Source organism: Xanthomonas sp. NCPPB 2250, from assembly GCF_056725265.1.
Window position 1 is genome coordinate 3205592 of record NZ_CM161520.1, and the last position, 111258, is coordinate 3316849.

At 69.5% G+C, this 111258-nt stretch carries 100 protein-coding genes, 4 tRNA genes and 2 pseudogenes (2 of these 106 only partly in view); 53 read left to right on the forward strand and 53 right to left on the reverse strand.

The features are described 5' to 3' along the window. The 13 genes from pfkB to AC1PMG_RS12725 form a co-directional block, all read left to right on the forward strand. A protein-coding gene (pfkB, locus tag AC1PMG_RS12665; protein WP_481109114.1) for a 1-phosphofructokinase crosses the window boundary here: on the forward strand, positions 1–924 show its 3' portion. 30 nt of this gene lie to the left of the window's left edge; the window shows 924 of its 954 coding nt (coding positions 31–954); its start codon lies off the left edge, out of view; it ends in the stop codon at positions 922–924. 55 nt (positions 925–979) lie between these two features. Further along, entirely contained in the window at positions 980–2704 is a 1725-nt protein-coding gene (locus tag AC1PMG_RS12670; protein WP_481109115.1) for a PTS fructose transporter subunit IIC, read from the forward strand. Between the two features lie 92 nt (positions 2705–2796). Beyond that, positions 2797–4065 carry a carbohydrate porin gene (locus AC1PMG_RS12675; RefSeq protein ID WP_481109116.1) on the forward strand — a complete coding sequence of 423 codons (1269 nt, stop codon included), beginning with the start codon at positions 2797–2799 and terminating at the stop codon, positions 4063–4065. Positions 4066–4647: 582 nt separating this feature from the next. Continuing rightward, complete coding sequence (locus tag AC1PMG_RS12680; RefSeq protein WP_342073505.1) at positions 4648–5355, forward strand: response regulator; 708 nt, start codon at positions 4648–4650, stop codon at positions 5353–5355. Then, positions 5352–6776: a sensor histidine kinase gene (locus AC1PMG_RS12685; RefSeq protein WP_342073506.1), complete on the forward strand. Its 1425-nt coding sequence runs from the start codon at positions 5352–5354 to the stop codon at positions 6774–6776. Before AC1PMG_RS12680 ends, AC1PMG_RS12685 begins: the two co-directional genes overlap by 4 nt. Further along, entirely contained in the window at positions 6773–8203 is a 1431-nt protein-coding gene (locus AC1PMG_RS12690) for an efflux transporter outer membrane subunit (protein WP_481109117.1), read from the forward strand. The genes AC1PMG_RS12685 and AC1PMG_RS12690 overlap by 4 nt, the downstream gene beginning before the upstream one ends. Continuing rightward, positions 8203–9336 (forward strand): ABC transporter permease, encoded by a 1134-nt coding sequence (locus AC1PMG_RS12695; RefSeq protein WP_295928022.1) that lies wholly within the window; start codon positions 8203–8205, stop codon positions 9334–9336. Before AC1PMG_RS12690 ends, AC1PMG_RS12695 begins: the two co-directional genes overlap by 1 nt. Then, positions 9333–10097 carry an ABC transporter ATP-binding protein gene (locus AC1PMG_RS12700; RefSeq protein WP_017912707.1) on the forward strand — a complete coding sequence of 255 codons (765 nt, stop codon included), beginning with the start codon at positions 9333–9335 and terminating at the stop codon, positions 10095–10097. Before AC1PMG_RS12695 ends, AC1PMG_RS12700 begins: the two co-directional genes overlap by 4 nt. Further along, positions 10094–10993, forward strand: coding sequence for an HlyD family secretion protein (locus tag AC1PMG_RS12705; protein WP_481109118.1), 900 nt, complete (start codon positions 10094–10096; stop codon positions 10991–10993). Before AC1PMG_RS12700 ends, AC1PMG_RS12705 begins: the two co-directional genes overlap by 4 nt. Before the next feature lie 92 nt (positions 10994–11085). Further along, positions 11086–11913, forward strand: a complete 828-nt coding sequence (locus tag AC1PMG_RS12710) for an alpha/beta hydrolase (protein WP_342073511.1) — start codon at positions 11086–11088, stop codon at positions 11911–11913. Beyond that, on the forward strand, positions 11913–12275 hold the full coding sequence (locus AC1PMG_RS12715; protein WP_342073512.1) for an EamA family transporter: 363 nt from the start codon (positions 11913–11915) through the stop codon (positions 12273–12275). Before AC1PMG_RS12710 ends, AC1PMG_RS12715 begins: the two co-directional genes overlap by 1 nt. Continuing rightward, positions 12272–12670 (forward strand): DMT family transporter, encoded by a 399-nt coding sequence (locus AC1PMG_RS12720; protein WP_017914161.1) that lies wholly within the window; start codon positions 12272–12274, stop codon positions 12668–12670. The genes AC1PMG_RS12715 and AC1PMG_RS12720 overlap by 4 nt, the downstream gene beginning before the upstream one ends. Then, complete coding sequence (locus tag AC1PMG_RS12725; protein WP_481109119.1) at positions 12660–13913, forward strand: DegT/DnrJ/EryC1/StrS family aminotransferase; 1254 nt, start codon at positions 12660–12662, stop codon at positions 13911–13913. Before AC1PMG_RS12720 ends, AC1PMG_RS12725 begins: the two co-directional genes overlap by 11 nt. A gap of 151 nt (positions 13914–14064) precedes the next feature. On the opposite strand, the gene AC1PMG_RS12730 is transcribed toward AC1PMG_RS12725, so the two are convergent. Continuing rightward, on the reverse strand, positions 14065–14943 hold the full coding sequence (locus AC1PMG_RS12730) for an arginase family protein (RefSeq protein WP_481109120.1): 879 nt from the start codon (positions 14941–14943) through the stop codon (positions 14065–14067). 1 nt (position 14944) lies between these two features. Next, positions 14945–16012 carry a GNAT family N-acetyltransferase gene (locus AC1PMG_RS12735; RefSeq protein ID WP_481109121.1) on the reverse strand — a complete coding sequence of 356 codons (1068 nt, stop codon included), beginning with the start codon at positions 16010–16012 and terminating at the stop codon, positions 14945–14947. Positions 16013–16124: 112 nt separating this feature from the next. Here AC1PMG_RS12735 and AC1PMG_RS12740 point away from each other — a divergent pair, with 112 nt between their 5' ends. Beyond that, the gene (locus AC1PMG_RS12740; protein ID WP_010342598.1) at positions 16125–16400 is read left to right on the forward strand and encodes an acyl carrier protein; all 276 of its coding nucleotides are present in this window, start codon (positions 16125–16127) and stop codon (positions 16398–16400) included. Between the two features lie 6 nt (positions 16401–16406). After that, positions 16407–17642, forward strand: coding sequence for a beta-ketoacyl-[acyl-carrier-protein] synthase family protein (locus tag AC1PMG_RS12745; RefSeq protein WP_481109122.1), 1236 nt, complete (start codon positions 16407–16409; stop codon positions 17640–17642). A 65-nt stretch (positions 17643–17707) separates the two neighbouring features. On the opposite strand, the gene AC1PMG_RS12750 is transcribed toward AC1PMG_RS12745, so the two are convergent. Both AC1PMG_RS12750 and AC1PMG_RS12755 read right to left on the reverse strand, forming a co-directional pair. Further along, positions 17708–19063: an aspartate aminotransferase family protein gene (locus tag AC1PMG_RS12750; protein ID WP_198526533.1), complete on the reverse strand. Its 1356-nt coding sequence runs from the start codon at positions 19061–19063 to the stop codon at positions 17708–17710. 122 nt (positions 19064–19185) lie between these two features. Continuing rightward, positions 19186–19878, reverse strand: coding sequence for an MtnX-like HAD-IB family phosphatase (locus tag AC1PMG_RS12755; RefSeq protein WP_026143941.1), 693 nt, complete (start codon positions 19876–19878; stop codon positions 19186–19188). Between the two features lie 190 nt (positions 19879–20068). Here AC1PMG_RS12755 and AC1PMG_RS12760 point away from each other — a divergent pair. After that, positions 20069–20155: transfer RNA gene (locus AC1PMG_RS12760), tRNA-Leu, on the forward strand. Between the two features lie 308 nt (positions 20156–20463). Next, a complete protein-coding gene (locus AC1PMG_RS12765; RefSeq protein ID WP_481109123.1) occupies positions 20464–20694 on the forward strand; it encodes a hypothetical protein in 231 nt (76 codons plus the stop codon). Between the two features lie 173 nt (positions 20695–20867). On the opposite strand, the gene hemN is transcribed toward AC1PMG_RS12765, so the two are convergent. Beyond that, entirely contained in the window at positions 20868–22274 is a 1407-nt protein-coding gene (gene hemN, locus AC1PMG_RS12770; RefSeq protein ID WP_481109124.1) for an oxygen-independent coproporphyrinogen III oxidase, read from the reverse strand. A gap of 44 nt (positions 22275–22318) precedes the next feature. After that, complete coding sequence (locus AC1PMG_RS12775; RefSeq protein ID WP_481109125.1) at positions 22319–22849, reverse strand: group III truncated hemoglobin; 531 nt, start codon at positions 22847–22849, stop codon at positions 22319–22321. Between the two features lie 143 nt (positions 22850–22992). Between AC1PMG_RS12775 and AC1PMG_RS12780 the strand changes: the two genes are divergently transcribed. The 3 genes from AC1PMG_RS12780 to AC1PMG_RS12790 all read left to right on the forward strand — a co-directional run bounded on the left by AC1PMG_RS12780 (position 22993) and on the right by AC1PMG_RS12790 (position 25629). After that, positions 22993–23298, forward strand: a complete 306-nt coding sequence (locus tag AC1PMG_RS12780; protein WP_051067605.1) for a hypothetical protein — start codon at positions 22993–22995, stop codon at positions 23296–23298. 11 nt (positions 23299–23309) lie between these two features. After that, complete coding sequence (locus tag AC1PMG_RS12785) at positions 23310–24431, forward strand: 4Fe-4S dicluster domain-containing protein (protein WP_481109126.1); 1122 nt, start codon at positions 23310–23312, stop codon at positions 24429–24431. A 214-nt stretch (positions 24432–24645) separates the two neighbouring features. Further along, a complete protein-coding gene (locus tag AC1PMG_RS12790) occupies positions 24646–25629 on the forward strand; it encodes a DUF2268 domain-containing putative Zn-dependent protease (protein WP_481109127.1) in 984 nt (327 codons plus the stop codon). 51 nt (positions 25630–25680) lie between these two features. Here the strand turns inward: AC1PMG_RS12790 and AC1PMG_RS12795 are convergent, their stop codons facing one another. The 3 genes from AC1PMG_RS12795 to AC1PMG_RS12805 all read right to left on the reverse strand — a co-directional run bounded on the left by AC1PMG_RS12795 (position 25681) and on the right by AC1PMG_RS12805 (position 27291). Then, positions 25681–25995 (reverse strand): putative quinol monooxygenase, encoded by a 315-nt coding sequence (locus AC1PMG_RS12795; protein WP_481109128.1) that lies wholly within the window; start codon positions 25993–25995, stop codon positions 25681–25683. A 142-nt stretch (positions 25996–26137) separates the two neighbouring features. After that, complete coding sequence (locus tag AC1PMG_RS12800) at positions 26138–26932, reverse strand: alpha/beta fold hydrolase (protein WP_481109129.1); 795 nt, start codon at positions 26930–26932, stop codon at positions 26138–26140. Continuing rightward, positions 26929–27291: a nuclear transport factor 2 family protein gene (locus tag AC1PMG_RS12805; protein WP_481109130.1), complete on the reverse strand. Its 363-nt coding sequence runs from the start codon at positions 27289–27291 to the stop codon at positions 26929–26931. Before AC1PMG_RS12805 ends, AC1PMG_RS12800 begins: the two co-directional genes overlap by 4 nt. A gap of 105 nt (positions 27292–27396) precedes the next feature. Here AC1PMG_RS12805 and AC1PMG_RS12810 point away from each other — a divergent pair, with 105 nt between their 5' ends. Continuing rightward, positions 27397–28191, forward strand: coding sequence for a helix-turn-helix domain-containing protein (locus AC1PMG_RS12810; protein ID WP_481109131.1), 795 nt, complete (start codon positions 27397–27399; stop codon positions 28189–28191). A gap of 174 nt (positions 28192–28365) precedes the next feature. Here the strand turns inward: AC1PMG_RS12810 and AC1PMG_RS12815 are convergent. Together AC1PMG_RS12815 and AC1PMG_RS12820 are read right to left on the reverse strand one after the other, a co-directional pair. Beyond that, positions 28366–28441 (reverse strand) — tRNA-Gly (locus AC1PMG_RS12815). 430 nt (positions 28442–28871) lie between these two features. Further along, the gene (locus tag AC1PMG_RS12820; protein WP_481109132.1) at positions 28872–29288 is read right to left on the reverse strand and encodes a DUF4087 domain-containing protein; all 417 of its coding nucleotides are present in this window, start codon (positions 29286–29288) and stop codon (positions 28872–28874) included. Between AC1PMG_RS12820 and AC1PMG_RS12825 the strand changes: the two genes are divergently transcribed. From AC1PMG_RS12825 to AC1PMG_RS12840, 4 genes are all read left to right on the forward strand, one after another. Next, positions 29287–29511, forward strand: a complete 225-nt coding sequence (locus tag AC1PMG_RS12825) for a hypothetical protein (RefSeq protein WP_481109133.1) — start codon at positions 29287–29289, stop codon at positions 29509–29511. The genes AC1PMG_RS12820 and AC1PMG_RS12825 overlap by 2 nt on opposite strands. A 157-nt stretch (positions 29512–29668) precedes the next feature. After that, the gene (locus tag AC1PMG_RS12830) at positions 29669–31342 is read left to right on the forward strand and encodes a tetratricopeptide repeat protein (protein ID WP_481109134.1); all 1674 of its coding nucleotides are present in this window, start codon (positions 29669–29671) and stop codon (positions 31340–31342) included. Between the two features lie 96 nt (positions 31343–31438). After that, positions 31439–32635, forward strand: a complete 1197-nt coding sequence (locus AC1PMG_RS12835) for a DUF3142 domain-containing protein (protein ID WP_481109135.1) — start codon at positions 31439–31441, stop codon at positions 32633–32635. After that, complete coding sequence (locus AC1PMG_RS12840; protein ID WP_481109136.1) at positions 32622–34835, forward strand: hypothetical protein; 2214 nt, start codon at positions 32622–32624, stop codon at positions 34833–34835. The genes AC1PMG_RS12835 and AC1PMG_RS12840 overlap by 14 nt, the downstream gene beginning before the upstream one ends. Before the next feature lie 356 nt (positions 34836–35191). Here the strand turns inward: AC1PMG_RS12840 and AC1PMG_RS12845 are convergent, their stop codons facing one another. Together AC1PMG_RS12845 and AC1PMG_RS12850 are read right to left on the reverse strand one after the other, a co-directional pair. Next, entirely contained in the window at positions 35192–35500 is a 309-nt protein-coding gene (locus AC1PMG_RS12845; protein WP_043095823.1) for a hypothetical protein, read from the reverse strand. Between the two features lie 9 nt (positions 35501–35509). After that, a complete protein-coding gene (locus AC1PMG_RS12850; RefSeq protein ID WP_481109137.1) occupies positions 35510–35962 on the reverse strand; it encodes an STY0301 family protein in 453 nt (150 codons plus the stop codon). A gap of 248 nt (positions 35963–36210) precedes the next feature. Between AC1PMG_RS12850 and AC1PMG_RS12855 the strand changes: the two genes are divergently transcribed. From AC1PMG_RS12855 to AC1PMG_RS12870, 4 genes are all read left to right on the forward strand, one after another. Then, positions 36211–36606, forward strand: a complete 396-nt coding sequence (locus AC1PMG_RS12855; protein ID WP_481109138.1) for a DUF2628 domain-containing protein — start codon at positions 36211–36213, stop codon at positions 36604–36606. A gap of 158 nt (positions 36607–36764) precedes the next feature. After that, positions 36765–38930 (forward strand): TonB-dependent siderophore receptor, encoded by a 2166-nt coding sequence (locus AC1PMG_RS12860; RefSeq protein WP_481109139.1) that lies wholly within the window; start codon positions 36765–36767, stop codon positions 38928–38930. Between the two features lie 31 nt (positions 38931–38961). Continuing rightward, positions 38962–39249 (forward strand): hypothetical protein, encoded by a 288-nt coding sequence (locus tag AC1PMG_RS12865; RefSeq protein ID WP_481109140.1) that lies wholly within the window; start codon positions 38962–38964, stop codon positions 39247–39249. Positions 39250–39353: 104 nt separating this feature from the next. After that, positions 39354–40037, forward strand: a complete 684-nt coding sequence (locus AC1PMG_RS12870) for a trypsin-like peptidase domain-containing protein (RefSeq protein WP_481109141.1) — start codon at positions 39354–39356, stop codon at positions 40035–40037. Positions 40038–40430: 393 nt separating this feature from the next. On the opposite strand, the gene AC1PMG_RS12875 is transcribed toward AC1PMG_RS12870, so the two are convergent. Next, a tRNA-Cys gene (locus AC1PMG_RS12875) sits at positions 40431–40504 on the reverse strand. A gap of 386 nt (positions 40505–40890) precedes the next feature. On the opposite strand from AC1PMG_RS12875, the gene AC1PMG_RS12880 reads away from it, so the two are divergent. After that, entirely contained in the window at positions 40891–42075 is a 1185-nt protein-coding gene (locus AC1PMG_RS12880; RefSeq protein ID WP_481109142.1) for a hypothetical protein, read from the forward strand. Positions 42076–42558: 483 nt separating this feature from the next. On the opposite strand, the gene AC1PMG_RS12885 is transcribed toward AC1PMG_RS12880, so the two are convergent. The 11 genes from AC1PMG_RS12885 to AC1PMG_RS12935 form a co-directional block, all read right to left on the reverse strand. Then, positions 42559–42634 (reverse strand) — tRNA-Gly (locus AC1PMG_RS12885). Between the two features lie 36 nt (positions 42635–42670). Then, positions 42671–43306 carry a CDP-diacylglycerol--glycerol-3-phosphate 3-phosphatidyltransferase gene (gene pgsA, locus AC1PMG_RS12890; RefSeq protein ID WP_017912639.1) on the reverse strand — a complete coding sequence of 212 codons (636 nt, stop codon included), beginning with the start codon at positions 43304–43306 and terminating at the stop codon, positions 42671–42673. A gap of 9 nt (positions 43307–43315) precedes the next feature. Further along, positions 43316–45175 (reverse strand): excinuclease ABC subunit UvrC, encoded by a 1860-nt coding sequence (gene uvrC / locus AC1PMG_RS12895; RefSeq protein WP_481109143.1) that lies wholly within the window; start codon positions 45173–45175, stop codon positions 43316–43318. After that, positions 45172–46593: a hypothetical protein gene (locus tag AC1PMG_RS12900; protein WP_481109144.1), complete on the reverse strand. Its 1422-nt coding sequence runs from the start codon at positions 46591–46593 to the stop codon at positions 45172–45174. Before AC1PMG_RS12900 ends, uvrC begins: the two co-directional genes overlap by 4 nt. Further along, positions 46590–47078 carry a low molecular weight protein-tyrosine-phosphatase gene (locus AC1PMG_RS12905; RefSeq protein ID WP_481109145.1) on the reverse strand — a complete coding sequence of 163 codons (489 nt, stop codon included), beginning with the start codon at positions 47076–47078 and terminating at the stop codon, positions 46590–46592. Before AC1PMG_RS12905 ends, AC1PMG_RS12900 begins: the two co-directional genes overlap by 4 nt. Continuing rightward, positions 47075–47854 (reverse strand): 3-deoxy-manno-octulosonate cytidylyltransferase, encoded by a 780-nt coding sequence (kdsB, locus tag AC1PMG_RS12910; RefSeq protein ID WP_481109146.1) that lies wholly within the window; start codon positions 47852–47854, stop codon positions 47075–47077. The genes AC1PMG_RS12905 and kdsB overlap by 4 nt, the downstream gene beginning before the upstream one ends. Positions 47855–48361: 507 nt before the next feature. Next, positions 48362–49396 carry a tetraacyldisaccharide 4'-kinase gene (gene lpxK, locus AC1PMG_RS12915; RefSeq protein ID WP_481109147.1) on the reverse strand — a complete coding sequence of 345 codons (1035 nt, stop codon included), beginning with the start codon at positions 49394–49396 and terminating at the stop codon, positions 48362–48364. Further along, positions 49393–51165 carry a lipid A export permease/ATP-binding protein MsbA gene (msbA, locus tag AC1PMG_RS12920; RefSeq protein WP_481109148.1) on the reverse strand — a complete coding sequence of 591 codons (1773 nt, stop codon included), beginning with the start codon at positions 51163–51165 and terminating at the stop codon, positions 49393–49395. Before msbA ends, lpxK begins: the two co-directional genes overlap by 4 nt. After that, the gene (locus AC1PMG_RS12925; RefSeq protein ID WP_010342642.1) at positions 51162–51599 is read right to left on the reverse strand and encodes an ExbD/TolR family protein; all 438 of its coding nucleotides are present in this window, start codon (positions 51597–51599) and stop codon (positions 51162–51164) included. The genes msbA and AC1PMG_RS12925 overlap by 4 nt, the downstream gene beginning before the upstream one ends. Positions 51600–51603: 4 nt before the next feature. Continuing rightward, on the reverse strand, positions 51604–52263 hold the full coding sequence (locus tag AC1PMG_RS12930) for a MotA/TolQ/ExbB proton channel family protein (RefSeq protein WP_481109149.1): 660 nt from the start codon (positions 52261–52263) through the stop codon (positions 51604–51606). Next, entirely contained in the window at positions 52157–54709 is a 2553-nt protein-coding gene (locus tag AC1PMG_RS12935; protein WP_481109150.1) for a DNA internalization-related competence protein ComEC/Rec2, read from the reverse strand. The genes AC1PMG_RS12930 and AC1PMG_RS12935 overlap by 107 nt, the downstream gene beginning before the upstream one ends. A 258-nt stretch (positions 54710–54967) precedes the next feature. Here AC1PMG_RS12935 and AC1PMG_RS12940 point away from each other — a divergent pair, with 258 nt between their 5' ends. Beyond that, positions 54968–56032 (forward strand): SDR family oxidoreductase, encoded by a 1065-nt coding sequence (locus AC1PMG_RS12940; RefSeq protein ID WP_481109151.1) that lies wholly within the window; start codon positions 54968–54970, stop codon positions 56030–56032. Positions 56033–56785: 753 nt separating this feature from the next. Here the strand turns inward: AC1PMG_RS12940 and lolD are convergent. The 9 genes from lolD to AC1PMG_RS12985 form a co-directional block, all read right to left on the reverse strand. Continuing rightward, entirely contained in the window at positions 56786–57493 is a 708-nt protein-coding gene (gene lolD, locus AC1PMG_RS12945; protein WP_017909302.1) for a lipoprotein-releasing ABC transporter ATP-binding protein LolD, read from the reverse strand. Between the two features lie 37 nt (positions 57494–57530). Continuing rightward, positions 57531–58775 (reverse strand): lipoprotein-releasing ABC transporter permease subunit, encoded by a 1245-nt coding sequence (locus tag AC1PMG_RS12950; protein WP_152182027.1) that lies wholly within the window; start codon positions 58773–58775, stop codon positions 57531–57533. A 23-nt stretch (positions 58776–58798) separates the two neighbouring features. After that, complete coding sequence (locus AC1PMG_RS12955; protein ID WP_481109152.1) at positions 58799–59251, reverse strand: hypothetical protein; 453 nt, start codon at positions 59249–59251, stop codon at positions 58799–58801. Next, complete coding sequence (locus tag AC1PMG_RS12960) at positions 59202–59450, reverse strand: FAD assembly factor SdhE (RefSeq protein ID WP_017912578.1); 249 nt, start codon at positions 59448–59450, stop codon at positions 59202–59204. Before AC1PMG_RS12960 ends, AC1PMG_RS12955 begins: the two co-directional genes overlap by 50 nt. A gap of 127 nt (positions 59451–59577) precedes the next feature. Then, the gene (locus AC1PMG_RS12965; RefSeq protein ID WP_017908442.1) at positions 59578–60360 is read right to left on the reverse strand and encodes a succinate dehydrogenase iron-sulfur subunit; all 783 of its coding nucleotides are present in this window, start codon (positions 60358–60360) and stop codon (positions 59578–59580) included. Between the two features lie 103 nt (positions 60361–60463). Beyond that, positions 60464–62254, reverse strand: a complete 1791-nt coding sequence (gene sdhA, locus AC1PMG_RS12970) for a succinate dehydrogenase flavoprotein subunit (protein WP_010342654.1) — start codon at positions 62252–62254, stop codon at positions 60464–60466. A 33-nt stretch (positions 62255–62287) separates the two neighbouring features. Next, positions 62288–62674: a succinate dehydrogenase, hydrophobic membrane anchor protein gene (sdhD, locus tag AC1PMG_RS12975; protein WP_010342655.1), complete on the reverse strand. Its 387-nt coding sequence runs from the start codon at positions 62672–62674 to the stop codon at positions 62288–62290. After that, positions 62671–63063: a succinate dehydrogenase, cytochrome b556 subunit gene (sdhC, locus tag AC1PMG_RS12980; RefSeq protein ID WP_017912577.1), complete on the reverse strand. Its 393-nt coding sequence runs from the start codon at positions 63061–63063 to the stop codon at positions 62671–62673. Before sdhC ends, sdhD begins: the two co-directional genes overlap by 4 nt. A gap of 60 nt (positions 63064–63123) precedes the next feature. Beyond that, complete coding sequence (locus AC1PMG_RS12985) at positions 63124–63432, reverse strand: DUF1674 domain-containing protein (protein ID WP_318526716.1); 309 nt, start codon at positions 63430–63432, stop codon at positions 63124–63126. Between AC1PMG_RS12985 and ygfZ the strand changes: the two genes are divergently transcribed. Continuing rightward, positions 63334–64206, forward strand: coding sequence for a CAF17-like 4Fe-4S cluster assembly/insertion protein YgfZ (gene ygfZ, locus AC1PMG_RS12990; RefSeq protein ID WP_481109153.1), 873 nt, complete (start codon positions 63334–63336; stop codon positions 64204–64206). The genes AC1PMG_RS12985 and ygfZ overlap by 99 nt on opposite strands. Positions 64207–64235: 29 nt before the next feature. Here ygfZ and AC1PMG_RS12995 read toward each other — a convergent pair whose 3' ends face one another. Then, positions 64236–65348, reverse strand: coding sequence for an ABC transporter ATP-binding protein (locus AC1PMG_RS12995; protein WP_481109154.1), 1113 nt, complete (start codon positions 65346–65348; stop codon positions 64236–64238). Between the two features lie 414 nt (positions 65349–65762). On the opposite strand from AC1PMG_RS12995, the gene zwf reads away from it, so the two are divergent. From zwf to AC1PMG_RS13020, 5 genes are all read left to right on the forward strand, one after another. Then, positions 65763–67226 (forward strand): glucose-6-phosphate dehydrogenase, encoded by a 1464-nt coding sequence (gene zwf / locus AC1PMG_RS13000; RefSeq protein WP_481109155.1) that lies wholly within the window; start codon positions 65763–65765, stop codon positions 67224–67226. After that, complete coding sequence (gene glk, locus AC1PMG_RS13005) at positions 67223–68230, forward strand: glucokinase (RefSeq protein WP_017917730.1); 1008 nt, start codon at positions 67223–67225, stop codon at positions 68228–68230. The genes zwf and glk overlap by 4 nt, the downstream gene beginning before the upstream one ends. Continuing rightward, entirely contained in the window at positions 68227–68946 is a 720-nt protein-coding gene (gene pgl, locus AC1PMG_RS13010) for a 6-phosphogluconolactonase (protein ID WP_481109156.1), read from the forward strand. The genes glk and pgl overlap by 4 nt, the downstream gene beginning before the upstream one ends. Positions 68947–69084: 138 nt before the next feature. Then, positions 69085–71001, forward strand: coding sequence for a phosphogluconate dehydratase (gene edd, locus AC1PMG_RS13015; protein WP_148828437.1), 1917 nt, complete (start codon positions 69085–69087; stop codon positions 70999–71001). Between the two features lie 76 nt (positions 71002–71077). Further along, on the forward strand, positions 71078–71731 hold the full coding sequence (locus AC1PMG_RS13020) for a bifunctional 4-hydroxy-2-oxoglutarate aldolase/2-dehydro-3-deoxy-phosphogluconate aldolase (protein WP_153752562.1): 654 nt from the start codon (positions 71078–71080) through the stop codon (positions 71729–71731). A 398-nt stretch (positions 71732–72129) separates the two neighbouring features. Here the strand turns inward: AC1PMG_RS13020 and AC1PMG_RS13025 are convergent. Continuing rightward, positions 72130–72270 (reverse strand): annotated as a pseudogene (locus AC1PMG_RS13025) (integrase core domain-containing protein); the annotation flags it as partial. Positions 72271–72513: 243 nt separating this feature from the next. After that, positions 72514–73032, reverse strand: a complete 519-nt coding sequence (locus AC1PMG_RS13030) for a hypothetical protein (protein ID WP_481109157.1) — start codon at positions 73030–73032, stop codon at positions 72514–72516. A gap of 82 nt (positions 73033–73114) precedes the next feature. Between AC1PMG_RS13030 and AC1PMG_RS13035 the strand changes: the two are divergent. Continuing rightward, a pseudogene (locus tag AC1PMG_RS13035) lies at positions 73115–73457 on the forward strand (integrase core domain-containing protein); the annotation flags it as partial. Between the two features lie 174 nt (positions 73458–73631). Here AC1PMG_RS13035 and AC1PMG_RS13040 read toward each other — a convergent pair. The 9 genes from AC1PMG_RS13040 to AC1PMG_RS13080 form a co-directional block, all read right to left on the reverse strand. Then, positions 73632–76748: a discoidin domain-containing protein gene (locus AC1PMG_RS13040; protein ID WP_481111669.1), complete on the reverse strand. Its 3117-nt coding sequence runs from the start codon at positions 76746–76748 to the stop codon at positions 73632–73634. A gap of 472 nt (positions 76749–77220) precedes the next feature. Further along, positions 77221–78057, reverse strand: a complete 837-nt coding sequence (locus tag AC1PMG_RS13045; RefSeq protein WP_010342667.1) for a carbohydrate ABC transporter permease — start codon at positions 78055–78057, stop codon at positions 77221–77223. Further along, positions 78054–78935: a carbohydrate ABC transporter permease gene (locus AC1PMG_RS13050; protein WP_010342668.1), complete on the reverse strand. Its 882-nt coding sequence runs from the start codon at positions 78933–78935 to the stop codon at positions 78054–78056. The genes AC1PMG_RS13045 and AC1PMG_RS13050 overlap by 4 nt, the downstream gene beginning before the upstream one ends. Next, positions 78932–80227, reverse strand: coding sequence for a sugar ABC transporter substrate-binding protein (locus AC1PMG_RS13055; protein ID WP_017912832.1), 1296 nt, complete (start codon positions 80225–80227; stop codon positions 78932–78934). Before AC1PMG_RS13055 ends, AC1PMG_RS13050 begins: the two co-directional genes overlap by 4 nt. A gap of 11 nt (positions 80228–80238) precedes the next feature. Further along, positions 80239–81825, reverse strand: a complete 1587-nt coding sequence (locus AC1PMG_RS13060; RefSeq protein ID WP_407136839.1) for a glucoamylase family protein — start codon at positions 81823–81825, stop codon at positions 80239–80241. A 130-nt stretch (positions 81826–81955) separates the two neighbouring features. Beyond that, positions 81956–84928 carry a TonB-dependent receptor gene (locus AC1PMG_RS13065; RefSeq protein WP_481109158.1) on the reverse strand — a complete coding sequence of 991 codons (2973 nt, stop codon included), beginning with the start codon at positions 84926–84928 and terminating at the stop codon, positions 81956–81958. A 105-nt stretch (positions 84929–85033) separates the two neighbouring features. Next, positions 85034–86047 carry a LacI family DNA-binding transcriptional regulator gene (locus AC1PMG_RS13070; RefSeq protein WP_152237423.1) on the reverse strand — a complete coding sequence of 338 codons (1014 nt, stop codon included), beginning with the start codon at positions 86045–86047 and terminating at the stop codon, positions 85034–85036. A 234-nt stretch (positions 86048–86281) separates the two neighbouring features. After that, on the reverse strand, positions 86282–86566 hold the full coding sequence (locus AC1PMG_RS13075; protein WP_481109159.1) for a BolA family protein: 285 nt from the start codon (positions 86564–86566) through the stop codon (positions 86282–86284). Continuing rightward, positions 86563–86862: a YciI family protein gene (locus AC1PMG_RS13080; RefSeq protein WP_017909689.1), complete on the reverse strand. Its 300-nt coding sequence runs from the start codon at positions 86860–86862 to the stop codon at positions 86563–86565. Before AC1PMG_RS13080 ends, AC1PMG_RS13075 begins: the two co-directional genes overlap by 4 nt. Before the next feature lie 373 nt (positions 86863–87235). Between AC1PMG_RS13080 and AC1PMG_RS13085 the strand changes: the two genes are divergently transcribed. Genes AC1PMG_RS13085 through AC1PMG_RS13095 form a run of 3 tightly spaced genes read left to right on the forward strand, consistent with a single transcriptional unit; the run spans position 87236 to position 90702 of the window. Continuing rightward, positions 87236–88177 carry a segregation and condensation protein A gene (locus tag AC1PMG_RS13085; RefSeq protein ID WP_150410986.1) on the forward strand — a complete coding sequence of 314 codons (942 nt, stop codon included), beginning with the start codon at positions 87236–87238 and terminating at the stop codon, positions 88175–88177. 22 nt (positions 88178–88199) lie between these two features. Then, a complete protein-coding gene (gene scpB / locus AC1PMG_RS13090; protein WP_481109160.1) occupies positions 88200–89165 on the forward strand; it encodes an SMC-Scp complex subunit ScpB in 966 nt (321 codons plus the stop codon). After that, entirely contained in the window at positions 89158–90702 is a 1545-nt protein-coding gene (locus tag AC1PMG_RS13095) for a pseudouridine synthase (RefSeq protein WP_481109161.1), read from the forward strand. The genes scpB and AC1PMG_RS13095 overlap by 8 nt, the downstream gene beginning before the upstream one ends. A 175-nt stretch (positions 90703–90877) precedes the next feature. Here the strand turns inward: AC1PMG_RS13095 and AC1PMG_RS13100 are convergent, their stop codons facing one another. Beyond that, positions 90878–91324 carry a pesticin immunity protein gene (locus tag AC1PMG_RS13100; RefSeq protein ID WP_481109162.1) on the reverse strand — a complete coding sequence of 149 codons (447 nt, stop codon included), beginning with the start codon at positions 91322–91324 and terminating at the stop codon, positions 90878–90880. A 263-nt stretch (positions 91325–91587) separates the two neighbouring features. On the opposite strand from AC1PMG_RS13100, the gene AC1PMG_RS13105 reads away from it, so the two are divergent. Next, positions 91588–92283, forward strand: coding sequence for a hypothetical protein (locus AC1PMG_RS13105; protein ID WP_043095602.1), 696 nt, complete (start codon positions 91588–91590; stop codon positions 92281–92283). A 200-nt stretch (positions 92284–92483) separates the two neighbouring features. Here the strand turns inward: AC1PMG_RS13105 and AC1PMG_RS13110 are convergent, their stop codons facing one another. The 3 genes from AC1PMG_RS13110 to AC1PMG_RS13120 form a co-directional block, all read right to left on the reverse strand. Next, on the reverse strand, positions 92484–92921 hold the full coding sequence (locus AC1PMG_RS13110) for a hypothetical protein (RefSeq protein WP_017914143.1): 438 nt from the start codon (positions 92919–92921) through the stop codon (positions 92484–92486). A 419-nt stretch (positions 92922–93340) separates the two neighbouring features. Next, positions 93341–94156 carry an amidohydrolase gene (locus AC1PMG_RS13115; RefSeq protein WP_481109163.1) on the reverse strand — a complete coding sequence of 272 codons (816 nt, stop codon included), beginning with the start codon at positions 94154–94156 and terminating at the stop codon, positions 93341–93343. 106 nt (positions 94157–94262) lie between these two features. After that, entirely contained in the window at positions 94263–95411 is a 1149-nt protein-coding gene (locus AC1PMG_RS13120; RefSeq protein ID WP_481109164.1) for a pyridoxal phosphate-dependent aminotransferase, read from the reverse strand. A 206-nt stretch (positions 95412–95617) separates the two neighbouring features. Between AC1PMG_RS13120 and ccmA the strand changes: the two genes are divergently transcribed. The 10 genes from ccmA to metX all read left to right on the forward strand — a co-directional run bounded on the left by ccmA (position 95618) and on the right by metX (position 104115). Beyond that, a complete protein-coding gene (gene ccmA, locus AC1PMG_RS13125; protein ID WP_010343781.1) occupies positions 95618–96265 on the forward strand; it encodes a heme ABC exporter ATP-binding protein CcmA in 648 nt (215 codons plus the stop codon). Beyond that, positions 96262–96957, forward strand: coding sequence for a heme exporter protein CcmB (gene ccmB, locus AC1PMG_RS13130; protein WP_017907306.1), 696 nt, complete (start codon positions 96262–96264; stop codon positions 96955–96957). The genes ccmA and ccmB overlap by 4 nt, the downstream gene beginning before the upstream one ends. Positions 96958–97085: 128 nt before the next feature. Continuing rightward, positions 97086–97835 carry a heme ABC transporter permease CcmC gene (gene ccmC / locus AC1PMG_RS13135; protein ID WP_481109165.1) on the forward strand — a complete coding sequence of 250 codons (750 nt, stop codon included), beginning with the start codon at positions 97086–97088 and terminating at the stop codon, positions 97833–97835. Continuing rightward, positions 97832–98008, forward strand: coding sequence for a heme exporter protein CcmD (locus AC1PMG_RS13140; RefSeq protein WP_481109166.1), 177 nt, complete (start codon positions 97832–97834; stop codon positions 98006–98008). The genes ccmC and AC1PMG_RS13140 overlap by 4 nt, the downstream gene beginning before the upstream one ends. Continuing rightward, positions 98005–98454, forward strand: coding sequence for a cytochrome c maturation protein CcmE (ccmE, locus tag AC1PMG_RS13145; protein WP_481109167.1), 450 nt, complete (start codon positions 98005–98007; stop codon positions 98452–98454). Before AC1PMG_RS13140 ends, ccmE begins: the two co-directional genes overlap by 4 nt. Positions 98455–98679: 225 nt before the next feature. Continuing rightward, entirely contained in the window at positions 98680–100614 is a 1935-nt protein-coding gene (locus tag AC1PMG_RS13150; protein WP_481109168.1) for a heme lyase CcmF/NrfE family subunit, read from the forward strand. Further along, complete coding sequence (locus AC1PMG_RS13155) at positions 100614–101219, forward strand: DsbE family thiol:disulfide interchange protein (protein WP_481109169.1); 606 nt, start codon at positions 100614–100616, stop codon at positions 101217–101219. The genes AC1PMG_RS13150 and AC1PMG_RS13155 overlap by 1 nt, the downstream gene beginning before the upstream one ends. Next, a complete protein-coding gene (locus tag AC1PMG_RS13160) occupies positions 101216–101671 on the forward strand; it encodes a cytochrome c-type biogenesis protein (protein ID WP_481109170.1) in 456 nt (151 codons plus the stop codon). Before AC1PMG_RS13155 ends, AC1PMG_RS13160 begins: the two co-directional genes overlap by 4 nt. Positions 101672–101675: 4 nt before the next feature. Further along, complete coding sequence (locus AC1PMG_RS13165) at positions 101676–102710, forward strand: tetratricopeptide repeat protein (RefSeq protein WP_481109171.1); 1035 nt, start codon at positions 101676–101678, stop codon at positions 102708–102710. A gap of 292 nt (positions 102711–103002) precedes the next feature. After that, positions 103003–104115: a homoserine O-acetyltransferase MetX gene (metX, locus tag AC1PMG_RS13170; protein WP_481109172.1), complete on the forward strand. Its 1113-nt coding sequence runs from the start codon at positions 103003–103005 to the stop codon at positions 104113–104115. Between the two features lie 289 nt (positions 104116–104404). Here the strand turns inward: metX and AC1PMG_RS13175 are convergent, their stop codons facing one another. From AC1PMG_RS13175 to cydD, 3 genes are all read right to left on the reverse strand, one after another. Then, positions 104405–106324, reverse strand: coding sequence for a S8 family peptidase (locus AC1PMG_RS13175; RefSeq protein WP_481109173.1), 1920 nt, complete (start codon positions 106322–106324; stop codon positions 104405–104407). A 268-nt stretch (positions 106325–106592) separates the two neighbouring features. Next, on the reverse strand, positions 106593–108290 hold the full coding sequence (cydC, locus tag AC1PMG_RS13180; protein WP_481109174.1) for a thiol reductant ABC exporter subunit CydC: 1698 nt from the start codon (positions 108288–108290) through the stop codon (positions 106593–106595). Continuing rightward, positions 108287–110032 (reverse strand): thiol reductant ABC exporter subunit CydD, encoded by a 1746-nt coding sequence (cydD, locus tag AC1PMG_RS13185; protein ID WP_481111670.1) that lies wholly within the window; start codon positions 110030–110032, stop codon positions 108287–108289. The genes cydC and cydD overlap by 4 nt, the downstream gene beginning before the upstream one ends. A 272-nt stretch (positions 110033–110304) precedes the next feature. Here cydD and AC1PMG_RS13190 point away from each other — a divergent pair, with 272 nt between their 5' ends. Next, positions 110305–111258 carry the 5' portion of a cytochrome ubiquinol oxidase subunit I gene (locus AC1PMG_RS13190; protein ID WP_481109175.1) on the forward strand. 636 nt of this gene lie beyond the right edge of the window, so 954 of the gene's 1590 nt are visible here — the first part of the coding sequence; the start codon lies at positions 110305–110307; the stop codon falls past the right edge of the window.

Consider the following 111258-nt stretch of genomic DNA (forward strand, 5'->3'; position numbering starts at 1 on the left):
AACCCGGCGATCGACCTGACCGTGGCGATCGACCGGCTGCAACCGGGCCAGGTGCACCGTGCGCGCAGCGCCCACGCCATCGCCGGCGGCAAGGGCATCAATGTCGCCGCCTGCCTGGCCGATGCCGGCCTGCGCTGCGCCGCGCTCGGCGTGCTCGGCGCCGGCAATGCGCCGGTGTTCGAGGCGCTGTTCGCCGAACGCGGCATCGACGACCGCTGCCTGCGCGTGCCCGGCGACACCCGCAGCAATCTCAAGCTGGTCGCCGACGACAGCGGCGCGACCACCGATATCAACCTGCCCGGCCTGGCCCTGGACCAGGCGCAGCTCGACACCGTCGGCGCGCGCCTGGCCGAGCTGCTGCGTCCCGGCCTGCCGGTGGTGCTCAGCGGCAGCCTGCCGGCCGGCCTGGCCGAGGACACCTGGCGGCAGCTGCAGGCGCAGGCCGCCGCCGCCGGCGCGCGGGTGCTGCTGGACACCAGCGGTGCGCCGCTGCACGCCGCCCTGGATGCGCCGCGCGCGCAACTGCCGTTCGCGATCAAGCCCAACCGCCACGAGCTGGAGGAATGGGCCGGCGCGCCGCTGGCGAGCACGGCCGAGCTGCTCGGCGCCGCGCGCGCGCTGCTGGCGCGCGGCATCGGCCTGGTCGTGGTGTCGCTGGGCAGCGAAGGCGCGCTGTTCGTGCGCGGCGAGCAGGCGCTGCTGGCGCAGCCACCGCAGCTGACCGGCGGCAGCAGTGTCGGCGCCGGCGACGCGATGGTCGCCGGCCTGGTCGCGGCCTTGCGCGCCGACGCCGACCTCGCCACCTGCGCGCGCCAGGCCACCGCCTTCGCCGTGGCCACGCTGGGCAGCGGCGTCGCCCGCCGCCTGCCGCGCGAGCGCCTGCCGGCGCTGGCCGCCGCGGTCCGCGTGGAGACCCTGGCATGACTTCCGCCGCGTCGCTGCCGTGCGCCGCGCCCTCTTGCGCTCATCGGGAGCCCGCATGAATCCGATCCTCGTGGTGATCGCCGCCGGCGATCGCAGTACCGAAGCCGTCCTCGCCGCCGAAGCGCTGCGCCATGCCGCCACGCTGCGGGGCGCGGCGCTGCAGGCCGAGGTGCGCACGCCGCAGGGCGTGATCGCGCCGCTGGACCTGGCCGCCGCCCCTGCCGCCGCGCCGCTGCTGCTGGTCGGCGACGGCGACGCCGATGCCGCCCGCTTCGCCGGGCGCAGCGTGCAGCGCAGCAGCCTGGACGCGGTGCTGGCCGATGCCGGCGCGGTGCTGGCGCCGCTGCTGACCGCGGCCACCGACACCGCCGGCGCGGCCGCTGCCGGCGGCACCGAGGGCGCCGGCAAACGCATCGTCGCCATCACCTCCTGCCCCACCGGCATCGCCCACACCTTCATGGCCGCCGAGGGCCTGCAGCAGGCGGCCAAGGCGCTGGGCCATCAGATCCGGGTCGAAACCCAGGGCTCGGTGGGCGCGCAGGACGCGCTCAGCGCCGAGGAGATCGCCGCCGCCGACCTGGTGCTGATCGCCGCCGACCGCGAGGTCGACCTGGGCCGCTTCGGCGGCAAGCGCCTGTTCAAGAGCGGCACCAAGCCGGCGATCAACGACGGCCCGGCACTGATCCGCAAGGCCCTGGCCGAGGCCAGCGTGCTCGCGACCAGCACCGGCGGCAACGCCCCGGCCAAGGCCCAGGGCGGCCGCTCCGCCGGCCCGTACAAGCACCTGATGACCGGCGTGTCGTTCATGCTGCCCTTCGTCACCGCCGGCGGCCTGCTGATCGCGCTCGCGTTCGCGCTCGGCGGCATCTACGCCTTCGACGACGCGCACAAGGGCACCCTGGCCTGGTCGCTGTTCCAGATCGGCGCCAAGGCCGGCTTCACCCTGATGGTGCCCGCCCTGGCCGGCTACATCGCCTACTCCATCGCCGACCGCCCCGGCATCGCCCCGGGCATGATCGGCGGCATGGTCGCGGCCAACCTCGGCGCCGGCTTCATCGGCGGCATCCTGGCCGGCTTCATCGCCGGCTACGGCGTGGCCGCGCTGAACCGGGCGATTAAACTGCCACGCACGCTCGAGGGCCTGAAGCCGGTGCTGATCCTGCCGGTGCTGGGCACCCTGCTGGTCGGCCTGGCCATGCTCTACGTGGTCGGTCAGCCGGTGGCCGAACTGCTGGCCTGGCTCACCGAATGGCTGCGCGGCATGCAGGGCAGCAGCGCGGTGCTGCTGGGCCTGCTGCTGGGCGCGATGATGGCCTTCGACATGGGCGGGCCGGTCAACAAGGCCGCCTATGCCTTCTCCACCGGCCTGATCGCCAGCCAGGTGTACACGCCGATGGCCGCGGCGATGGTCGCCGGCATGACCCCGCCGCTGGGCATCGCCCTGGCCACCTGGGTGTTCCGCAGCCGCTTCACCCAGGACGAGCGCGGCAGCAGCGCCGCCACCGGCGTGCTCGGCCTGGCCTTCGTCACCGAAGGCGCGATCCCCTACGCCGCGCGCGACCCGCTGCGCACCATCCCCGCGCTGATGCTCGGCTCGGCGCTGGCCGGCGCCATCTCGATGGCCGCCGGCGCCGAGCTGAAGGTGCCGCACGGCGGCGTGTTCGTGCTGCCGATCCCCAACGCGGTCAGCCACCTGGGCATGTACCTGGTGGCGCTGCTCGCCGGCACCGTGGTCACCGCGGTGGCGCTGCGGGTGCTGAAGAAGCCGGTCGTCGCCTAGCCCTGTCCATGCGCCGGCGCGTCGCCATGCGATGCCCCTCCCCCCGTCGCCGCTGGCGGCGCGCCGGCCTTTCCCTGCTGAGGAGTTCCGCCATGTCCCGTCCCCTCGTCTCGTCCCTGCCGCTGGCCACCCTGGCGCTGGCGCTCGCCGCACCGCTGGCCCACGCCCAGGACGCCAGCGACGCATTCAAGCTCAAGCTCGCCTACACCGGCGAAGGCGCCGTGTCGCTGGACGGCGGCAAGCACGAGGGCAGCGCCTACGCCGGGCAGCTGATGTTCGGCACCGACGTGGACCTGCAACGGCTGATGGGCTGGAACGGCGCAACGCTGAAGGTCTACGGCATCAACCGCCACGGCACCAACCTGGCCAACGGCAACATCGGCAACAGCACCTCGGTGCAGGAAATCTACGGCGGCCAGGGCACCCGCCTGGCCAATTTCACCATCGACCAGAAGCTGTTCAACGACCGCCTGGAACTGGAGGCCGGCCGCAGCGTGGCCAACATCCATTTCCTGGGCTCGGAACTGTGCGGCTACTTCCAGGGCAACTCGGCCTGCGGCAACCCGACCTTCGTGTTCCGCACCAGCAACTTCACCTACTGGCCGGTGTCCAGCTGGGCCGCGCATGCCAAGGCCTGGGTGACCCCGAACGTCTACGTCCACGTCGGCGCCTACGAGGTCAACCCGATCCAGGCCGAACGCGGCCAGCACGGCCTCAACTGGAGCACCAACGACCGCACCGGGGTGATCGTGCCCTACGCGATCGGCTACAGCACCCAGACCAGTGGCGCGCGCCTGCCGGCGATGTACGAGTTGGGCGGCTGGCAGGACAACTCCGACTACCGCGACCCGCTCAACGACCGCAACGGCAACCCGGCGCGGCTGAGCGGGCTGGACTATGCCACCCGCAACGGCCGCTCCGGCGCGTTCTTCCGCTTCGAACAGCAGGTCACCCGCCCCGACCCGGACAGCAACCGTGGCCTGGTCCTGTTCGGCTCGGTGCTCAAGGGCACCTCCGGGCAGTTGATCGAAGACCACTTCCTGGAGCTGGGCCTGGTCCAGCGCGGCACCTTCGCCAGCCGCCCGCAGGACAACATCGCCTTCGTCGTCACCCAGCAGCACTACAGCGACGACGCCCTGGAAGACCTGCGCCTGGCCCGCGCCGCGGCCGGCGGCAGCGGCACCCCGCACCGCTCCCAGACCATGATGGAGCTGAGCTACGGCATCCAGGTCACCCCGCAACTGCGCATCGCCCCGAACCTGCACTACATCGTGCATCCGGACCAGTTCAACGAACCGGCGCGGACCCGCGACCTGCCCAATGCCCTGGTGGCCGGGTTGCGGCTGGATTGGGCGCTCTGAGGGGCCGGGATTCGGGAGTCGGGATTGGGGATTCGCAAAGGCGGCCGATTGCAGACTGAAGGGTTGCGTGCAGGCGTGGCGCTGACGGCATGGTGCAGACCGACCCTGCCTGTGCATGATGCCGACATGATTCCCGCTCGATAGCGGCACGTTGAACGCACGAGGCCCCGGCATGCCGGGGCCTCGTGCGTTTTCTTCCCTTCGATTCCGATCGCAGTGGCGCTGCACCGATCCGTCGGCGCCTGCGGGAGCGAAACGTGGCCGGCGAATCGAGATCCGTTCGATTCCGTGCGAGCCGTCTCCCTGGCGCGGGAGCGGTGACGTTGCCGACCCGTTCATGATGCCGCGGACCCGCAGGCGTGAGGATCGGCGGATGCCGCGGCCGGCTATAGGATTTTTCCTACCCGGCGGGGTCGGGACCGGCGAGCGCGCAGCGATGTCATGGATGACAATGGTCATCACCGCATCGCAGAATCTGGATACAGACTCCATCGAAGCTACATCCACGTATGTGAACGTAGCGACTTCGCCGCCGCCGATTACGACGGTTTTCCCACATCCCCGTTGCAAGCATTTCGCATCATGCGCATCCTGGTCGCCGAAGACGATACGTCCATTGCCGTTGCATTACGCGACTCGCTCGCCGAGTGCGGCCACGTAGTGGACCATGTCAGCGACGGTGCCGCCGCCGAGCGCGCGCTCGGTAGCGAAAGCTATCAACTGCTGGTACTGGACCTGGGCCTGCCGCGCCGCGACGGGTTACAGGTACTGCAGCGCCTGCGCGCGCGCCGCGACGAGATCCCGGTGCTGGTGGTGACGGCGCGCGATGCCGTGGAAGACCGCATCCACGCGCTCGACCAGGGCGCCGACGACTACCTGATCAAGCCCTTCGAACTGTCCGAGTTCCTCGCCCGCACCCGCGCGCTCCTGCGTCGCAGCAGCAGCGGCGGCGTGCCGGAACTGGTGCTGGGGCAACTGCGCATCAACCTGGCCGGGCGCCGGGTGTGGCTGCAGGACCAGCCGCTGGACCTGACCGCGCGCGAGTTCGCGCTGCTGGAGACCCTCCTGCTGCGCAGCGGGCGCGTGGTCAGCCGCAGCCAGCTGACCGAAGCGCTGTGCGACTGGCAGCACGAAATCACCGACAACGGCCTGGACATCTCCATGCATCGCCTGCGGCGCAAGCTGCACGGCGCCGGCGTCGGCATCCGCACCATCCGCGGCCTGGGCTATCTGCTGGAGGAGTCGCGCGCCGCCTCGCCGGCCGCCGACCACGCACAGCTGCCGCAGTGAGCGCGACCGCGGCCGCGCAGTCGCCGGCATACCGCCACCCCAGCCTGCGCCAGCGACTGCTGGCGTTCCTGCTGATTCCGACCGCGCTGCTGATGCTGGCGATCTCGGCGCTGTTCTACCTGCTGATGCTCAAGTACACCAATCACGTCCACGACATGGACCTGAAGGAGGACACGCAGGGCCTGGCGAATGCGGTCAACGACCCCGGCGAGCGCATGCCGCTGACCCTGCAGGCGCGGCAACTGCTGGAGTACAGCAGCGACGGCCGGGTGTTCTTCAAACTGGACAGCCGCCGCCACGGGGTGATCAGCGGCAGCACCCAGCCGATTCCGGCGCATCCGGATCCGGCAGAAGTCGGCCGGGTGATGCTGTACGACGACCGCATGGACAATGGCGTGCCGGTGCGTGTGGCCAGCCTGTTGCTGCCCTCGGCGCTGGAGCCGGGCGACTGGCTCACCGTGTCGGTGGCCGAGACCCTGGACGACCGTCACCGCCGCGCCCGCGAGATCCTGGTGCTGATGCTGCCGACCGAACTGCTGCTCACCTGCTCGCTGCTGGTGCTGGTCTGGCACGGCGTGCGGGTCGGCCTGCGCATGCTGGAGCCGGCGGTGCGGCGGCTCGACGACAGCCAGCGCGACCTCAGCCCGGTGTCCGGTCCCGACATCCCGGTGGAGATCGTGCCGCTGACCCAGGCCATCGACGGCCTGCTCGGCCGCCTCAAGCACATGATGGCGCTGCAGGAGCGCTTCCTCGCCGATGCCGCGCACCAACTGCGCACGCCGCTGGCCGGGCTGAGCATGCACGTGCAGCGCGCCCAGGCCAGCCAGCGCCCGGAAGACACCGCGCAGGCGCTGCAGCACATCCGCCAGCTGACCGACCGCGCCACCCGCACCTCCACCCAGTTGCTGGCGCTGACCCGCACCCAGGCGCCGCGCGAGAGCATCCGCCCGCTGCTGCCGCTGGACCTGGCGCAATGGCTGCCGCAGGCGCTGGCCGAGCGCATCCCCGACGCCCTGCACGCCGGCGTGGACCTGGGCTACGACGGCGGCGACGACGACGCGGCTGCGGCCTGGGTCGCCGCCGACGCCTATGCGCTGCGCGAGCTGCTCGACAACCTGCTGGACAACGCGTTCCGCCATGCCGCCGGCCGTGTGGTCACGGTCAGTCTGCGGCGCGATCCGCTGTCCGTGCGCCTGGCCGTGGACGACGCCGGCAGCGGCATCGACGAGGCCCTGCTGCCGCGCCTGGGCGAGCGCTTCTTCCGCGCCCCGGACGCGCCCGAAGGCGGCACCGGCCTGGGCCTTGCGATCGTCGCCAACATCGCCGCCCGCCACCACGCCACGCTGCGCTACCGGCGCTCGGCGCTGGGTGGCCTGCGTGCGGAGCTGGACCTGCCGGCCGGCGCGGAGCCGCAGGCATGAGCCGGATCCGGATCCGCCCGGCCAGCGTGCTGACGCTGGCCGCCGCACTCGCCCTGGCCGGTTGCGCCAGCACGCCGTTGCCGGACCTGCCGCAGCAGTCGCTGCCCGCGCGGTGGAGCAGCCCGACGCCGCAGGCCGCGGTCCCGCGCCCACCCGGCACGGCCTGGTGGCAGGACTTCCACGACCCGCAGCTCGACGCGCTGGTCGCGCAGGCGCTGCGCGACGACCTCAACGTCGGCCAGGCGCTGGCCAAGCTGCGCGCGGCGCGGCGCCTGGATACCGTGGCCGGCGCATCGCAGCGCCCGCAGCTGCGTGCGCGCACCCTCGACCCGATCGACCCCGATGCCAGCGCCTCGTTCCTGGTGGTCGGGCTCGACTCGGAATGGGAGTTGCCGCTGTTCGGCCGCGGCGAGGCGACCCGGCGCATGGCCCGCGGCGATCTGGACAATGCACAGGCCGACCTGGCGCAGGTCCGCGCGGCGACCATCGCCGAGGTGACCCGCAACTGGATCGACCTGCGCCACGCGCAGCAGGCCGAGCGGCTGCAGCAGGATGTCGTCGCCGCCCGCCAGCGCCAGGCGGCCCTGCAGGCGACGCTGGTCGACCTGCATCTGGCCACGCCGGCTTCCGCGGCGCAGGCGCAGGCCGCCGCGCTGCAGGCGCAAACCGCCATGAGCGAGCCGCGCGATGCCGCCGCCGCAGCCGCGCGGCGCCTGGCGGTGCTGCTGGGCCGCGACACGCCCGACCCGGCATGGAGCACGGCCGCGGCCAGCGCCGCGCCGACGGCGTTGCAGATCGCCGCCGTCGACAGCGTCCCGGCCGACCTGCTGCGCCGGCGTCCGGATATCGCCACGCGCGAAGCCGAGGTACTGAGCGCGGCCGGCGCGCTGGATCTGGCCCGCGCCGATCAGTACGGCAGCATCGGCCTGGGCGGTTCGATCCGCTGGTCGACCACCCTGCTGAGCCATCGCCGCACCGCCACCCACGGCATCGCCTCGTTCGGCCCGGTGATCGACATTCCGCTGTTCGACTGGGGCATCCGCCACGCCAAGGCCAAGGCGCGCGGCGACCTGCTGGAAGCGGCCACCCTGGCCTACCGGCAGACCGTGCTGGAGGCAGTCAACGAGGTCGAGGACGCGCTGACCGCACTGGAGCAGCAGCGGCGCAACGTCGAGACCCAGCAGCAGGTGCTGCAGGCACAGCAGCAGGCCAGCGAGGTCGCGCAGCAGCGCCGGCGGCTGGGCCTGGGCAGCGACCTGGACGTGGCCACGCAGCAGGCCGCGCGCGACCAGGCCGCGCTGGAACTGCTGGAAGCGCAGCGCCAGCGCGACCTGGCCTACGTCGCCCTGCACACCGCCTTGGGCAGCGCCACTGCGCCGATCCCCGGCACAGGCACCGTCGGCGACCACGAAGGCGCGCAGCCCTGATGGTCGCGCTGGCCCGCCAGACCCTGCGCTACGAGTGGCGCCGCTTCCTGCCGGTGGTGGTGTCGGTGGGCTTCGCCAGCCTGTTGCTGCTGCTGCAGACCGCGCTGGTGCTGGGCATCTTCGGCAGTGCCAGCGTCTATGTGTCCGGCTCCGACGCCGACCTGTGGCTGGGCTATCCCGGCACGCAGAGCGTGGACCAGGGCCGCGCCATCGATCCGGACGCGGCCGCGCCGCTGTACCTGGACCCGCGGGTGGCGCAGGTCGAGCCGTTCATCTGGTTCGACGGCGACTGGCGCGGCCCCGGCGACACCGGCGCGGTGTCGGTCTACATCTCCGGCATCGATACCCGCGACGGCGGGCTGATGTTCTCCCGCCTGCTCAGCCCGGCCCTGCGCGCGGCCCTGCGCGAACCGGACACCGTGGTGGTGGACCGCGCGGAACTGGACAAGCTCGGCGTCGGCGTCGGCAGCAGCGCGCGCATCAATGGTCATCGCGTGCGGGTGATCGGGGTCGGCCGCGGCCTGCGCGCGCTCGGCGGGGTCAACGTGCTGGCCTCGCTGGACACCGCGCGCGCGCTCAACAGCGACACCGCGCACCCGGACTGGCCGACCTACATGGTGGCCAGGCTGCGTCCCGGCACCGACCCGCAGGCGGTGGCGCAGGCGATCGACAGCGCGGTCACGCGACCGCGCGTGGAAGCCTGGAGCGCCGACGATTTCGCCCGGCGCAGCATCCTGTTCTGGATGTTCGACACCGGCGCCGGCTCCGGCGTGCTGTTCCTCGGCGGCATCGTGCTGCTGGTCGGCGTGGCCATCACCAGCCAGACCCTGCTCGGCACCGTGCTCGGCGCCGCGCGCGAGTACGCCACGCTCAACGCGCTGGGCGTGAGCATGCGCAACCTGCGCTGGGTGGTGCTGGAACAGGCCGCCTGGGTCGGTGCGCTGGGCCTGATCGGCGCCAGTGCGCTGGGCGCGGCACTGGTCGCGCTGGCCCGCGCGCACGACGTGCCGGTGGCGTTCAACGCCAGCGGCTGGGGCCTGTGCGTGTGTGCGGTGATGCTGTTGACCGTGGTCTCGGCCCTGGCCGCGCTGCGCGGGCTGCGCCGCGCCGATCCGGCGTTGCTGCTGCGATGAGCCGCATCGTCGCCCCCGCCGCGCTGCACCCGGCCGCCGCCACCCTCAGCGGCAGCGGGCTGTGCAAGAGCTTCGTCTCCGGCAGCCTGCGCACGCCGGTGCTGCGCGACGTGGAACTGCAGGTGTGGCCGGGCGAGCTGACCCTGATCTCCGGCCCGTCGGGCTGCGGCAAGAGCACCCTGCTGTCGATCCTCAGCGGCCTGCAGCGCGCCGACGCCGGCCAGGTACTGGCGCTGGGCGAGGAACTGGGCGCGCTCGGCGCCACCGCGCTGGAGCAGTTCCGCCTGCGCCACACCGGCTTCATCTTCCAGGGCTTCAACCTGTTCCCGGCGCTGTGCGCGCTGGACCAGGTGCGGCTGCCGCTGCAGTACATGGGCCTGGCCCCCGCGGAAGTGCGCAGCCGTGCCGAGGAGGCGCTGGCCGAGGTCGGCATCGCCCACCGCCAGCACCTGCGCCCGGCCGAACTGTCCGGCGGCGAGAAGCAGCGCGTGGCGATCGCCCGCGCGCTGGCCAAGCACCCGGCGCTGCTGTTCGCCGACGAACCCACCAGCGCGCTGGATGCCGGCAACGGCCAAATCGTGATCGACCTGCTGCATCGCATCGCGCGCCGCCACAACACCATGGTGCTGTGCGTGAGCCACGACCCGCGCCTGATCCGCCATGCCGACCGCGTGCTGTCGATGGAGGACGGCCGCATCCTCGACGACCGCCGCGTCAACGCGCCGCCCTCGCCCCTGCCCTCACGGAATCCCGCACCATGAAAGCGTTCGCCGCCGCGCCCCTGCTGAGCCTGCTGCTGGCCGCATGCGCGCCCTCGGACCGCACGCCGGCCCCGGCGCCGGCCGCCACCCCGGCCTACCTGGCGGTGGCGCGCGGCCGCATCGATGTGGAAGGCGGCGTGCTCAAGCTCGGCCTGCCGGTCGCCGCGACCCTGCGCGAGGTGCCGGTGCACGAGGGCGACGCGGTGCGGAAAGGCGCCGTGCTGGTCGCCGGCGACGATCGCGCCGCCGCGGTCGACCTGGACATCGCTCGTACCCGCGCGCAGGCCGCGGCCACCCACCTGAAGCAACTGCAGCAGCGCCTGCAAAGCGCCCAGCAGAAGCAACGGCGGCTGGCCGAGGCCGCGCGCCTGGGCGCCGGCGACGGGCAGACCGCCGACGACGCCAGCGACGCGGTGCAGAGCCTTGCCGACGCGCTGGACACCGCGCGCAGCGACGCCGCCCTGGCCGACGCGCAGGTCCGCGCGGCCGAACTGCAGCGCGCACAGTATCGGCTGCAGGCGCCGGTGGCCGGCCGCGTCCTGCAGCTGTCGGCCGCCGTGGGCGCGCGCAGCGAGGCCAACACGCCGCTGCTGACCCTGCTGCCGGACGCGCCGCGCCTGGTCCGCGCCGAATTGAACGAAAGCTATGCCGGCAGCGTCACCCCAGGCATGGCCGCCGAGGTCATCAGCGACGACGGCCGGCAGACCGTGCTCGGCCAGGCGGTGGTGCGTTGGCTGGCGCCGGCCTACGGCCCGACCCAGTTGCACGACGACGCCACGCCCGCCGGCAACGACCGCAGCGTGGCCTGCGTGCTGGCCTTCACCCAGCCCTCGACCCTGCGCCTGGGCCAGCGCGTGCTGGTGCGCTTCCGCAACCCGGCCGCGGCCAAGCATTGAGCTTGCACGCCGCCGCGGCGGCGAAAGGCTGCTGAAACGCGCAGCGGCGACCCTGCACGGATTGCCGAGACTGCGCAGCCGCGCCCATTCACATGATCCAATCTGCCGAGTTCCACTTCGAAGGCGGCCGCAATGGCGTGCTGCTGATCCATGGCCTGACCGGCACGCCCAGCGAAATGCGCCTGCTCGGCAAGAGCCTGAACCGCGAAGGCTTCAGCGTTCACGGCGTGCAGCTGGCCGGCCACTGCGGCGACGAGGACGACCTACTCGCCACCAGCTGGCGCGACTGGTACGCCAGCGTCGAGGCGGCGGCCGCGCGCATGCGCCCACAGGTCGACCGGCTGTTCGTGGCCGGGCTGTCGATGGGCGCGGTGCTGGCGCTGCGCCTGGCGCAGGAGCGTCCGCAGTGGGTGGACGGGGTCGGCGTGCTCGGCGCCACCTTCCGTTACGACGGCTGGAACATCCCCAAGCGCGCGCGGCTGGCGTTCCTGCTGCCGTGGTTCAAGCGCCTGGGCATCGGCAAGCGCCGCATGTTCCTGGAAGAGCCGCCGTACGGCCTGCGCGACGAGCGCATCCGCGCCCAGGTCAGCAGCGCCATGCTCGGCGGCGACAGCAGCGCCGCCGGCCTGCCCGGCAACCCCTGGCACGCCCTGGCCGAGATGTACCTGCTCGCGCGCGAGGTGCGTCGCGACCTGCCCAAGGTCGTCGCGCCATGCCTGGTCGCGCACGCGACCGAGGACGACATCGCCGACCTGCGCAATGCGCGGCTGGTGATCGCCAACGTGTCCGGGCCGACGGAGCTGCTGCTGCTGCACGACAGCTATCACATGATCACCCTGGACCGCGAACGGCGCGTGCTCGGCGCGCGCCTGGCGCAGTTCTTCGCGGCCCTGACCACCCCGCAGCAGGCGGCCGCCTGATGGCGATGAGCGGCTCGGTGGTGGCGATCTGGCTGACGACGGTGGTCCTCGACACCGCCGGCCAGTTGGCCTTCAAGTACGTGGCCAGCCACCCGCAGGGCACCGGCATGGCGCGCTGGCAGCGCATGGCGCGGCAGCCGCAGCTGTGGTTCGGCGTGGCCTGCTACGTGCTCGAATTCCTCGCCTGGACCGCGTTCCTGTCGCTGGTGCCGCTGGGCCGCGGCGTGCTGCTGGGTTCGATCAACATCGTGGCGATCATGCTGGCCGGGCGCTGGCTGTTCGGCGAACGCCTCGGGCGCATGCAGGTGGCCGGCATCTGCCTGGTCAGCGCCGGCGTGGCGGTGGTGGGGTTGGGCTCATGAGCCGGCCGCCGCTGCATCGCTATGCGGTGGGCTTCGCCCTGCTGCTGAGCTTCGACACCCTGGCGCAGATCGGCTTCAAGCTGGCCGGCACGCACGCGTTCCCGCCGCAGGCCGAACTGGCCTGGGTGCTGCGCCTGCTGGGCAGCCCATGGCTGTACGCGGCGCTGCTCGGCTACATCGGCGCCTTCTTCACCTGGATGAAATTGCTCGAGCACGCGCCGATCGGCCCGGCGTTCGCCGCCTCGCACCTGGAAGTGGTCAGCGTGATGCTGCTGTCGGCCTGGTGGTTCAACGAACACATCGGCCTGTTGCAGGCGCTGGGCGCGGCGCTGATCGTCGGCGGCATCGTCTGCCTGGCGATCGGCGAGCGCGCGGATCCCGCCGATGCGCACTGAAATCCCACCGACCGCCGGCCTGCCGCTGCAGTGGGGCGACCTGTGGCCAGGTCGGCCGCGCGAACGCCTGGCCAGCGCGCTCGGCCTGCCGCAGGCGCTGCTGACCTGCTCGGGCACCGCCGCGCTGATCGTGGCCCTGCGCACCCTGACTGCGGCCAACCGGCGCCGGCAGGTGCTGGTGTCGGCCTACACCTGTCCGCTGGTGGCGCTGGCGGTGGCGCACTGCGGCCTGCAACTGGTGCTGTGCGATCTGCTGCCCGGCTCGCTGGAACTGGACCCGGTGCAGTTGGCGCAACGCTGCGGCAGCGACACCCTGGCCATCATCGCCACCCATCTGGGCGGGCGCCTGATCGACCTGGCGCCGCTGCGCCGCGCCGCCGAAGGCTGCGGCGCGCTGCTGATCGAGGACGCGGCGCAGGCGCTGGGCGGCGTGCACCCCGACGGCCGCCCGGCCGGCCTGGGCGGCGACATCGGCTTCTGCAGCCTGGCCGCCGGCAAGGGCCTCACGCTGTACGAAGGCGGGCTGCTGATGTCGCGGCATGCGCCGCTGCAGCGCAGCCTGGCCGACACCGCCGCGCGCCTGGGCCAGCGCGACTGGCGCTGGGAACTACGGCGCAGCCTGGAACTGCTCGGCTACGCCGCGCTGTACCGGCCGCAGCCGCTGCGCTGGGCGTACGGCGCACCGGTGCGCCGCGCACTGCGTCGCGGCGACCGCGTCGGCGCGGCCGGCGACCGCTTCGGCACGGCCATCGCCCAGCACGCGGTCGGCGCCTGGCGCGAAGGCGTCGGCGTGCGCGCCAGCGCCCGCTGGCCGGCATTTCTTGCGCAGATCCGCGAACAGGGCCGGCGCCGCAGCGCACGCCTGGCCAGCATCCCCGGCCTGAGCGTGATCGCCGATACCGCCGGCGCCCAGGGCAGCTGGCCGATCCTGATGGTGCTGCTGCCCGATGCGGCCGCACGCGAATCGGTGCTGGACGCGTTGTGGCCGCGCGGACTCGGGGTGGCCGTGCCGTTCGTGCATGCCCTGCCCGACTACGACTACCTGGACGGCATCGTCGAGCGCACGCCGATGCCCAACGCCAGCGACTTCGCCGCGCGCTGCCTGAGCATCAGCAACAGCCCCTGGCTGGACGAGGCGCGCTTCGAGACCATCGTCGCCACGCTGCAGGCGGCCTGCGCCGGCGCGGTCGGGCCGGCACCGCTGGATGTCGACCTGGTGCACGCCGCTGCGCCGAGCGCCTGATTGCGCGACGTGCGGCTTCGTCAGCGTCGCGGTGAAAATGCACCTCGCGTAACGACGGGAAGACTCCTGTAGGAGCGGCTTCAGCCGCGAGGGCATTACCGATAACGCCTCTCGCGGCTGAAGCCGCTCCTACAGACAGACAGGGGCCGCGCTAGCCGACGCTGGCCGCGTCCAGCGCCGCCAGCAGCCGCAGGTTCAATGCGTGCTGCTGCGCCTGCCAGGCCGACAGGTCCGCCGGCGAGGGTTCGGGTTGCGCATCCAGCGCCGCCAGTTTGCGCTTCCACCACTGCGGGTAATGGGCCAGCGAGACCTCGCCGGTGATGTCGCTGCCGCACACCTGCCCGCGCAGCGCCTCGATCGCCTGCAGCAACTGCGGCACCCGCAACTGGCCCTGATCCCAGTTGGTGCGCACGTCCTGCGGATCCAGCACGTCCTTGTCCAGCGACAGGTAGGTCGGCATCGGCGTGCGCCGCAGGTGCTCGACGAAGGCGTCGCTCAGCTCGCTCACGCTGTCGAAGCCGCGCACCGCCTGGCCCAGTCCCAGCCGCCGCGCCCACCCCACATCCACGCCGCTGCACCAGTAGCGCAACTTGCCGCGGTACAGCGGCAACAGATGGTTTTCCCAGGCATGGCCAGGACCGACGTCGCCGGAGGTGATGCCGGCCACCTCGACCTGCGCCACCTGCGGCAGCGCGGCGATGCGTCGTACCCAGGAACCGCAGTGCACGCCGAACGGGAAGCGCATGTTGTCTGGATGGTTGTCGAACACCACCACCCGCAACGGCGCCTGCGCACGCTGCGCCAGGCGCACGATCAACGGCAGGCTCAGGTGATGGAAATCGCCGCTGCCCAGCAGCACGGTGCCGTACCGCGCCGGCAGCGCCTGCTCCAGCGCCGCGCCGAAGCGGCGCAGCCGCGCCATCGAGCAGGCGAAGCGCAGGCCGTCGCACCAGTCGCGCAACGGCAGGCGCATGGCGTCGGGCACTGCGCCCAGCGAAGCGTCGAGATCGAGCAGGACCGGGGTACGCATCTCAGTCCTCCTCGGCGGCATCGGCCGCCGGCCCGACGTCGTCGGATTCGAACAGCGGCCGCAGCCGCCGCAGCACGGCGCGCAGCAGCGGATTGCGCAGGTACACCGCATGCCAGGTGTAGGTGAAGCTGGCGCCGAGCTGGGCCTTCACCTCCGGATCGGTCCAGCCGGCGACATAGGCGTTCAGGCCTTGGCGGCAGGCGTAGTCGAGATTCTCGATCCAGCTCAGCGCGTACAGGTTGTGGTCGCGCGCATCCGGGTAATGCAGGCCGATGTACTTGTCGAGCAGCCGGCCTTCGTGCACGTAGCTCAGGTTCCAGCCGATGATGCGGCCCTGGTGCCGGTACACGAACACCTGCCCGCCCGAGTCGGCGTCGGTCAGCAGCGCGTCGAAGAACGGCTCGGTCAGCAGGTCGAAATGGATCTCGCTCTGCGCGTACACCTCCTGGTACAGCGCATAGCAGTGCGCGCGCAGCGCCGGGTCGGCGAAGGCCGGGCCGGTCGGCAGCACTTCGATCTCCAGATCGGCACGCGAGCGCAGCTTGCGGCGGATGTTGCGCCGACGCCCGCGCGAGAGCCGCGCCAGGTATTCGTCGGTGGAGGCGAAGTCGATCGGCACCCAGGCCAGCGCCTGCCCGCGCAGCAGCACGTAGCCGTTGCGCTCGCAGGCGTCCAGGAACTCCTGCGCCCAGGCGTTGTCGGCGTCGTCGAGCAACGGCGAACGCTGCGGCACGTCCTTGACGATCATCAGCGCGCGGCGCCGGCCCAGTTGCGTACGCCACTGCCGCGGCAACTGCGCCGGGTCGGCGGCGCGCGGCAGCCAGGCGTATTCGCTGACGGTGCTGCCGACGAAGCTGGTGCGCGGCCGCAGCAGGCGCTGCCACAGCCGCTGCAGCGGCAGCCGCGCCACCCGCGCGCGCAGCGCCGGCTCGGCGGTGGTGAGCAGGTCGAAATCGGCCTCGAAGGCCGGCACCCCGTGCTCCAGCGGCTGGATCAGGAAACCGGACGGCGGGTGCTGCAGGAACTGCCGCTGCAAGGCCTGCGGCTCGAGTTGGTTGACGAAAGGCATCTGCAAGATTGATCGTCTAGCGTGGAGAATGGATGCTGCGGCCCAGGCCGCAGCGTGTGATCCACCGGCGGCGGGCGCCGCACGGTGGCCCTTCATTTCGCGGAGCACTGCCATGACCCCGTCCATCGAGTCGCAAATCCACAGCATCGTCGCCAAGCACGGCGAGATCGACCCGGCGCGCCTGACCCCGGATGCCAAGCTGCAGGACCTGGGCGTGGATTCGCTCGAGGCCATCGAAATCCTGTTCGACATCGAAGAGCACTTCGACATCACCTTCCCGCAGCGCGACCCGAACCTGGACGACGGCTCGCTCGGCAAGCTGGTGCAGGCGGTCGAGGACGCGCTGGCGGCCAAGGCGGCGGCCGGCGCGGCGCAACCGGCGCACTGACGCGCCATGGGCGCCTCCCCGCACGCACGGCGCGTCGTGGTCACCGGCATGGGCGCGGTCAGCGCGCTCGGCCTGGGCGCCGAGGCGCTGTGGAGCGCGATGCGCGAGGGCCGCAGCGGCATCGCCGCCCTGCCCTCGCCCGATCCGCTCAGCACGTTGAAGATGCGCGTGGCCGCGACCCTGCAAGGGTTCGCTCCGGATGCCACGCAGACCGGCGGCATCGCTCCCGGCCAACTCGATCGCATGACCCAGATGGCCCTGGTCGCCGCCAACGAGGCGGTCGCCCAGTCCGGTCTGCGCGTGGAGGCCGCGCTCGGCGCGCGCTGCGCGGTGGTGGTCGGCACCGGCGTCGGCGCCGAACTCAGCCGCGACGAGCAATCGCGCCGGCTGTACCGCGACCAGGCCGAACGGCTGCATCCGCTGACCATCGTGCGCAGCATGGCCAACGCGCCGGCCAGCCAGATCAGCATCGCCTTCGGCCTGCGCGGCCCGGCCTTCGCCGTGTCCAGCGCCTGTGCCTCGGCCAATCACGCCTTCGCCCAGGCCGCGCTGATGGTCCGCCATGGCCTGGCCGACGTGGCCATCGCCGGCGGCAGCGAAGCCTGCCTGAGCCTGGCGCTGATCCGCGCCTGGGAAGCGATGCGGGTGGTCAGCGACGACACCTGCCGGCCGTTCTGCGCGCAGCGCAGCGGCCTGGTGCTGGGCGAAGGCGCCGGGATGTTCGTGCTGGAAAGCGCCGAGCACGCGGCCGCCCGCGGCGCGCGGCCGCTGGCGGAGCTGGCGGGATTCGGCATGAGTTCCGATGCCGGCGACATCGTCGCGCCCAGCGTCGACGGCGCCGCCACGGCGATGCGCCTGGCGCTGCAGGATGCCGGCCTGGCCCCGGACCAGATCGACTACATCAACGCCCACGGCACCGGCACGCAGGCCAACGACCGTTGCGAGACCAAGGCGCTGCGTCAGGTGTTCGGTGCCCACGCCGAGGCGCTGGCGGTCAGCTCGACCAAGGCAGTGCACGGCCATGCGCTCGGTGCGGCCGGCGCGCTGGAACTGGTGGCGGCGATCGGCGCGCTGCGCGAGCAGGTGGTGCCGCCCACCGCCAACTTCCTCGATGCCGATCCCGAATGCGATCTGGACTACGTGCCCAACCAGGCACGCGCCCGCGCCGTGCAGGCGGTGCTGAGCAATTCCTTCGCCTTCGGCGGACTCAATGCGGTGATCGCGCTGCGCGCGGCGGGCTGAAACGCCCGCCGCCGCAAACAACGGCGGGAGGCAACGCGAACCGCGCGCGTCGTCTCCCGCCCGGCTCATGCGACCTGCTTGGCGCGGGTCAGCAACTGGTCCAGCAAGGACAGGCCCAGGTCGATCTCTTCGTGGCTGATGTGCAGCGACGGGGCCAGCGTGATCACGTTCTTGTAGTAGCCGCCCACGTCCAGGATCAGGCCGATGCGCTTGCCGTTGTGGCGCAGCTCGCCTTCCAGGCCCATGTCGACCATGGTGTCGAGCAGCTTGCGGTTCGGCGTGAAGCCGTCCGCCTGGCAGATTTCCGCACGCAGGGCCAGGCCCAGGCCGTCGACGTCGCCGATTTCCGGGTGACGCTTCTGCAGGTCGCGCAGGCCGTCCAGGAAGTGCGCGCCCTTGGCCATCACCATCGACTCGTAGTCGGTCTCGGCCAGCATGCGCATGGTCTCCAGGCCGACCGCGGTGCCCAGCGGGTTGGAGGCGAAGGTGGAGTGGGTCGAACCCGGCGGGAACACGGTCGGGTTGATCAGTTCCTCGCGCGCCCAGATGCCGGCCAGCGGGTTCAGGCCGTTGGTCAGCGCCTTGCCGAACACCAGCACGTCCGGCGTCACGCCGAAATGCTCGATCGCCCACAGCTTGCCGGTGCGGAAGAAGCCCATCTGGATTTCGTCCACCACCATCAGGATGCCGTACTTGTCCAGCACCCGCTTCAGGCCGGTGAAGAAGTTCGGCGGCGGGATCACGTAGCCGCCGGTGCCCTGGATCGGCTCGACGTAGAACGCCGCGTACTCGCACTGCCCGGCCTTGGGATCCCACACGCCGTTGTACTCGGTCTCGAACAGGCGCTCGAACTTGGCCACGCACTGCTCGCCGTACTCTTCCTTGGACATGCCCTTGGGGCCGCGGAAGTGGTACGGGAATTCGATGAACTGGGCGCGGTCGAAATGACCGAAGCGGCGGCGGTAGCGGTACGACGAGGTGATCGCCGAGGCGCCGAGGGTACGGCCGTGGTAGCCGCCTTCGAAGGCGAACACCAGGCTCTTGCCGGCGCTGGCGTTGCGCACCAGCTTCAGCGAGTCTTCCACCGACTGCGCGCCGCCGACGTTGAAATGCACGCGGCCCTTGCGGCCCCACTTGCGCTCGGCGTCGACCGCGATGGTCTTGGCCAGCTCGATCTTGGTCGGGTGCAGGTACTGGCTGGCGACCTGCGGCAGCGTCTCGATCTGGCGGGTCAGCGCCTGGTTCAGGCGCGGATTGGCGTAACCGAAGTTGACCGCCGAGTACCACATCTGCAGGTCCAGGTACGGCACTTCTTCGGTGTCGTACAGGTAGCTGCCGTCGCAGCGGCCGAAGATGCGCGGCGGCTCGCTGTAGTGCACGGTGTCGCCGTAGGAGCAGTACTGGGACTCGTCGGCCAGCATCTGCGCATCGGTCAGCGCGCGCTGGTGGTCGGCACCGGTGCGCAGCAGCGCCTCCGGATCGGGCGCGGCATCGCCATGCAGCGGTGCGAGCGAGGAAAGCGAAACATTCCGGTTCATCGGGATCAGGCTCGTTGGGTGACGGGAAGCGGGAAGGACACGGTGGTGGTCGCCGGCACCGCCAGGTCGGGCAGCAGGGCGATGGCGTCGTCGAAACCGGTGATCGCGCAATGGGCGATCCCGTTGGCGCGGCAGTGGCGCAGCAGACCGTCCTTGGCGAACACCAGGTCGGCCTTGCCGGCCAGGCAGAAATCGGAGCGGCCGTCGCCGATCAGCAAGGTCGCGCGCTCGGGCGGCTGTTGCGCCATCACCGCGCACTTGCAGGTGCCGCTGGGGCAGTCCGGCCGCGCATGCGGCGAGGCCATGCGCCATTCGCCCGCGTCGGTACGCAGCAGGCGGTTGGCGATGATCGGCAGATGGTGCAGGCCGTGGCGGGCGAGAATGCGGGCGATGCCGTAGTCCAGGCCGTCGCTGACGATGCTCAGCGGGATGCCCAGGCGCTCGGCCAGCGCCACGAAGCGCACGAAGGCCGGATCGATCCGCACCGCATCCAGCACCCGGTGCAGCGCATCGACGTCGCCATCGAGCAGCGCGACCTGCTTGCTCATGCACTCGCGGGCCCCGATCCGACCGGCGACCCAGTCGTCCTCCAGCTCCTGCCAACCAGGGCGCCCGAGATGCTCGAGCAGGCTGTCGGTCACGTCCTGCAGGGACACGGTACCGTCAAAATCGCAAAGGATGTTCCATTGGGCGCGCAAGGTGGCTCTCCGGCTGATGGGGGCAGAGCCTAGGCACGCTGTCTTTCGCACTCCTTTCGGCGAGGTGAAAGAAAGCGGAGCGTTCACATTGGGCGTGGTAAGCCGGGCGCCATCGCACCTCTTCGCAAGGAGCCTGGATCGGTCGCACAGTTCCCAATTCGTGCGCGATCGGGCAACCTACCCCTACCAGGCCCGGATGGCGAAACTGGTAGACGCATCGGACTTAAAATCCGCCGGGGGCGACCCCATGCCGGTTCGATTCCGGCTCCGGGCACCACATGTTGGCAGGCGGAACCAATAGGCCACATCAGGCACGGCCCCCCAGCTCTACCGCCTCGGCACGCCAATCATCCCAATCACCACAGATGCGCCGCATGCAGGGTGGTGTCTGACGCCCGGGCTGTTCGCTGGCCGAGCGCAGCGTTTGCCCCACAGCCAGTCGGCGGAAAGCGCCGGGAAAGCGCATCCTTTCTGGGATGACCCGCAAACTGTCCGAACGCAAGCGACAGGCACTGCATCGCCCCGGACGGCACCGTGCTAGAAACACTGCCACACCAGCCGCGCCGGCTGCTTAGGGAGAAGCGAGTGAACGAGACCTACGAAAGAGAAAAGCGCGCGCGTACGTTCGCCCAGTACATCAGGGACACGTGGAGTGGCCCGCTTTCCCGCGACGAAAAGCAACAGCTGGGCGAGGAAATCCGGGACGAAGTGGATGGAGCACCGGATCGCGACAGCCTGGAGTCCATCATCATCGGCGCGCTCAGAGAGAAGGATATCGACCCCGACGAACTGGGCATCCGCTGGTCTTTGGATTGAAATCGAATCCCGGCGTCCGCACGGGCGCCGGGTGGTTAGAGTGCCAGACACAAGATCGCCAGGCCCTCCCGCGGGATGGCCTTGGATATCGCGCGCCCCGCCACCGAAAAGTCCCCGATACCGCCGCCACGGCGGCACCGGGGATGCCAACGGCAAGGGAATCCGCGCGGCGCTCAGATCGCGCGCGAGTAGCGCGCCGGCTGGTCGGGCTGGCGCAGGTAGCGGTCGAAGCACATGGCGATCAGGCGCAGCAGCGGGCGACCGCGCGCGGTGGCCTGGACCACGCCGTCGCGGTAGTCGGCCAGGCCGTCTGTGCACAGCGGCGCCAGTGCGCGCAGTTCCTCGCGGAAGTAGCTGGCGAAGTCGATGCCGTGGCGCCGCGCCACCGCTGCCACGTCCACGCTTCCCTGGCACATCAGCTGCTGGATCAGCTCGGCGCGCAGGGCGTCGTCGGCGCTGAGCTGCAGGCCGCGCAACACCGGGCTGTCGCCGGCGTCCACCGCCGCTTCCCAGGCCGGCAGGTCGCGCTGGTTCTGGCTGTAGCTGGCACCGATGCGGCTGATCGCGCTGACGCCCAGGCCCAGCAGGTCGGTGTCGGCGTGGGTGGTGTAGCCCATGAAGTTGCGGTGCAGGCTGCCCTGCCGCTGCGCGCGCGCCAGGTCTTCCTGCGGCAGCGCGAAGTGGTCCATGCCGATGTACTGGTAGCCGGCGGCCGAGAGCCTGCTGACCGCCAGGCCGAGCAGCGCCAGCTTCTGTTCGGCGTCGGGCAGCTCGGCGTCGGCGATACGCCGCTGCGCCCTGAACAGCTGCGGCATGTGCGCGTAGCCATAGACCGCCAGGCGGTCCGGGCGCGCCGCGATCACCGTCTCCAGGGTCTGTTCGAACCCGGCCAGGGTCTGCCGCGGCAGGCCGTAGATCAGGTCGACGTTGACCGAGCGCATGCCGTGCACGCGACAGGCGCGCAGGATGTCCAGGGTCTCGTGCACGCCCTGGCGGCGGTTGATCGCCTGCTGCACCAGCGGGTCGAAATCCTGGATGCCCAGGCTGGCGCGGTTGAAGCCCAGTTCGGCCAGCGCGGCGATGTCCTGCGGCGTCACCGTGCGCGGATCCAGTTCGATGGACATCTCGCGGTCCGGCGCCTGGCTGAAGCGGAACAGCCCGCGCAGGCCCTGCACCAGTTCGCCCAGCAACTCGGGAGCCAGGAAGTTGGGGGTGCCGCCGCCCAGGTGCAGTTGCACCACCTCGCGCTCGCCCTCGAAACACGCGGCCATCATCGCCGCCTCGCGCAGCAGCCGCTGCACGTAGGTGCGGCCGCGCTGCGGGTCGCGGGTGATCACGCGATGGCAGCCGCAGTAGAAGCAGGGATTGCGGCAGAACGGTACGTGCACGTACAGCGACAGCGGCCGCCGCGGATCGCTGGCCTGGACCGCGGCGAACAACTGCGCCGGGCCGAAGCCGGTCTGGAAATGCGGCGCGGTCGGGTACGAGGTGTAGCGCGGGCCGGGACGGTCGTAGCGGCGCAGCAGGTCGGCGTCGAAGGTCCAGGCGGCGGAGGGATCGTGCGCGGTCAGGATGTCCATGGACCGAGCATGCGCGGCGCCCGCCACGGCCGCCTTGACCTGGATCAATCCGCGCACGCGGCCGGCGGCAGCGGCGATGCCGGCTCGAACGGGCGCCAGCTCATCTGGTGGCGGCGCCAGAAGGTCTCGGCGATGCGCTGGGCGATGTCGTCGGCCAGCAGCCGCATCGGCGTGTTGGTCAGCTCGGCGGTGGTGGCGCGGAACAGGCCCAGCCAGCGCTGGAACAACAGCTCGCTGAGTTCGCGCATGGCCATGTGCCGGGGCATCGGCGCACCGCGGAAGCGGCGGGTGCCGCGCAGCATCGCCGACCAGAAATCGCACAGCTGCTGCTGGTGCGCGTCCCAGTCCTCGATGTGCGCGGCGAACACCGCCGACAGATCTGCGTCGGCGCGCACGCGGCGGTAGAACGTCTCCACCAGTGCCTGTACCTCGGCCTCGCTGCACAGTTCCGGCCCCGGCAAGGGCATGCCCTCGATCTGGTCCTGCATGGTCCGCTCCTCGTCGCTCGACGCGGACAGTCTCCACGCCGCCACCGCGGCGGCCTTGATCAGGATCAATGTCGGCGCGGCCGGCACTGCCTAGTCTGCCGCTGCGGCATGCGCCGACGCCGGTGTCGACGGGGGATCGGCGGCCAGGCGGCTGGCAGGCGCGGCGACGTGTGTGGCGCCGCCCCCTTGGCGCATGCCGCATCCTCCTTTTCGCGATGGAATCCACCGTCATGGCCTCTCCCGACGATCCGCTGCTCGACCCGCTCGATCCCGGCACGCCGCGCCCGCTGGTGCAGCGGCTGGGGGTGATCCTGTGGCCGAGCTTCCTGGTGGCCGGCGCCATGAGCGTGCTGTTCTTCGCCCTGGTCGATCCGCTGGCGCTGCGCGACATCACCTTCCCCGGCCGCCAGCTGAGCCGCGAGCTGGGCTATACGGTGGGCTTCTTCATGTTCTGGCTGGCGACGCTGGCCTCGAGCCTGCTGACCGGCTTCCTGTTGCGTCCGGCGCCGCACGGCGACGCCGCGCCGCTGTCCTGAGCCGGCTGCCGATGCCTCGCCCGATCCACGTGCATGTCGTCGCCTCGCCCGCAGCCGCGGCAGGACCGGCGCCGCCGCATCGGTACACGCAATTCCGACGCGTCGTGCTGTGGCTGCTGTTCGCCGCCTTCTACCTGTTGCCGTGGCTGCGCTGGCAGGGCCGGCAGGCGCTGCTGCTAGACCTGCCGGCGCGGCGCTTCGACGTGTTCGGCTGGACGCTGTGGCCGCACGACGTCGGCTGGCTGCTGCTGGCGCTGGGCGCCGCCGCGGCGTCGCTGGCGGTGCTCACCACCCTGGCCGGGCGCCTGTGGTGCGGCTTCGCCTGTCCGCAGACGGTGTGGAGCCACGCCTTCGGCTGGATCGAACGGCGCTTCGCCGACTGGCCGGCCGCGGCGCGGCACCTGCTGTGGGCGACCGTGGCGCTGTGGACCGGGGTCAGCTTCGTCGGCTACTTCGTGCCGATCGCCGACCTGGTCGCGCGCCTGCATCCGTTCGCCTGGAGCGGCGGGGAGACGTTCTGGGTGCTGTTCTATGCATTGGCCACCTGGGGCAACGCCGGCTTCCTGCGCAGCCAGGTCTGCCGCTACCTGTGCCCGTACGCGCGCCTGCAGCCGCTGCTGTGCGACCGGGACACGCCGTTGGTCGGCTACGACGCGATGCGCGGCGAACCGCGCGGCGAGCGCGCCTGCGGCACTGGCAGCATCGCCCAGCGCGGGCGGCGCCTGCTCGACCCCGTCACCGCCCGCGACTACGCCGTGCGCGCCAGCATCGCCCAGCTCGCCGGCCAGGGCGGCAGCCGCGGCGAGGCCCTGGCCGCGTATGCCGGCACCCTGCCCAAGTTCAGCGCAGAACAACTCGGCGACTGCGTGGCCTGCGACGCCTGCGTACAGGCCTGCCCGGCCGGCATCGATCCGCGCAATGGTGCGCATTACGCCTGCACCGCCTGCGGCGCGTGCGTCGAGGCCTGCGACCGCAGCATGGATCGCCACGGTTTCGCCCGCGGCCTGTTGCGTCTGGCCGGTGCCAATGCCATCGATCGCCAGCCGCGGCACTGGTGGCGCCGGCCGCGGCTCCTGGGCGGCGCCGCCACGCTGCTGGCGGCGTTGCTGGCGTGGTGGTGGCTGGCGGCGTGAAGCGGCACAGGCGGCCGCCGAACGTCTTTCACCACAGCGGACGCCTGCCCGCTTACGCTCTGTAGCAGTCGCGCCCTCCACGCGGAGGCGCAGAAGGTGAAGCAACGCGTGGCGCCGAGGGTGCGAAATCCATCGCGTTTTTGCGAACACGACTGGAGTAGCGCTGTTCCCTTGGATCGGTATGCAGTGCTACCGAAGTTGGACAGGAGCAACCATGAGACACGTCAGGAATGGCCGAACGCTGCGCACCGCCGCGTGCCTGGCGATTGGCCTTGCAACCATCGGTCCTTCAGCGAGTGCGGCGCCGGCGGCGCGCTTTATCGATCTCGCCACGCCGTTCGAAAAGGCCGCGATCGAGACGGCGGGCCAGCCGGACGCTGCCCGGATTGCGGCGATCCGTTCCCGGATCGATGCACTACTGCCTGGCCTCTATCCAGAAGGCGCCAGCACGGACAAGCGGATCGGCACCGTATTGCATCGGTTTCCCGTCGACCATGACGACTACGACCGTGTGGTCGCCGATTTCCCGATCGCGCTGCCCGGTGCAATCGCGCGATTCCAGGCCATTTTCCCCGGCTTCGCGTCCCCGCTGCCGATCTATCTCTATCACTCGCTCGGGCAGCGCGATGGCGGTTCGGATTACCTGCAACCGGGCAACCGGCACGTCATGCTCTTCGGTGCCGACATGATCGCGAAGTACCACAACGACGACTCGCTCGAACCGTTCCTGATCCACGAGATCTTCCATCTGGAACATGCCCGCCATTTCGCCGACTGCGACCCGCTGTGGTGCACGCTGTGGCAGGAAGGATTGGCGGTCCAGGCGACCGCCACGATGGTGCCGCAGGCGACGGATCATCAACTGCTGCTCGACATCCCCGCTCCCATTCGCGCACCGACCGATCGGCGCTGGTCGGATGCGCTGTGCTTCGTCGCAGCCCATTTCGAGGATCGTGACGGCGCGACGACCGCCAGCGCCTTGCAAATGGGGGGTCATCCGCCGGAGGGGCTGCCGGATCGCTTTGGCTACTACGTCGGCTTGCGCCTTGCGCAGGCGACGGGCCTACGAATCACCCGACTTTCCCGGCTCGATCACGAGGCCGCGCGCACCGTTGCGCGGGCAGCGTTGGTCAAGCTCATGACAGAGGCGCATGCTACCTGCCCTGCGCCTGCTGTCGTGCGGTCGGCGGTGCGTTAGCAGGCCAACGGCCGCGCCCACGATGGAGGCTGGCGCTCTCGCTGTCCGACCTCAATCGGTTCGCACGACGGTCCAGATCGCGATGTGCCTCGGCGCAACCAGGATGTCGTCCAGCGCGGCATTCCATTCGTGACGATAGCGACGATGCAGTTGAACGTTGAGGACATCGTCGCGATCGGTCCAGGTTTCGTGAAGCTGGAACACGGTCGGCCGTTCGGGATCGACGTGCAGCGCCGCACGCACGAAGGTCCGCTCGTGACGCATCGCGTCGAGCACCGGGTCGAGCAGCGCGCGGAAGCGATCCACCTGATCCGCTTTGACGTGGAAGGTGATGACGTACGTTTCCGGGAGTGTCTTCGCGTTCATGCGCGCGCTACCGTGAGTCTCGCCTCGGCGACAGGACGGACCCAATCCCGGGCGACCGGATCGGCGAGCATTCCCAGCGAGCGCGCGACAGATGTACCCGGCAGCCGGCCTGCGACGCCGGCCTGGGCAGCGGCCAGCAAGCTCATGACGCCGCTCGGCTGACGATGTCGCCAGCAAGCCGCGCTGCATGCGTCACCATCACGCCATGCGCCGCGCCTTCGTAGACGAGCAGTTCGGCGCCGGGAATGGTCGCAGCATAGACGCGCCCACTCACCTCGAGTGGCGCGGACGCGTCGCGATCGCCGTGAATGATCGTGACCGGCAGATCGAGCGCGGCGGCTTCCGCCGACAGGTCGCTCAGCGCGATGGTGCGCTGGAACGCGACCACCGCGCGGCGCGAGCAGTCGAGCACCATGGTGGCCATCCATGCGTTGACGCGGCTCGACGCCCCCGGCGCGAAGGGATCGATGTTGGCGTCGATCCAGCCCGACAGATCGCACGCCAGCTGCGTGCACAGGTCGTCCACCATCGCCGGCGTGATCCCGGCATCACCGACGACCCGCGGACCGGTCGCACCGACCAGGATCAATCGCGCGATCCGCGTATGACCGTGGCGCGCGAGATAGCGAATCGCCTCGCCGCCAGCGCCCGAATGCGCCACCAGCGTGACGCCCTCCAGGTCGAGTGCCTCGAGGACGGCGGCCAGGTCGTCGGCAAGCGCGTCGTAGCCGTAGCCGGCACGGTCGGTCGAGCGCCCGTGGCCATTGCGATCGTACGCGATGGTGCGCAGGCCCCCAGCGTTGAGATGGAGCATGGTGTCGCCCCAGATCCGGCCGTCCATCGCCCAGCCCGCCAGCAGGACCACAGGCGTCCCCTCGCCCCAGTCGCGCACGAACAGCGCATGGCCGTCGCCACGCGGAATGAATGCCGGCGTCATGCGATGTCCTTGTCGAGAAAGCCGATGACGTCGGCGATGCGCCCATCCGCGGCGAGTCGGGCGATATCGGTCCCGCCGGCGATCGGTGCGCCATGTTCGGGCGACAGCGTCCAGGAGAAACGCACGAAGGGACCGTGCGCATCGGGCGCGCCGCGCAGCGTGAATCGGTGGCCGGGAACCTGTGCGCGGGCGGCCGCGATCATCGCGGCGATGCCGTCGTGGCCTGCGCCCGTCATCATCGGATCGGCGTAGCGGGCATCGGGGGTCCAGCCGTCCGCCAAGCGACGGTCGCGCGAGGCCGCATCGGCATCGTTCCATAGCGCAAGATAGGCACATGCCAGCAGGTCCGGGGTATTCATCGCCATCTCCTCGTCGTTGATGGGTCGAGCATGCCGAGGCCGATCGGCCGATGCGATTCCCTCGCAGGTAATGGCACCACCGCCGCAGGCCGGTAGGATGAGGACATGACCACACGCGCGATCACTGTTGGCGACGTGCTGCGCGACTGGCGGGCCAGGCGCCGGCTGAGCCAACTCGATCTGGCCTGCGCGGCAGACGTGTCCACGCGGCATCTGAGCTTTGTCGAGAGCGGGCGAGCGGCCCCCAGCCGCGACCTGCTGCTGCGCCTGGCCGAACCGCTGGCGATGCCGCTCAGGGAACAGAACCGGCTGCTGCACGCGGCGGGATACGCGCCAGTGCATGGCGAGCGCGCCCTCGACACACCCGACATGGCGGCCGCGCTGGCGGCCATCGACACGGTTCTACGCGCGCACGCCCCGTTTCCCGCCCTTGCGGTCGACCGTCACTGGAACCTGGTGCGCGCCAACGAGGCGGCGACCGCGCTGCTGGTCGGCATCGATCCGACGTTGCTGGCCACGCCCGTCAACGTGCTGCGCGCCACCCTCCACCCCAACGGCCTGGCGCCACGCATCGTCAACCTGGCCGAATGGCGGCACCATCTGCTGGCCCGGCTTCGCCTCGAGATCGACCAGTCGGCCGATCCAGCGCTCGAAACGCTGCATGCCGAACTCAACGGCTTCCCCTGCCCGGCCGGCGATCGCCCACCCGGGCCTACCGCACGGATCGCGGTGCCGCTTTCGATCCGCAGCGGAGGAAGCGGAAACATCCTGTCGTTTCTGTCCACCACCACCGTCTTCGGTACCGCAACCGACGTGACTCTGGCCGAGCTGACGCTGGAATGCTTCTACCCCGCCGACGATGCGACCAGGCAAGCGCTCCTCGCCGGCTCGCTTGCGTGACCGAACGTCGGGCATGTCCAGGATGCCAGGCACCTCGTCGCGCGGGGTTTGCTGCGAGGCTTGGTCCGGCGTTCTGCCGGCAACTGATAAAAAACCGAATCGCGGAAACGAAAAAAGGAGCCGAGGCTCCTTTTCAGGGTTTCACTCGCCTCGCAAGAGGCACGTGACGCAATTTGGAGCGGGAAACGAGACTCGAACTCGCGACCTCAACCTTGGCAAGGTTGCGCTCTACCAACTGAGCTATTCCCGCTTGGGAGCCGCGCATTCTACACGCCTCCCCGGAGGTGCGCTAGCCCTTCGTTGCAAAAAAATGTCCGACGCCGGCCGGCACGGTGCCAGGTCGCGATTCGGCCCTTCCGGCTCGCGGTTCTGCGGCGGGGTCGGATCGGCAGCGGCCTGTGCGCGCCGGGTCGGGCGGCCGCCGGCCGATGCCACACGTAAGCTCGGCCGTCCAAGCCCGAACGCGCCGAATGGTGGCCATGGCGGCATTCGGCTGGGCACTGCCGCCTCGCTGAATCGGAACCCCACTGCCGGAAACTGGAGCGGCGTTTCTCCGACGCAAACAGCAAGACGCTCCCCGTGGCATTGGAACCGGCGGTCAGCCTGCCTCGCGATACGCCTTCTCGGCGGCAACGCGTCCCGATGGCATCGCGCCGGTAACGCGTCACGAAACCAAGGCGCTACTTCAGCGGATTCTCCGGCTCCCTGCCCCGCAGCGCCTTGTCCTGCCGGCAGGTCTTCAAGGGCTGGGCCGTCGCCGACACGATCGTGGTCACCTCGCGGGTGTCGTCACGCGCACGCACCTTCAGGCAGGCGCAGCCGTAGCCGGCGCTGCCCGTCCCGGTCGCCACCCAACGCGCCTGGGAGAACGCCGGCCATGTGCCCTCTGCCTGGTGCCCGCCCTGCTGGCCGACCGTCCACTCGCCGTCCTTGTCCACGAGCGTGGCGTTGCCTGGCGAGGGATTGTCGAACCAGCCGCAGCGCGTGACGGCACCGGCAGGCGGCGCGGCATCGGCGACAGCGCACAGGCCGATCATGGCAACCAGGGCCGCACCGAACACGCTGGCGAAACGCAAAACAGGTCGCGATGGATTCATGACATCAGGATCGAAGGACGAGACCGGCATCATCGCAAATCGGCGCCTGCCGGTGCTGCCGGGAGGCCAATACACAGCGCTGATACCGCCTCTCCTGTTCGATGCGATGCCGCCGCGCGATCGCAGCGCCGTCGTGTATCCGTTCTACGACCTGTCCTGGTTCGATACCGTCGGCCGCCAGCTGTTCGTGCAGTACAGCCGGCGCTTCGGGGCGGCGCCGTAGCGGCGACGCAGCGTCACCGGCGCCGGGCGCACCGCGGTCGCGGTCGCGGTAGGGAAAACCGCAGCTGGCTCGTCTATCTACCGCAACGTCGCCCTGCGGGAGACGCTGCCGCGCGCTGCTGCCGGGTCCCGCACCGTCTTTCCGGAGCATCCGCTGCATGCAGACCCTGATCCAACGCGGCATGGCCGCCCTTCACCAGGACGACGTCGACGGCCTGTACAGGCTGTGGTCCGGCACGACCGTGCTCAACCATCTGCAGGAGGCCGACCTCGATATGCTGATGCAGCGCTGCGCGGCCCGGATCCAGGCCGCGCCGGGCGACCCGGCGCCATGGCGGCTGAAGTGCCTGATCTACCTCGACCGCAGCGCGCACTTCACCGGCGACCGCCGGCAGGCGCTGCGCACCGTCGCCGAGTGGGCCGGACGCGCGATCGGCCTGGCCCCTCACGACACCGAGGCACACCGCCTGCTCGGCAGCGCGCACTACTGGCTGGACGAACCCGCCGCGGCGATCGGCGCGTACCGCAACGCCCATGCGCTGCAGCCGCAGGTGGACCTGCAGGTCCGCCTGTTCGAGATGGAATCGCTGCCTGCCGGGCAGTCGCCGCAGCTGCTGCAGCTGGACTTCCGCGACGGCAACGCCTGCCACTACTACGGTGCCGGCGTCTCCATCGGCAAATGGAAACACGCCGGGATGGAGCCCGCCGATGCCGGCTACGTCGACGCGGTGCAGTTCGCCCTCTACGAGCACGGCACCACGCTGTTCCGGCAGGCCCTGGAGTTGGGCGACGCCGCCCCCTGCAATACCGACACGCATACCTTCGCGATGTGCTGCAACAACCTCGGCCTGCTGTACCTGGACCGGGGCCTGTACGCACAGGCGCAGGCCATCCTCGAAGAAGGGCTGCGCCACAGCCAGTTCCAGTTCCTGCACCAGAACCTGCGCGAGGCCTATCGCCACCAGGGCATGCACGCCGAGTCTGCGGATCTGGCGCTGACCCTGATGATGGACTACGAACTGGACACGCCGCTGTTCCTGGATTGCGCGCAGGCGGCATGCAGCCATCTCAATCGCGTCGGCCGCCATGCCGACGTGCTGGAAATCGCAGATGCGGCGCAGGAAGAATTCGAGGCGTTGTCCGACGACGCCCAGGACGATCCGGAACTGCTGCGGATGTATGCGCTGGTGCAGGCGCACCACCGTCTCACCGCGGCGCGGGCGCTGGGCCGGCTGCAGCCGGAGCACGTGGATACCGCCCTGTCGCGGGCGGCAGTGGACGCGAATCCGCACGACCTGGACACGCTGTTCGTGCACGCCAGCGCACTGGGCGAGGCGCGCGACTACCCGGCCGCGGTCGACGCGTACGGCACGCTGATCACCCAGGCCTCGCAGCAGCAGGACCTACAGGCGCTCAAGCGCGCGCGGCACGGGCGCGGCTACCTGCTGCTGTACTATCTGCCCGACGCCAAGGCCGCACTGCAGGACTTCCTCGCCGTGCAGCGCGACGGCACGGACGACTTCTACACGCACTACTACCAGGCCAACTGCCATTACGTGCTCAAGGACTACCGCAGCGCATTGCCGGCCTGCGACGCGGCGCGCGCCCTGCTCGACGACGCCGTGGCGCAGGCGGACCCCGGCTCGGCGGCGCAGCTGTACATGATGGAAGCCAATTGCCACATGAACCTCGGTGCCTATCCCGCGTCGGTCGCCGCCTTCGAGCGCTCGCTGGCGCTGCACGAGCGTGCGGACGTGCGCGAGAGCTACGCGCTGGCCCGGCAATTGGCCGCCAAGCCGAAGAAGGGCTTGTTCGGGCGACTGTTCTCGTGACCGCCACGGCATGCCACGTTCCGGGCACTGCCGGCCTGACGGCGTCATTCCCGTGCCGCGGCCGCATGCGGCCGTGCCTGTCCTGACGCAGCTGTCGTGTCGCTGCGCTGCGCGCTGCTCGGGCTGAGTCTGCTGCTTGGTGGCTGTGCGGCGTCGGCACCGGCGCCGCTGGAACACCAGGTCTACGTCTGGCAGCGGCAGTGGAGTGGCGCGCACGCGGTGGCGCTGGCGCAGACCCGCGCGGACTTCTCGACGTTGCGCGTACTCGCGCTGCAGGCGCATCCGCGCGCCGGCTGGGGCCGCGCCACGGTGGATCTGCGGCAGCTCGCCGCCGATGGCCGCCCGGTGATCGCGGTGGTGCGGCTTGACGGGCAATTGGCGCAACTGGACGCGACGCGCATCGACGCCGAGGTGCTGCAGGTGGTGCGCACTTGGCGCACCGCCGGGGTGGCGCTGCGCGGCGTGGAGATCGACCACGACTGCGCCACCGCGCGCCTGCCCGCCTATGCCGCGCTGCTGCGGCATCTGCGCGGCACGCTGCCGGCCGACCTGGCGCTGAGCATCACCGCCCTGCCCGCCTGGCTGGACAGCCCCGCGCTGACGTCGCTGCTGCGCACGGTCGACAGCTCGGTGCTGCAGGTGCATGCGGTGGACGCACCGACGACCGGCCTGTTCGATCCGGCGCGGGCGCGACGCTGGGCCGACCGTTACGCCCAGCGCAGCGCCACGCCGTTCTGGCTGGCCCTGCCGGCCTACGGCGTGGCCCTGGTCGACGGCACCGACGCCGACGCCGCACCGCTGATCGAAAGCGAGGTACCGCTGGCTGCGAGCGGCGCACGCCGCGAACTGCGCGTGTCGCCGCAGCAGCTCGCCGCCTTCGTCGATGCGCTGAGTGCGCGCCGCCCGTCGCACCTGGCCGGCATCGTCTGGTTCCGCCTGCCGCTGCCGGGCGACCGCCGCGCCTGGCCGCTGGCGACACTGCAGGCCGTGGTGCACGGACGTCCGCTCCAGACCGCCGTGCAGGTGCAGGCCAGCGGCACCGGCCCGGTCTACGACCTGACGCTCGCGAACGATGGCACGACCGCGGCCACGCCGCCGCAGCGCGTGGTCCTGCGCGGCAGCGCCTGCGAAGCCGGCGACGCACTCGGCGATTACCGGCTGCAATGGCCGGCACCGTCGCCCCGCTTCGAACGCACTCGCGCATCCCAACCCCTGGCCGCCGGAGAACGCCGCGCGCTCGGCTGGGTCCGCTGCCGCCGCCTGCACACAGGTGCCATCGATGTCCTGCCGTGATTCCCGACCCGCGGCCACGCTTGCCGCCGCGCTGATGCTGCTCCTGCTGCCGCTGGGCGGCGCCCGCGCCTGCGGCCCGGAGTTCCCGTACCGCCTGCTCGACGACCGTGCCGGCGCGCTGGCGCAATTGCCCGAAGGCAGCTTCGCTCGCGAAGTGCAGCGCCTGGGCGCACCGATCGCCGGCCTCGGCCGCGCCGGCACCGCGACCCTGCCGCGCTACTGGGACGCCGGCGCGCAGTTCCCGCAACAGCGCGACGACGTCGAACGCAGGCAACTGGGCGCCGCGCGGTTCGCGCGGATCGAACAACTGCGCGCGCTGGACGATGCGCAGCAGGCGGACAGCGACGGCGCCGACCTGCCGCCGGAACTGCGCCTGTACACCGCCGGCGCGGTGGCGTTCGCGCAGGGCCGCTATCCGTCGGCCGCGGACTACTTTCGCCAGGTGCTGGCCCTGCCCGAGGCACAGCGCCGGGCGCGCAGCACGTGGGCCGCCTATTCGCTGGGACGCAGCCTGGCGCTGGCCGCCGACGGCGCGCTGGCCGGCGATGCCGCGCCGCAGCGGCAGGCGTACCGGCAGCAGGCGCGGCAGGCCTTCCAGCAGACCCGCGCGTTGCGCCTGGCCGGATTCGACGATCCGCTGGAGCTGGGCATCGCCAGCCTCGGCGAGGAGGCGCGTCTGCTGCTCGCCAGCGGCGACTGGAACGGCGCGATCGACCTGTACGCGGTGCAGGCGGCACAGGGCTCGGACACCGGCCTGAGTTCGCTCAAGCAGGTGGCCGCCGATCTCGCCCGCCGCAGCGATGCCGAACTGGCGCCGCTGTTGCAGGGGCAGGCGGTGCGGCGGCTGTTGATCGCCCGGCTGCTCAGCGACAGCCACGCCTTCGATGCCGACTCCGGCAGCGTGCTGTCCTCGGCGCGCTTCCTGAACCTGCTGCAGGACGCCGCGGGCGATCCGATGGAAGACGCCGATCGCCTGGCCGCGCTGGCCTATCGCCAGGGCGATTACCCCGGCACCGCGCGCCTGCTCGCACACGCCGGCGACAGCGGCCTGGCCTGGTGGCTGCGCGCCAAGATGGCACTGCGCGACGGCGACGCCGCGCGCGCCGCACAGGCCTACGCGCAGGCATCCCGGCGCTTCCCGCCGAACGAGGACTGGGGCACGCGCCGCAATGGCGACTGGAGCAACGAGACGCTCAAACCGCAGTGCCGCATCGAGGGCGAAGCGGCGATCCTGGCGCTGCAACGCGGCAGCTACGTGGAGGCGTTCGCACAGCTGTACCGCAGCGGCGACCTCTACTGGGAAGACGCCGCCGCGGTTGCCGAGCGCGTCCTCACCGTGCAGGAACTGCAGGACTACGTGGATCGCCACGTGCCCGCCACGCCGCCGGCCACCGCCAACGCGGCGCCGGAGTATTGGGAACGGACGCCGGCCCTGAAACTGCGCGAGCTGCTGGCACGCCGGCTGATGCGCGACGGCCGCTACGACGATGCGCTGCCCTACTTCGCCCAGCCCGAATTGCGCGAGGCGGCGCGCCGTTATCGCGATGCGCGGCGGCAAGGTACCTCCGCCTGGACCGGCATCGGCCGCGCCGAGGGCAATTACCGGGCCGCCCTGATCGCGCGCCGCCAGGGCATGGAACTGCTGGGCTACGAACTGGGGCCGGACAACCGGGTCTACGCCGGCAACTATGCCGAAGCCACGGCGCATGCGCAGCTGCGCCCCGGTGGCCTGATCGCCGCCGCCGAAGCGCAGCGCTGGAACGCCACCGCCGCGCAGCCTTACCGCCGCTACCACTATCGCTGGATCGCCGCCGCCCTGGCCGATCGCGCCGCCGACGACCTGCCCGCACGCAGCCAGGCCTACGCCGCCGTGCTGTGCCAGGCGACCGACTGGCTGATCACCCTCGACCCCGCGCAGGCGCGTCGGTCCTACCAGCGCTATGTCGCGCACGGCGCACTCAATCCGGTGCCCGGCAAGGCCTATGTGTTCGGCGTGGGCGCCTGCGAGACGCCGGATTTCGAGGGCGCGCGGCGGCGCCTGTGGATCGAGCGCGGCCAGGCCGTACGCCAGTTCGTGCACACGCAACGGCTCGCCCTGGGCGCGGCCGGCCTGGCGCTGCTGACCGCGGCAGCCTGGCTGGTGCGCCGGCGCATGCAGCGCAAGGCACGCGAGGTCGCAGCGCAAACGCCGCAGGACTGAGCCTGCGGCGCGGGTCGGCCGCGATCCGCGCACGAGCGCACTGCTTGCCATCACCGGCGACACCGTCAGGCGCGCGCTGTGCCGCACTGACCAATCCCCAATCCCGACTCCCCAATCCCCGCCGCCAGGCCAGGTAGGGATCGCCGCCCCTCGCTCGTCTCTTCAACAGGACTTTCCTGTTTACCGCTGGAATCGCGTCGACGCACGCGGCGCCGGCCGCTCTGCCGTCCTGGACGACCGTTCTCCCGATGCAGCACCGCACCACGCGCGACAAGGACGTCACCGCTCGCGGCACGCGCCGCGTGGCGTTCGCGTGCCTGCGTCAGTCCCGCACACACGCGGCCTGGAGCCTGCGCTCAGTTCCAGCAGTACCAGGCCAGGCAGGCGGTCACCATCGCCGCCAGACAGCACAGGCGCACGCTGCGGCGGCGGCTCAGCAGCGCGTGCACGCCCTGCAACAGCAGCAGCGCGGCCAGGACGCACAGGCCGACCAGCCGACCGTTGCCGCTGTCCTGGAAATTGGCCGAGGACAGCTGCGGATCCGTACCGTCCACCCATGCGTACGGGCTACCGGACACGGCATACAGCAGCAGCATGCCCAACGCATAGCCGCCCCAGGACAGCACCTGCGCGGCGATCGCCACGGCCTTGCGCGCACGTGTCATCGCGCGGCCTCACTCGCACACGAACAGGGTGCCGGCGGCCGGATCGGCACTGCTCGGACGCAGCGGCCTCGCTTCGCAGCGCGCGACGTCGCCGACACGCCGGGAGACCTGCACCCTGCCGTCAGGCCCGTATCCACACACCAGATAGAGGCCATGCGAATCGGGTGCATCGAAGCGCCAGACCGACACGCCCGCATCGCCGGGACGACGGCTGTCCTCGTTGCTCGGCACCAGCGCAGCAATCTCGCGCGGCGGCCCGGAATAGACACCGCTGGAGAACAGCCGCAGCGGCGGCGCGGCGGCGAGATCGACGCGGGCACCTGCCGGCACGTCGGGGCTCTGCAACTGTGCCTCGGCGATGCGCAGGCGCCCGGGGCACTGCAGCGTCTCCCTGGCCGCGGCGGGCGCAGCGGACAGCACGGCGATGAGCAGCGGCAGCGCGCAGCGCGCCGTGGCGGACATTCCCTTCGACACCATCACACGCTCCCTGTCGACTGCAGGATCGAGACCGGCAAAGACCTCGGCCTTCGCCTCGCACGCCCGGCGACACAGCCGACCACTGCTGCAGGCCACATCGCCAGGCCGCGCATACGGTGCCTCCGACATCGCCAAAGGTCAACGCGACGACACGACTCGCAGCGGCGGCGTCGCGTGCGTTGGCGCCATTCCCTGCATTCCCCCGCCCCATCCACCCGCAGAAGAGAACCCCGATGCAAAGCATGACCCACGACTACAGCCAGTACAGCCCGAAATGGCAGTTCCGCTTCAACTTCTACGACACCCACGGCGAACCCAAGTCGGCGACCTTCAAGGAAGCGATGAAAGCGCTGCCGTTCAAGGACAAGCTGCGTCTCAACATGAACTGGTTCGCCTTCTTCTTCGGCTTCATCTACCTGTTCGTGATCGGGTTGTGGCGCAAGGCGCTGATGCTGCTCGCCATCTCGCTGTGCTGCGGGATTGCGCTGGCCTTCCTTCCGGACGCGGCCAGTCGGGCCTTCGGCATCGCCTACTCGATCCTGGTCGGCATGACCGCCAACTACGCCTACTATCTGGACAAGGTGAAGGGCAGCACCAGTTGGAACCCGTTCGAAGGCATCCGCTGGTAACCCATCCCCGCGCATCGTCTTGCATGCGCATCGGTCCGCCGCCGCGGCGGCGGACCCATGCCCTTTCCTCGCCACCCAGGCCCACGCCCAGGCAGCCCTTCCCTCCGCCTGTGCGCTTCGTTCGTCGCGCACAGGCACTGCAACGAAGGAGCCGCCTGATGTCGCCCACGTTCTTCCGCCCGGCGTTCGCGCGCCGCCACCGCCGCGTCGCACCGCTGGCCGCCGCCCTCGCCGTCCTCGCCACGGCCGGCCCACACGCGGCCTACGCGCAGACGGATGCCACCACCCTGCCGACCGTGCGCGTCAGCGAGCGCAGCGACCCCGGCAAGCGCAGCAGTACCGCCACCAAAACCGACACCACGCTGCTGGAAACGCCGCAGTCGCTGTCGGTGATCGATGATGCGCGCATGCAGGCCCAGGGCGCGCAGACGCTGAAGGACGCACTGAGCTACACCCCCGGGGTGATCCCCACGCGCTACGGCACCGACTCGCGCTACGACTGGATCTCGTTGCGCGGCTTCGACGCCTATGCGCCCGGCTTCTACCTGGATGGCATGCCGCTGCGCAACAACGGCAACTGGGGCATCTGGCCGATCGAGCGCTATGGCGCCGAGCGCATCGAGGTGCTGCGCGGCCCGGCCTCGGTGCTGTACGGACAGAGCGGCCCGGGCGGGCTGGTCAACGCGATCAGCAAGCGGCCGAGCGCCGAACCACTGCACGAACTGCAAGTGCAGCTCGGCGATCACCAGCGCCGCCAGCTCGCCGGCGACCTGTCCGGACCGCTCAACGAGGACGGCACCGTCCTGTACCGCCTCACCGCCCTGGCACGCGAGGCCGAGCTGGCGGCCGGCGGCATGCGCGACGACCGCCGCTTCCTGGCCCCGGCGCTGACCTGGGCGCCCAGCGACGCCACCCGCCTCACCCTGCTCTCGCAGTTCGGCCGCACCCGCGCCGGCGTCTACCTGCGCATGCGGCCGGCGGTGGGATCGCTGGTGCCGACCGCGATCGGCACCCATCTCCCCAGCCGCCTGTTCGAGAGCGACCCGGTCTACAACCGCTTCGACCTGGACACGGCGATGCTCGCCGCGCTGTTCGAACACCGCGTCAACGAGGTGCTGAGCCTGCGCCAGAACGTCCGCTACGGCCGCCTGAAGGTGGACTACCGCAGCGTGCAGGGACGCGGCTTCGTCATCGAAAACCCCGCCGATCCGCTGGACCCGGCCAACTTCGCCCGGCTGCGCCGCACCGCTTCGGACAGCAAGGAAACGGTGCACGCGCTGAACCTGGACAACCAGCTCGAGCTGCGCCTGCACGTCGGCGCCATGCAGCACACGCTGCTGTTCGGCCTGGACTACCAACGCACGCGCATCGACCAGGTCAGCCACAGCGGCGGCACCACCACGCCGCTGGACATCCGCCATCCGGTCTACGGCGATCCGGTCCGGATGCCGGCGCCCTGGTACGACGGCATCGCCACGGTGAGCCAGACCGGCCTGTACGTGCAGGATCAGGTGCGCTGGCGCGAGCGCTGGCTGCTCACCCTCGGCGCGCGTTACGACCGCGCCGACAGCACGCTGGACAGCCGCCTGGACGGCAGCCGCAGCGACATCGTCGAACGCAAGGCGAGCAAGCGCGCCGGCCTGACCTACGTGGCCGACAACGGCTGGGCGCCGTACCTGAGCTACAGCGAATCCTTCGTGCCGACCGCGACGCTGGACCCGCGGAGCGGCCGTGCGTTCCGTCCGGAAAACGGGCGCCAGTACGAAGCCGGGCTGCGCTTTCAACCCGACGGCGGCACCCAGTCGTACAGCGCCGCCGTGTTCGACCTGCGCCGGCGCAACTACCTGACCTACGACCCGGACTTCCTCCCGCGCCAGACCGGCGAAACGCTGGTCCGCGGCCTGGAACTGGAGGCATCGCTGCACCCGCTGCCGCGGCTGCAGGTGATCGGCTCCTACAGCTACACGCCGACCGTGGAAGTGACCGCCAGCAGCAACCCGCGCGAGCTGGGCAAGCCGCTGTCGGCGGTGTCGCGCCACGCCGCAGCACTGTGGGCCGACTACCGCTTCGACAGCGGCATCCGGCTCGGCCTGGGCGCGCGCTATACCGGCGCCAACCGTGGCGACCTGGACGCCGCACGCGCCGAAGTGCCAGCGTTCACCCTGTTCGACGCGCTGCTTGGCTACGACGGCGACCGCTGGAGCCTGGCCTTGAACGTGCACAATCTCGCCGACAAGACCTACCTCAGCAACTGCGACGCCTACGACAACTGTTACTACGGCGAGCAGCGACGGGTGACGGCCACGGCGACGTATCGGTGGTGAGGCGGCGTGTGCGCGAGGAGCCGTCGCGCACATGTTTCCTTATGTCGAGGCGCGGACCATGTCGCCGTCGGATCCGGTGATGTCCGACCCAAGATGGATGTTCTATTGCGTCATGAACGCTTCGGAGCAGGAACTGCTGGATAAACATCGCGCCTCAGAAGCCGTCAAATGGCGTATCGAAGGCAGGCTAAGAATCCCAACTGTTTGGGCTCAGGCCTGCCGCCTTGTCGGACGCAACCTCGCGGTCGACTGCGTCTCCCCCTTCCTACTGGCGACTGTTCTAGTTGACATGAGTCACGGGCCTGGAATAGCCAATTAGCTGCGACTTGATGTAGCGTCTCTGACTAGGATCAAAGCCTTCCGCTTCACTAGCGACGCCTAGCCAGGAAGCCCCAATACGCCCAGACGAAAGGCCGCTTGCGCATGATCAACTCGAATGTTCTGCACTGCGTGCGTCAAGTTAAGATTGGCGATAATGTGGGAACGCTATTCACCATAGAAGTCCAGGGTCTTCAGTACTTGGTGACGGCTAATCACCTGCTTGAGCAATGGCAATCGGGTGATTACATCGGCATCTGGCAAGGCAAGGAATGGCGAGGCCTGCCTGTCGAGCTAGTTGGCACCCACGAAGCAGGAGATGTAGCGGTGTTTGCTTCCTCCATGCAAGTGTCCCAGCGCCTGCCCTTGGAGGCGAGCAGCAAAGGCCTGATATGGAGCCAGGACGTATTTTTCCTTGGCTTCCCATACGGATGGCGTGCAGAAGTGCCCCCCGAACTTAATGGAAAATACCCCCTTCCCTTCGTCAAAAAAGCAATTGTTTCCGCCATGGTCTTTGCAGATAGTTTCGAAACGATATTTCTAGACGGCATCAACAACCCTGGATTCTCTGGCGGGCCTGTAGTTTTTATCCCACCGGGCTCAAATTATTTTCAGGTATGCAGTGTCGTGACTAGCTTCCGATATGTGGCTGAGCCTGTATATGAGGGCGACTCGGAGCACTCACTGGTCTACAGGGCGAATACCGGAATCATCGAGTCAACCAACATCCGCATCATCTTGGAGTTGATCAAGAACAACCCTATCGGTCTAGCCCGGCCTTCAACTTAAATGCTCACATTGATCGCTGGAGATCACGACTTGGCAGATGCCGAACTGGTCGTATGCGTCGCCGGCGAGACGAACAAAGTCTCTCGCAACCTATGCTCGTAGCTGGGCGGGCGCATTACGTTCGACGCCGCCGTGTGCCGACCAGCCTGCGGCGCCGCAAACCATCAAGCCCATTCACGTCCGTCAGTACGTGACTCGGCATGCCATCGGGGGGCAAGCGGCACGTCAGCGCGAACCGCGAGTCGGACACAGCTCGGTGGTGATGACCGAGCTCTACGTGCGCAATCCCCGCGGCACGAAGGTAACCCCAACGCACTGAGAATTGCGGAACAGCCCAGGAAATTGCGGAACAGGATGGGTCCGCGAAAACGACCGTAAGTCGTTGAAACGAAATGGAGGCCTGGGTCGGAATTGAACCGGCGTACGCGGATTTGCAGTCCGCTGCATAACCACTCTGCCACCAGGCCGGTGGACTGACGTCTTGTCGCAACGCCTGTGGCGTCCGACAAAAACAAAGCCCCGCTGCCGGGGCCCTTGCGGCGGGAACCGGACGATACCTTACGGCTCTCGTCCAACGCATTGATTCAAAAGATGTTTTTGAATCAGCCCGGCGCACAACGGACTGCATTGTGTACCAAGCTCCCCGGCTTGGCAACCCTGGGTTGCGCGCGCGCGGGCGTTGCCGGGATCCTGATGCGTGCCTCGCGTGTGCAGGTGGCGTCGCGTCGCCACTGGAATACCGACCACAGCGCCACGCCAGCAGCGGTAGACAAGCGCCACATCGCGCGGATCCGCGCACGATGGGCATGCCGCCGCGCTCTAGCATGGCGCCACACCCAAACGAGACATCGCCATGAACCGATGGACACGCTGGAGCGGAACCGCGTTATGCCTGGCCGCAAGTGCCACCGCCGCCGCGCAGACCTGCGCGCTGCAGACGCAGACCGTTGATCTGCCGCTGGCCTCGAGGGCCACGCCCAAGTTCGCCTACCAGGTGCGGGTGCAGCTCGGCAGCGATGCCGACGGCCGCAGCAAGGGCAGTCAGGTGCTGGAGGTGGATACCGGTTCCACCGGCGTGGTGGTACCGCTGAGCGACGCGTTGCGCAGCGCCTGGGACGCGTCCAGCACGCCCGGTCACATCTTCTACTCGAGCGACAGCAAGTATCACCCCGGCAAGTACGTGGACGTGCCGATGCAACTCGGTGTCTCGCCCGACGGCAAACGCGCCGCCGCGCGGGTGGACCGCATCACCGTGCTGGCCGCGCAGTGCACCTGCGATGTCGCCAGCGTGGCCAAGCAACCCAAGCCGCTGGCACAGGTGCCGGCCACCTGCGCCGGCTACGATGGCAGCCCCGCGCTGAGCAGCAGCACCCAGGTGCTGCGCAACTGCAGCACCATCTCGCCGACCTTCGGCATGATGGGCGTGGGCTATGACCGCGGCGTCGACGCCGCGCGCAATCCGTTCCTCAATCTGGCGCAGATGCGCGCGCAGCGCATGAGTCCCGGCTACATCGTCAGTGCCAAGGGCATCACCCTGGGCGTCAGCCAGGCGGCGCTGAAGGGATTCGCACTGGTGCAACTGCAGCGCGGCGCCGCCACCGCCGATGCGCCGGGCGACTGGCAGGCGCCCAGTGCCTGCGCCAGCTTTCCCGGCAGTGGCAGCGACTACCGCGTCTGCGGCAAGTTGCTGCCCGATACCGGCGTGTCCTACATGATGCTCAACCCGGTGGTGCCGCCGGCCACGCCCGCGAGCCTGCAACAGACCGTAGAGATGTCAGGCCATCCCACGCGCGTGGTGCCGGAGGCCACCCAACTGCGGCTCGACGTCGTCGACGCGAAGGGGCAATCGGTGTTCGGCTATAGCTTTGCGGTCGGCGATGGCAAGGCGGCGACCCCGGACAGCGTGCAGTGGCGCGGGCCGCTGAAAATGCCGCCGGCGCACATCAACAGCGGCCGCCATTTGCTTGCCGCCGGCGACTACGCCTACGACGCCGCCTGCGGGCATGCCGGCTTCCGTGCGGCCATACCCAAGCCCTGAGGCGGCACGAGAACGGAAAGGCGCCTGTGTCGCGTCGCGGTCGCGTCTGTACGACGCGCTCGCCGCTGGCGCGCGCCGCGGGCAGCGCACGACGGCGAGTACATGCCGATCAGCGCCCGCGGCATCCTCAACGCGGCCACGGTGCCTGCGTGTTGATCCAGCCGGGATTGCGCATGGCGAACGGCGCGTCCTTGTTCAACGTGGAGCAGCCGACAACCTGCATGCGCACTACACCCCAACCCGGGCGTGGCAGGCCAAGGCAGCGAGCTGGATCGCTTCCGGCAACGGCAGGTGGCACGGCCATCCGGCAACGCGATGCGATGGCCGCGGCCAACTGACGCAGTGCAGTTCGCCATCGCGTTGCTGGCGACCGCATGAAGCGAAACGGCCCTGCGCGACGGCTCGACGCGCATGCACGCATCTGCCAGTGCGGCGCATCCGCCCAAAACGAAAACAGGACCCGAAGGTCCTGTTTTCCTGATCTGGAGCGGGAAACGAGACTCGAACTCGCGACCTCAACCTTGGCAAGGTTGCGCTCTACCAACTGAGCTATTCCCGCTTGAGGCCGCGAATTCTACCGGGACCACGCAGCCTGTCAACCGTTGCCTTCGATTTTTTTCGCGTTCTTTTCCGCCATCGCCGCGCGCTCGTCGTCGCGCAGGCTCGGCCAGGCCGCATGCAGGTACTGGATGCCCGACAACAGGGTCAGGATCGACGCGATCGCCAGGGTCCAGTCGCCGACGTGGAAGATGAACAAACCCATCCACACGCTCTCCGGCGGCGAGCCATCGGGCATCACCGAGTACAGCAGGCACAGCAGCGCCACCATCTGCGCGGTGGTCTTGATCTTGCCGATCATCGCCACCCGCACCTTGGCGCGCTGGCCGATCTCGGCCATCCATTCGCGCAGCGCCGACACCGCGATTTCGCGGCCGACGATCACCGCCGCCCAGAACGCCATCCACGGCGTCGGATGGCCCTGCACGATCAGGAACAGCGCCACCGCCACCATCAGCTTGTCGGCCACCGGATCCAGGAACGCGCCGAACGCGGAGTACTGGTGGTAGCGCCGCGCCACCCAGCCGTCCAGCCAGTCGGTGAACGCGGCCAGGCCGAAGATCGCCGCCGACGCGAAGTTGGTCCAGGTGTACGGCAGATAGAACACCAGCACCAGCACGGGGATCATCACGATCCGCAGCAGCGTGAGCCAGGTGGGGATGGTCAACTTCATTGCGCTGCTCTACTCGCCTGCCGGATCGGGCACCGGCAGTCCGTGCAGGTTAGCGTAGATTCGTGCGGCCAGTGCGTCATTGATGCCTTCCACCCGCGCGATCTCGGCCTCGCCGGCGGCCTTGAGACCGGCCAATCCGCCAAAATGCTTGAGCAGGCTGGCGCGGCGGCGCGGGCCGATGCCCGGGATGTCCTCCAGCTTGCTGGTCATGCGCGCCTTCTGGCGGCGCCCGCGGTGGCCGGTGATGGCGAAGCGGTGCGCCTCGTCGCGCACCTGCTGGATGAACTGCAGCGCCGGCGACGCCGCGCCCGGCCGCAGTTCGCGCCCGTCCGGCATCACCAGGGTCTCGTGGCCGGCGCGGCGCTCGGCGCCCTTGGCCACGCCGATCAGCAGCACCCCGTCCACGCCCAGGTCGGCCAGCGCGCCGGTGGCCTGCGCCAGCTGGCCGGCGCCACCATCGATCAGCAGCACGTCCGGCAGCACCACATCGCCCTTGCCCTCGCCTTCGGCGGCGCGGCGGAAGCGGCGCTCGATCGCCTGGCGCATCGCCGCGTAGTCGTCGCCCGGCTCGATGCCGCTGATGTTGTAGCGCCGGTACTGGCTGCGCACCGGGCCGCTGGCGTCGAACACCACGCACGAGGCCACCGTGGCCTCACCCATGGTGTGGCTGATGTCGAAGCATTCCACCCGCTTGACCGGCTCGGCCAGGCCGAGCATCTCGCGCAGCGCCTCGCTGCGCGCGTGCTGGGCGTTGCGGCTGGTCAGCTCGGTGACCAGGGTGGCCTGGGCGTTGCGGCTGGCCAGCTCCAGATAGCCGGCGCGCTCGCCGCGCACGTTCCACTTCAGCTGCACCTTGCGCTCGGCGGCCGAGCTCAGCGCCGCCTCGATCAGCTCGGCCTCGGGAATCTCGCGGTCCAGCAGCACCTCGCGCGGCGGCGCGTGCTCGACGTAGTACTGCGACACGAACGCACCCAGCACCTCGGCGGCGCTGTCCTCGCCGTTGGTCTTGGGGAAGAACGCGCGCGTACCGAGATTGCGGCCGTCGCGGAACGCCAGCAGCAGCACGCAGGCATTGGCGCCCTGGGTGGCGCAGGCCAGCACGTCGAGGTCGGCGGCGCGGCCGTCCACGTATTGCCGGCTCTGCATGCTGCGCAGCGAGCCAAGCAGATCGCGCAGGCGCGCGGCGCGTTCGAACTCCAGGCGTTCGCTGGCGGCCTGCATCGCCTGCACCAGTTCCTCGCCGAGCTGGTCGCTGCGCCCTTCCAGGAACAGCGTGGAGCGGCGCACCGCCTCGGCGTACTCGTCGGCCGCCACCAGCGCCACGCACGGCGCGCTGCAGCGGCCGATCTGGTACTGCAGGCACGGCCGCGAACGGTTGCGGAACACGCTGTCCTCGCAGCTGCGCAGCTTGAACAGCTTGTGCATCAGGTTGAGCGTCTCGCGCACCGCGGTGACGCCGGGATACGGCCCGAAGTAGCGCCCGGGCACCGCGCGCGGGCCACGATGCAGGGTGATCCGCGGCCACTCCTCGCGGGTCAGCAACACGTAGGGATAGCTCTTGTCGTCGCGCAGCGACACGTTGTAGCGCGGCGACAGCGACTTGATCAGCTGGTTTTCCAGCAGCAGCGCCTCGCCTTCGCTGCGGGTGACGGTGACGTCCATGCGCGCCACCTGCGCCAGCATGGCCATGGTCCGCGCGTTCTTTGGCGAGCCGCTGAAGTAACTGGACACGCGCTTGCGCAGCGCACCGGCCTTGCCGACGTAGAGCAAGGTGTCGTCCGCGGCGTACATGCGGTAGACGCCGGGCGCGGTACTGAGGTTGGCGGCAAAGGCCTTGCCGTCGAACGGGGGCAATTCAGGGGTGCTCATTCGCCGATCGCGACGTCGTGCAGTTCGCCGCTGGCGATGTCGTAACGCAGCATCGCATGCGCATCGGTCTCGGCGATCCACACCGTACCGGCGCTCACCGCCAGCCCGCCCGGGCCATGCAAGCGCCGCGGCAAGGCCGCGGTGGACAGTTCGCCGCCGCCCAGGCGCAGGCTGCGCAGGCTGCCGTTGCCGCTGTCGGCGATCCACAGCAGCGGCGCGTCCGGGCTCAGCGCGATCGCCTGCGGGAACTGCAGGCGGGCGCGGCTGCGCGGCCCATCCTCGTCGCCGAAATCCCACGGCCCCTGGCCGCCCAGCAAGGTCTGCACCAGGTCGCCGCGCAACTGCATCGAGCGCACCGCCGAGCCCAGCGCATCGCACACGTACAGCACCTGCTGCACCGCGGCCAGGCTGCAGGGCTGCGCGAACGCGGCCAGGTGGCCGCTGCCGTCGCGCAGCTCCAGCGCGCCGGCGCCGGCGCGCCAGCGCAGGCTGCGGCTGCCCAGGTCGTAGCTCCAGATGCGGTTGTCGCCGGCCATTGCCAGGTGCACCTGGTTGTCGGCGATCACCACGTCCTGCGGGTGGTTCAGCGGCGCCAGCAGCGGTTGCTCCACCGGGCCTTCGACCGGCTCGCCGGCGCGGCCGTTGCCGCACAGCGTATCGACCTGGCCGGTGAGCAGGTTGATCCGGCGCAGCGCATGGTTGCCGGTGTCGGCCACGTACAGCACGCCGCGCTCCAGGGCCAGCCCGCGCGGGCGGTGGAACGCCGCCTCGCCGATCGCGCCGTCGATGAAGTCCGCGGTGCCGATGCCGAACTGGCGCAACACGCGGCCGCTGGTGCTGCATTCGAGGATGCGGTGATGGCCGCTGTCGGCGACGTACAGGCGATCCTCGGCCACCGCCAGGCCGGTCGGGAAGCGCAGCGGCAGGCGCGGCTCCGGGTGGGTCTCGCGGGCGTCGCGCAGGTCCTCGTCCAGCGGCAACGGCTGCCCGGCGCAGAGCGCGTGCAGCGCCTTGTCCAGTTCCGCGCCGCCGATCCCGACCAGGCGCTCGCGCTCCACGCCGCCGGCGTCGATCAGGACCAGAGTCGGCCAGGCCTGGACGCCGAAGCGCTGCCAGGCGGCCCAATCGGCATCGAGCAGCATCGGTGCGGACACGCCCTGGCTGCGCAGCAGCTTCAGCGCCCGCTGCGGCTCGCGCTCGCTGTCGAAACGCGGCACCTGCACCACGATCACCTGCAGCCGTCCGGGATTGCGCGCCTGCCACTGGCCGAGTTCCGCCAGGCGCTGCGCGCACCAGACCGAGGCGGCGTTGACGAAGGCCAGCACCAGCGCCCGGCCCTGCAGATCGCGCAGGCGGATCGGCTCGGCGTTGAGCCAGGCGCCGGACGCGGGGAGTTCCAGGGCGGCGATGGAATTCATCGGCCGATTATGCCGGAGCCGAGGTCGACGGACAGTCGCGCCACGCTGCCGGCGGCGGCTTCGTCTACCAGTTGCCAGACCTGCTCGAACTGGGCGCTGCCGCCGGTGTACGGATCCGGGATCTCGCGATGGCCGTGCACCCCGGCCCATGGCAGCCACAGCGCCACGCGCTCGTGCGCCGCCGCCGGGGCGCGCTGGCGCACGTCGCGCAGGTTGGCCGCATCGGCGCACAGGATCCAGTCGAACTCGGCAAAGTCGCGGTCGCGCAGTTGCCGGGCGCGCAGGCCGCCGATGTCCACGTCGTGGGCGGCGGCGCAGGCGACCGCGCGCCGATCCGGCGGCTCGCCGCGGTGCCAGTCGCCGGTGCCGGCCGAGTCGACCTCCACCACATCCGCCAGCGGCGAGCGCTGCAGGTGGTGGCGCAGCGCGCCCTCGGCCATCGGCGAACGGCAGATGTTGCCCAGGCACACCAGCAGCAGCTTCATGCCTGCCCCTGCAGGTAGGCCTCGGCGCGCGCCAGGTCCTCGGGCGTGTCCACGCCGGGCGGGAACGGCGCCGGCGACAACGCCACCGCGATGCGGAAGCCGGCTTCCAGCACCCGCAACTGCTCCAGCGACTCGATCCGCTCCAGCGGGCTCGGCGGCATCGCCGCGAACCGGCGCAGGAAGCCGGCGCGATAGGCGTAGATGCCGATATGCCGCAGCCACGGGCCGGGCAGCGGCAACTGCGTCTGCGAGGCGGCGAAGGCGTCGCGGTGCCAGGGGATCGGCGCGCGGCTGAAATACAGCGCATCGCCAGCGGCGCTGCGCACCAGCTTGACCACGTTGGGATCGAACAGGTGCTCGGCCGCGTCCACCGGCGTGCCCAGGGTCGCCATCTCCGCGCCGCTGTCGGCCAGGGCCTGGGCCACCGCGACGATGCCGGCGACCGGCGCGAACGGCTCATCGCCCTGCAGGTTGACCACCAGGGTCGCATCGTCCCAGCCGGCGATGTCGGCGCACTCGGCCAGGCGGTCGGTGCCGGAGGCGTGATCGGCGGAGGTAGTGGCCACGTGCACGCCGTCCAGGTCGGCCACGGCGGCGGCGATGCGCGCATCGTCGGCGGCCACCCACACCTGGGTGGCACCGGCGGCGAGCGCACGCCGCGCCACGTGGCGGACCAGCGGCTCGCCGCCGAGCGCACGCAAGGGCTTGCCCGGCAGCCGCGAGGCGGCGTAGCGGGCCGGGATGGCGACGACGAACGGCGGGACGGCGGCGCTCATGCGCGGGTGCCGCCGGCAGCGGCGCGCAAGCGCCGGGGATATCGCGAGAAGACCGTCATCGAAAGCTCTCCGCATGGTTGGCCGGAACGGCCTGGTGGACGCCGGGCAGCGACCCGGTGGCCGCCGCACGCGGCAACGGCACTGAAGGTCATTGTATCGACCACGCCGGGATCGCCGGTGTGCAGGTGGTGGCGCCGGCCGGCGACCGCACGCGCGCCCTGCCCCGCGGCGCGGAAAGCGTCGGCGTGCGGCGCCTTGCGCTCACGTCGCGCGCATGCCGCGCGCGTGCCGTGTTGGCGCCTAGCTATGGCGAGGAAGCGCGAGGAGGTGGTTCGCCGCGCCCAGCGACGACGCGGCGCCGTGCGCGCAGCACCAGCACCCTTTTGGTTGGGGATGGCGGATGCGCCGCGGGCGCCGCCCGGCTTGACCTCGGCCACTGCCACGCTGCGCCACGCGCCGATGGCGCTCCTGCAGGCCAACCGCGGTGTGCACCCGACGGGGGAAGCCCTAGTCGCCGGTCCCGCCCGCGCGGCCGCGCAGCTTGTCCAGCCGATCCAGCAGGCCGATCCAGAACGCCGCCGGCAGCTCGGCGACCAGCGGCACGCTGAAGCACCAGTCGTTGACGAAGGCGGCGCACTTGACCGCGTCCTTCTCGGTCATCAGCACCGGCAGTTCGCTGCCGAAGGCCAGGTCCGCGGCGCGGTACTGGTGGTGGTCGGGAAAGGCATGCGGGACCACGCCGATGCCCTGCGCGCGCAGCATGTCGAAGAAGCGCTGCGGGTGGGCGATGCCGGCGACGGCATGCACGCGCTGGCCCGCGAAACTGCGCAGCGGCCGCGCGCGCCCGCCGCGCAGCGGCTGCGCGCTGTCGATGCGCAGGCGCATCGCCCATTCGCCGAAGCCGGCTTCGAGCGCGCCGCTGTCGCTGGCCTGGCCCAGGTTGATGACCCGGAAATCGCATTCGTTGCCGCGCGCCACCGGCTCGCGCAGCGGCCCGGCCGGCAGCAGGCGACCGTTGCCATAGCGGCGCTGGCCGTCCACCACCTCGATCTCGATGTCGCGCTGCAGGCGGTAATGCTGCAGGCCATCGTCGCAGACCACGATGTCGCAGCCGGCCTGCAGCAACGCGCGCGCCGCGGCGACGCGGTCGCGGTCCACCCGCACCGGCACGCCGGTCTTGCGCGCGATCAGCACCGGCTCGTCGCCGCCCTGCTCGGCCGAGGTCCCCGGCTCGATCCAGCGCGGATCCTGCGGCTGGCTGCGGCCGTAGCCGCGGCTGGCCACGCCCGGGCTCCAGCCGGCGTCGCGCAGGCGCTGCACCAGGGCGATGGTCAGCGGCGTCTTGCCGGTGCCGCCGGCGGTGAGATTGCCCACCACCACCACCGGCGCGGCGATGCTGTGGCGCTTGCGCCAGCCGCGCCGGTACAGCGCGCGGCGCAATGCGATCGCCGCCGCGTACAGCGGGGTCAGCACGCGCGCGTGCAGCGGCGGCGAACCCGTGCCGTACCAATAGGCGGGGGTGTGCGGCCCGCGCTCGCTCATCCGAACTGCCTTTCGCGGAACTGCATGCTGTGCAGGTGCGCATACACCCCGCCCAGCGCCAGCAGTTCGTGGTGGGTGCCGCGCTCGACGATGCGGCCGTGGTCCATCACCAGCACCTGGTCGGCGTGTTCGATGGTCGACAGCCGGTGCGCAATGACCAGCGTGGTGCGGTCGGGCATCAGCCGGTGCAAGGCGTCCTGCACCAGCCGCTCGGATTCGTTGTCCAGCGCGGCGGTGGCTTCGTCGAGGATCAGGATCGGCGCGTCCTTGAGCATCGCGCGGGCGATCGCCAGGCGCTGGCGCTGACCACCGGACAGGCGCCCGCCCTTGGCCCCGACCTGCGCCTGCAGACCGTCCGGCAGGTGCTCGACGAACTCCATTGCGTTGGCATCGGCGATCGCCTGCTGCAATTGCGCCGGGCCGGCCTCGCGCATCTCGCCATAGGCGACGTTCTCGGCGATGCTGCCGTCGAACAGCATCACCTGCTGGCCGACCAGGGCGATCTGCCGGCGCAGATCCTCCAGGCGGTATTCCTGCAGCGGATGGCCGTCGAGCAGGATCTGCCCGGACTGCGGATCGTAGAAGCGCGGGATCAGCTTGACCAGGCTCGACTTGCCGCTGCCGGAGCGGCCGACGATGGCGGTGACGGTGCCGGGTTCGGCGACGAAGCTGACCTCGGCCAGCGCCGGCCGCGTCTGCCCCGGATAGGCGGCGGTGACCTCACGGAACTCGATCCGGCCCTGCGCTCGCTCGATGTGGCGGGTACCGCTATCCTGTTCCTCCGGCGCATCCAGCACCACGAACAGCCGCTGCGCCGAGGCGACGCCCCGCTGCAGCATGTTCTGCACGTTGGTGAGGTTCTTCAGCGCCGGGATGATCGCCATCATCGCGGTCATCAGCGAGACGAACTCGCCGGCGGTCAGGCGCCCGGCCAATGCTTCGTGGCCGGCGATCAGCAGCAGCGCGGCCAGGCCGATCGCGCCCAGCAACTGCACCGCGGCCGAGGAGATGCCGCGGGTGGACTCGACCTTCATCGCCAAGTGCAGGTTGGTGTCGGCCAGCTGCTGGTAGCGCTCCATCTCGCTGGCGCGCGCGCCGTAGACCTTGACCTCCTGGTTGCCGGACAGGGCCTGCTCGGCGGACTGCATCAGCTCGGCGTTGCTCTCCTGGATGCGGTGGCTGACCCGCCGGTAGCGCTTGGCCACGCGGTCCATCACCCATGCCAGCGGCGGCGCCACCAGCAGGATGGTCACGGTCACCGTCCAGCTGTACCACAGCATCACCGCCAGCGCGCCGACGATCTGCAGGGTCTGCTGCACCATCACCTTCATCGCGTCGACCGCGGCCTGCGCCACCTGCTCGCTGTCCGAGCCCAGCCGCACCAGCATCGACGCCACCGGCTCTGCATCGAAGCGGCTGCCCGGCAGGCGCAGATACTTGTCCAGCACGTTGACCCGGAAATCGCGGGAGATGCTCCGCGCCGCGCGCCCCATCGACATGTCGGTGACGTAGCCGGCGATACCGCGCAGCACGAACAGGCCGACGATCTGCAACGGCAGCCACATCGCCACCTCGCGGTTGCGGGCGATGAAGGTCTCGTCGGTGATCGGCTTCATCAGCGCCAGAAAGCCGGAGCCGGCCAGCGCCTCCAGCAGCGCGCCGACCGCGGCGATCAGCAGCAGGCCGCGGTAGCCGCCGGCATACGACAACAGGCGGCGATAGGTCCGCCAGGGAGAATCCTGGACGGGCACGTCGGTGGGTACATTCACTTGGAGCTTCCGTCCCTGTTGACTTCGGGGGCAGTGGCGATGGCGATGCGGCGGAATCCGAGCTGGCCCAGCGCGTCCTGCGCGGTGACCACCGCCTGGTACGGCGTGCGCGCGTCGGCGCGCAGCAGCACGGGTTGCTCGCGGTCGTCGCCGGCGACCTGGGCGATGCTGCGCTTGACCGACTCCACGTCGGTGCGCAGCACTTCCTGGTCGTTGATGAAGTAATGCCCGTCGGCGTTGATCAGCACGCTCAGCGCGCGCGCCGGCGGCGGCGCGTTGCGGTCGCTGGCGTTGGGCAACTGCAATTGCAGCGTCGAACGCGCATCGAAGGTGGTGGTCACGACGAAGAAGATGATCAGCACCAGGATGACGTCGATCAACGGCACCAGGTCGATGTGCGGCTCGTCCTGGCCACGGTCGTCGCGGATCCGCACCGGCTCAGCCCTTGGCCGACGCGGCGTTCGGCGCGGCGCCGCGTGCCGGCGCAACCGCACGGCCGTGGCCGTCGAGCGCGTCGGTCAGGGCGGTGGCTTCCTGCTCCATCTCGATCACGTAGCCGGCGATGCGGCCCTTGAAATGGCGATGGAAGATCAGCGCCGGCACCGCGATGATCATGCCGGTGGCGGTGCACACCAGCGCCTTGCCGATGCCGCCGGCGAGCTGGTTCACGTCGCCCAGGCCATGGTCGAGGATGCCGAGGAACATCTGGATCATGCCGACCACGGTGCCGAGCAGGCCCAGCAGCGGCCCGGCCGAGGCGATGGTGCCCAACGCGTTCAGGTAACGCTCCATGCGGTGCACGACGTGCCGGCCAGTGTCCTCGATGCGCTCGCGCACGATCTCGCGCGGACGGTTGCGCACGTCCAGGCCGGCCGCGAGCAGCGCGCCCAGCGGCGAATTGCGCCGCAGCGACTCGATGTGGGTGGGATCGAGCTTGCCGCGCGTGGCCCAGTTGCGCACTTCCTGGCCCAGTCCCGGCGGCAACACCTCGCTACGGCGCAGGCTCCAGAACCGCTCCAGGACGATCGCCAGCGCGACCACGCCCAACAGCAGCAACGGCACCATCGGCCAGCCACCGGCCTTGACCAGTTCCCACACGTCGCAACCCTCCGGCACGCTCGGCCGTTCGTTCACTGGCCGATAGGATAGCAGCCGCCCGCGCCCGCTCCGCCGCGTCCCACAGCCGCGCCCGCCAGGGCCGCCGCTCGCGCAGTTGCAGGCCGGCGCGCCCCAGCCACACGCGCAGCGCGCCGCCCTGCGGCGTGCCGGCGACCTCGGCGCCGGCGGCCTGCCAGCGCGCCACCACGCCCGGGTGCGGATGGCCGAAGCGGTTGCCGTAGGCCGCCGAGACCAGCACCAGCCGCGCACCGGTGGCGGCGACGAAGCCCGGCTGCGAGGAGTGCGCACTGCCATGATGCGGCGCCACCACCACGTCGGCGCGCAGCGCCTGCGGCGCCTCGCGCAACAACTTGCGCTCGACCACATCGCCGATATCGCCGGCCAGCAACAGCGCGCCATGCGCGGTTTCCACGCGCAACACGCAGCTGGATTCGTTGCGCAGATAGGGAAAGTGCGGCGCCGGATGCAGGAACCGGAACCGCACGCCATCCCATTCCCAGGCATCGCCGGTCACGCAGGGACGGTCCAGCGGCACCGGCGCGCCGGCCGGGGCATGGATCAGGCCGATCGGCAGTGCCGCGCGCACTGCGGCCAGGCCACCGGCATGATCGTTGTCGCCATGACTGATCACCGCGCGATCCAGCCGCGCCACGCCAAGCGCATGCAGCGCCGGCACCACCACCCGCTCGCCAGCGTCGTAGCCGTCCTCGACCGCCGGCCCGGTGTCGTACAGCAACTGGTGATGCGCGGTGCGCACCAGCAACGACAGGCCCTGCCCCACGTCGAACATCACCAGATCGACCTCGCCCGGTCGCGGTCGCTCCAGCGGCGGCCATAGCAAGGGCAACCACAGCAGCGCCGCCAGCGGCTTGCCCGGCACCGCGCGCGGCAGCAGCAGCCAGAACGCGCCCAGCAGGGCCAGCGGCAGCGCCCAGTCGCGCGCCTCCGGCAACCAGCGCAGGGCGAAGCGGCTCTCGCCCAGGGCGACGAACAACGGCCAGGTCAGGTCGAAGCAGGCCGCGGCCAGACGCCACAGCCAGGCACCGGCGCCGGCATGCAGTGCCTCCAACGCGGTGCCGAGCAGGGCCAGCGGGACCACCATCAGGCTCCACCACGGGATCGCCAGCAGGTTGGCCAGCGGCCCGACCAGGGACGCCTGCCCGAACAGCATCGTGCTCACCGGCAGCAGGCCGACCGTGGCCACGCCCTGCGCGGTCAGGAAACTGCGCAGCGTCTCGCGCCAGCCGCGGCCGGCGTCGGGCATGCACCAGGCCAGCCAGGCGACGCCCAAGAAGCTCAGCCAGAAGCCGGCCGAGAGCACCGCCAGCGGGTCGCAGAGCAGCATGGCGATCGCCGCCAGCGCCAATGCGTCGACCACCCGCACCGGCCGCCGCCACAACCGTGCCGCCACCACCACCGCGATCATCAGGGCGGTGCGCACAGTCGGCAGGGCCATGCCCGACACCAGGGTGTAGCCGCCGGCGCCGAGCAGCGCCAGCGCGGCAGCCGCCTGGCGCCGCGGCCAAGAGCGGCCCAGTTGCGGCCACAGCCGCCACAGCCCGCCGCCGAGCAAGGCGAAGGCGCCGGCGACCAGGCCGACATGGAACCCGGAGATGGCGATGAGATGGGTCAGTCCGGCGGCGCGCAGGATGCGCCAGTCGCGATCGTCCAGCCGCCGCGTGTCGCCCAGCGCCAGCGCCTGCACATAGCGCGCCGAGGCCTGCGGCACGGCCGCGGCGATGCGCGCGGACATGTCGGCGCGCCAGGCGTCGATGCCCTGCCCAGGCGTCAATTGCGCTGCCGCCTGCTGCGCCACCACGTAGCCGCTGGCACTGATCCGCTGCGCCAGCGCATACGCCTCGGCATCGAAGCCACCGGGATTGCTCAAGACGCGCGGTGCACGCAGGCGCACCTGCAGTTGCCAGCGCGCGCCGGCGCGCAAGGCGCTGCGCGGTCCGATCTGGTGCGTGCCGAAGTCGTCGTACCACGCCAGTTGCAGCAGGCGACCCCGCAACGGCGCCGGCTGCGTCGCATCGGTGTCCACGCGCAACAGGAAGCGGGTGCGGCGGGTTTCGGCCTGCGGCAGTTCCACCACCTGGCCGCGGACGTCGACCACGCGTTTTTCCCAGTCGGCCGGCAACTGCCGCGCCAGCACCATGCCGGCGATCAGCGCCAGCCAGCCGGCGCCGATCGCGAACGCGCCCAGCCAGCGCCAGCGCGGCGCCACCGCATACAGCACCACCCCGACGAGCAGGACCGTCAACGCCAGCGGCCACGGCGGCAGGCGCGGCAGCCACAGCGCCGCCAGCACACCCGCGGCGAGGCTGGCGGCGATCACAGCACCGAACGGCGCCACGGCCGGCCAACGCGCAGCGCGGGCCGCGGCGAGTTCCTGGCACGGCACGGCGTCTGCCAACGGTTGCATGTGCTTGCCCTCCTTGGCATCGATGGATCGGAAGCAGCGAGACGAAGCAGCGAGACGCGCTCATCGGGCGACACCGTCCCTATCGCGATGCCAGCGTCGCATCTCGCCTGGACCCGGGCCATCGGTCCATGCCGCGGCACCGCGTCAGAATTCGCCTAACGCTAGCGCGCGCGCCGGGTCACAGTCCCGACGCAGTTCTCCGCAGCTTCATCGCCCCGCGCCTATGGTGCGATACCCCACGTCGTAAGGAGTTCGCGCATGCGCAAGGGCATCGCATTGATCGTCGGAGTCACTGGCATCTCCGGCTACAACCTCGCCAACGTGCTGGTCGCCGAGGGCTGGACCGTCTATGGCCTGGCACGCCGTCCGGTGCCGCAGGAGGGCGTGATTCCGGTAGCGGCCGATCTGCTCGACCGCGACGCCACCGTAGCCGCGCTGCGCGGGCTGCCGATCACCCACGTGTTCTTCTGCACCTGGACCCGGCGTGACACCGAGAAGGAGAACGTCGCAGCCAACGGCGCGATGCTGCGGCACCTGTGCGAGGGCCTGGACGGCGCGACGCTGCAGCACATGGCGCTGGTCACCGGCACCAAGCATTACCTGGGCTCCTTCGAGCACTACGGCAGCGGCAAGGCGGAAACGCCGTTCCGCGAGAGCGAACCGCGGCAGCCGGGCGAGAATTTCTACTACACGCTGGAAGATCTGCTATTCGACGCCGCCGCGCGCCACGGCTTCGGCTGGAGCGTGCACCGCTCGCACACCATGATCGGCCAGGCCAACGGCAGCAATGCGATGAACATGGGCGTGACCCTGGCGGTGTATGCGACGCTGTGCAAGCACACCGGTCAGCCGTTCGTATTCCCGGGTTCGCGTGCGCAGTGGGACAGCCTCACCGACCTCACCGACGCCGGCCTGCTCGGCCGCCAACTGGCCTGGGCCGCGACCAATCCGGCGGCGCGCAATCAGGCCTTCAATACGGTCAACGGCGACGTGTTCCGCTGGCGCTGGATGTGGGGCGAGATCGCCGCGTTCTTCGGCCTGGAAGCTGCGCCCTATCCGGATGCGCCGATGCCGCTGCAAGCACGCCTGCAGGACACCGCGCCGGCACTGTGGGGCGAGATCGCCGAGCAGCATGGGCTGGTGCAGGCGGATGTGAACCAACTCGCGTCGTGGTGGCATACCGATGCCGATCTGGGCCGCGAGATCGAGTGCGTCAACGACATGACCAAGAGCCGCGATCTCGGCTTCCTCGGCTACTACGACAGCCGCGCCTCGTTCCTGGAGCTGTTCACGCGGCTGCGTGCGCAGCGGGTGATTCCCTGAGGCAGGATGCCTGGTCGGGCGCCGTCGATACGATGGGAAAGCGGCAACCCGGGAAGGTTGCCACCTCATAGGCATGCGATGCGTTTCTGGAAGGTCGCCGCGTTGGCGAGGTGCAATGCGTTGCCAGCACGACGCGTTTGCTGGGCGCGCTGTGTGAGTGTCGGTGCAGACGGTAATCGAAGCCGACCAGGTGGTCGGCTGCGTTCGTCGCAATGAAGTCGCTCCCACACGCGGTTGCACTTGTAGGAGCGGCTTCAGCCGCGACAGGCGCTCTCGGTAACGCCCTTCTCGCGGCTGAAGCCGCTCCTACGAGGTGACGGCGTGCCTCGACGAGGCGCCGCGAAAGGACACGATGAGAGGTCCCATGACGTCGCTCCATATGAACATGCCGCAAGCCGGCCGGTACGCCGCAGCCAAATTCGCGCCGACCCGCTCATAAAGCTTCGCTCTCTTCGACTAACGCTTCGCGCTCTTCGACTGAAGCGTCGCGTTCTTCAACCTGGTGCGTCGCGGCTGACGCCGCTCCTACCGCACGGCGATGCGCCGGCGTAGCTGTGGGAGGGATTTCCCTGTGAGAGGGACTTCAGTCCCGACGCGGTCTGCATCAGCCGCAGGGCCGCCCTGTCGTCGGGATCGAAGGACTGCCACAGGGAGCATGACTGCCACAGAAGCTTGAAGCCGCTGGCGATCGTCAGGCCGCGATCATGCGCGGCGACGTGCAGTTCGGGGCCGCAGTGCAGCGGCCTCCCCCATTCAAACGTCCGCAGGCGCCAGTTCGCGCAGCTTGCCCTGGTGCAGTTCCAGCACGCGGTCCAGCTTGCGCGCCAGGCTGCGATCGTGGGTGACCAGGGCCAGGCTGGTGCCCTGCGCGCGATTGAGCTCGAGCATCAGCGCGAACACGTTGGCCGCGGTCTTGTCGTCGAGGTTGCCGGTCGGCTCGTCGCCGAGCACGCAGGCCGGACGGTTGACCAGCGCACGCGCCACCGCAGCACGCTGGCGCTCGCCGCCGGACAGTTCGCCCGGTTTGTGCTCCAGGCGATGGCCCAGGCCCACCGATTCCAGCAGCGCGCGGGCGCGCGCATCGGCGTCCTGGATCGGCGCGCCGCCCAGCAGCACCGGCATCATCACGTTCTCCAGCGCGGTGAACTCGGGCAGCAGGTGATGGAACTGGTAGACGAAGCCCAGCGAGCGGTTGCGCAACTGCCCGCGCGCCGCGTCGGTCAGCGCGGACATGCGCTGGCCGGCCACGTAGACCTCGCCGGAGGTCGGCACGTCGAGGCCCCCGAGCAGGTGCAGCAAGGTGCTCTTGCCGGCACCGGAGGCGCCGACGATGGCCACGGTCTCGCCCGCCGCCACGCTCAGCTCCAGGCCGTCGAACACCGGCGTGCGCATCTTGCCTTCGGCGTAGGTCTTGGCCAGGCCTTCGGCGCGGATCGCCGCGTCTGCTTGTCGCTTCTGCATTCCCGATTCCCGATTCCCCATTCCCGATTCCCGGTCCTCATTCATAGCGCAGCGCCTCCGCCGGCTGCGTGCGCGCCGCGCGCCAGGCCGGGTACAGCGTGGCCAGGAAGCTCATCAGCAAGGCGACGATGGTGATCACCATGACGTCGTGCGGCTGCATGTCGGTGGGCAGGCCGGTGATGTAGTAGACGTCCTCCGGCAGCAGCTTGATGTTGAACACCGCCTCGATGCCGGCCAGGATCCGCTCCAGGTTGAGCGTCAGCACGATGCCGCCGATCACGCCGGCGACGGTGCCGATCACGCCGATCAGCGTGCCCTGCACCATGAACACCTGCATCACTCCGCCCGGGCTCAGCCCCAGCGTGCGCAGGATGGCGATGTCGGCCTGCTTGTCGGTCACCAGCATCACCTGCGAGGACACCAGGTTGAACGCGCCCATCGCGATGATCAGCGACAGCAGGATGCCCATCACCGTCTTTTCCATCTTCAGCGACTGGTACAGGTTGGCGTTCTCGCGGGTCCAGTCGCTGACCATGTACGGGCCGTGCAGGTTCAGCGCCAGGTCGCGCGCCACGTTCCAGGCCTGATCCATGTCGTACAGCTTCAGGCGCACGCCGGTGACGCCGTCGCCCATGCGCAGCACCCGCTGCAGGTCCGGCATGCTGGTCACCGCCAGGCCGCGGTCGATCTCGTTGTAGCCGGCCTCGAAGATGCCGCTGACGGTGAAGCGCTTGTAGCGCGGCACCATGCCCATCGGGCTGGCCTGCGGCTCGCCCAGCATCACCACGACCTTGTCGCCGACGCCTACGCCCAGCCACAGCGCCAGCTCCTGGCCGAGCAGGATGTTGTAGGAACCCGGGATCAGGCTGTCGACCGAGCCCTGCTTCATCTTCTGCGCCAGCACCGAGACCTTGGCCTCTTCCTTGGGCAGGATGCCGCGGACGATCGCCGGCTGGTTGCGCTGGCCGGTGAGCAGCGCCTCTTCCTCGACGTAGGGCGCGGCGCCGGCGACGCGCTTGTCGCGCATGGCCACGTCCACCGCGTGCTGCCAGTCCTCCATCGGCGCGCCCTGCGCACTGACCGTGGCGTGCGCGGCCATCTGCAGCAGGCGGTCGCGGATCTCCTTCTGGAAGCCGCTCATCACCGCCAGGGTGGTGATCAGCACGGTCACGCCCAGGGCGATGCCGAGGATCGAGGCCATGGAGATGAAGGAGATGAAATTGTTGCGGCGCTTGGCGCGCAGATAGCGCAGGCCGATGGCCACGGGTAAGGGTTTGAACATGCGCAGCCACCATCCAGGGAGCGCTATGGTGCCATTTGCGGCGGCGCAGACGAAGCGGCATGGGCGGCAGCGGCCAGACGCAGTTCACGTCGTGCCGCCGGCGGCAGCGTGTCCGGCCACCATGCCAGGCGCTGCGTGCGCCCCTGCGCGTCGCGCCAGCGCACGAACGCCAGCGGTCCGCGCCAGGCGACCTGCAGCTCGGTCACTGCGGTGCCGTCGACGCTGGGCGCACCGGCGCCAGCGGGAACCAGCAGCGTGCGCGGCGCCCGCCTGGCCTCACGGCGCAGCAGCCACGCCGCGTACAGCAGCACCAGCGCGGCCGCCGGCCAGGCCAGGTGCGGCGGCAGGTCGGAGCCGAGCAGCGACAGCGGCGCCAGCACGCCGAGCAGGGTCAGCGCGGCCAGCAGCCAGCGCGAGGGGCGCCAGTCAAGCCGGCATGGCGCGGATGGAGGCGATGAGATCGGCGGCGCGTGCATCGGGACAGGCCTCGTAGCCCATGAACCAGCGCCACAACTTATCGTCCTCGCAATCGAGCAGGTATAGGAAAACCCCGCGCTCGTCCTCGGAAGCCTCCCCCCAACGCCGGTCCAGGTAGCGGCCGAACAGCTGGTCCAGTTCGCGCATGCCGCGCCGGCAGCGCCAGCGCAGCTTCTTCAGTTCGGTGCTCTCGTCCATCGCATGCGCCCTTGCCTGGAGGCGGCGCCGCACGGCAGCCGCCGAAAACGAACGCGGCACCGAACCCGAAAGCCGGTGCCGCGCGGTAGGCGGGCAGGCCCGCCGTATGGAACGTGTGCCGCTGCGATCAGGCGCGACGCGCCATCATCAGCTTCTTGATCTCGGCGATCGCCAGCGCCGGGTTCAGGCCCTTCGGGCAGGTCCGCGCGCAGTTCATGATGGTGTGGCAGCGGTACAGCTTGAATGGATCTTCCAGATCGTCCAGGCGCGCACCGGTGTCCTCGTCGCGCGAGTCGATGATCCAGCGGTAGGCCTGCAGCAGGATCGCCGGACCCAGGTAACGCTCACCGTTCCACCAGTAGCTCGGGCAGCTGGTCGAGCAGCACGCGCACAGGATGCACTCGTACAGGCCGTCGAGCTTCTTGCGGTCTTCCGGCGACTGCAGCCGCTCGCGATCCGGCGGCGGCGGGGTCTGGGTACGGATCCACGGCTTGATCGAGGCGTACTGCGCGTAGAAGTGGGTCAGGTCCGGCACCAGATCCTTGACCACGCTCATGTGCGGCAGCGGGTAGATCGGCACTTCCTTCTTGCCGCAGTCGCTGATCGCCTTGGTGCAGGCCAGCGTGTTGGTGCCGTCGATGTTCATCGCGCACGAGCCGCAGATGCCCTCGCGGCACGAGCGGCGGAAGGTCAGGGTCGGGTCGATCTCGTTCTTGATCTTGATCAGCGCGTCCAGAACCATCGGGCCGCACGCGTCCAGGTCCACCTCGTAGGTGTCGGTCCGCGGGTTGCTGTCGTCGTCCGGATTCCACCGGTAGACCTTGAAGGTCCGCACGTTCTTCGCGCCCTTGGCGGGAAAGTGCTTGCCCTTGCCGATCTTGGAATTCTTGGGGAGGGTGAACTCTGCCATGGCTTTTAAATCCGGGATTGGGGATTAGGGATTGGGGAGGCGTTGAGAGCAGGAAGCGAAGTGTTTCGAATCCCGAATCACCAATCCCCAATCCCGGCTTTGGTCAGTAAACGCGCGGCTTCGGCGGCACCACGTCCACGTCCTTGCTGAGCGTGTACATGTGCACCGGGCGATAGTCGAAGCTGCACTGGCCCTTGTCGTCGACGGTGACCAGCGTGTGCTTCTGCCAGTTGACGTCGTCGCGGTCGGGGAAATCCTCGTGGGCGTGCGCGCCGCGGCTTTCCTTGCGCTGTTCGGCCGAGTTGATCGTCGCCACCGCGTTGAGCAGCAGGTTGTTCAGCTCGTAGGTCTCGATCAGGTCGGAATTCCACACCAGCGAGCGGTCGGACACCTTGACGTCCTCGAAGCTGGCGAAGATGTCGGCCATCTTGTCCACGCCTTCCTTCAGCGTCTTGCTGGTGCGGAACACCGCCGCGTCGGACTGCATGGTGCGCTGCATCTTGTCGCGGATCACCGAGGTCGGGGTGCTGCCGTTGGCGTTGCGCAGCTTGTCCAGCAGCCCCAGCGCCTTGTCGCAGGCGTCGCCCGGCAGGCCCTTGTGCGGGGCGCCGGTCTTGATCGTCTCGGCGCAGCGGTTGGCCACCGCGCGGCCGAACACCACCAGGTCGAGCAGCGAGTTGGAGCCCAGGCGGTTGGCGCCGTGCACCGACACGCAGGCAGCCTCGCCGATGGCGTACAGACCCGGCACCACCGCATCGGGGTTGTCGCCGTCCTTGCGCACCACTTCGCCGTGGTAGTTGGTCGGGATGCCGCCCATGTTGTAGTGCACGGTCGGGATCACCGGGATCGGCTGCTTGTGCACGTCGACGCCGGCGAAGATGCGCGCGCTCTCGGCGATGCCGGGCAGCTTGTCGTCGATCACGCCCGGGCCGAGGTGGGTCAGGTCGAGCAGGATGTGGTCCTTGTGCTCACCGACGCCGCGGCCTTCGCGGATCTCGATGGTCATCGACCGCGACACCACGTCGCGCGAGGCCAGATCCTTGTAGTGCGGCGCGTAGCGCTCCATGAAGCGCTCGCCGCTGCTGTTGCGCAGGATGCCGCCTTCGCCGCGCACGCCTTCGGTGATCAGGCAGCCGGCGCCGTAGATGCCGGTCGGGTGGAACTGCACGAACTCCATGTCCTGCATCGGCAGGCCGGCGCGCATCACCAGGCCGCCGCCGTCGCCGGTGCAGGTGTGCGCCGAGGTGGCGCTGAAGTAGGCGCGGCCGTAGCCGCCGGTGGCCAGCACCACGCCGTGGGCGCGGAACAGGTGCAGCGAGCCTTCGGCCATGTCCAGGGCGAGCACGCCGCGGCAGGCGCCTTCCTCGTCGAAGATCAGGTCGAGCGCAAAGTACTCGATCATGAAGCGCGCGTTGTGCGCCAGCGACTGCTGGTACAGCGTGTGCAGCATGGCGTGGCCGGTGCGGTCGGCGGCGGCGCAGGTGCGCTGCGCGGACGGGCCTTCGCCATACTTGGTGGTCATGCCGCCGAACGGACGCTGGTAGATCTTGCCGTCCTCGGTGCGGCTGAACGGCACGCCGTAGTGCTCCAGCTCGATGATCGCGGGGATCGCCTCGCGGCACATGTACTCGATGGCGTCCTGGTCGCCCAACCAGTCCGAGCCCTTGATGGTGTCGTAGAAGTGGTAGCGCCAGTCGTCCTCGCCCATGTTGCCGAGCGCGGCGGAGATGCCGCCCTGCGCGGCCACGGTGTGCGAACGGGTCGGGAAGACCTTGGTCAGGCAGACCGTCTGCAGGCCCTTCTGGGCCAGGCCGAAGGTCGCGCGCAGGCCGGCGCCGCCGGCGCCGACCACGACCATGTCGTACTTGTGTTCGGTGATCTTGTAAGCGGACATCGAAATGTGGTTCCTAGAGGGGGCGCCGATGGATCAGGCGATGCCCAGCGCGATGCGCGCCACGGCGAAGATGCTGACGATGGCGCCGAGCACGGCGACGAAGCGCACGATGGTCTGCGCGGCCAGCGCCAGCAGCGAGGTGTGCACGTAGTCTTCCAGCACCACCTGCATGCCGAGCTGGGCGTGCCAGAACGCGGCGATCAGGAAGCCGACCAGCAGGATCGCGTTCCACGGCTTGGCCACGGCCTCGGTGGCGGCGACGTAGTCCGAACCGAGCAGGCTCAGCACGAAGATCAGGAACCAGATCGACAGCGGCACCAGCGCGGTGGCGGTCAGGCGCTGCAGCACGAAGTGCTCGGTGCCGGTCTTGGCCGCGCCCAGGCCGCGGACGTTCTTCAACGGGGTGCGATAGCGGCTCATGCGGTGGCTCCCAGCAGCACGTAGGCCCACACGGCGGCGGTCAGCACGAAGCTGAGCACGACCGACAGCCAGCCGATGGTGACGAAGGCGCGGACGGCGTAGCCCTGGCCGAAATCCTGCAGGATGTGGCGCAGGCCGCCGAACAGGTGGAAGGCGAAGCACCAGGTCCAGCCGAACAGGAACACCTGGCCGTACCAGGCGCCGGCGATGTCGCGGAAGCAGTTCCAGGAGGCGGGGCCGAGCATCAGCGCCAACAGGCCGGCGGCGATGATCAGGGCACCGATCGACAGCACGATGCCGGTGGCTCGATTCAGGATCGAGGTCACCATCTGGATCTGCCAGCGATAGACCTGCAGATGCGGGGAAAGGGGACGTTCGCGCGTAGCCATTCGCTGGGCTCGTTGTCTCGGCTGGGCGGCGTGCTTAAGGCCGCGTTGGCTCAAAGCTGCTCAAAAATCGATGCAGCGTCCGTTTTTCTCCCAGTCGCCGTAGCGCGTCGGCTCGAGGCCGCCGCGCCCGCCGATCTCCCGCGGCGCAGGCTCGGTCTGCGGAGGGGTGTCCTCGGCGGGCCGCTGCGTTTCGGGATCGGACTCGGGTGTGGGGGTTGGTTGGCCTATCATGCGGGTCTCACAACTCGTCAATTTTAGTCCTCCCCTCTCGTGCCTGACAACCTGAATCTGGAATCCGGCGGTTTTTCCGCCCTGCCACACCTGCAATACGTCGCATTGCGCGGTCCGGATGCAGCGGCCTTCGCGCATGCGCAGTTCGCCAACGACGTGCAGGCGCTGGCCGTGGGCCAGTGGCAGTGGAACGCCTGGCTCACCGCCAAGGGCCGGGTGATCGCGGTGTTCGCGCTGCTGCGCCAGGCCGACGACGCCTTGCTGATGCTGCTGCCCGACGGCGGCGCCGAGGACCTGGCGACCGCACTGGGCCGCTTCGTGTTCCGGCGCAAGCTGCGCCTCACCGTCGAGGACGCGCTGCATGCAGTCGGTCGGATGAGCCTACCGGAGCAGGCCCGGGGCGCGATGTCGGCGCACGATGAGGCCGGTGTGATCGAGCTGGACATGGGCGGCGACGGCCTGCCGCGCACGCTGCGCCTGGTGCCCGCGCCGCAAGCGGATGCACCGGCGCCCGATCCGGCGCTGACGGCGGCCTGGCGCGCGGCCGACCTGCGCCTGGGCCTGGCCCGGCTTGCGCCGAGCCAGCGCGAACAGTGGACGCCACAGCAATTGGGCCTGGACCGGCTGCACGCCTTCAGCGTCAAGAAAGGCTGCTATCCCGGCCAGGAAATCGTCGCCCGCACCCACTTCCTGGGCAAGGCCAAGCGCGCGGTGCAGTTGCTGGAGGTGGATGAAACCGCTGGGATCGACGCGCCGGTGCTGCGCGATGGCCAGCCGTTCGGCAGCGTGGTCAGCGTCGCCGACAGCCTGGCATTGGCGGTGCTGCCGCTGGACGAGACACCGCCGACGGGGCTGGACGTCGACGGCCACCCCGCACGTTGGCAGCCCCTGATCGACGGCCTGGCGCGCTGAGCGCGCCGGCGCTTTCGCTGTCGCTTTTGCTATTCCCGATTCCCGATTCCCGACTCCCGCGCCTCCAGGCGCCCCCCACTCTCGCCATCGAAGAAGTGCAGCGCATCGCCGCGCACTGCCACCCGCAGGCGCTCGCCCAGGCCCGGCAGCGCGCGCGGCGCCACCCGCATCACCAGCGGCTGCGCGCCGTGACTGAGATTGACGAAGATCTCGTTGCCGACCGGCTCGATCACCTCGATGGTCGCTTCGAAGCCACCCTGCGCCTCGTCGCTTGGCTGCAGATGCTCCGGCCGCACGCCGATCGCCAGCTCCCGGCCCAGCCACTGCGGCACGATCTGCGCACCCGGCAGCGGCACCCGCCCGCCGTCCTGCAACTGCAGCTGCAGGCCGCCCTCTTCCACCAGCCGCCCGCGCAGCACGTTCATCGCCGGGCTGCCGAGGAAACCGGCCACGAACAGGTTGGCCGGGCGGTCGTACAGCGCCATCGGCGTGTCGATCTGCTGGATCACCCCATCCTTGAGCACGACGATGCGCTGGCCCAGGGTCATCGCCTCGACCTGGTCGTGGGTGACGTAGATCATGGTGGTGCCGAGCTTGCGGTGCAGCTGCGCGATCTCGGTGCGCACCGAATGGCGCAGCTTGGCGTCCAGGTTGGACAGCGGCTCGTCGAGCAGGAACACCGCCGGCTCGCGCACCAGCGCGCGGCCCAGCGCCACGCGCTGGCGCTGGCCGCCGGACATGGCGCGCGGCAGCTTGTCCAGCATCGGGGTCAGGCCCAGGGTGTCGGCCGCGGCGGCCACGCGCTGGCGGATGACCTCCTTGCTCTCGCCGCGCAGCTTGAGCCCGAACGCCAGGTTCTCGGCCACGGTCATGTGCGGGTACAGCGCATAGCTCTGGAACACCATGGCGATGTCGCGGTCCTTCGGCGCCACGTCGTTGACCACGCGCTCGCCGATGCGCAGCTCGCCGCCGCTGATCTCTTCCAGGCCGGCGATCATCCGCAGCAGCGTGGACTTGCCGCACCCCGACGGCCCGACCAGCACCATCAGTTCGCCGTCGGCCACTTCGAAGCTGGCCCCGTGCACGGCTACCTGGCCGTTGTCGTAGACCTTGCGGATGTTGTCCAGTTGTACTTTCGCCATGTATCCGGTTTCCGGCAGGAGTTAACGGGCTGCCGCCGGTCCCTCCCGAGGGCAGTGCATACGAATGCGGGTCGCATCATGCCCGCGCGCAGGCAACAATGGATCGCGATGCGGTATTCTGCCATGTAACCGTTTTCACGGGGCAACATCGAGCCTGGGAGGGCACGCAATGCGATCCGCCAGCCGCCGATCCGGCGCGCCATCGTCATCATGCCGGATGACAGCCGGCCTGCAGCATGAGGCATTGGAGAGGTATGCTCAGAGGTCTGGCAGTCGTATTCATCTCCTGGATCGTGCGTCCCCGCCTGGCGGCCGTCCCGCGTCACGCCCTCGCCCGAACCGGCCGGATACAGGCCGTTCCCGCCGTTCGCTTTCCCACGCCACGTCACTCCTAGCCCCCAGGTGATCGACACCATGTCACCCGAAACCGAAACCCGGTCGATGCACGATACCTTCCTGTTGTTCGGCGCCACCGGCGATCTGGCCCAGCGCTATCTGTTCCCCTCGCTGCTGCGCATGCTCGACGACGGCTTCCTGCCGGAGGACTTCCGCATCCGCGCGCTGGCGCTGTCGCCGCACGACACCGCCAAGTTCCACGAGATCCTCAAGCCGCGCCTGCAGGCGGCGATGCCGCAGATCGGCGAATCGATCGTGCAGGCGCTGCTGGCGCGCATCGACTACCGCTCGGTGGACCTGCGCGACGCCGAATCGGTCGCCGCCGCGGTGCGCGACCTGACCGCGCGCCGTTGCGTGAGCTACCTGGCGATCCCGCCGGGGCTGTACATCAGCACCTGCCAGGGCCTGGCCCTGGGCGGGGCGCTGGCCGCGCCGCACCGGCTGATGCTGGAGAAGCCGATCGGCCACGATTCGGACAGCGCCCGCGAGATCGTGCAGGCGATCGGCGCGCTGATCGACGAGGACCGCGTGTTCCGCCTGGACCACTATCTGGGCAAGGCCGCGGTGCAGAACCTGATCGCGCTGCGCTTCGGCAACACCCTGCTGGAAGCGGTGTGGAACCGCAACTACATCGAGTCGGTGGACATCCTGGTCGCCGAGAGCGAGGGCGTGGACGGCCGCGACGCCTACTACGCGCGTTCCGGCGCACTGCGCGACATGGTGCAGAGCCATATCCTGCAGCTGCTGTGCCTGGTGGCGATGGAGCCGCCGGCGTCGCTGGAAGCCGACCGCATCCGCGACGAGAAGGTCAAGGTGCTGCGCGCGCTGCGTCCGCTGAGCGCCGAGCATGCCGCCCGCGACAGCGTGCGCGGGCGCTACACCGCCGGCACCATCAACGGCCAGCCGGCGCAGGCCTACCAGCCGCCGGAAGGCAGCGACGTGGAAACCTTCGCCGCGGTCACCGCCTACATCGACAACTGGCGCTGGGCCGGCGTGCCGTTCCGCCTGTGCACCGGCAAGCGCCTGGCCGAGCGCTCCACCCGCGTGGTGGTCACGCTCAAGCCGGTCACCCATTGGCTGTTCGAGCGCCCGGCCGCGCAGCAGGTGGCGCCGAACCGGCTGACCTTCCAGCTGCAGCCGCAGGAGAACATCGAACTGGGGCTGATGAGCAGCCTGGCCGGCCCGGAATGGGGCGCGCTGGAACTGCAGCCGCTGGAACTGGAACTGTCGGTGCCCACCGGCCTGCACCGCCGCATCGCCTACGAGCGGCTGATGCTCGACGCGCTCAACGGCAACCACGCGCTGTTCGTGCGCGACGACGAAGTCCGCGCCGCCTGGGCCTGGATCGACAGCGTCAGCGCCGCCTGGGCGCAGGCGCGCCTGCCGCTGCTGCCCTACCCGGCCGGCAGTTGGGGCCCGCAGGAAGCGCAGGCCTACGTGTCCTGCGACCAGACCGGCGCCGCGCCGAAGGTCGCGCAATGAGCGCGCCGCAGCGCCCGGTGCTGGTCGCCGACATCGGCGGCACCAATGCCCGTTTCGCCCTCGCCGATCTCGACGCCTCGGTGCCGCTGCTCGACGACAGCACCCAGACCTACGCGGTGGTGGAATTCCCGTCGCTGGGCGACGCTGCCCGCCACTACCTGGAACAGACCGGGGTGGACGCGCGCAGCGGCACCTTCGCCGTCGCCGGCCGCGTCGACGGCGACGAGGCGCGCATCACCAACCATCCGTGGGTGATCTCGCGGGCGCGCACCCGCGCCATGCTCGGCTTCGACGAACTGCACCTGATCAACGACTTCGCCGCGCAGGCGATGGCGATCAGCCTGCTGCGGCCGCAGGACGTGGTCCAGGTCGGCGGCGCCAGCTGGACCCCGTCGCCGGTCGAGGTGCCGCGCAACTACGGCGTGATCGGCCCCGGCACCGGCCTGGGCGTGGGCGGCCTGCTGATGCGCGGCGGGCGCTGCTTTCCGCTGGAGACCGAGGGCGGCCACGTCAGCTTCCCGCCGGGCACGCCGGAGGAGATCCGCATCCTGGAGCTGCTGTCGCAGCAGTTCGGCCGCGTATCCAACGAGCGCCTGATCTGCGGCCCCGGCCTGGTCAACATCCACCGTGCGCTCAGCGAGATCGCCGGCGACGACCCGGGCCCGCTGCAGCCGGAAGACATCACCGCACGCGCCGCGCAGGGCGACTACCGGGCGATGCGCACGGTAGACGTGTTCTGCGCCGTGTTCGGCGCCATCGCCGGCGACCTGGTGCTGATGCAGGGCGCCTGGGACGGCGTGTTCCTGACCGGTGGGCTGGTGCCGAAGATGCTCGACGCGATCCAGCATTCCGGGTTCCGCCAGCGCTTCGAGCACAAGGGCCGGTTTTCGTCGATCATGGCGCGGGTGCCGTCGCTGGCGGTGATCCATCCCCGTCCCGGCCTGCTCGGCGCCGCCGCCTACGCGGTGGACGCCGCGCGGCAATCCCCAGGAGCCATTGCATGAGCCCCACGCTGTCCGACCGCATCACGCTGATCCGCTACGACGATCCGGACGAATGGATCGACGCGGCGGCGGCCGAGATCGGCACCGCGCTGCGCGAGGAGATCCAGCGCCGCGGCGGCGCGCGCCTGCTGCTGTCCGGCGGCACCACCCCGGCGCCGGTGTACCAGGCGCTGGCCGAGCTGCCGCTGGACTGGTCGAAACTGGAGGTCGGCTTGGTCGACGAGCGCTGGCTGTCGCCGCAGGACAGCGACAGCAACGCCTATCTGGTCCGGCACAGCCTGCTGGATCGGACCGAGGACGCGCGGTTCGAGCCGCTGGTGCGGGTCGGCAAGCCGCTGCAGGACTGCGTGCACGCCGCCAACCTGCATGCGCAGCATGCCCCGGCCGCGTGCATGGCGGTGCTGGGCATGGGCGGCGACGGCCACACCGCCTCGCTGTTCCCCGGCGCCACCGACCTCAACAAGGCGCTGACCAACCCGCTGCCCTACGCCGCGCTCGACGCCACCGGCTGCCCCGGCGCCAACACCTGGCCGCTGCGCATCACCCTGACCCCGGCCGGCCTGGCGCCGATCGGCCAGCGCATGCTGCTGTTGCGCGGCAAGCAGAAACTGGAGGTGCTGGAGCGCGCGCTGGCCGGCACCGATCCGCACGAGTACCCGATCCGCGTCGCCTTCGATACGCCTGGTGCGCGCCTGCGCGTGCATTGGTGCGAGTGATGCCGGGAGTGGGGATTGGGGATTAGGGATTCGCCATGCTTGCGCGCTGATACGTTCCCGCTCTTCCGATTCCCGCTTCCCGCTCTTCCGGTTCTCCATTCCCGTTTCCCGATTCCCCCTTCATAGCCATTTCCGCCAATGAGCCTGCATCCGACCCTCCACGCGATCACCGAACGCATCCGCCAGCGCAGTGCGCCGTCGCGGCGCGCCTACCTGGCCGGCATCGACGCCGCGCTGCGCGACGGTCCATTCCGCAGCCGCCTGAGCTGCGGCAACCTCGCCCACGGCTTCGCCGCCTGCGGTCCCACCGACAAGAGCCGGCTGGAAGGCGGGATCACCCCCAACCTCGGCATCATCACCGCGTACAACGACATGCTCTCGGCGCACCAGCCGTTCGAGCACTACCCGGAGATCATCCGCAGCACCGCGCGCGCGCTCGGCGCCACCGCGCAGGTCGCCGGCGGCGTGCCGGCGATGTGCGACGGCGTGACCCAGGGCCGGCCGGGCATGGAGCTGTCGCTGTTCTCGCGCGACGTGATCGCCCAGGCTACCGCCATCGGCCTCAGCCACGACATGTTCGACACCAGCCTGTACCTGGGCGTGTGCGACAAGATCGTGCCGGGCCTGCTGATCGGCGCGCTGGCCTTCGGCCACCTGCCGGCGGTGTTCGTGCCGGCCGGGCCGATGACTCCGGGCATCCCCAACAAGCAGAAGGCCGAGGTGCGCGAGCGCTACGCCGCCGGCCAGGCCACCCGCGAGGAGCTGCTGGCCGCCGAATCGGCGTCCTACCACGCCCCCGGCACCTGCACCTTCTATGGCACCGCCAACTCCAACCAGGTGCTGCTGGAAGCGATGGGCGTGCAGTTGCCCGGCGCCTCCTTCGTCAACCCCGGCACCCCGCTGCGCGAGGCGCTGACCCAGCAGGCGACCGAGCGCGCGCTGCGCATCACCGCCCTGGGCAGCGACTTCCGCCCGCTGGGCCGCTTGATCGACGAGCGCGCCATCGTCAACGCCGTGGTCGCGCTGATGGCCACCGGCGGCTCCACCAACCACACCATCCACTGGCTGGCGGTGGCGCGCGCGGCCGGCATCGTGCTGACCTGGGACGACCTGGACGCGCTGTCGCAGCTGGTGCCGCTGCTGGCGCGGGTGTATCCGAACGGCGAGGCCGACGTGAACCACTTCGCCGCCGCCGGCGGCATCGGCTTCGTGTTCCGCGAACTGATGGACGCCGGGCTGATGCACGACGACCTGGCCACCATCGTGCCGGGCGGCATGCGCGCCTACGGCGACGAGCCCTGCGTGCAGGACGGCAAGCTGGCCTACGTGCCGAGCCCGGCCAAGAGCGCCGACGAGGCGGTGGTTCGTCCGGCGTCCAACCCGTTCGAGGCACAGGGCGGCCTGCGCCTGCTGCGCGGCAACCTCGGCCGCTCGCTGATCAAGCTGTCGGCGGTGAAGCCGCAGTTCCGCACCATCGAAGCGCCGGCTGTGGTCATCGACGCGCCGCAGGCGCTGAACAAGCTGCACGCCGCCGGCGCGCTGCCGCACGACTTCGTGGTGGTGCTGCGCTACCAGGGCCCGCAGGCCAACGGCATGCCGGAACTGCATTCGCTGGCGCCGCTGCTGGGCCTGCTGCAGAACCAGGGCCGGCGCGTGGCGCTGGTCACCGACGGGCGCCTGTCCGGTGCCTCCGGCAAGTTCCCCGCGGCCATCCACGTGACCCCGGAAGCGGCGCGCGGCGGCCCCCTGGCGCGCGTGCGCGAAGGCGACATCGTGCGCCTGGACGGCGAGGCCGGCACCCTGGAAGTGCTGGTGGACGCCGCCGAGTGGGCGGCGCGGCCGCTGGCGCCGAACACCGCGCCGGCCGCGCACGACCTGGGCCGCAACCTGTTCGGGCTCAACCGCCGCATGGTCGGCCCCGCCGACCAGGGCGCGCTGTCGATCTCCTGCGGCCCGCCGGCCGCCGACGGCGACCTGTGGAACTACGACGCCGAGTACGACCTGGGCCGCGACGCCGAGGCCGCCGCCGCGCCGCACGAAGCCAAGGACGCCTGACCGGCGCCGCCGTTCGCCCTCCCCCGCCCTGGCCGTGCGCGGCCGGGGCCTCGCCCCCTTCGCAACCGAGACGCCCATGACCATCGCCGAACACCAGACCAAGGCCGAACAGCTGCTGCGCGCGGCCGGCATCCTGCCCGTCGTCACCGTCCACACCCTGGAAGAAGCGCGCCGCGTGTCGGCCGCGCTGCTGGAAGGCGGCCTGCCGGCGATCGAACTGACCCTGCGCACGCCGGTGGCGATGGAAGCGCTGGCGATGCTCAAGCGCGAACTGCCGGACATCGTGATCGGCGCCGGCACCGTGCTCAACGCCACCCAGCTGCAGCAGTCGATCGACGCCGGCGCCGACTTCATCGTCACCCCGGGCACCACCCCGACCCTGGCCGACGCCCTGGCGCAGGCGCCGCTGCCCGTGGTGCCGGGCGCGGCCACCCCCAGCGAACTGCTGGCGCTGATGGAGCGCGGCTTCCGCGTCTGCAAGCTGTTCCCCGCCTCCGCCGTCGGCGGCCTGGCGATGCTCAAGGGCCTGGCCGGCCCCCTGGCCGAGCTCAAGCTGTGCCCCACCGGCGGCATCGGCGAGAGCACCGCCGCCGAATACCTGGCCCAGCCCAACGTGGTCTGCATCGGCGGCTCGTGGATGGTGCCCAAGGACTGGCTGGCCGACGGCGCCTGGGACAAGGTGCGCGAGAGCTCGGCGAAGGCAGCCGCGATCGTGGCGGCGGCGCGGTAGCTGCGGCCGCGGTCGCGGCCGCCGGGATTGGGCATTGGGGATTGGGGATTCGCAAAAGCAAGCGCACCATCCCCCCGCCCCAAAAAAAACGCCGGCATGCCGGCGCTTTTTGTTTTGCTTTAGGATTCCTGCCCCGCCCCCCGCAATTCCCTGCCTTACGCCGAACGTCGTCTGTATCGTAGTTAGTGGATGGTGCACGAGAGCGCAGCGGAGGCGGCAGCACTCGCGATAACGCCGACCTGGATTTGGAATCGAGATTTGTAAAAGTTAAGTCCGCTCCCAACGCCTTCTACAAAAATGGCTATATCAAGCCGCAACGCCATAGCGGAGCTTGAACCCTTTTTCAGACAACAGGTCAACCGACACCGCGCCCCCCAACTTATCGTAGCGACTTTTGCCGCTAGCTGTTGAGCATAGGCGGCCGGCGTCAGGCCACCCAGTATCTTCTTTGATCGTGCCTCAATGTATTCCCGCCGCCAGGTCTCGATCTCGGTGCGGGCGTGCAGCAATGTCGGGAACCACTCCTCATTGATCTCTTCGGCGTGGCGCGACCCCTCGCGTAACAAGCAACGCAGCCACATCTGTACGCCCGTCGGTGTCGAAGATTCTCCTCCATGTTCAACGATTGGCTCATCGCAGAACGTCACTGGATGTCGGCGGTTCGCGCAAGAGACGGATCAAAAAGAGTGAAAATTGGGTCTCCATATCGGCGGAATGCGGCATATCCTTACCCCTCAAAATGATCCATCAACCAAACCACAAACCATCACCCATCGACACTATCACTCAGGCAGACGAGCGCCATGCGGTGCAAGCTTGACGAAACCGTCTTGATCCAACCCAATAATTTTGGATGTGAGCGTGTACTGATTGAGATAGATCTTAACCGGACGATCCTCAACGGTTGCCCATGTGCGAGCAACACCGTAGGCAACCGCGTCCTTTTCGCCATCGGTACGGAACTCAAGTCGATCGTGCCGGTAGTGCAAGCCAATCACTTCGGCGTCATCGCTTCCACCGCAAGCCATGATCAACTCACGCTCGGAACCACCGCTCAGAGACTTGAAGCCATGCAGCGCGAACGGCGGCAGTTCATCGAACCACTTGACGCGCCGTTGCTTGCGACTGAGAAGCACACGATCCGCAACTGCGTCCAATACCAGTCTCAACGCGGCAATATCTCTGCTTTGCTGACCGGAATGCTCGCGCAGTTCACGGATCACTCGATCCCTAGATGTCACAACGTTGAACAACACCGCGACCACAAGCACGAGAACCAAAATCTCCAAGAAATCAGTCATAGTGCCCCTCCGAAAGACCTCAGTCTAACGGCTTCATGAGCGAACACCACAGCTCCATCCGGCTATGATCGCGTCTGTGCAGGTGGCACGGGTGCTGGATCGGCTGGCAGTGAGTCGAGGCTTGCCGCAGGCGATAGGGACCGACAACGGTAAGGAATTTTGCGGCAAGGCAATGGTGGCATGGGTCCACGAGCGAGGTATGCAGCTGCGCCTGATCCAGCCAGGCAAGCCCAACCAGAACGCCTACATCGAAAGCTTAAACGGCCGTCTTCGCGACGAATGTCTCAATGAGCATTTGTTCCCGACATTGCTGCACTCTCGCACCGAGATTGAAACCAGGGTGGCGGGACTACAACGAGGAAAGACCGAAGAAGATCCTGGGTGTCCTGACGCCGGCCTCCTATGCTCAACAGATCGCGGCATAAGCCGTTACGATGAAACCTGGACTCTAAAGAGATCCGCTACTCAAGGCGGGGGGATTCCGCGGAGGCGCGTACAGCGAAGCGGCTAACTACAGTTAGCAAAAAAAGCGCCGGCATGCCGGCGCTTTTTTGCTTTTGCTGTTACGAATCCCGAATCCCAAATCCCGAATCCCGGCCTCACCGCACCTCGATCTGCACATCCGCCGGCAACGCGTGGATGCGCAGTTCGCCGTGCTCCCACTGCGCGGTTTCGCCGTTGACCAGGGTGCGACCCGGTTCGCCCGGGTACGGCCACGGCAGCACCAGGCCGCCACTGGGCATGCGCAGGCCATCGGGGATATTCAGCAGCAGGCGGTTCTTCTGTCGCCGCAACTGGTAGCTCAGCGGCCCTTGCGGGGTGCGCAGTTGCTCGATCGCCACGCCCTTGCCGTCGAACCAGTCGGCGGGGATGCCGGCGGCCAGGACCAGGCTGTCGTCGACGTCGCGGGCGTAGGCGAACATGTCCAGCACCGAGCGCACGAAGTCCGAGGCCACCCAGGCATGCGGCAGGTCGCCGAGGAAGAACGGCTTGCGCGGCGTGCGCGAGACCACTTCGGCCCACTGGTTCCACGCCTGCGGCGTGCGGTCCTTGAAGAAGAACTGGGTCGCCTCCCAGGCGCGCTCGCGCCAGCCCAGGCGCACGAACGCGGACACGTTGCGCCACTCGTACGGCGTGTAGTCCTTCCACTCGCGGGTGCCATCGCGCCGAGAGACGAATTCGCTCCAGTAGCGCTCGAAGGTGTTGTCGAGCAGCGCCTGGGGCAGCCGGCCCTGCTCGCCGCCCGGCGCCAGCGCGATGGTGGTCGAGGTCGGATCGAAATCGCCCAGTTCCGCCGAGCCCGGCAGGAAATTGATGTGGTGCTGCTGGGTGGCCGCGTCCAGCGAGGCGTACAGATCCTGGCGGAACTGGTCGCGCGAGGCGGCGAAGTGCGCAGCGTCGTCGATGCGGCCCAGTTCGGCAGCGATGCTCACCGCGTCCTTGTAGCCGCGCAACGCCCAGAAGTTGTCCCAGTACGAGTGCATCGGCTTGGCCGAATAGCCCTCGTGGCTGATCGACACCGGCATCATCCCGTAGAAGGCCGCGTTGCGCGCGCGGTTCTCGTCGGTGCGCTCGCTCAGCCGCAGCTGCTCCATGTAGGTATAGGCGCCGAGCACGTGCGGCCACATCTGCTCCAGGAAGGCGCGGTCGCCGCTGTAGCGGTAGTAGTCGGCGACGCTGTAGATCAGCTCGCCATGGCTGTCGTTCTCCGGCACCGGGTCGCTGCCGCGGTCGTCCACGCAGCACGGCACCATGCCGTTGGCGAACTGGTACGGCGCATACCACTCCACGTACTCGCGGACCACGTCGGCGCGGCCCAGGCGCAGCAGACCTTCGGAGATCATCGCGCCATCGCGGATCCAGCTGCGCGAGTACGAGCGCGTGCCCGGCTGCAGGCGCGGGCCGATCCGCGAGATCAGCATGTGCGCCAGCGCGGTGCGCAGGGTGTCGGTCACCGCCTTGCCCTGCGCAGGCACGTGCAGTTGCACGCGGTCCAGCTTCTCGTGCCACTGCGCGGCGACCTGCTGCTGCGCGCGCGCCGCATCGAAGCCCGCCGGCACGCCGGCGTTGCCGGTCTGCGGGATCACCAGCGCCACCTCGCGCACCTCGCCCGGGGCCAGGCGCCCGCGATACAGCAGCGCGCCGGAGGCCAGCCCATCGGGATCCTGCGCCTGCTGCGGCAGGCCGCTGGCGTCGGTACTCAGCCGTTCGACGTCCATGCCGGCGTCGAACGCGCTGGCGTAGGCGGCATCGGGCTTCTGCACCGCGAACACCCGCGGCTGGCCGTTGACCTGCACCTGCGTGCCGGCGAAGGCCAGCGAGCGGATCGGGCTGACCCCGCCGACCGTGTTGAGGAACTGGCTGGGCGGATTGACCTGGAACGGACGCACCGCCAGCGCCAGGGTGTAGTCGTGCGGCTGCTTGCTCGGGTTGCTGAGCCGGTAGCGCGCCACCAGTTGCGCCTGTTCCGGCTCGCCCTGCACGAACGCGGTCACGCGCAGCGCGGCGTTGTCGTGGGTCCAGTCCACGCTGGGAATCGGCAGGTAGTCGTCCTGCAGGCTCTGCGCCGACTTGACGTCGGCCCAGCTCAGGCGCTTGCCGTCCAGCAGCAGGAACGGCTCGATGCTGAAGCCGCCCTTGCCCACCTCGATCGCGCCATCCTCGCCGACCAGGCCCTGCTCGCGGCCGCCATCCAGGCCGACGATGGTCCAGTACGGCTGCTCGCCGCTGAAGCCGCGCGGGAACCAGCCGCGGGTCGATTGCGCCGCCACCGACTTGATGAAGTCGTTCTGGGTCGCGGCGAAGGCCAGCGGCTGCAGCATGATGTCGGCGATGCCGTAACGGAAGCTGGGGCCGTCCTGCAGGTCGAAGCGCACGTAGCGCGCCTCGGTTTCCGGCAGCGCCAGCCAGTCGGTGCCGCCGTTGCCGGCGGTCACGCTGCGCAACTCGCGCCAGCTGCGCCCGTCGGCCGAGCCCTGCACGGTGTAGCGCGAGGCATACACGCCCGGCGCCCACTGCACCTTGGCGCCGCCGAACTCGCGCACCTTGCCCAGGTCCAGCATCACCGTCTGGGTCTTGGCGTTGCCGCTGTACCAGACGGTGTCGGGCTTGCCGTCGGCGATGCGCTGCTCCAGCGCCGGCGCGGTATCGGTGTTGACCTTGACGGTCAGCGGCGAGGTGTCCTGCGGCGGCAACGGGGTCAGGGTCAGCTGATCGAAGCACACCGTGCCGGCGCCGCCGACCTGGTTGTAGATGGTGAACTCGATCTGTGCGCTGCGGGTCAGCTCCTTCTCCGGGCTCGGTCCCCAGGCCTTGTCGATCTGCCGCTTCTTGTAGGTGACCGTGCTCCACTGCGTGGGGAAGTCGTAGCGCGGCCGGTTGACCCACCAAACGTTGTCGCCGCTGGCGTCGACCAGCTTGAACTGCAGGTCGTTGCTCGGCGACTCGCCGCGCAGCTGGAACGCGAACTGGTAGTTGTCCGGGTAGTCGATCGGCACGCTGCGGCGGATCCCGGCGTAGCCGGACACGCCGTTGAAGTCGTAGTCCAGGCACAGCGCCTTGGCGCGGCCGCCGCTGGGCGCCTGCACCAGCCGGGTCGAGGCGGTGACCTGGTTGGAGACGACGATCTGCCACTTGTCCAGATCGTTGAAGCTGTCCAGCGTCACCGTGGAGGTCGGCGGCGCGGCGACGGCATGGGCGGCCGCCAGTCCCAGCATCGCCAGCATCGCGCGTGCGCCCGTCATCGCCATCCCGTCCCTCATCGCCTTCCCCGTCGCTGTCGTTTCGTTGCGTGTCTGCTTGTGTGTGTCTGTGCATGCCAGCGGGCATCGCACCCGTCGGGGCCCCACGGCATCGCGTTGCGTGCTGTCGCGGCTGAAGCCGCTCCTACACGTCAGGGTCTGGCCATCCATGGCCGGGCGTTCGGCACAACGCGCGCCAGTGGCGCTCGATGTTCCGCTTCACCGCTGCCATCCATGGCGTGACAATCCCACACCAGATCGTCCGGCCTGGCCATCCATGGCCAGGCGTTCGCGAACGCGCGCGCCAATGGCTCGCAAGCGCGTCGCCGCACTCGCCTCTTTCCCATGCCATCCCTGGCGCAACCGATCGGCTCCGGACGCCCCGGCCCGGCCATCCATGGCCGGGCGTTCGGCGCAACGCGCGCCAGTGGCGCGCAAGCGTTGCGCCTCACCCCTTCACGCTGCCGAGCAGCAGGCCCTGGATGTAGTAGCGCTGCAGCGCCAGGAACAGCGCCAGCACCGGGATGACGGTGACCACGGCGCCGGCCATCATCATCTCCACGTCCATGATGTGCTCGCGCGACAGCGCCGCCAGCGCCACCGGCAAGGTGTAGTGCTCCTGGTCGGTCAGCACGATCAGCGGCCACATGAAGTCGTTCCACGCCGCCATGAAGGTGAAGATGGTCAGCGTCACCAGTACCGGCTTGAGCATCGGCAGCACGATCTGGAAGAAGATCCGCAGCTCGCCGGCACCGTCGATGCGCGCGGCCTCCAGCAGCTCGTCCGGGATCGAACGCGCGTACTGGCGCACCAGGAAGATGCCGAACACCGTCGCCAGTGCCGGCACGACCACGCCGCCGAAGTTGTTGACCAGGTGCAGCTGCTTCATCAGCAGGAACAGCGGCAGCATCGCCACCTGCGCCGGGATCACCAGCGCCGCCAGCAGGATCTGGAAGATCCGTTCCTTGCCGACGAAGCGCAGCTTGGCGAAGGCGTAGCCGGCCATGGTGTTGATCAGCAGCGAGCCGAAGGTGATCGCGCACGACACCAGCAGGCTGTTGGCGAAGTTACGGGCCATGCCGGTGCGCGAGAACAGCTCGCCGTAGTTGGCCAGGGTGGCGCCGGTAGGCAGCATCGGCGGCGGGAAGCGGCTGGCCTGCCCCGCCGGCATGAACGACACCGACACCATCCACAGCAGCGGCGCCAGGCTGATCACGGCGAGCAGCAGCAGCCCGCCGTTGACCAGCAGCGTGTTCCAGCGCGAGGCGCCGATCTCCCGGCTCATACCAGGTCCCTCTTGCGGCCGAAGCGCAGCATCACCGTCGTCACTCCCAGGATGATCAGGAACAGCAGGAACGCCACCGCCGACGCGCGGCCGAGATTCCACCACTTGAAGCCTTCCTCGAACATGTAATACAGCACGCTGACCGTGCTCTGCAGGGGGTCGCCGCGGGTCATCACGTAGGGTTCGGCGAACAGCTGGAAGTAGCCGGACACGGTAATCACCCCGACCACCAGCAGCACCGGCCCCAGCATCGGCAGGGTGATGTGCAGGAACTGCCGCCACTTCGAGGCGCCGTCGATGCGCGCGGCTTCGTACAGGTCCTGCGGGATGGCCTGCAGGCCAGCGAGGAAGATCACCATGTTGTAGCCGAAGTTCTTCCACACCGCGAACAGCATGATGGTCGGCATCGCCCAGTGCGGGTCGCCGAGCCAGTCGATCGGGCCGATGCCCAGGTGCGCCAGGCCGTAGTTGACCAGGCCGTAGCTGGTGTGGAACAGGTAGCGCCAGATCACCGCCACCGCCACCAGCGTGGTCACCACCGGCGCGAACAGCGCGGTGCGGAACAGCGCCTTGAAGCGCGCCACCGGCGCGTTCAGCAGCAGCGCCGCGCCCAGCGAGGCGCCGATGGACAGCGGCACGCCGACGATCACGAAGTACGTGGTGTTCCACAGCGACTTCCAGAACATCGGCGTCTGCAGCAACTCGATGTAGTTGCCGAAGCCGACGAAGCGCAGGTTGTGGCGGTCGGCCAGCGAGTACAGGTCGAAGTCGGTGACGCTCAGCGCCAGCGCCGACAGCACCGGCAGGCCGAAGAACACGCCGATCACGATCAACGCCGGGCCGGCGAACAGCCAGCCGATCAGGGAACCGCGCTTCATGGCGCCGCTCCCGCGGCCGGCGCCGCCGTGCCTTCGCGGTGCTGCTGGTGGATCCAGCGGCGTTTCTCCAGGATCTCGTCGACCCGCTTGTCCAGTTCCCGCATCGCCTTCTCCTGCGGTTCGCCGCCGCGCACCACCCGCTCGGTGGCCAGCCGCATCTCCTGCACGATGCGCTCCCACTCCAGGACCTTCGGTGCCGGCTTGACCCGCTCCAGCTGATCGCGGAACGCGTGCGCCAGCGGATCGTCGGCCAGCGACGGATACGCCCAGGTGCTGCGCCGCGGCGGCATGTCGCCGATCAGCGCGTGGAAGCGCGCCTGGATCTGCGGCCGCGACAGGAACTCGATCAGCTTCCACGCCGCGTCCTTGTGCTCGGACTTGCGGAAGATCACCAGGCTGGTGCCGCCGGCGATGCCGGCGCCGGGGCCGTCCGGGCCCGGCAGCGGCATGGTGCCCCACTGGTCCTTGAGCGCAGCCGGCTGCACCTTGCGGAACTCGCGGATGTTCCAAGGGCCGGAGATGTAGAACGCGTAGAACCCGTTGAAGAATTCGTCCCAGACGTTGGAGATCTGCGTCTCCGACATCTTCGGCGCCCAGCCCTGGTCGAACATGTTGGCGTAGAACGCCAACGCCTTGCGGAAGCCGGGGCTTTCGAAGTTGCCGTAGTTGTTGTGGTCGCGCAGCAGCGGATCGGGCAGCTGCAGGCCCAGCGACAGTTGCTGCTCGAACTCGTTGAGCGGCATCAGGATGGCGTAGCGCTTCGGCCCGACATGCTTCTTCACCGCCGCCATCGCCTGCTCCCACTCGGCCCAGGTCTGCGGCAGCTTGGTCACCCCGGCGTCGCGCAGCATGTCCTTGCGATAGAACAGCAGGCGCGTGTCCACGTACCAGGGGATGCCGTAGAGCTGACCATCGATAACGCTGGTGTCCCAGATGCCGGGGAAGTAGTCCTTCGGGTCGACCACCTTGGAACGGTCGACATACGGCTGCAGCGGCTGCAGCGTGCCCAGTTCGGCGAATTCCGGGATCCAGGTGTTGCCCAGCTGGCAGACGTCCGGCAGGCCGTCGGCGGCGAAGGCGGTCAGCAGCTTCTCGTGCGCGGCGGTCCACGGGATGTTCTGGATATCGACGTGGATGCCGGGATTCTCCTTCTCGAACTCCGGGATCAGCTCGGCCACCACCTCGGCCTCGCGGCCCATCGCCCAGAACCGCACCACCTCGCCCTGCGGCGCGCGCGCGCACCCGCATACCGCCACCATCAGCAAGCCCAGCGACACCCAACGACCGATCATGCGTGCCGCGCTCATTCGGGCTTCTGCGGCTGGCGCTGGTCGGGGTTCTGTTGCGCCTGCGCGGCGGCGGCGCGCGATTCGGCGATGCCGATCGCCCGCGCCGCGGCGGCCTGCTCGTCCTTCTTCGGCACCGGCTGCGCCTCGCCCTCCGGAGTGAGCCAGCCGCCGCTGAAGCCGGCGCGCTCCAGTCCGGTGCGGATGTACTTGTTCTTCTTCATCACGTTCCAGACGAACTCGTTGCGGTAGTTGGCGATCATGGTCAGGATCGGGCCCTGGTCGATGCCGATGTAGTCGCTGGAGACCCAGCCGCGTCCGGGCACGACGCGCCCGGTCTTCAGCGGGATATCGTAGTTGAAGCTGGGGTTGAACGAATCCAGGAAGCCATAGCTGGAGTAGATGAAGTCGCCGTAGCGCTTGTGCATCTCCTCGGTGGCCGGAATCACCACTTCCGGCGCGAACACCAGCGAGGCCACCGCCGCGGTCGGCGCGATGGTGCCGTCGTCGAAGTTCTCGCGCAGACCGGCGCCGCGCGAGGAATAGTGGCGGAACTGGCGTTGTTCGCCGCGATACTCCTGCTCGGTGTTCTGCGGCCCGTCGCTGGCGGTCAGGCCCCACACGTTCTCGCCGTAGTCCTTCCACTTCATCGGATTGGCGATGGCGTACTCGCGCTGCGCCAGCACCGCGCGGCGGCTGTTGAGGAAGTAGTCGATGCCGCGCTCGCGCATGTACTGGTCCTGGATGTCGCGGAAGTCGATCCAGACGTGGCTGTACTGGTGCGCGAACATCGGCCCGAACGACAGGTATTCCTGGCCGTAGTACACGCCCCAGTCGTTGTTGTAGGTGCGGGTCCACACCGTCCACGCATCCGGGCTCACCGCATGGGTGGGCGACCCCAAGGCCAGCACGTACAGCATCATCGCTTCGTTGTAGCCCATCCAGTCGTGGCTGATGAAGCCGCTTTCAGGGAACCAGCCCATCGAGATCAGCGGATCGCGCTGCTGCAGCCAGGTCCAGTCCACGCGCCTGTACAGCGTGTCGGCGATCTCGCGGATCTCCTTCTCGCGCGGGTCGTCGCCGTCGTAGTACGACTGCGCGAACAGCACGCCCATCATCAGCAGCGCGGTATCCACGCTCGACAGCTCCACCCAGCTGTCGTAACGGTGGCCGTTCTGCATGTCCAGGAAGTGGTAATAGAAGCCCTTGTAGCCGGCCTTGCCGGTGCGCTGCGGGCCGACCGGCGCATCGCGGAAGAACTTCAGCGTGGTCAGGGTGCGATCCACCGCCTGGGTCCGGCTGATCCAGCCGTTCTCGATGCCGATGGGATACGCCGTCAGCGAGAACCCCACCGACGCGATGCTGGCGAAGGGACGCGACGGGAAGCGGTCGGGGGTCAGGCCATTGGTGTCGTTGGTGGTATCCCAGAAGAACTGGAAAGTGCGCCGCTCGATGTCGCTGAACAGCTGTGGCAGCTCGGGCTTCAGCGGTTTTGGCGGCAGTTCCGCCTCGACCAGGATCACCTGCACCGGCTTCTTCTCCACCGCCTTCGGCTCCTCGACCTTCTTACACGCCGTCAGCAGCACCCCTGCTGCCATCACCATCAACGAAAACCTGATGAACCTGCGCTGCTTCTTCATCGTGCCCCCCGTGAAATCGTTTACACGCACGCAAAAAATACCCCACTTCCGCATCGCCGCGGCCCCCGGTGCACGGGAGCCGCGGCGGCCTTGCTTACCAGTTCAAGCCGAACGACAGCTTGAACGTCCGCATCGGCGAGGCGAGCACGCCGTTCGGCGTACCGAACGCCGTATTCAGATCGGCGTACGTTCCGGTTGCGGTGTTGTAGTCCGCGTAGTTGGTCCAGTTGAACAGGTTGATGACATCGGCGCGCACGTTGAACTTGATGCCCGACCCGGTATCCCATTCCTTGTTCGCCGCCAGGCTGAATTCCTTGTAGCCCAGCGTGGCGTCCGGCTTGTACTGAATGATATAGCACTGGTCGTTGCCCGCCAGGCAGTTGGTGCCGTAGCGCGGGGTCTGGCTGGCCAGCGACAGCTTGGCCGACAGGGTGACGTCGTACGGCAGATCGTAGATGCCGGTGACCACCAGGCGGTTCTTCGGGATGCCGCCGGCCTCACGCCAGCCGTAGCCGGCCATCGACGGCTGGTCCAGCGCATAGTGCTCGCCGTACTGGCGGTTCTCCTTCGCGTCGGAGAAGGTGTAGGCCACGGTCAGGCCCCAACCGGACTCCTTGTCGTAGGGCTTGTCCAGCTTCAGCGCCAGCTGGTTGTTGCGCGTCTTCAGGCCGTTGGTGCCGAGCACGATCGCGCTGTAGCCGTTGGGCGAATCGGTGGGCACGCCGGAGGTGGTGCCGGGCAGGAAGAACGAACCGTCGGCACGGCGGTTGCCGCGCAGGAACACGAAGCCGTCCTCGCTGACGATGCGGCTCAGGGTCACGTCCGTGTACCAGTCGTTGCCCCAGAAATGCACCATGTTGCGCATGCCCAGGCTGAACTGGTCGGAGTACGGCACCTTGATGTTGTTGTCGATCAGGTAGACCTCGCGGCCGCCGCCGGCGCCGCCGGTGTTGGAGGCCGCCAGCCCGTTCAGGCCGGCCTGGGTCGCATAGCTCGGATCCCATGCCACGCACGGCTGGCCGAGGCACGGCGTGTTGGCACTACTGAAGTAGTAGCTGTAGGAGCGGAAGTTGTTGTTGAGCTGCTCCAGCGCCAGGTAGTCGAACAGGTTGCGGTCGTACGCACGGCCGGCACCGCCGTAGATCACGTGCGCCTGGTCGCCGAACAGGTCGTAGGAGAAGCCCAGGCGCGGCTGCCAGGCATCCTTGAACGCCTTGCGGTTGTTGCCGGTGCTGATGTAGTTGGCGATGTCGTAGTTGGCGTTGTCCAGGTTGCGCCAGTTCAGCAGCGCGCTGGCGACGTCGGCCGGGGTGACGAAGTCGAGGAACGACGGGGTCTTCTCGTAGTCGTAGCGCACGCCCAGGTTCAGGGTCAGGTGCTCGTTGACCTCCCAGTCGTCCTGCAGGTAGATGCCATACTGCTTGTTCTGCGACTGCACCGAACCGCCGTCGCCGGTGTCGCCGAAGCGCACCCGGTACGGCGTGCCGACATCGCTGAGGATGTTGTAGTAGTACTGCGGATTGGCCGGATTGATCTGGGTCGAATCGAGCTGGATGTCCTTGTACTTCAGACCCATCTTGATGGTGTGGCTGCCGTGCCAGTCGAGGCTGTTGAGGGTCAGGTCGTCCTGCAGGGTCCAGCCCTTCTGGCCCTTGTTCTGGAAGCTGCTGCCGGCGCCGGCGCTGAGGATGGTGGTCTCGTTGCCGGCCTGCGGCACGTAGGACAGCACGTAGCCGCTGCCGTCGGTGAGCGGGGTCTGGGTCCAGAACGCGCTCTCGTAGCTCAGGTTCAGATCGTTGAGGAAGGCCTCACCGCTGTACTGCCAGCGCAGGTTGGCGCGCTTTTCCTTCTGCCCGTTGCTGCTGCCGTGCTGATAGGTGGTGGTGTCGCCGATGTCCGACAGCTCGTCTTCCTTGCGGTACTTGCCGGTCAGCTCGAACAGGTTGTTGTCGCCCAGGGTCCAGTCGATCTTGCCGAAGTACAGGTCTTCCTTGAACGGGGTGCTGTAGGTGGCGACGAGCGGCTGCAGCTGCGCCGGCAACTGGTCGACGCGGTCGGCGTAGATGCCGCCCGGAATCACCGTGTTCGGCGTGGTGTATTCCTTGGCCTCGTAGGCCACGAAGAAGTGCGCGCGGTCCTTGAGGATCGGGCCGCTGAAGGTGGCGCCGTACTGGGTCTCGGAGAAGTCGTCGCGCTGGCCGGCCTTGCGCTCCAGCGGGCTTTCGGCGCGCCAGTCGTCGTTGGTCGTATCCCAGAAGAAGCTGCCGTGGAAATCGTTGGTGCCGGACTTGGTCGAGGCGACGATCGCCGCGCTGCTGACCTGGTCGAACTCGGCCTTGTAGTTGGAGGTGATGACCTTGTACTCGCCGATCGCCGACTGCGGGAACGGGTTGCCGCGGCTGGAATCCTGGCCGCTGACGCCGCCGGTCAGCACGTAGTTCTTCTGGCTGATGCCGTCGATGTAGACGTTGGTGCCGTTGGCCGAGGTCGCGCCGGAGCGCACCGTGGTGTTGCCCTTGGCGTCGCGCTGGAACTGCACGCTCGGCACGCTGTCGGCCAGCTCAAGGAAGTTGCGCGTGGCCTGCGGCAGCTTCTCGATCTGCACGTTGGAAATGTAGGTGGCGTTCTCCGAGGTGCGGGTTTCCACCAGCACCGGCGGCGCCTGCACCTGCACCGCGTCGAGCGTGGTCGCGCCCTGCCCGTTGGCGGTGGCCGCTTCGCCGCCCACGCCCAGATCCAGGGTGGCGGTCTGGCCGACCTGCACGGTGACGTTCTGCGAGGTGGTCTTGCCGTCGGCGGTGACGTCGATGCGGTAGGAACCCGGCGGCAGGCCGCCGACCGAATAGGTGCCGTTGCTGGTCTGCACGCTGCGGCTCAGACCGGTGGCCAGGTTGGTGGCGGTGACCTGCGCGGACGCGGCCGGCGCCGAATCGACCTTGACCTGGCCGCGGATGGTGGCGCCGGTGCTCTGCGCGAATGCCGGCGCGGCGCCCAGCAGCAGGCAACTGGCGAGGGCGCAGCTCAACAGCTTGCGCGTGGGCCGGGCGGAGTGCGGGGTGTGTTGCATGTGGGGTTTTCCCTCCAGGAAGACGTGATGCTCGTTATGGGTGGTGCGTGGTGCTTCGATGGAACGAAGTGGAACAAGCGATGCGGCGCAGAAGAGTGCGTCGCATCAGGAACGGGCCGTGCTGGAATCGCGCACGACCAACGTAGGAACCAGGGTCTGCCGCTGCCGGTCGTCCGCGTCGGGCCGATCGATCAATTGCAGGAGGCGATGCATCGCCTGCTCACCAAGCCCGGCGATGCTGACGCGCATGGTGGTGAGGGATGGGTGAACGAAACGCGCCAGCGGAATGTCGTCGAAGCCGGCCAACGCGATGTCGTTGGGCACGCGCACGCCGCTCTGGGTGAAGGCGTAGAGGCAGCCGAGCGCGGTCATGTCGTTGGCGGCGAACACCGCATCGGGCAACGTGCCGGCCTGCAGCATCGCCTGTCCGGCGCGATAGCCGGAGGCTTCGTCGAAGTCGCCCGGGAACTCCTGGCCATGCGCTTCGCCGGCATGGCGTGCGATGGCGTCGCGGAAGCCGCGCAGGCGTTCGCGCGCGTCGAAGTTCAGTTCCGGACCGCCGATGAAGGCGATGCGGCGATGCCCCATCGCCAGCAGGTGCTCGGTCATCGCCACCGCGCCGGCGTGGTCGTCGATGCTCAGCACCGGATATTCGGTGCCCGGCAGGTGGGTGTTGATCAACACCGTCGGCAACGCCTGCGGCAGGTTGTCGGTGAGAAAGCCCGGGCGCTCGGCATACGGCGACAGCACCAGCAGGCCGTCGACGCGGCCGCGCATCGCCCGCAGCGCCCGCCCCTGCTCTTCCGGGTCGCCGTGGTAGCTGGACACCAGCAGGTGCTGGCGGCGCGCGCGGGCGGCGCCGTCGATGCCGCGGATCAGTTCGGAGAAGAATTCGCCGTACAGGTCGGGCAGCACCACGCCCAGGGTCTGGGTGCGGCGGCTGCTGAGGCTGCGCGCCGCCGCATGCGGGCTGTAGCGCAGGCGCTCGGCCACTTCCAGCACCAGGGTCCGCACCGGTGCGGCCACGTTCTCGTGGCCATTGAGCGCACGCGACACGGTGGCCACGGAAACCCGGGCCTCGCGTGCGACGTCTTTGATGGTAACCGCGCTCTTCGCCATCGTGCCGCCCTCCGCGGCAGAGACCTTGAGAAACTGGCGCGGACTGTAATCGTTTTCAGCGCGAGGCAGAAGCCCTTTGTTATTTTTACAATAAACGTCTTATTTTTCAGTCACTTGAATAATGAGAAACCGGTCGGAATCGTGCCGCAATGCAGCATAATCCAGGTGCAGATTCCGATTTTCCCCGGGGTGCACACCCCTGTTTGGACCGGCGGCAACCGTCGCCGGCGGGTGTCAGCCGCCCGTGCCCGGCACCTCGGCGCGGATCGACAGCGCGTGGATATCGGTCTGGATCATCTCGCCCAGCGCCGCGTAGACGGCACGGTGGCGGGCCAGCGGCGCCATGCCGGCGAAGGCCGGACTGACCACCCGTACATTGAAATGCCCGCGGCCGTCGCGCGCGCCGGCATGGCCGGCATGGCGATGGCTGTCGTCCTCGACCTCCAGCGCCTGCGGCGCGAACGCCGCCTCCAGCGCGGCGCGGATCCGCGCCACCCGCTCGGCGCCGACCTGGCTCATGGCAGCACCTTGCGGAACGGCCGCACCTCGACCCGGGCGTAGACGCCGGCATCGACATACGGATCGGCCTCGGCCCAGGCCCGCGCCTCGGCCAGCGAGTCGAACGCGGCCACCACCAGGCTGCCGCTGAAGCCGGCCGGACCCGGATCCTCGGCGTCGATCGCCGGGCACGGCCCGGCCAGCAGCAGCCGCCCGGCCTCCTGCAATGCGGTCAGCCGCTGCAGATGCGCCGGCCGCGCCGCCGCCCGCCGCGGCAGCGCATCGGCCACGTCGTACCCCTCGATCACGTACCACATCGCGTCTCCGCCCTCGTTGCCTATCCAAAGACCTGCCATTGTAGAACCTGGCCCGGCACGGCGGCGCTGGACACCGACCCCGCCGGCGCATTACCCTTGGTCGTATTGCACGCGGCCGGATGCAGCGGCCCGTCGGTGATCGGCGACCCCAAGCCCCTTCCGACGACCGATTCGCTGCCTGACACCGCCCGCGCAGACGTCCTCCTCTGCAGTTCCCGCCGCCACGACACGCGTGGCGTGCGTCGTGTGTCTTGTTGAAGTACCGAGCGCGTTGCGGGGACGACGCGCCATTGAACCGCAGCACTGCCGGCAAGGAGCCGCGCCGGGTCGCGCCTGCCCGGCCCTTCGCTACCGCAACACCGATGTCCAACCGATGACTTCCGAACTCGCGCTCGACGCGAACCCGCCAACCCAGACGACCCCGCCACAGCAGCAGGAAATGCCGCTGGCGGTCGTGCATGGGCAGCCGGTCCTGCAGATCCCGCAGGATCTGTACATCCCGCCGGATGCGCTGGAAGTGATCCTGGATGCGTTCGAAGGCCCGCTGGACCTGCTGCTGTACCTGATCCGCCGGCAGAACCTGGACATCCTGGACATCCCCGTCGCCGAGATCACCCGGCAGTACGTGGACTACATCAACGTGATGCAGGAGCTGCGCTTCGAACTGGCGGCCGAATACCTGGTGATGGCCGCGATCCTGGCCGAGATCAAGTCGCGGATGCTGCTGCCGCGGCCGCCGGCCGAGGACGGCGAGGAAGTGGACCCGCGCGCCGAACTGGTCCGCCGCTTGCAGGAGTACGAACGCTTCAAGCAGGCGGCCGAGGACATCGACGCGCTGCCGCGGCAGGACCGCGACACCACCCCGGTGCACGCCCATGTGCCGGACCGTGCCGCGGTCAAGCTGCCGCCGCCGGTGGAGTTGAAGGAAATGCTGCTGGCGCTGTACGACGTGCTCAAGCGCGCCGAGCTGTTCAGCGGCCACGCGATCAAGCGCGAGGCGCTGAGCGTGCGCCAGCGCATGGGCGACGTGCTGGGCCGTCTGGACGACGGCAAGTTCCACCGTTTCGAATCGCTGTTCAGTGCCGAGGAAGGCAAGCTGGGCGTGCTGGTCACCTTCCTGGCGCTGCTGGAACTGGCCAAGGAGCAGTTGCTGGACATCGTCCAGGAACCGCTGGCGCACGTCCCCGCCGAGGCCGCCGAGCGGCCGCCGATGCCGCCGATCTACGTCAAGTCGCTGGCACTGGGCAACACCAACGCGCCGCTGCAGTTCAACAGCGAGTTCGACGACAGCGACGCCGCCGACGCCACCACCTGAGCCACCGAGAACCCGCCCCCGCATGGATCAAGCGCTGATCAACCGCATCGTCGAGGCCGCCCTGCTCGCCGCCAACCAGCCGTTGCCGCTGGCGCAGTTGCACGGCCTGTTCCCGGAGGAGGAACCCGCGCCGCCGGGCAGCATCGAGCGCGCGCTGGAACTGCTGCGCGAAGCCTGCGAGGGCCGCGGTGTGGAACTGGTCGAAGTCGCCTCCGGGTTCCGCTACCAGGTGCGCAGCGACGTGCATGCCTGGGTGGCGCGGCTGTGGACCGAGCGCAAGACCCGCTACACCCGCGCCACGCTGGAGACCCTGGCGCTGATCGCCTACCGGCAGCCGATCACCCGCGGCGAGATCGAGCAGGTGCGCGGCGTGGCGGTCAGCAGCAACATCATCCAGGCGCTGGAAGAGCGCGAGTGGATCCGCGTGGTCGGGCACCGCGACGTGCCGGGCAAGCCGGCGCTGTTCGGCACCACCAAGACGTTCCTGGACTATTTCGGGCTCAAGCGCCTGGACGAACTGCCGCCGCTGTCCGAACTCAAGGACATCGGCGAACTGGAACCGCAGCTGCCGCTGGACCGCGACGCGCTGCCGGTCGGCGACATGGCCCAGGCCGACGCCGCACCGGGCGACGCCGCCGATCAGGGCAACCAGGGCGACACCACGGCGCAGGCCGCGGCCGCCGGCGAACCCGCCGAGCCTGCCGCGACGGCGCAGGCAGACGCGGCCGACGACGACGACGCAAACGCAGAAGCACGCGACACCGCAACACCGCACACCCCCGCGACCGACGACGCCCACGCGCCGGCGGCCACGGATTCCACGACCGCCCCGACGGGCGAACCCGAAGCCGCGCCGGGAGAGCGCGCGGCGGATGCGAACGAAGCCGAAGACAACGCCGTCGCGACGACGACCGTGGCTGTTGACGATGCCGATTCCGAACCACAGGCCGACGCGCAACGCGCCGGCCGGAGCCAAGTAAATGAGTGACACCTCCCGCAAGCTGTCGTTGAACAAGCTCTCGCTCAAGCGCGACGCCGCTGCCGCCGAGCAGCCGAAACTGGAAGAACGCCTGCACAAGGTCCTGGCCCAGGCCGGGCTGGGCTCGCGCCGGGCGCTGGAACAGCGCATCGCCGACGGCCTGGTCAAGGTCAACGGCGAGGTCGCGCAGACCGGCATGTCGATCCGCAGCGGCGACAAGATCGAGCTGGACGGCCGCAGCTTCGTCGCCAGCGCGCTGACCGAGCCGTCTCGCGTACTGATCTACAACAAGCCCGAAGGCGAAGTGACCACGCGCGAAGATCCCGAAGGCCGCCCGACCATCTTCGAGGCGCTGCCGGCGCTGAAGGGCGCACGCTGGATCGCGATCGGCCGCCTGGACATCAACACCACCGGCCTGCTGCTGCTCACCACCGACGGCGAGCTGGCCAACGCGATGATGCACCCCTCCTACGAGATCGAGCGCGAGTACGTGGTGCGCGTGCGCGCCCCGGAAGGCGAAGAGACCGTGCCCGACAGCATGATCGAGCGGCTCTCGCGCGGCGTGCTGCTGGAGGACGGCGGCGCCAAGTTCGACGAGATCGAACGCATCGGCGGCACCGACTCGCACGACTGGTTCCGGGTGGTGGTCAAGGAAGGCCGCAACCGCGAAGTGCGGCGCCTGTGGGAATCGCAGGGCTGCCAGGTCAGCCGGCTCAAGCGCACCCGCTACGGCAAGATCGCGCTGCCGCGCGAACTGCTGCGCGGGCATTCGATGGAGCTGGCGCAGGACAAGGTCGAGGCGCTGCGCGCCGAGCTGAAGCTGGAGGAAGGCACCCCGTCGGCGCTGACCCTGCAGCCGGTGATCGGCCAGCGCAAGGCGGCCAAGGCCACCGTGCAGGTCGGCCGCGGTGGCAATGCCTACGTCAACGGCCACAACACCGCCGACGAAGGCCGCGAGCTGCGCCGCTTCGACACCTTCCGCGAAGACCGCGGCCGCGGCCGCGGCGGCAAGAAGCCGCACGGCGGCCTGACCGTGAGCGGCGAAATGGCCGCCAAGCAATCGCAGAAGCCGTTCAAGCAGCGCACGCCGAAGGGCCCCAAGCCGCTGCCGGACGGCAACCCCGCCGCGTTCCGCACCTGGTACGTGCCCGATGGCGTCAGCACCGGCCCGACCGGCCACCGCAACGCCGGTCCCGGCGGTCGTGGTCAGGGTCAGGGGCAAGGCCAGGGGCGTCCCTACGCCAAGCCGCGTCCGGCCGGTGCTGGTGCGGGCGCCGGCCAGGGCCGCGGCCCGGGTCAGGGCCAGCAGCGCAAGGCGCACCCCTACGGGCATCCGGGCAACGCGCCGAGCTTCCCGTCCGATCACGCCACCCCCGGCTTCAACCCCTACGGCGCCGCGCCGCGCGCAGCGCGCCCGGCCGGCGGCCAGAAGCGCGGCCCGGGTCCGGGCGGACGCCCCGGCGGCGGCAATCGCCCGGCCGGTGGCCGCCCGGGTGGCGGTGGCCGGCCCGGTGGCGGCGGCAACCGCGGTCCGCGCGGCGGCTGAGGAGGACGCCGGCGCGGTACGCGCCGGCCCGCCCCGCACCCGACAGGGCGCCTGCGCAAGCGGCGCCCTGTTTTTTTTATGGGGACGCTATCGACAACGGGGACGGCGCGCGCCGTCAGGCTGCGGCAGCCCCCTCACGCAGGTGCGACGGCCCGCAGCGCGGCCGCCCGTGCACTCAGGCGCCGGCAGGCGCGTTCCTGCAGTCCGCAAACCCCGCCGGGATCTGCTTGGCGGTCCACTTGCCCTGAGACGCTGTGGAGACGAGCAACGCCGAGGTTGCGTCGTAGCTGGGGGCCTGTGTCGCGCCGGGCCTGGCCAATCCCGTGTCATGGAAGCACAGACGCACGGACGTGGCATCGGCCGACAGCACCTCGAAGCGCATCATCCAGCCCTTGTCGGCCTCGAGCAGGCGCGCGCCATGGGCGGTTTTGGTGACATCCACGAAACCATAGTCCGCGAACGTCGTCTTCCCCGGCAGGCGGCGGGGGCCGACCGAGTTGGGGAACGAGGTCAGGTCCAGGTGCTGGACGACCGCGTCGACGACGCCTGCCTGCTGCGATACGGCCGGAGACGACGCGCCGACGCCAAGCGCGAGAAGGCCAACAAGCATTCCGGAGGTCATGCGGACGATCTCGCGCGCGGAGGGAGTCGCGGATGATAAGCGCCGGGAACGCCGGCGCCCAAGGGAGATTGCCGTGCGCGTTGGCTGCCGCCCAGACGGCGCCCGACAGCGTCGCGCAGGCTCGGACGACAAGGGCGTGGCGACACCAGCCCACCCGCCGTTGCGCCGTTCGCCCTGCGCGGACGAAGCCGATATCCTGGCGCATCTGGCGGCCGCCGCGGGTGGCCGCCCTCACCGACCAGGAATTCCCGATGACACGGAAGATGAAGATCGCCCTGCCGCTGCTGATCGCCGGCGTACTGAGCCTCGGCGCCTGCCAGAAGGCGCAGCAGAAGGCCCAGGAAGAGATCGCCGCAGCGCAGAACCCCTACCCGGCCAGTTCGCCGCTGCACGCGCCGTTCGATCGCATGCTGCGCAAGCTGGCCAACGATCCGCGCTACGTGGCGCTGCTCAAGCAGAGCGGCCCGCAGGCGCAGCAGGCCGGCTTCCAACTGGCGCAGAACGGCATCGCGCGACTGGACCACGCCACGCTGGAACAGCGCCTGCAGATCCTGTCGCAGGTCAGCGACAAGGTCGACGTACCGCAGTGCGCCGTGCTGGCGCGCGGCGGCAACCCCAACGATGCGCAGGCGCTGAGCGCGGCGATGCTGTCGGGCCTGGAAAAGCTGCCGCAGGCGCAGATCGACCGCTGGTTCGACGTCTCGCTGAAGGCCACCGACGCGGAGTTGAACAAGACCCCGGCGCAGCCGGTGAGCCAGGAGCAGATCCAGGCGGCGATGGGCACCCTGGTCAAGTCGCTGCCCGCCGACCAGCAGCAGCGCCTGATGCGGGTGCTGCCGGAGATCGCCAAGGCCAGCGACGAGGACGCCTGCTGGACGGCGCGGACCCTGTACCGCCAGGCGCTGGCGACGCCCGAGCCGGTACGTGGCCAGTTGGCCTGGGTGTTCGCGCAGCAGTAAGCGCGCACCAGCGCGAAACGCGCCCTGGCGTAGGGCGCGGTTTGCCGGGTCGCATCGCATCTCCGCCGCACGGCGGACTTCCGGCCGAGTTGCCGAGAGAAACCTTTGACCGAAAAAAATCCAGGCGCACCGCGCCTGGATGTTTTGTTGCGTCGTCTCCGCCCTGGCTGCAACGCAGGGTCAGGGCGGAACGCAGCCTCTTACTTGCGGCGCTCGATCACGAAGTTACCGACGTTGACGCCCAGATCGACGCCTTCGCCGGTGCCGGCCAGGGCCAGCGAGATATCGCCCTTGGTGACGACCTGCGCGGTGCTGGACTTGACCACGCCGGCATGCGCTTCGGCTGCGGCGTAGGTGCCGAACAGATCGTTGAGGCTATAGGCGCCGGTGAAGGTGCCGCGGCCACCGACGATCTTCGACTTGCCGACCGTCAGGCCACCGCCCTTGCTGCTGATCTTGACCGGGATCACCGCGCCGTCGTTGCAGGTGATGGTGCCGGTGCCCTTGGCGGTCTTGTAGAACACCGACCAGCCCGACAGGTTGAAGGACAGCTTGCAATCGATGTTGCCGGCGGCCTGGGCCTGCGGCGCGAGCGCGGCCGCACCCAGCAGTGCGAGCAGAGAGAGCGACTTGATCATGTGGGCATTCCGGGTGGGTGGACAAGGCGCGAGGGTAGCAATGGGTTTGTCGCGGCCGCGACAAGGTTGCGCGGGTGTCGCGCGGGCGTTCAGCAGGCATTTCCACTCGCGTCGGCCAGACGCCAGGACGAGTTGCAGTCCGGTCGATGGGCAGGCGGGGCGCGGCGCCAACCAAGGACAGGTCCATGACGGAGGCCGCGGCTCAGCCGGGATACGTCGCCGCGCCGGCGCTCGCCACGATCAAGCCAGATCCAGCTTGTCTTGTAGGAGCGGCTTCAGCCGCGATGGGCTTTCCCGGGAAGGCCCATCGCGGCTGAAGCCGCTCCTACGGAACGCGTGCTTTCGCCATCAGAGGCACCCGCGTTTCCAGCCACGCCAGGCACGTTGCGGCGACCCCGGCAGCAGCCACTTCTCCCCCACTAGTCGTCGAGGCTGAAGGCATCCGCATCGAGCATGGCCGGGAAGCGCGCGCGGTGCGCGGCCAGCGCGGCGGCGGAGATCGTGGTGGTGGCGACCTGCTCGCGCTCGCGGATCTCCAGTTGCGGCTGGCCGAGGAAATCGATCACCGCGCTGTCGCCGGCATAGTGCAGCTCGTTGCCGTCCACGCCGACGCGGTTGACCGCGGCCACGAAGCACAGGTTCTCGATCGCGCGGGCGCGCAGCAGCGTGCGCCAGGCATAGGCCCGCGCCGACGGCCAGTTGGCGACGAACAGCTGCAGGTCGAAATCCAGCTGTCCCGGGCGCTCGACGTCGTAGCGATTGCGGCAGAACACCGGGAAGCGCAGGTCGTAGCAGACCTGCGGATTGATCCGCCAGCCCTTCCACTCCACGCACAGGCGCGCGCGCCCGGCGGCGTAGCGCAGGTGTTCGTTGCCATAGCGGAACAAATGGCGCTTGTCGTAATGCTGCAATGCGCCGTCCGGCGTGGCCCACAGCAGGCGGTTGAACACCTTGGCCTCGCCATCGCCGCCGGGCACGCGCAACTGCACGCTGCCGGTCACCGCCGCGCCCAGCCGTGCCGCCTGCTCGCGGATCCACGCCACGGTCGGCCCGTCCATGTCCTCGGCCTGCGCCAGCGCGTCGTTGGAGAAGCCGCTGGTGAAGGTCTCCGGCAGGATCACCAGGTCGGTAACGCCGGCCAGCGGCGCCAGCAGCTCGCCGTAGTGCGCGCGGTTGCCGGCCGGATCGTGCCAGCGGGTGTCGCCCTGGACCAACGAGATCCTCAGATCGTTCATAGCAGGGAATCGGGAAAGGAGAATAGGGAATGGGTAAAGGCTAAGCGCATCGGCGAGTTTTCACCATTCCCCATTCCCGAATCCCCAATCCCGGCGACTTCGCGCGCTACAGCGCGCGAAGTCGCTCGATCGCCGCATCCAGCGTCGCCTCGTTCTTGGCGAAGCACAGCCGCGCCAGGCGCTGGGCGGGCGGCGGGTCCTGGTAGAACGGCGACAGCGGGATCGCCGCCACGCCCTTCTCGATGGTCAGCCACTTCACGAACTCGGTATCGGGCAGGTCGCTGACCGCCGAATAGTCCACCAGCTGGAAGTAGCCGCCGGGCACCGGCAGCGGCTTCAGCCGGGTGCCCAGCAACTGCTCACGGAAACGGTCGCGCTTGGCCTGGTAGAACGCGCCGAGCTGCTCGTCGTGCTCGGGCTCCTCGCGGATCATCGCGGCGAAGGCGTGCTGGGCCGGGCCGAAGCTGGCGAAGGTGTTGTACTGGTGGACCTTGCGGAACTCGGCGCTGAGCGCCGGCGGCGCGATCGCGTAGCCGATCTTCCAGCCGGTGCAGTGATAGGTCTTGCCGAAGCTGGAGACGACGAAGGCGCGTTCGCGCAACTCCGGCCAGCGCAGCACCGACTCGTGGCGGCGGCCGTCGAACACGATGTGCTCGTAGACCTCGTCGGAGATCAGGAAGATGTCGCTGCCGCGCAGCAGGTCGGCCACCGCCTGCAGATCGTCGGCGCCGAACATGGCCCCGGACGGGTTGTGCGGGCTGTTGAGCATCAGCAGGCGGGTGCGCGGGGTGATCGCCGCACGTACGCGCTCCCAGTCCACCGCGAACGTGTGCGGGTCCAGCGGCACGTGCACCGCACGCGCGCCGGCCAGGTCGATCGCCGGCTCGTAGCTGTCGTAGGCCGGATCCAGCACGATCACCTCCTCGCCCGGGCGCACCACGGCGTGGATGGCGTTGAACAGCGCCTCGGTGGCGCCGCTGGTGACGGTGACCTCGGTGTCGGCATCGACCTGGGCGCCGTAGCAGCGCAGCGCCTTCTCGGCGATCGCCTGGCGCAGCGCCGGCACGCCGGTCATCGGCGGGTACTGGTTGTGGCCGTCGCGCATGGCGCGGGCCAGCGCCTCGATCAGCCGCGGCGGCACCGGGAAATCGGGAAAGCCCTGGCCCAGGTTGACCGCGCCGTGCTCGGCGGCCAGTTGCGACATCACGGTGAAGATGGTGGTGCCCACCTTGGGCAGCTTGGTCTGCGGATGCATGGGGGGATCTGCGGGCAGCGGGAAAACGCCGAGTGTACGCAAAGCCGCTTGCCGGCGATGCGCCATACCGCCGCCGCGCCACTGACGCAGCGCATGCGCATCGCCGCGTGTGGCCGCCGCCGGCATCCGCCGGACGCCCGCATGCCGATACAATGCGCGCCTTCCCTTGCCGCCCGCCGCCGCGCCATCCGCCGCGGCCTTCGCCGATGACCGATCCGCTGTACACCCCGCCGCCGCTGCTGGCCGCGCACGGGCTCACGTTCGCCCGCGACGACGCGGCGGTGTTCGGTCCGCTGGACTTCCATCTGGATGCCGGCGAAGCGCTGCTGGTGCAGGGCGACAACGGCGCCGGCAAGACCACCCTGCTGCGGGTGCTGGTCGGCCTGCTGCGCGCCGAGGCCGGGCGCATCGAGATCGACGGCCACCCGGTGCGGCGTGGCGACCGCGCCCGCTTCATGGCCTACCTGGGCCACCTGGGCGCGCTGAAGGCCGACCTGAGCACCCTGGAGAACCTGCACTACCTGTGCGGCCTGCAGGGGCGCCGGGCCAAGCAGATGCCCGGCAGCGCGCTGGCAATCGTCGGCCTGGCCGGCTACGAGGACACCCTGGTGCGGCAGTTGTCGGCCGGGCAGAAGAAGCGCCTGGCGCTGGCGCGGATGTGGCTGTCGCCGGCGCCGCTATGGCTGCTCGACGAGCCCTACGCCAACCTCGACCTGGACGGCATCACCCTGGTCAACCGCATGATCGCCGCGCACCTGCGCAGCGGCGGCGCGGCCCTGGTCACCACCCATGGCGCCTATGCCGCGCCACCGGTGCGCACCCGCATGCTGACCTTGAGCGGAGTCGCCGCATGAGCCTGGCCACGCCCGTTCCTTCCCTCTGGCAGGCCACCCGTGCGCTGCTGCTGCGCGACCTGCGCCTGCTGTGGCGGCGTCGCGGCGACGCGCTGCAGCCGGCGCTGTTCGCCCTGTTGATCGTGGCCCTGTTCGCGCTGGCGCTGGGCAACCAGCCGCGCCTGCTCGGCGAGGTGGCCGGCGCCGCGCTGTGGCTGGCGGTGCTGCTGGCCGGCCTGCTGGCGCTGGACAGCCTGTTCCGCAGCGACGCCGAGGACGGCTCGCTGGAGCAATGGCTGCTGGCGCCGGTGCCGCTGGCCTGGCTGGTGCTGGTGCGGGTGCTGCTGCACTGGGTCACCACCGCGTTGCCGCTGATCGTGGCCGCGCCGCTGCTCGGCGAATTGCTGCACCTGCCACATGACCGCATGCCGGTGCTGCTGGCATCGTTGGCGCTGGGGACCCCGCTGCTGAGCCTGCTCGGCGCGGTGGTCGCGGCGCTGACGGTGGGCATGAAGCGCGCCGGCATCCTGGTCGCGCTGCTGGCCCTGCCGCTGTACGTGCCGGTGCTGGTGTTCGGCGCCGGCAGCGTGGCGGCGGCGGCGCAGGGCCTTGATCCGGCCGGCGGCCTGCTGTTGCTGGCCGCGGGCCTGGTCGCGGGCCTGGTGCTGGCGCCGTTGGCGGCGGCCGCGGCGATCCGCATCTCGCTGAGCTGAGCCGTTGGCGCAGCGCCGGCGCGGCGGCGGCCGTACCATGCCAGCGCAGTGCTCCCTCGCCGTTCCGTCGTTGTCGCATCGAATGTTGTCGCATCGAAGCCCGCCTTCCGCCAGCTAGAATCGTTCGCATGGCCTCTCTCGTCCGCTGGTTCCACCAACTCGGTTCGCCGCCAACCTTCGATCGCTTCGCTGCGCGCTGGACTCCGTGGTGCTACCTGGCGGCGCTGCTGCTGGCCGGCGTGGGCATCTGGCAGGCCCTGTTCGTGGTCCCGGCCGACCGCCTGCAGAGCGACGCCTTCCGCATCCTCTATATCCATGTGCCCAGCGCCTGGATGAGCCTGTTCGTGTTCGGCCTGATGGCCGTGTACGCGGCCATCGCCCAGGTCTGGCGGATCAAGCTGTGCGAGATCCTGGCGATGGCCTGCGCGCCGATCGGTGCCGCCTTCACCCTGATCACCCTGCTGACCGGCAGCATCTGGGGCAAGCCGATGTGGGGCGCCTGGTGGGACTGGGACCCGCGCCTGACCACCGAGCTGATCCTGTTGTTCCTGTACATCGGCGTGATGGGCCTGTACCTGGCGATCGAGGACCGGCGCACCGCCGCACGCGCGGCCGGGTTGCTGGCCATCGTCGGCGTGGTGCTGCTGCCGGTGATCCGCTATTCGGTGGTGTGGTGGAACTCGCTGCACCAGGGCCAGACCATCCGCCTGTTCGGCCAGTCCAGCATGGACCCGAGCATGCTGCCGCCGCTGTGGCTGATGGTGGCCGCGACCAAGTTCTGGTTCGCCGGCTCGCTGCTGGCGCGCGCGCGTGCCGACAACCTGCGCCGCGAGGCCGGCAAGGACTGGGTGACGCACCTGGCGGAGGCACGCGGATGAACTACCTGCCGTATGTGGTCGGTGCCTATGCAGTGTTCGCCGGCGTGCTGCTCGCCGATTTCGTGCTGGCGCGGCTGCAGGTGCGCAATGCGCTGCGGGCGGCACGGCTGCGCGCACAACGCAAGCGCCAGGCCAAGGCCGAACCGACGCCGCCGCTGGAGCTGAGCCGATGAACCCGCAGCGCAAGCGTCGCCTGCTGTGGCTGATGCTGCTGGTGCTGGCCGCCGGCCTGACCACCACGCTGGTGGCGATGGCCCTGCAGCGCAACACCGCCTACCTGTACACCCCGGCCGAGGTGCTGGCCGGCAAGACCGGCGCGCACGCGCGCTTCCGCCTCGGCGGCATGGTCGAGAAAGGCTCGTTCCAGCGCGCCCCGGGGTCACTGCAGTCGCATTTCCGGGTCACCGACGGCGATGCGCAACTGACCGTGCGCTACGACCGGATCCTGCCCGACCTGTTCCGCGAGGGCCAGGCGGTGGTGGCCACCGGCAGCATGCGCGATGGCGTGTTCGTCGCCGAGGACGTGCTGGCCAAGCACGACGAGACCTACATGCCGAAGGAACTGGCGGACAAGATGGGCAGCGCGCATCGCAAGCATGATGTGGGGGTGGCGCAGTGACGGCTCGGACAGCGCGGGACCCGAACAGCCGGGACTCGGGACCCGGGACCCGGGACCCGGGAAAGCGGTTGCGCGACATCTGCAACTTGGCAGCGCATCCACGCATCGGAACTGGCACGGTCCGTTTTTGCTTCGCACGCATCCCGCCCCGCTCCGCGACCAACCTACAGACCTCGCCTACGCGCTCTTCCGGGTCCCGGGTCCCGGGTCCCGAGTCCCGGCCGCATGCTGCCTGAGGTCGGTCAGCTCCTGCTGATCCTCGCCCTGCTCACCGCCGTGCTGCAGGCGCTGCTGCCGCTGGCCGGCGCGCAGCGCGGCGACGCGCGCTGGATGGCGGTGGCGCGGCCGGCGGCGTTCGCGCAGCTGGCCTTGGTGGCCGGCGCCTTCGCGATCCTCACCCATGCGTTCGTGACCCAGGACTTCTCGGTGGCCTACGTCGCCGAGAACTCCAATTCGCTGCTGCCGCTGGTGTACCGCTACTCGGCGGTGTGGGGGGCGCACGAGGGCTCGCTGCTGCTGTGGACGCTGATCCTGGCGCTGTGGACCGGCGCGGTCGCGCTGTACTCGCGGCGCCTGCCGGCCCCGGTGGTAGCGCGGGTGATCGGCACCCTGGCGCTGGTCAGCGTGGGCTTCCTGGCGTTCCTGCTGTTCACCTCCAACCCGTTCGCGCGGCTGCTGCCGGCGCCGCTGGAAGGACGCGATCTCAATCCGCTGCTGCAGGATCCCGGCCTGGTGATCCATCCGCCGCTGCTGTACGCCGGCTATGTCGGCTTCGCGGTGCCGTTCGCCTTCGCCATCGCCGCGCTGCTGGACGGCCAGGTGGACGCGCGCTGGCTGCGCTGGACGCGGCCGTGGACCAACGTGGCCTGGGGCTTTTTGACCATCGGCATCGCCCTCGGCAGCTGGTGGGCGTACTACGAACTGGGCTGGGGCGGCTGGTGGTTCTGGGACCCGGTGGAGAACGCCAGCTTCATGCCGTGGCTGGCCGGCGCGGCGTTGCTGCATTCGCAGGCCGTGACAGAGAAGCGCGGCAGCTTCGGCACCTGGACCCTGTTGCTGGCGATCGCCGCGTTCTCGCTGTCGCTGCTGGGCACCTTCCTGGTCCGCTCGGGCGTGCTGACCAGCGTGCACTCCTTTGCCGCCGATCCGGCCCGCGGCCTGTTCATCCTGGTGTTCCTGAGCCTGCTGTGCGGCGGCGCGCTGCTACTGTACGCGCTGCGCGGCGGCCGCGTGGCGGTGGCGGCCGACGAGGCGCGGCAACGCTTCGCGCCGGCGTCGCGCGAGACCCTGCTGCTGGCCAACAACCTGCTGCTGACCTGCGCCTGCGCCATGGTGCTGCTGGGCACGCTGTATCCGCTGCTGGCCGATGCGCTGGACCTGGGCAAGCTATCGGTGGGGCCGCCCTACTTCGGCACCTTGTTCATCGTGCTGATGGCGCCGCTGGTGGCGCTGCTGCCGTTCGGCCCGCTGACCCGCTGGCAGCGCGAACAGGCGTCGCGGCCGCTGGCGCTGCTGGCGCCGTGGGCCGGGCTGGCCCTGCTGGCCGGCGCGATCGGCTTCTTCCTGGCGCCGCAGGGCGCGTGGAAGACCGCTGCCGGCGTCGCCGCCGCGACCTGGGTGCTGCTGGGCACCGCGCGCTTCGTATGGAGCCGGCGGCAGCTCAAGGGCAGCCGTTTTACCGCCGAGATGCTGGGCATGACCCTGGCCCATACCGGCATCGCAGTGTTCCTGGCCGGCGCGTTGCTGGTCGAGGCGCTGGAGCAGCAGCGCGAAGTGGCGCTGGCGCCCGGACAGCACCTGGAGCTGGGCCGCTACCGGTTCGAGCTGCAGGGGCTGGACCAGCGCAAGGGCCCCAACTACGTGGCCGAACGCGCGCATGTGCAGGTGCTGCGCGACGATCGCCCGCTGGCGCTGCTGCACCCGGAAAAGCGCCTGTACGCCAGCGGCGGCCAGAACATGACCGAAGCCGGCATCCACCCCGGCCTGTTCGGCGACGTCTACGTCGCCCTCGGCGAGCCGCTGGGCGGCAATGCCTGGGCGATGCGCGTCCACGTCAAACCCTTCGTGCGCTGGATCTGGCTTGGCGCGGCGCTGATGGCGCTGGGCGGTTTCGTCACCGCCGCCGACCGGCGCTTCCGTCGTTCCCCGGAGACCCCCTGATGTCCGCTCCCGCTCCACGTCGCCTGCCGCTGCCCGCCATCCTGCTGGGCGCCCTGTTCTTCCTCGGCCTGCTGGCGTTGATGGTGTATGCGGTGCAGCGTTCCGGCAGCGCCGATCGCGACGCGCTGCCCTCGGCGCTGATCGGCAAGCCGGCGCCGGCGTTCGAACTGCCGCTGCTGCACGACGCTTCGATCCGCGTGCGCAGCAGCGAGTTGCTGGGCGCGCCGTACGTGCTCAACGTGTGGGGCAGCTGGTGCCCGGCCTGCCGCGAGGAACACCCGGTGCTGACCCGCTTCGCGCTGAGCAAGCGTGTGCGGGTGATCGGCTACGACTGGAAGGACACCCGCGAGGACGCGCTGCGCTGGCTGGAGCAGCTCGGCAATCCGTTCCTGGCGGTACTGTTCGATCCCGAAGGACGCACCGCGATCGACTGGGGCGTGGCCGCGGCGCCGGAGACCTTCCTGGTCGACGCGCGCGGCGTGGTGCGCTGGAAGCATGCCGGGCCGCTGACCGATGCGATCATCCGCGACGAACTGCTGCCGGCGTTGCAGCAGGCCGAGCGCGACGCCCCGCCGACGCGGGCGCAGGGCAAGGCCACGCCATGAACCTCGGCCGGCGCGCGCTGCGGCTGGGCCTGCTGGCGTTGCTGGCATGGTCTGCGCTGGCCGGCGCCGAACCGGTGTCCGATCCGACGCCGCTGGCCTACCGCTCCGCCGCCGAGGAAGCGCGCTTCCATGCGCTGACCGCGGAACTGCGCTGCGTGCAATGCCAGAACCAGTCGCTGGCCGACTCGCACGCGCAGATCGCCATGGACCTGCGCCGCGAAGTGCTGGAACTCATGCACCAGGGCAAGTCGGATGCGCAGATCAAGCAGTTCCTGGTCGATCGCTACGGCGAGTTCGTGCTGTACCGGCCGCAACTGGAAGCGCGCACCTGGCTGCTGTGGTTCGGCCCCTTGCTGCTGCTGGCCGGCGGCGCGCTGGTGCTGATCCGGATGGTACGGCGGCGCGCGCCCGCGGCGACCGCGCTGCCGCTGCAGGACGAACAGGAATGGTGAGGCGATGCTGAGTTGGGGCATGTCGGCCGCGGCGGTGGCGCTGGCGGCGCTGGTGTTCGCAATCGTGTTGTGGCCGCTGCGCCGCGGCGGCCGCCGCAACGGCGCATTGCTGGCGGTCGCGGTGCTGGCGCTGGGCGTGGCGAGCGCGGCGCTGTACGCCCTGGTCGGCACCCCGCGCGCGCTGCAGGCGCAGAACCGCGAGGCACCGCGCACGCTGGAGGACGGCGTGAAGCAACTGCAGGCGGCGCTGGCCAAGGATCCGAACCGCGCCGACGGCTGGGCCTTGCTCGGCCGCAGCCAACTGTCGCTGGGGCACGCCAGCGAGGCCGCGGCCGCGTTCGAGCGTGCAGTGCGCCTGGCGCCGGAACAGGCGCCGTTGCTGATCGAAGCGGCCGAGGCGCGTGCGCTGGCCAACCCGCAACGACAGTTCGACGACCAGGCACTGGCCTGGCTGCAGCATGCCCTGCAACTGGCGCCGGGCAGCGAACGCGGCGCCTGGTTCCTCGGCATCGCCCAGCGCCAGCGCGGCCAGGACGCCGCCGCAGCTGCCACCTGGGAAGCGCTGTTGCCGCGCGTGGATGCGGCCACCGCCGCGGCACTGCGGCCGCAGATCGACGCGGCGCGCAGTGCGGCCGGCCTGCCCGCCTTGTCCACCGCCGGCGCCACGGCGCAGCCTGACAAGGCGCCGGCGACCGCCGGCCTGACCGTGACGGTGTCGCTGGACCCGGCGTTCGCCGCCCGCGTGCGCCTGCGCGGCGACGCCAGCGTGTTCGTGATCGCGCGCGTGCCGGACGGCCCGCCGATGCCGGTGGCGGTGCAGAAGCATCCGCTGCAGTCACTGCCGTTGCGGGTGACGCTGAGCGATGCGGACAGCCCGATGCCGACACAGAAACTCTCGCAACTCAAGCAGGTGCAGGTGGTCGCGCGGCTGTCGGCCAGCGGTAATGCCATGCGCCAGGACGGCGATCTGGAATCGGCACCGGTGACAGTGACCCTGCCGGCGACCGCGCCAGTGGAGTTGGTGATCGGCAAGCCCTGACCACTGCAACCTCGTGCAGACGCGGTGGATGTCGACCGCCGCCAGAGGCGCCTACAGCAACGGCGGGGGCATCGCGTAGGAGCGGCTTCAGCCGCGACGCGCGTTACCTGCAATGCCGTCGCGGCTGAAGCCACTCCTACTCGACAACGACTGTGCCGCACTCTGGCGCGGCAAAAACGATTCGTACAAGCCGGAACCGCGTCTGCGCACCAGCGGCGGCCATCGCCATCGGCATGCTGCATCTCGCGCCACGCATACGCCGGATGCGCAATCGCGCGGCTAGAATCGAGGCATGACCGAATTCATCCCGCCCGGCAGCCGCTTCCTCGCCCTGCCCTCGCCGTTCCCGATGAAACGTGGTGGCCAGCTGCACGGCGCGCGGGTCGCCTACGAAACCTGGGGCACGCTGTCGGCCGCGCGCAACAACGCGGTCCTGATCGTCACCGGACTCTCGCCCGACGCGCATGCCGCGGCCAATGCCGACGATCCCACGCCAGGCTGGTGGGACGGCATGCTCGGCCCGGGCAAGCCGATCGACACGCAGCGTTGGTTCGTGATCTGCGTGAACTCGCTGGGCAGTTGCAAGGGCTCGACCGGTCCGGCCTCGCCGCACCCGGACGACGGCCAGCCGTATCGCCTGCGCTTCCCTGAGTTGTCGATCGAAGACGGTGCCGACGCCGCCGCGCAGGTGGTGCGAGCGCTGGGCATCGCGCAGCTGGCCTGTGTGATCGGCAACTCGATGGGCGGCATGACCGCGCTGGCGCTGCTGCACCGGCATCCGGGCCTGGCGCGCAGCCACATCAATATCTCCGGCAGCGCGCAGGCACTGCCGTTCTCGATCGCGATCCGCTCGCTGCAGCGCGAGGCGATCCGCCTGGATCCGAACTGGAACGGCGGCGAGTACGACGAAGCGACCTATCCCGAGTCGGGCATGCGCATGGCGCGCAAGCTCGGCGTGATTACCTACCGTTCGGCGCTGGAATGGGACGGGCGCTTCGGCCGCGTGCGGCTGGACTCGGACCAAACCGACGACGATCCGTTCGGCCTGGAATTCCAGGTCGAGAGCTACCTGGAAGGCCACGCCCGCCGCTTCGTGCGCCGTTTCGACCCGAACTGCTATCTGTACCTGAGCCGCTCGATGGACTGGTTCGACCTGGCCGAACCCGCCGGCGGCGACGTGCTGGCCGGCATCGCCACGATCCAGATCGAGCGCGCGCTGGCGATCGGCGCCAACACCGACATCCTGTTCCCGGTGCAGCAGCAGCAACAGATCGCCGACGGCCTGCGCGCCGGCGGCGCACAGGCGCAGTTCCTGGGGCTGGATTCGCCGCAGGGCCACGATGCCTTCCTGGTCGATTTCGCGCGGTTCGGGCCGGCGGTGCGGGCGTTTCTGGACGCGCTGTGAGTGGTGCGGTGTATTGACCGTACCACTCCATCATGCGGTGCCTGGCGCTGCCGTCGTCGGCATCGGTCGAGATGGGCTTACCTCAAGATGCATCCCGCTCGGTGAGTTGAGTCCCTCCGGACACCTCGCACTTGGCAGATCGTCCGCGCACAACCGCAGCCACGGCCGTACGCACGGACCGACTGAAACGCTGGCGACACCCGGAACTAGAAAGGCAGAAGCGAGAGCACGGCAGATCCTTTGCCGTACTCTCACCGATCGTTGCAGCAGAACGCCGGCAACGATGAAATCAGTTGAACCGCGGCATGTCCGCCAGCGCGGTGTTCTGGATCAGCGTCTCGCCATTGAACTCGAAGTAGCGGCCATAGGCGGTGATCACCTCATGTCGATTGCTCTTGAGCTCACGCGTGTCGAACTTGCACGCCTCGCCTGCCGGCCCGTAGTTGCAGATCTGCTGATAGCGCGCAACGCTCTGCAACGGACCGGAAGCAAGCAGATTGCCGTTGGCATCCCACATCCAGTACTGGCCATAGGCGTTGACCGACTCGACCAGCCCGCCCCATTCCGGGAACACGACCAGCGAGCGCGTGTCGAACACGCAAGGATTGCTCTGGGTTTTCTGGTAACACGGCCCATTGGCGGCAGCGTATCGCGGTACGTCGTGCAGCGCTCCACCCTGCGGGCCGAATGGCTGACCGTTAGTGTCAAAGTTCCAGTAACGGCCATAGGCGGTAATGGATTCCAAATAGCCCACACCCGGATAGTTCACTTCGGCGCGGGTATCAAACTTGCAGGGCTTTTTACGCATGACGAACTGGGTCGTACACGGTCCGTTGCCTCCCGCGTAAACCGAAGAGCTACTGAGCGGCACAGGAAGCGTGACCGGCAAGCCCTGAGCATCAAACTTCCACACGTGGCCGTAAGCGGTGACGGTCTCGGTGCCATCCGGCGCTACATCCATGCTATCCAGAGTGCACTGCGCCTGTCCCGACTTGCCAGGTACGTTGTAACGGCACGCGCCAGCGGACATGCCCTGACCGGCGACACTGCGTGCGGCACTGACGGCGGCTTCGGCGTTCAGCAGACCTGCGCCACACCCGCCGGAGGGACACACCATCGGACCTGCCGAAGCCTGCAGAATGCTTGTGATCTGAGCGGGACTCAAAGACGGATTGACTGAGAGCATCAGTCCGATGACGCCACTAACATGAGGTGTTGCCATCGAAGTACCACTTAGAAAGCGATAGCAATGCACCCATTGGGTACCAGTGCCCTCGGCCCAAGCCGACATCACGCCTACTCTGCTGGTGCTGACGCCCTTGTTTCCTACATTGTTCAAAATGGGACAGGCTCCCTCTCCCGCACCGAATACACCATCTTCTCGGGTCGCTCCTCCGCCCGGCGCCGTCAACGTCAGCGATGCACCACCATTGCTGTACGGAGCTTCCACATTAGGCTCTTGCGGCGTGCCGAGGGAGGCACCTACGGAGATCACCCCGGGACAGGACGCTGGACTGACATTTGCCACATCCACCCGAGATTCTGGCACTCCCTCGTTGTCGTATTTGATATCGGGCGTATTGTGGTTGCCTGCTGCGGCGACTACAGGTACGCCGGCCGCTATCGCGCCGGCAATCGCGGCGCGGGTAAGCTTGTAATTGCCACTACTGCTGCACGAGATATTTGCCTGGGCAAAACTGAGGTTGATCACGCGCGCACCAGACTGCACTGCCACCTGGATACCGTCAGCGATACTCGCATCGGTTAGCGATGTCTTGATCGAAAGGACTTCACACTGCGGGCATACTCCGGCAATACCCTCACCATTCCGGGTTCGGGCCGCCACGATACCCATGACATGAGTTCCATGCGCACCGGAGCCAATGTATCTAGAGTCTTCACCATTGCCATCTAGCGTCTCGGTCGCATCCCAGTAAGTCGCGAGACCAGCGCCATCTTTCGCCCAGTTGATATCCGGATGCTCGGAATATCCAGTGTCAACCACCGCCACACGGATCTTTTCCCCACCCGACGGGGCCAGCGCCCAGGCTTGCGGCGCGCGAATCGCATTGAGCGTCCACTGCTGCGCCGAAAGCGGATCATTGGTCAGCGCCTGCGCGTGGAGCGTGCCACTCAAGGACAAGCCTGCCATCACCCCGAAGCGCACTAGAGTAGACAGACGTTTCTTTACGAACATTGTTCCAGACATAAGTGAAACTCCTTTTCTCTGATGGGCAACCCCCTGTCGCCCGGTCATCCGGAAAGACACTGACTACCGCTTCGTGGTGTTCGTTCCGCATCACCGACCGTCGCGAAATTCTAGAGCGGCGACGTCTCACAGGCCGACACTGACGGTGCGTTGTATACCATCAGAGAATCTCGTCCCAGTTGCCATCGTTCTGCAACGTGCGTGCTTGGAGGTTGACGCCATTTGTGGCACACGTGCGCCACGCGTGACCAGTCACGCTGCGCGTGTCTCACACCGTGTCGTCGCCCGACGCTTCGACGCTGCGCACGAGTTTCCCGTCCTGCAACCGATAGCGCACATGCACCACGCCCTCGGGCAGCGCATCGTGGCTGATCAGCAGCAGGCTGCGCTGCCCCAGCGCCTGCGCCAGGTCGCGCAGCAGCGCCTGTGCGGTGTCCACGTCCAGGCCTTCGGTGGGTTCGTCCAGCACCAGCAGCGGTGCCTCGCGCAACAGGGCGCGGGCCAGGGCCAGGCGCCGCGCCTGGCCGGCGGACATGGTGGCGCCGTTTTCACCGAGCCAGGCGTCGAGGCCGCCGACTTCGTGCAGCCAGGCGTCGAGCCGCACGTCGGCCAGCACCCGCTGCAGGCGCGCATCGTCGGCCGATGGATCGCCCAGGTGCAGATTGTCGCGCACGCTACCGGCGAACACCGGCGCGCCCTGCGGCAGCCAGGCGATGCGGCGATGCCACTGCGCCTCGGCCACCTCACGCAAATCCGTGCCGGCGTAGCGCACGCTGCCCTGTTGCGGATCCCACAAGCGCAGCAGCAATGCCGACAGGGTCGTCTTGCCGCTGCCGCTGTCGCCGGAGATGGCGATGCGCTCGCCCGGCGCGATGCGCAGGGACACACCGTCGAGCACGCGCCGGGTCTCGCCCGGCCAGGCGAAGACGACGTGGTCGAACTGCACCTCGCCATTGGCCGGCAGCGGTTGCGGTTGCGCCGGGTCGAGCACCGGTGGCGCCTGCCCGGCGATCGCCTGTAAGCGCCGCGCGGCGACGCGGCCGGACTGCAGCGCCTGCCAGGCCAGGCCGGCCCCGGCCCAGACCTCGAGCAGGGCCACGGTCAGGAACACCAGGCCGGCGGCCTGTTCGGCGCTGATCGCGTCGGCACGCGCCGCACCCAACGCCACCCACAGCATCGCCAGCAGACCAAATGCCGCGCACAGCGCATGCAAGGCGTTGCCGCCGATCAGTCGCTGCCGCTGGCGCCGGTCCTCCGCGCGCACCGCCTGGGCGCTGGCGTCCACGCGTGCGATCCACGTGGCTTGCGCGTCGAGCGCGGCCAGGTCGGCGGCGCCCTCCAGGCCTTCGTAGGCCAGGGTGCGCAAGGCTTCGCGCTGCTGCGCGCGCGCACGTTCGCGGGCGTCGCCGTCGCGCGCCACCACCCACGGCACGCCGAGCCCGATCGCCAGCGCCAGCGCGGTCAGCACCAGCGCCGCCGGCCCGTGGATCGCCGCTGCCGCGGCGATGCCGATCGTGCCGGCGCCGAGCAATGCGGCCAGCGGCGCAAGTGCGCGCACCACCAGGCCGTCGACCTCGCCGATGTCCGACATCAGCCGTGCCAGCAGTTCGCCGGTGCGGCTGGCACCGAGCCGTGCCGGTGCCAGCGGCAGCGCGCGACGGAAGAACCACACGCGCAGATCGCGGGCGATGCGCAGCGTGGCATCGTGCCCGACCAGCTTTTCGCCGTAGCGCGAGGCGATGCGGGCGAAGGTCAGTGCGCGGATGCCGGCCGACGGCGAGAAGAAGTTGAAACCGCTGCCCATGCCGACCGCGCCGGCCAGCGCCGCGGCGGTGAGGAAGCCGCCGGACAGGCCGAGCAGCCCGACTCCGGCCAGCATCGTGCACAGCACCAGCAGCGCGGTCAGCAGCAGCCGGCCGAGATGGCGGCCGAACACGCCGCGCAAGGTATCGCGGGTGCCGCTCATGGCTGCGCTCCGTGGGTCGCGGCGGAGGTGGTGCGTGCCGGCAACCGCAGCACGGTATCGGCCCAGCGCATCGCCGCCTCGCTGTGGGTGGCGACGATCACGCTGCGGCCGCGGGCGAAGTCCGCCAGCGTACGCAGCAGGTCCGCCTCGGTGTCCGCATCCAGGAACGCGGTCGGTTCGTCCAGCAACAGCAGTTCCGGATCGCGCAGCAACAGCCGGGCCAGGCCGATGCGTCGCGCCTCGCCGCCGGACAGGCCGAAGCCGCGCTCGCCGATCGGCGTGTCCAGGCCCTGCGGCAGACGCGCGGCGAAACGCAGCACCTGCGCCGCCTCGGCGGCGGCATGCAGCTGCGCAGCGCTGGCCTGCGGATCGGCCAGGCGCAGGTTGTCGGCGATGCTGCCGTGGAACAGATACGGGCGCTGCCCGGCGTAGCCGATACGCAGCCCCCTGCGCACCTGCAAGGTGCCGGCACGCGGTGGCAGCCACCCGGCCAGTGCTTCCAGCAGCGTGCTCTTGCCGCTGCCGCTGGGTCCGACCAGGGCCAGGCGCTGGCCGGCATGCAGGTCGACATCCAGGCCCTGCACCGCATCGCAGCGCGCGCCCAGCGGACGCAGATGCAGCCCGCGTGCGCGCAGCAGTGGCGCCTCCGCACGCGTCGCGCCCGCTGCAGGCGCGGAAGACATCGCTGCAGTGGCATCGGTCTCGATCGGCGTCACGGCACCAACATCGTTCGACACGGCGGCACCCTCGTCGCACGCGACTGGCACGTCCGTGGCCTGCGGCAGGCTTTCCAGCAGGCGCTCCACCTCGGCCGCCGCGGCCAGCGCGTTGGCGCGGTCGTGGTAATGCGCGGCCAGGCGCCGCAGCGGCGCATAGAACTCCGGCGCCAGCAGCAGGCAGAACACGCCGGTGCCCAGGGTCGGCACGCTGCCGTGCAGGGCGATCATGCCGAGGTAGCTCAGGCCCAGGTACAGCGCGACGATCGCCACGCTGACCGAGGCGAAGAACTCCAGCACGGTGGACGACAGGAACGCGATGCGCAGCACTTTCAGCGTGCGCTCGCGCACGCCCTCGGCGGCAGCGGCGATCCCGCGCAGTTCGTCGTCGCCGCGCCCGTACAGGCGCAACAGGCCCAGGCCCTTGAGCCGGTCGGCGAAGTGCCCGCCCATCCGCGCCAACTCGCGCAACTGCCGGCGGCCGGCGGCTTCGGCGCCCCAGCCCACCAGCATCATGAAGATCGGCACCAGCGGCGCGGTGAACAGCAGGATCAGCCCGACCACCCAGTCGCTCCAGGCCACCGCCAGCACGATCAGCAGCGGCACCACGCTCACTTCCCAGCGCGCGGGCCGGTAGCCGGCGTAGTAGCCGTCCAGCGCATCGCCATGCGCCAGCAGCAGTTCGCCCAGTTCGCCGTTGCGCTGCCCACGCAGCCACAGCGGCCCGCGCTGCAGCAGTTGCCGGTACACGCGCCGGCGCAATTCGAGTTTCGCCGCATCGGCGACATCGCCGGCAGCCCGCTGCGCGGCGGCGCCGAGCCAAGCGCGCAGGACCAACACCAGCGCCAGCAGGCCGAAGGCCGGCAGTGCCTGCGCCAGGTCGCGGCGCTCGACCAGCAGCGCCTGCACCAGCCAGGCGATGGCGCCGGCCTGCACGATCAGCAGCGCGCCGGAGACGCTGATGGCCGCCGCGGCCAGGCGCTGGCGGCCGCGCGCGGCCGCAGCCAGGGCATCCAGCCAGCGCATGCGCTGCTGCCGCTGCTGCGGCGTATCGGCGGGCAGTGCGGTGGACGGCTCGGCGGAATCGGTCAAAACGGGCTCGGCGCGGCGAACGAAGTCGCCAGTTTAGCGGGAAGGCGCTTCCGGGCCGGAACCGCCGTGGCCGCCACGATGCCGGGCGCCCCGGTTGCGCACATTGATCTGAATCAAGGTCGAACGCACCGGCGCGGCGGAAGATCGCTTCCAATCTCCCGCCACTCGGCCACCCAGATGCACATCTTCCACGAGGTAGCACAGCCATGATCGACACCACTGTCGTAGAGCTGTCGCGGCTGCAGTTCGCCATGACCGCGATGTACCACTTCCTGTTCGTCCCGCTCACCCTGGGCCTGTCCTTCATGATCGCGATCATGGAGAGCGTGTACGTCATGACCCGCAAGGACGTGTGGCGGCGCATGACCCTGTTCTGGGGCGTGCTGTTCGGCATCAACTTCGCGATGGGCGTGGCCACCGGCATCGTCATGGAGTTCCAGTTCGGCATGAACTGGTCCTACTACAGCCACTACGTCGGCGACATCTTCGGCGCGCCGCTGGCGATCGAAGGGCTGATGGCGTTCTTCCTGGAAGCGACCTTCATCGGCCTGTTCTTCTTCGGCTGGAGCAAGCTCACCCCGGTCAAGCACCTGATGGTGACCTGGCTGATGGCGCTGGGCACCAACCTGTCGGCGGTGTGGATCCTGATCGCCAACGGCTGGATGCAGAACCCGACCGGCGCGGTGTTCAACCCGGACACCATGCGCATGGAAGTGGTCGACTTCATGGCGGTGGTGTTCAACCCGGTGGCGCAGGCCAAGTTCGTGCATACGGTCAGCGCCGGCTACGTGACCGGTGCGGTGTTCGTGATGTCGATCAGCGCGCTGTACCTGCTGCGCGGCAAGCACCGCGACATCGCCCGGCGTTCGTTCGCGGTGGCCGCCGCGTTCGGCCTGGCGTCCTCGCTGTCGGTGGTGGTGCTGGGCGACGAGAGCGGCTACGCCGCCAACGAACACCAGAAGATGAAGCTGGCCGCGATCGAAGCGATGTGGGAAACCGAGCAGGCGCCGGCCGACTTCACCGCCTTCGGCATCCCCAACCAGGCCACCGGCAAGAACGACTACGCGATCAAGGTGCCGTACCTGATGGGCCTGATCGCCACGCGCTCGTTGAACACGCCGGTGCCGGGCATCCTGGAACTGGTCAAGCGCGCCGAGCAC

Bases quoted from the DNA above. Each gene is read 5' to 3' on its own strand.
- AC1PMG_RS12720 (WP_017914161.1), top strand. From the start codon at position 12,272: ATGAGCCGGCCGCCGCTGCATCGCTATGCGGTGGGCTTCGCCCTGCTG.
- AC1PMG_RS13100 (WP_481109162.1), bottom strand. From the start codon at position 91,324: ATGACCTCCGGAATGCTTGTTGGCCTTCTCGCGCTTGGCGTCGGCGCG.
- AC1PMG_RS13065 (WP_481109158.1), bottom strand. From the start codon at position 84,928: ATGCAACACACCCCGCACTCCGCCCGGCCCACGCGCAAGCTGTTGAGC.
- AC1PMG_RS13150 (WP_481109168.1), top strand. From the start codon at position 98,680: ATGCTGCCTGAGGTCGGTCAGCTCCTGCTGATCCTCGCCCTGCTCACC.
- metX (WP_481109172.1), top strand. From the start codon at position 103,003: ATGACCGAATTCATCCCGCCCGGCAGCCGCTTCCTCGCCCTGCCCTCG.
- AC1PMG_RS13120 (WP_481109164.1), bottom strand. From the start codon at position 95,411: ATGCATCCGCAGACCAAGCTGCCCAAGGTGGGCACCACCATCTTCACC.
- AC1PMG_RS12905 (WP_481109145.1), bottom strand. From the start codon at position 47,078: ATGAAGCTGCTGCTGGTGTGCCTGGGCAACATCTGCCGTTCGCCGATG.
- AC1PMG_RS12730 (WP_481109120.1), bottom strand. From the start codon at position 14,943: ATGCGTACCCCGGTCCTGCTCGATCTCGACGCTTCGCTGGGCGCAGTG.
- AC1PMG_RS12670 (WP_481109115.1), top strand. From the start codon at position 980: ATGAATCCGATCCTCGTGGTGATCGCCGCCGGCGATCGCAGTACCGAA.
- AC1PMG_RS12955 (WP_481109152.1), bottom strand. From the start codon at position 59,251: ATGCACGCGCCGCCGATCTCATCGCCTCCATCCGCGCCATGCCGGCTT.
- AC1PMG_RS12800 (WP_481109129.1), bottom strand. From the start codon at position 26,932: ATGACGCCGGCATTCATTCCGCGTGGCGACGGCCATGCGCTGTTCGTG.
- AC1PMG_RS13055 (WP_017912832.1), bottom strand. From the start codon at position 80,227: ATGATCGGTCGTTGGGTGTCGCTGGGCTTGCTGATGGTGGCGGTATGC.
- scpB (WP_481109160.1), top strand. From the start codon at position 88,200: ATGGATCAAGCGCTGATCAACCGCATCGTCGAGGCCGCCCTGCTCGCC.
- AC1PMG_RS12745 (WP_481109122.1), top strand. From the start codon at position 16,407: ATGGGCGCCTCCCCGCACGCACGGCGCGTCGTGGTCACCGGCATGGGC.
- AC1PMG_RS13175 (WP_481109173.1), bottom strand. From the start codon at position 106,324: ATGTCTGGAACAATGTTCGTAAAGAAACGTCTGTCTACTCTAGTGCGC.
- AC1PMG_RS12690 (WP_481109117.1), top strand. From the start codon at position 6,773: ATGAGCCGGATCCGGATCCGCCCGGCCAGCGTGCTGACGCTGGCCGCC.
- AC1PMG_RS12700 (WP_017912707.1), top strand. From the start codon at position 9,333: ATGAGCCGCATCGTCGCCCCCGCCGCGCTGCACCCGGCCGCCGCCACC.
- AC1PMG_RS12940 (WP_481109151.1), top strand. From the start codon at position 54,968: ATGCGCAAGGGCATCGCATTGATCGTCGGAGTCACTGGCATCTCCGGC.
- ccmC (WP_481109165.1), top strand. From the start codon at position 97,086: ATGGCCTCTCTCGTCCGCTGGTTCCACCAACTCGGTTCGCCGCCAACC.
- AC1PMG_RS12900 (WP_481109144.1), bottom strand. From the start codon at position 46,593: ATGAATTCCATCGCCGCCCTGGAACTCCCCGCGTCCGGCGCCTGGCTC.
- sdhC (WP_017912577.1), bottom strand. From the start codon at position 63,063: ATGGCTACGCGCGAACGTCCCCTTTCCCCGCATCTGCAGGTCTATCGC.
- AC1PMG_RS13105 (WP_043095602.1), top strand. From the start codon at position 91,588: ATGAAGATCGCCCTGCCGCTGCTGATCGCCGGCGTACTGAGCCTCGGC.
- pgsA (WP_017912639.1), bottom strand. From the start codon at position 43,306: ATGAAGTTGACCATCCCCACCTGGCTCACGCTGCTGCGGATCGTGATG.
- sdhA (WP_010342654.1), bottom strand. From the start codon at position 62,254: ATGTCCGCTTACAAGATCACCGAACACAAGTACGACATGGTCGTGGTC.
- AC1PMG_RS13060 (WP_407136839.1), bottom strand. From the start codon at position 81,825: ATGGTGATGGCAGCAGGGGTGCTGCTGACGGCGTGTAAGAAGGTCGAG.
- cydD (WP_481111670.1), bottom strand. From the start codon at position 110,032: ATGCGCTGGCTGGATGCCCTGGCTGCGGCCGCGCGCGGCCGCCAGCGC.
- AC1PMG_RS12880 (WP_481109142.1), top strand. From the start codon at position 40,891: ATGAACCGATGGACACGCTGGAGCGGAACCGCGTTATGCCTGGCCGCA.
- cydC (WP_481109174.1), bottom strand. From the start codon at position 108,290: ATGAGCGGCACCCGCGATACCTTGCGCGGCGTGTTCGGCCGCCATCTC.
- AC1PMG_RS12695 (WP_295928022.1), top strand. From the start codon at position 8,203: ATGGTCGCGCTGGCCCGCCAGACCCTGCGCTACGAGTGGCGCCGCTTC.
- zwf (WP_481109155.1), top strand. From the start codon at position 65,763: ATGTCACCCGAAACCGAAACCCGGTCGATGCACGATACCTTCCTGTTG.
- AC1PMG_RS12795 (WP_481109128.1), bottom strand. From the start codon at position 25,995: ATGAACGCGAAGACACTCCCGGAAACGTACGTCATCACCTTCCACGTC.
- AC1PMG_RS12785 (WP_481109126.1), top strand. From the start codon at position 23,310: ATGCCTCGCCCGATCCACGTGCATGTCGTCGCCTCGCCCGCAGCCGCG.
- sdhD (WP_010342655.1), bottom strand. From the start codon at position 62,674: ATGAGCCGCTATCGCACCCCGTTGAAGAACGTCCGCGGCCTGGGCGCG.
- AC1PMG_RS12705 (WP_481109118.1), top strand. From the start codon at position 10,094: ATGAAAGCGTTCGCCGCCGCGCCCCTGCTGAGCCTGCTGCTGGCCGCA.
- AC1PMG_RS13160 (WP_481109170.1), top strand. From the start codon at position 101,216: ATGAACCTCGGCCGGCGCGCGCTGCGGCTGGGCCTGCTGGCGTTGCTG.
- AC1PMG_RS12680 (WP_342073505.1), top strand. From the start codon at position 4,648: ATGCGCATCCTGGTCGCCGAAGACGATACGTCCATTGCCGTTGCATTA.
- AC1PMG_RS12950 (WP_152182027.1), bottom strand. From the start codon at position 58,775: ATGTTCAAACCCTTACCCGTGGCCATCGGCCTGCGCTATCTGCGCGCC.
- lolD (WP_017909302.1), bottom strand. From the start codon at position 57,493: ATGCAGAAGCGACAAGCAGACGCGGCGATCCGCGCCGAAGGCCTGGCC.
- AC1PMG_RS12935 (WP_481109150.1), bottom strand. From the start codon at position 54,709: ATGCAACCGTTGGCAGACGCCGTGCCGTGCCAGGAACTCGCCGCGGCC.
- hemN (WP_481109124.1), bottom strand. From the start codon at position 22,274: ATGGACATCCTGACCGCGCACGATCCCTCCGCCGCCTGGACCTTCGAC.
- AC1PMG_RS13165 (WP_481109171.1), top strand. From the start codon at position 101,676: ATGCTGAGTTGGGGCATGTCGGCCGCGGCGGTGGCGCTGGCGGCGCTG.
- AC1PMG_RS13115 (WP_481109163.1), bottom strand. From the start codon at position 94,156: ATGAACGATCTGAGGATCTCGTTGGTCCAGGGCGACACCCGCTGGCAC.
- AC1PMG_RS12805 (WP_481109130.1), bottom strand. From the start codon at position 27,291: ATGAATACCCCGGACCTGCTGGCATGTGCCTATCTTGCGCTATGGAAC.
- AC1PMG_RS13040 (WP_481111669.1), bottom strand. From the start codon at position 76,748: ATGCTGGGACTGGCGGCCGCCCATGCCGTCGCCGCGCCGCCGACCTCC.
- AC1PMG_RS12675 (WP_481109116.1), top strand. From the start codon at position 2,797: ATGTCCCGTCCCCTCGTCTCGTCCCTGCCGCTGGCCACCCTGGCGCTG.
- uvrC (WP_481109143.1), bottom strand. From the start codon at position 45,175: ATGAGCACCCCTGAATTGCCCCCGTTCGACGGCAAGGCCTTTGCCGCC.
- AC1PMG_RS12735 (WP_481109121.1), bottom strand. From the start codon at position 16,012: ATGCCTTTCGTCAACCAACTCGAGCCGCAGGCCTTGCAGCGGCAGTTC.
- AC1PMG_RS12860 (WP_481109139.1), top strand. From the start codon at position 36,765: ATGTCGCCCACGTTCTTCCGCCCGGCGTTCGCGCGCCGCCACCGCCGC.
- pgl (WP_481109156.1), top strand. From the start codon at position 68,227: ATGAGCCCCACGCTGTCCGACCGCATCACGCTGATCCGCTACGACGAT.
- AC1PMG_RS12830 (WP_481109134.1), top strand. From the start codon at position 29,669: ATGCAGACCCTGATCCAACGCGGCATGGCCGCCCTTCACCAGGACGAC.
- AC1PMG_RS12825 (WP_481109133.1), top strand. From the start codon at position 29,287: ATGACATCAGGATCGAAGGACGAGACCGGCATCATCGCAAATCGGCGC.
- AC1PMG_RS13080 (WP_017909689.1), bottom strand. From the start codon at position 86,862: ATGTGGTACGTGATCGAGGGGTACGACGTGGCCGATGCGCTGCCGCGG.
- AC1PMG_RS12790 (WP_481109127.1), top strand. From the start codon at position 24,646: ATGAGACACGTCAGGAATGGCCGAACGCTGCGCACCGCCGCGTGCCTG.
- AC1PMG_RS12810 (WP_481109131.1), top strand. From the start codon at position 27,397: ATGACCACACGCGCGATCACTGTTGGCGACGTGCTGCGCGACTGGCGG.
- AC1PMG_RS12710 (WP_342073511.1), top strand. From the start codon at position 11,086: ATGATCCAATCTGCCGAGTTCCACTTCGAAGGCGGCCGCAATGGCGTG.
- AC1PMG_RS12960 (WP_017912578.1), bottom strand. From the start codon at position 59,450: ATGGACGAGAGCACCGAACTGAAGAAGCTGCGCTGGCGCTGCCGGCGC.
- ccmE (WP_481109167.1), top strand. From the start codon at position 98,005: ATGAACCCGCAGCGCAAGCGTCGCCTGCTGTGGCTGATGCTGCTGGTG.
- ccmB (WP_017907306.1), top strand. From the start codon at position 96,262: ATGAGCCTGGCCACGCCCGTTCCTTCCCTCTGGCAGGCCACCCGTGCG.
- AC1PMG_RS13140 (WP_481109166.1), top strand. From the start codon at position 97,832: ATGAACTACCTGCCGTATGTGGTCGGTGCCTATGCAGTGTTCGCCGGC.
- AC1PMG_RS12750 (WP_198526533.1), bottom strand. From the start codon at position 19,063: ATGCTGGCCGACGAGTCCCAGTACTGCTCCTACGGCGACACCGTGCAC.
- AC1PMG_RS12820 (WP_481109132.1), bottom strand. From the start codon at position 29,288: ATGAATCCATCGCGACCTGTTTTGCGTTTCGCCAGCGTGTTCGGTGCG.
- AC1PMG_RS12870 (WP_481109141.1), top strand. From the start codon at position 39,354: ATGATCAACTCGAATGTTCTGCACTGCGTGCGTCAAGTTAAGATTGGC.
- AC1PMG_RS12855 (WP_481109138.1), top strand. From the start codon at position 36,211: ATGCAAAGCATGACCCACGACTACAGCCAGTACAGCCCGAAATGGCAG.
- AC1PMG_RS13030 (WP_481109157.1), bottom strand. From the start codon at position 73,032: ATGACTGATTTCTTGGAGATTTTGGTTCTCGTGCTTGTGGTCGCGGTG.
- edd (WP_148828437.1), top strand. From the start codon at position 69,085: ATGAGCCTGCATCCGACCCTCCACGCGATCACCGAACGCATCCGCCAG.
- AC1PMG_RS13070 (WP_152237423.1), bottom strand. From the start codon at position 86,047: ATGGCGAAGAGCGCGGTTACCATCAAAGACGTCGCACGCGAGGCCCGG.
- AC1PMG_RS12740 (WP_010342598.1), top strand. From the start codon at position 16,125: ATGACCCCGTCCATCGAGTCGCAAATCCACAGCATCGTCGCCAAGCAC.
- AC1PMG_RS12965 (WP_017908442.1), bottom strand. From the start codon at position 60,360: ATGGCAGAGTTCACCCTCCCCAAGAATTCCAAGATCGGCAAGGGCAAG.
- AC1PMG_RS12780 (WP_051067605.1), top strand. From the start codon at position 22,993: ATGGCCTCTCCCGACGATCCGCTGCTCGACCCGCTCGATCCCGGCACG.
- kdsB (WP_481109146.1), bottom strand. From the start codon at position 47,854: ATGAGCGCCGCCGTCCCGCCGTTCGTCGTCGCCATCCCGGCCCGCTAC.
- AC1PMG_RS13085 (WP_150410986.1), top strand. From the start codon at position 87,236: ATGACTTCCGAACTCGCGCTCGACGCGAACCCGCCAACCCAGACGACC.
- AC1PMG_RS12725 (WP_481109119.1), top strand. From the start codon at position 12,660: ATGCGCACTGAAATCCCACCGACCGCCGGCCTGCCGCTGCAGTGGGGC.
- AC1PMG_RS12850 (WP_481109137.1), bottom strand. From the start codon at position 35,962: ATGTCCGCCACGGCGCGCTGCGCGCTGCCGCTGCTCATCGCCGTGCTG.
- AC1PMG_RS12840 (WP_481109136.1), top strand. From the start codon at position 32,622: ATGTCCTGCCGTGATTCCCGACCCGCGGCCACGCTTGCCGCCGCGCTG.
- AC1PMG_RS12995 (WP_481109154.1), bottom strand. From the start codon at position 65,348: ATGGCGAAAGTACAACTGGACAACATCCGCAAGGTCTACGACAACGGC.
- AC1PMG_RS12865 (WP_481109140.1), top strand. From the start codon at position 38,962: ATGTTTCCTTATGTCGAGGCGCGGACCATGTCGCCGTCGGATCCGGTG.
- AC1PMG_RS13045 (WP_010342667.1), bottom strand. From the start codon at position 78,057: ATGAGCCGGGAGATCGGCGCCTCGCGCTGGAACACGCTGCTGGTCAAC.
- AC1PMG_RS13050 (WP_010342668.1), bottom strand. From the start codon at position 78,935: ATGAAGCGCGGTTCCCTGATCGGCTGGCTGTTCGCCGGCCCGGCGTTG.
- glk (WP_017917730.1), top strand. From the start codon at position 67,223: ATGAGCGCGCCGCAGCGCCCGGTGCTGGTCGCCGACATCGGCGGCACC.
- AC1PMG_RS12715 (WP_342073512.1), top strand. From the start codon at position 11,913: ATGGCGATGAGCGGCTCGGTGGTGGCGATCTGGCTGACGACGGTGGTC.
- AC1PMG_RS13020 (WP_153752562.1), top strand. From the start codon at position 71,078: ATGACCATCGCCGAACACCAGACCAAGGCCGAACAGCTGCTGCGCGCG.
- ccmA (WP_010343781.1), top strand. From the start codon at position 95,618: ATGACCGATCCGCTGTACACCCCGCCGCCGCTGCTGGCCGCGCACGGG.
- AC1PMG_RS13075 (WP_481109159.1), bottom strand. From the start codon at position 86,566: ATGAGCCAGGTCGGCGCCGAGCGGGTGGCGCGGATCCGCGCCGCGCTG.
- AC1PMG_RS13155 (WP_481109169.1), top strand. From the start codon at position 100,614: ATGTCCGCTCCCGCTCCACGTCGCCTGCCGCTGCCCGCCATCCTGCTG.
- AC1PMG_RS13095 (WP_481109161.1), top strand. From the start codon at position 89,158: ATGAGTGACACCTCCCGCAAGCTGTCGTTGAACAAGCTCTCGCTCAAG.
- AC1PMG_RS13110 (WP_017914143.1), bottom strand. From the start codon at position 92,921: ATGATCAAGTCGCTCTCTCTGCTCGCACTGCTGGGTGCGGCCGCGCTC.
- AC1PMG_RS12845 (WP_043095823.1), bottom strand. From the start codon at position 35,500: ATGACACGTGCGCGCAAGGCCGTGGCGATCGCCGCGCAGGTGCTGTCC.
- AC1PMG_RS12985 (WP_318526716.1), bottom strand. From the start codon at position 63,432: ATGCGCGAAGGCCGCTGCATCCGGACCGCGCAATGCGACGTATTGCAG.
- lpxK (WP_481109147.1), bottom strand. From the start codon at position 49,396: ATGAGCGAGCGCGGGCCGCACACCCCCGCCTATTGGTACGGCACGGGT.